We start from the raw sequence: 114,634 nt of genomic DNA on the forward strand, positions 1-114,634 counted from the left end.
CCGTATGCCTATCTCAAAGATGTGCTGACGCGGTTGCCGACGCAACGGGCGAGTGAGATCGACCAACTGCTGCCGCATCAGTGGGTATCTGTCTGACTTACGCAACGTGAGTTGGGCAGACGCTTACAGACTGCCCCCCTCCTCACGCAAGGCATGAGGGTTTCCTGCACGGTGGATTAGCGTAATTACAGGTCTGCATTGAGCGGCGCGGGGGGCTTAAACATCTTTTGGGCGAGGGCATTGTTCAAGAATGAGCAATGCCAGGCATCTGCAACACTTATGGATACCCTAAGAAGAGCTACGGATATCGAGCGGGTCCAGCGAACCACCCGCCTCGCGTAACATAGCCAACCGCGCACCTTCTTGGGCGGTTAAAGCATAGAGCTGTTCCGGATTGGCAGCGCTAAGTTTCAACGCCATTGCCTCGATGCCTTCGGCAATCGGAATTGCCGATTTTCGTTCGGCCAGGCCGGTCAGAATCAGCTTAGCGGCCACCGTCACATCCATGCCGTTTTCGATATTCGGGTCGGAGTACCCACGTGCACTGCCATCGCCGGCTAACGCATTGACGGCCAAATCGGTGCGTAACGAGCCTGGCAGAATTACGCTGACGGTAATACCGTAGGCTTGTTCTACCTCGGCGCGGATGGTATCGAAGTAACCGATCACTGCGTGCTTGGCTCCCGAGTAGCCGCTTCGCAGTGGCGTGCCGACCTTGCCTGCGACCGAGCTGACCACTGCAAGGTGCCCGGCTTTACGCGCGACCATTTTCGGCAGCAACAATTGGGTTAGCGCCAGGGGGGCCATGTAATCGACTTCGATCAGTTGCCGATACACATCTAGATGAGTGTCAAGTGCCAGGCTGCGCTGGCTGATCCCTGCATTGTTGATCAGCATGTCAACTCGGCCGCTCCACGCCCAGGCGCGTTCGACAATATTGGGCAGGGCAGGGTAGTTAGTACTTTCGAAGGGAAGAATAAAACAGTGTTCTGGAGCTTGGGCGGCCACGCGCTCAAGTTCCTCGACCCTGCGACCAGAAAGAATTACTTTGGCGCCTTGTTGTAAAAACGCATTCGTCAGCGCTTCGCCGATGCCCGATGATGCGCCGGTTATCCAGATAATTTGGTTTTCGAACGACATAAGTTTCTCCGTTATTCTTATATATGCGGAAGCTGCGGCATAAGCTATAAGCTTGTGCGGCCGATTATATGGCTTGCGAGGGCGGCACGATGAGCTTTTCGATTAAAGGGAATTAATTTTAACTGCTTATGAAATTACACGTTAGCACTATTCTAGATGCTACGAATGCCGTATTCAGCGCGATTATGTTGGGGGGGTATCTGTAACTGAGGCTTATGGACTTTTCGTAATGGTGTGCAAATTTTCATTGGTTGGCATGACGCGCATAAGGTTTGATTAATTTTTCAATTGCTGGACAAGGGCGCCAATAGGTTTTTTTAGTGTACGTCCCCATTTGTGTAAAGTAGTTTCGGATTCATGAACCGGCGCCAACATCGGAACCTCCCCCTTCGTTGCATAACGAGGAAATAATCCCAGCGCGTTACCGCGATCGATACCCTGCTGTTGTCGTGGACTCCACAATAATGACCTGCTTATTCCTTTTATCTCATCGGCGACTGTCTCGGATCGCACTAAAGAAAAGCCGCTACCGTATAAGAGCTGCGTCGGCTCGACTAACTCCTTGAGTACCGCCATAGGGCCAGGGTAGGTCGTCAAAGCCGTATCGAAGTAAAAGCGCCTTAGATAGGTCATCACGCCTTGAGGAACGGCGTCGCTAAATTCTGGCAGGACATTCGCAAGCGAGATTCGCCACGCTGCATAAGGAAGAAATCCACCACCGTTGGAGAGAATCCAATTGATATGGGGGTATCGCTCCAGCGTGCCTGTAAAAATCAGATTGAGTGCCGCTCGCGTTGTATCGCAATCCAGTTCCAGACCAAACTGCGGCCTCTCGAGCAGCAGTTGGGAGCTGCTTGGGTGCAGATTTGGCGACAGAAAAACACTGGCGTGACGGCTATCCAGTTCTGCCATCAATTCATCAAATCGCGGATCGCCAAGAAATACCCCATCATTGCTGCCCATCAACGAAACGCCGTCAGCGTGCAAAGTATCGAGAGCGTACGTGGCTTCGACGCAAGCACTTTCAGTGGCGGGTAGGGGTAGCACGGCAAACGATCCAAAACGACCAGGATGAACCGCAGCCATCTTGGCCGCGAACTCATTACAGCTTCGTGCAAGCTCGGCTGCGGAGCGATCATTTCCGAAATAGACGCCCGGAGCCATTAGGGAAGTGATAGCGGTATGAATGCCCTGACTGTCCATCAGCGCCACTGATTGCTCTACCGTCCATTTGGGTAGCGGTGTACCTGTAAGCTTGTCTAATCCCTTGCGCGTTAAAGCGTCAAGGAATACGGGTGGCACTATATGATGGTGCACATCGATACGTCCTACGGGCGTGGCTACATCAGTCGTCGGCAAGGACTTCTGCGTGGTCATGTCGGCAACAACCACATGCTCAGGTGCGGTTGTAGCGAGCATCGTTGCGCCGGCCAGTAGACCTGCGCTGGCTATAAATTCTCGGCGTTTCATGGCAACCTCAAAGGTTAAAAGGTAGAAGTGACTAAAGATTGGGTTAGCGATCGCGCATACGTTCCGCCAGCGCAGCCATCGGTTTGGTCAGCCCGCGCTTGATCCGGCTGGACAACGATTCCTCCTCATAGATGGGGCTCGCCTGAGTCACTTCACCCGCTCTCTGATACTGCGCAAACAGCCGTAATGCATTACCGCGATTGATGGCGTAGAGTTCATCGGCTGACCAAAGCGGGTTTTCGTCCAGCGTCTGACATTGCAAGCTGGTTACAGGAGCAGGTGCGAATGGAAAGTCACTGCCAAACAGTATGTGCTCGGGCTCAACCAATTGTTTCAGGGCTGCCATCGAATAGCTCGACGGTGATAAAGCGGTGTCAAAATAAAATCTACGAATGTAGGAGAGCATCCCGTGGGGCAGCTTTTCCTGAAGTTGAGGTGTCGCATTGAACAGCGATACGCGCCAGGCGACATAGGGTAAGAAACCGCCGCCATGAGCCAGTAGCCAGCGAATTCGCGGGTACTTCTCCAAGGTTCCGTTAACGATCAGATTCACCGCACCGCGAGTCGTGTCACAGAGGAATTCGATTAAAAAACCGGGTGTTTTAAAACCTAGCTGTTCACTGCTCTTGTGAAGATTGGGATGCACGAAAACCACGGCACTCCGATCGTCGAGCTCGCTCATTAACTCATCAAAGCGCGGGTCGCCGAGAAAAAAACCATCGGTGCTGCCGAATAGCACTACACCTTCTGCCTTGAGCACATCCAACGAATAAATCGCCTCGTTGCAGGCGGCTTCTGTGAACGGCATAGGCAGCACCGCAAAATTACCAAATCTCTCAGGGTAATCATCACGCATTGTTGCCGCGTATTCGTTACAAGCTCGAGCCAAAGCTAGTGCCGGCCTTACGCCGTTACCGAGGTGCACTCCCGGTGTGGAAATAGAGGTTACGGCGCGTTGGATGCCATTCATATCCATCACATCAATGGATTTTTCAGGCGTCCACTTGGGCAGCAACGCTCCCGCGTGCCGTTCCATCCCTTTGCTGTAGATCGCCTCTTGATAGGCGGGAGGAACGAGGTGGTGGTGGAGGTCAATACGACCTTGTTTGATCGTCATTATTATTATTCCGGATGAGAGCTTGAATAGAACTGGATATAACATAGTGAAATTGGACAGGTCGGATCGATTCTGAACACATTTGTTCATTTGTGTCAAACGGCTCAGCTTCGGGCTGTCCATGGCCCTCGCTGGTACAGCTTCCTTTTGATTTTTATCTGCAGAAAGCGGCGGCGCAAGGTGAGAGCTGATCATGCGTGTTCATTTTTTTTGCAGATAAATGCTCGAAAAAAGGTGATCATCCTCCTGAAGGCACAAAATAAGACCAATATTCATAAGGCTCAACGGGCTTTTTGAGGGCCGGGCTCTGTGTGGATGGAAAAAACACTGTTGACGAAAATTGATCGCGAGTGTTCAATTGGGTCATTGATAGTTGGAGATTGAGTATGGAATCCCTGAGTCCGACACAGCGTCGCATTCACCAAGCAGCTTTTCGCTTGTTTGTTGAGAAAGGTACCGCGCAAATCAATATTCTCGACCTGGCGCGAGAGGCAGGCGTGGCGCGTGGGACTGTCTATAGCCACATTGAAAGCATGGACAGCTTGTTTGAAGCCGTTGCCAGTTATCTCGGACGGGAAATGCACGAACGCGTACGAAGAAGCGTTGACATGCTTGCGGATCCTGCTCAGGGCCTGGCTTACGGCATTCGCTTTTTTATTCGTCGAGCTCATGAGGAGCCGCAGTGGGGAGCATTCCTGCATCGGTTTGCCACCAGTAATGCTTCGTTACGGGAGATGTTTTCGAGTCAAGCGATGACCGACCTTTTGAGAGGCCTGTCCAGCGGGCGGTACAACTTCCGACAGGAGCAATTGCTGAGCGTCGTAACGCTGATTTCCAACAGCGTGCTGGGTTCGATTTTTCTGGTGCTCGAGGGGCATCGGACATGGCGTGACGCGGGTGCAGATAATGCAGAGCTTGTGCTAAGAGCGTTAGGTCTGCCCCCCGGAGAGGCGCGAGAGTTGGCGACGAGCGAATTACCAGCCCTGCCTTCTCTCTAATAAGGGCGTAATCACAGTCGATTGATTGACATCCCTCTAGCCGAGGGATGAGGGCGAAGCCTTGCCCGGAGAATTACGGAGAATAAAAATAATGAGTAGCACAAACGTTACGCCCTTTTTATCGACACACCAGCCCGCCCGGCATCCGCAACCAACAGTCAAGGCTCAAGGCCTGGCGCACCTTATTTTTGAACGGCCAGCGCTTGATGAAGCGGCACGCTTTCTGACGGACTTCGGGCTAATTGTCATTGAACAATCCGCCGATACGCTCTATCTGCGCGGCACCGAACCGATGGCTTACTGTTATCGGATTCATCGGGCAAAACAAGCACGCTTCATCGGCATTGGATTGAAAGTCCTGACCCTTGAGGACCTTGACCGACTTGCGCAGATACCCGGCGCTTCGGCAGTCGAAAATATCGCGCATCCAGGCGGCGGGAAATGCGTACGGCTGACCGATCCTTCAGGTTTCATCGTCGAGGCCGTTTGCGCTCAGAGCTATAGCAAGGCGCTTGAGCACAGACCTGCCCTGGCACTCAATCTGGCGCTGGAGCATGCTCGGATCAACGTCGCTCAGCGGCCACCCCTCGGCCCGCCGGAAGTACTCAGGCTCGGTCACGTCGTGATCGAGGTGGCTGACTATCAAGCCACGTGTGCCTGGTACACCCGACATTTCGGTTTAATTCCAAGCGACGTGCAAGTGCTGCCTGATGGCTCACCCATCGTCTCTTTTTTGCGTCTGGATCTTGGACAACAGCCTGCCGATCACCACACCCTTGCGATCGCGCAAGGATTCATGGCCGGTTACAGCCATAGTGCGTTTGAGGTCGTTGATGCTGACGCGGTTGGCATGGGGCAGCGTGTTCTGGAAGAAAAAGGCTGGACTCATGCGTGGGGAATCGGGCGCCACATTCTGGGAAGCCAAATTTTTGATTATTGGCAAGATCCTTGGGGTGACAAGCACGAGCATTATTGTGATGGGGACGTCTTTACGTCTGCTCATCCAACCGGGACTCACGCGGTGAGTGCCGAGGCGATGGCGCAATGGGGCCAGCGCATGCCCAAAAGCTTCACCAGACCCCGGATAAGCCTCGCCAGTCTGCGCATTCTTGTTCGTAGTCTCAGGCGGAGTCCGGACGTCACGCTGCGCAAACTCAGAAGCCTTTTGCGGTTGTTCGGCTAGGGGCGGTCGTTGCCGCGTGTTTCTTCTTTTACAACATTACCGACACCCATCCAGAACAATTATTACGTTCAAGCGCGACGTAGCGCCGACCCATCGAAGCTCAGGAGTACCGTCAATGTCAGTTGTACATGTTGTCCGCTTCTCTTATCGCAATGACATCCATTGGGGCGTGGTACGCCAGGGTCTTATTACGGTTATTCCGGGTAGCTTTGAAACGACCGGTGATTTTATTCGCAATAACAACATTGATGATCTTGCTTTAACAAAGGGAACAGAGTTGGTCCTAAGCGACGTGCAGTTGCTATCACCGATTACCCGAAATCAGCAGTTTGTTTGTCAGGGCGCCAATTATCGGCAGCACATGATTGAGTCAGGGATGGACCCTGACGTGAAGAAATACAACATGATCTTCACCAAGGCGACCAGCTGTATTGTGCCGGCGGACAACGACCTGATCAAACCGCGCGAGGTGCGTTTTCTCGATTATGAGATTGAGCTCGGGCTGGTCATGCGCAGCGATATCAGCAGCAAGGTCAAGGTCGACGAAAGCAACCTGCATCAGTTCATTGCAGGCGTGGTGATCGTCAACGATTACTCGGCGCGCGACATCCAGATTCCACAGATGCAGTTCTACAAAGGCAAAAGCTTTCGTACGTTCGGTCCAGTGGGGCCGTACCTCTGCCTGCTGCCCCCGGAAAAAATGGCTTACCTGAAAAATTTGCAGTTACGTCTGACGGTGAATGGTGAGGTGCGTCAGAGTGATTCAACCGCAAACCTGGTGTTTGGTCCGGCGGAGACGCTCAGCGAGTTGTCAGGTATCCAGGACCTTGCAGCGGGCGACCTGATAGCTACTGGTACGCCCGCAGGGTGTGCGTTGACCGTACCGTCACCGGCCAAGCAGCGCATCGCGGCGTTACTGCCCGAAGCCACCAAATGGAAAATGTTCCTCAAGGCACAGGAGGGCCGTTCTCAATACCTCAAGGCTGGCGACCTCGTCGAAGCAAGCATCCGCAGCACCGATGGTGTGGTTGACCTGGGCGTGCAACGCAATCGTGTGGTGGAGCAAATCTGATGCCAATACGAGACTTTGCCGACATACAGGTTGTGGAATCTGTGCCACTGGCCGAGCGTAATCTCGCTCCGAGCACATATGAGGCACTGCGGCGCAGCGCGGAAAGTCATCCGCAAGCGACCGCGTTGAGTTTTTTCCTTGATGCCGCAGACTTCGCCCATACCCATGACTGGAGCTACGCCGAGCTCTTCGCCGACATCACCCGTGCGGCCAATGCCTTCCACGATTTAGGTGTTGTGCCGGGCGAGGTGATCGCGTTTGTCCTGCCTAATCTGCCGGAAACTCACTTCACTATTTGGGGGGGGGAGGCTGCAGGCATTGTCATGGCGATCAATCCGCTGCTTGAGGTGCCGCAAGTTATTGATCTCTTGCGCGCTGCTCGTGCCAGGGTCGTGGTGGCACTGGCCCCCGGACCTGGCAACGATCTCTGGCCTAGGTTAGCCGGTCAGCTCAATACCTTGCATGACCTGAAGCACATCGTGTGGGTGAGCCTGGAACCCTACGTTAATCATGAAAGGGGGGCTGCTCTGCGCAGCATCGCCTTGCACGAGAAAAGCTTGCACAAAGATGTCGTGATTCATACTGACCTGCGCACATTGATGCTGGCGCAACCGGATGACACCCTCAAAAGCGGTCGGCAGATAGGTCAGGACGAAGTTTCTTCTTATTTCTGCACTGGGGGCACCACAGGCCTTCCGAAGATTGCTGCGCGCACTCACGGTTCGGAAGTTTTCAATGCCTGGGCAATGGCCACTCACATGCAACCGCGTGACATTGGTCAGGTTGTTTTCTGTGGGCTGCCTCTGTTTCATGTCAACGGTCAATTGGTCACCGGGTTGATGCCCTGGACTCAAGGCGACCGAGTCATTCTCGGCACCCCTCAGGGGTATCGTGGGCCGAGGGTCGTAGAGCGGTTCTGGAGCATGGTTGAGCATTTTCATGTCAATTTTTTCTCCGGGGTACCTACTTTCTACGCTGCATTGCTGCAGCAAGACTCACAGGATCATGACCTGTCCAGTCTCAGCTACGCCTTGTGCGGCGCCGCACCGATGCCGGTCGAGCTTTTCCGTGAATTTGAGCGTCGGATTGGCGTGCGCTTGCTCGAAGGATATGGCCTTACAGAAGGCGCTTGTGTTTCTTCGGTCAACCCTCCACTGGGCGATCGGCGCATTGGCTCGATTGGTTTGCGTCTGGTTTATCAGGATATGCGCGCAGTCGTGTTGGACTCGAATGGCCAGTACGAACGTGATGCTGACTTGGAAGAAGTCGGGGTGATTGCAATACAGGGGCCCAATATATTCAACGGTTACCTGGAACATAGCCATAACCAAGGCGTGTGGATTGATATAGGCGGTAAGCGGTGGCTGAACACAGGTGATTTGGGGCGCCAGGACGCTCAAGGTTATTTCTGGCTTACAGGCCGCAGAAAGGAACTGATTATTAGGGGGGGGCACAACATTGATCCCAAGCAAATCGAAGAAGCGCTGCAGGCACACCCGGCCGTTGCGTTGGTGGCTGCTGTAGGTAGCCCGGATGCATATGCTGGCGAGGTTCCGGTTGCTTACGTGCAGTTGCTTCCCGGGCAGGTCTGCACTGTTGAGGCACTACTGGAATTCGCTGGACGACACATCAGTGAGCGCGCCGCAGTACCCAAGCGCATCGAGTTGTTGGAAGCACTGCCGTTGACACCGGTGGGTAAAATTTTCAAGCCAGCCTTGCAGCAGCGTGAAATTTCCCAAGTGATTCTCAACGAGGCAAAGGCGGCAGGATTAGACGGGGTAACGGTGCATGTTCTACAAGACAGCCGCCTTGGCATCGTCGCGCGTATCAACGCCGGAGCCGAACGCGAACAGCTGGAGCGGTTAATCGGTCGCTATAGCTTTAAAGTTGATTGGGCCTAATAGACTTTCTTAAGTTAACAACTTTCGGTTTGCCATGGCCGACTGGGTTGATTTTCCTGTATCGCTTTGAACTTGTTTTGTTTTGTCGTGGGCGTTTTCAGCCGGCGATAATAAAAGCTGTGCGTGTGATTCATCAAAAATAAGAGAGGCCGTTAAATGAAGAGAGTGCGTATGCCATTGAAGTTACACCGGGTGCGTAAGGCATCGATGACGAACAATGTGTTGCTCGAGTGATATCAAGCGTGCGTGATTGATCTGGAGGACATACGGGGTTTTCTATTCAGTGCTCATCAGGAACTCAAATAATGATAAAAATAAAAACCAAAACCATGCTTGGCGTCGTTGCCACACTTGTTTCTTCGCCATTATTCGCAGGTGGTTTTGCCATCAACGAAACCAGCGTCAGCGCAATGGGGACAGGGTATGCAGGGCGATCCTCTTCTGCCATTGATGCGAGCACTGTCCAAACAAATCCTGCCGGCATGTCTCGTCTGAAAAACGAACAAGTCAGTGCCGGGGTTGCTGTCATTGATGCCAAAACAGACACCAGTGATACGCGCAGTACTTTTGGCGGCAAAGAAGGTGGCGATGTGGTTCCTATTGGCCTTGCGCCGATGGGGTATTACGTAAAGCCCATTGATGAACACTGGGCGGTTGGTTTCGGCGTATATGTACCATTTGGGTTGATCACGGACTACGGGAGTGACTTCGCAGGCCGTTACTTTGCTAACAAAAGCAAAGTAGAGATTATTACCTTTCAGCCTACCGTCAGCTATGCCTTCAACGATAAGGTATCTATCGGCTTCGGCCCAACCATCAATCGAGTCGCCGGCGAGCTGTCCTCGCAAGTACCCAACATCGTCACCCCAGGAAGCAATGACGGCAAGATCAAGGTCAACGGTACCGACACGGCCCTTGGTTTTAATGCCGGTGTGTTGATACAAGCTACTGATAGCACCCGTTTGGGTCTGACCTATCACTCCAAGGTGAGTTATCGCCTGGAAGGGGATACTAAAGTTTCCGGTGGCACGTTTAGCCTGCTGAATGTTAGCGGTCAACATTATAATGCTGAACTTGAACTGGACACTCCGGAGTCAGTGGATTTCTCGCTCACGCATAAGCTCAACGACGACTGGACAGTCTATGCGGGCAGCACCTGGACGCGTTGGAGCCGCTTTAAAAAAGTTACTGTCGAGAGCAGCGGCGTCAGTCCGAGTCTCGGTGGTTCATTGGACGCGGTGACTGAAGAACAGAATTGGCACGATACCTGGGCTCATGCCATCGGTGCTGCATATCAGTTGAATAAGGAATGGGTATTGCGTACTGGTTTATCGGTCGATCAATCACCCACTGACAATGCCCATCGTTCCGCACGTTTTCCGACTGGTGATCGTCGGGCCATAAGCTTCGGTGCTGGCTGGACGCCAGTGAGTAACCTGACCATTGACTTTGCTTACTCCTATCTTAAAGAAGAAACCGTCAAGGTCAGTGCAGTTTCGGCATCTAGTGGCGTGTATAACTCTACGTACAGCAACAGCGGCAGCGGATTTGCTACTTCGCTTACCTACCGTTTTTAATATTCGGTGAACTTGTTATTTAAAATGACATGGCGACAAAACCAGTCTTCGTGCTAGAGAGATTTCATGAAGGCTGGTTTTCAATTCTGTCCGATTAAAGCCAACTGCTGTCCGAACACTACGTTCCGCAAGATCGCTGCTTCCATAAAGCTGCGCGTGATGCGGCTCTGCGAATCGCCGCGACGGCGCACTACGTGCGCTCTCGCCATAAACGTAATAAGATCGAAATGCTGTTTGTCCACCTCAAGCGAATCCTGAAATTGGATCGCCTGAGACTACGTGGAATGAGTGGCACGACTGATAAGCTCATTGGCCGCTGCGGTGCAGAACCTGGGACGACTGGTCAAATTTCAAGGGCCACCGGACACGGGATAGCAGCGTCCGCACTAAGCAAAAATCTCAAGCCAGCCCAATAACAGAGCAGCAAAGGTCAACCAAAAGTCGAGAAACCACTCAATTTGGTAAGTAGGTTCTCCGGATAGTAATCACGCCTAAGTTCAGGCCAGCTAAAAACCGCCTTTTCAGCAGAGTCGAGCTCAACCTATTGCTCTCGTGAGCCTGAAAGTACCACTACTGGATAGACGCGCTAACGTGATCCTAGGTAGTCAGCAGCCGGCGCACCTATTTCTTGAAGTTTCACAGGACTTCGATAGATGGGCAGCAAGAGGAGAAGCATTGTGCCCATATCTGTTGAAGCGCAACTGCCACATCATTTCTGCATTGCTCAGCAACCCGACCAGGATATTGGTCAAACATATGCGGAACACCTGGATAGACGTGGAGCTCGGTGACCACGCCTGCGCGCGATAGCTTCAAGGCGAAGTCCACGTCTTCCTCCAGAAAAAGATCCAGGGCCCCGACTACAATAAAGCTGTGTGGCAATCCCTGAAGATCAGGCGCAAGCGCGGCGGAAAACAGAAAATCCTCTCCATCGCCAAGGGTGTACGACCCTTGCAGGCATCGCCAGCAAATCTGGTTTGCTCGTCGCCCCCAATTCAACGTACCGGTGGTGGGGTTCTCGGTGGGGGCTGCCGGCGAGCCGGTTCTGTGATCGAGCATCGGGTAAATCATGACCAGACCCGCCACGGAATATTCGCGCCGTTCGCGAACCAACAGGGCCAACGACGCAGCCAGTCCACCGCCGGCACTGTGGCCCGTGATGACGACTTTTTTCGGATCAAGCCCCAGCGTAGGTCCCTGCCGCAACAGCCAGGCGAGCGCGGTGTAGCAATCCTGCAGCGGAGCGGGAAACGGATGCTCCGGAGCCAGTCGGTAATCGACTGCGACGACGACTGCTTGGGATTCCTCAGCGAGCGCGGCGAGGTAGTCGTCGTTCATTTCCGGGCAGCCCAGTACGAAGCCTCCGCCATGCAGGTACAAAATAGCCGGGAGTACCTTAGCCTCCGGCATGGGCCTTGGACGGTAAATGCACAGGCGCACACCGCCCGAGCCGGTCCAGCGTTGCTCTGCGCATCACATCTCGGGTGTCTTGGCGTTGGCGCTGATCCGGCCTCGGATGGCGGGGAGCGTGGCGAGCGTCCACTCAGTGGAAGGCTCTGCGAAGAAAAACGCGTAATCGGGATCCAGCAGGGTGTCAGCGTTCAAGGCGTGTTTCCTCCATGCCAAGGGGCTGATTGAGCCCCTTGCAGGTGTAAATCCTATAACCAACCCTTGATCTGCGTGCACACAGCCTGGGTGGAAATACCGTATCGATCATGCAACGTCGGCAGTGCGCCCGCATCGAGGAATGCGTCTGGCAGGGCGATTTGCCGGTACGTCGGCGTCACCCCGTTGCGCAACAGCACGGTGGCCACCGCTTCGCCCAACCCGCCGATGATGGAGTGGTTTTCCGCAGTCACCACCAGCCGCCCCGGCTTTCTGGCCTCGGCCAGAATGGTCTGCTCATCCAAAGGCTTGATGGTCGGCACGTGCAGCACCGCGACATCCACGCCATCCGCCTGGAGTTCCTTGGCCGCTTCCAGGGCGCGCATCGTCATCAAGCCGGTGGAGATGATCAGTACGTCGTTGCCTGTACGAAGGGTTTTGGCTTTGCCGATCTCGAATTTATAACCATATTCGTCGAGTACCAGCGGTACGTTGCCGCGCAGCAAACGCATGTAGACCGGGCCTTGATGCGCAGCGATGGCAGGCACCGCCTGTTCGATTTCCAGGGCATCGCAAGGGTCGACGATCATCAGGTTCGGCATGGCGCGGAAAATCGCCAAATCATCGGTTGCCTGGTGGCTGGGGCCGTACCCGGTGGTCAGGCCTGGCAGGCCGCAGACAATTTTAACGTTGAGGTTTTCCTCGGCAATCGCCATGCAGATGAAGTCATAGGCGCGGCGCGAAGCAAACACCGCATAAGTCGTGGCGAAGGGCACGAAACCCTCCCGCGCCATGCCCGCTGCGGCGCTCATCAACAACTGTTCAGCCATGCCCATCTGGTAGAAACGATCCGGGTGTGCCTTGGCAAAGATGTGCAGGTCGGTGTATTTGGACAAGTCAGCCGATAAACCCACGATCTCCAGGCGCTGGTCCGCGAGCGCTGCCAATGCATGGCCAAAGGGCGCGGACCGAGTGGCCTGACCTTCAGCGGCAATCGAGGCAATCATCGCGGAGGTTGTCAGCTTTTTCTTCACGACCGCGGGCGCTTGAGCTGATGTGTTGTTTGCAGTGCTCATAGTGTTTTGCCTTCTTCGAGGTTGTTCAAGGCCACATCCCATTCGTGCTCATCCACCCGGATGAAGTGGGTTTTTTCGCGGGTTTCCAGGAACGGTACGCCTTTGCCCATCCTGGTATCGCAGATGATGACGCGCGGTTGTGCGGCGGGGTGGCTGCGGGCTGCGTCGAACGCTTGGACCAGAGCGTCCAGATCGTTACCGTCTACGCGCTGGGTGAACCAGCCAAAGGCTTGCCAGCGATCAACGATGGGTTCAAACGCCAGCACCTCGCTGGAGTGACCGTCGGCTTGCTGATTGTTGACGTCGACGATGGCGATCAGGTTGTCGAGTTTCCAGTGCGACGCTGACATGACCGCTTCCCAGGTGGAGCCCTCATTCAACTCACCATCCGAGAGCAGGTTGTAAACGAAAGACGCGGATTGTTTGCGCTTCAAGCCCAGGCAGGCACCCACCGCAATGCCCAGTCCCTGGCCCAGCGAGCCACCGGTGATTTCCATGCCGGGTGTGTACGTGGCCATGCCGGACATGGGCAGGCGGCTGTCATCCGAGCCGTAGGTTTCAAGCTCGTCCAGTGGAATGATTTCAGCCTCGATCAGCGCGGCATACAACGCGATCGCGTAGTGACCGATAGAGAGGTAAAAGCGATCACGCTGATCCCACTCAGGGTCTTCGGGCTTGTAGTTCAAGGCATGGAAGTACGACACGGCCAGCAAGTCTGCCGCGCCCAGCGCTTGACCGACATAGCCCTGGCCTTGGACTTGCCCCATGCGCAGGGCGTGACGACGGATATTATGGGCACGCTCGGTCAGCGGCTTGGATGAAACGTAGGAGGGCTGGGTAGTCATGGTAGAACTCCGGTTACTCAACGATTGACCAGGGCGGCGGGAATGCGCAGCACCAGCAAGGCACCGCCCAGCAGAACGCCGGTGATAAGGTACATGCCGATGGCGCTGGAGCCGGTCTGTGTGGTGATCCAGCCAATCAGGTAGGGCGAGCAGAAACCTGCAAGGTTGGCGAAGCTGTTGACTGCCGCGATGCCCGCGGCGGCAGACACACCGCCGAGCAAGGTGGTGGGCAGCATCCAGAACATTGAAGAAGCGGACAGGATGCCGGACGCCGCCAGGCACAGGCTCAGAATGGACAGGACAATGTTGCCTCCGAGCTGCGCGGCCAGGGTCAGTCCGATGGCACCGGCGATCATCGGCCCGATCAGATGCCAACGCCGTTCGCGATGTTTGTCGCCACTGCGTCCGACCAGCAGCATCGCCGCAATGGCACAGAGATAAGGCAGGCTGGTCAGGAAACCGATATGCAGCGGATCGGAAACCCCGGCATTGCGCACCAGAGTGGGCAGCCAGAAGGTGATTGCGTACTGGCCCATCACCACGCAGAAATAGATACCCGCCAGCAGCCACAGACGGCGGTCACGTATGAACTCCCCCACAGAGGCGTGGGTAACCTTCTTCTGGTCGTCTTCGGCCAGCTCGCGGCTGATCAGGGCTTTCTCGTCGTCATCCAGCCAGGTGGCCTGATGCACGCCGTCCTTGAGGTAGCTCAGCACCAGCAGCCCGACAATCACCGTGGGAATGGCTTCGAGCACAAACATCCACTGCCAGCCAGCCCAGCCATGAACACCGGCGAAGGCGTTCATGATCCAGCCGGAAAGCGGGCCACCGACCATGCCCGAGAGCGGAATGGCGATAAACCATAACACCGTCATGCGGGCACGCCGATAGGACGGAAACCAGTAGGTCAGGTACAGCAACAGGCCAGGGGCAAGGCCGGCTTCGGCGACGCCCAGCAGAAAGCGCAGGGCGTAGAACTGCCAGGCGGTTTCGACGAAGGCGAACAGGGCGGAGATGATGCCCCAGGTGATCATGATGCGGGCGATCCAGACGCGTGCACCGACCTTATGCAAAATGATGTTGCTGGGCACTTCGCAGAGGAAGTAGCCAATGAAGAACATGCCCGCGCCCAGCCCATAGACCGTTTCGCTGAGGGCCAGGTCGTTCATCATCTGCAGCTTGGCAAAGCCGACATTCACGCGGTCGAGGTAGGCGCACAAGTAGCACAGCATGAGGAAAGGCATCAGGCGCCACGCGGTTTTGCGGTAGGCGTTGGTGCGCACGGTCGAAACCGCTTCAAGCGACAGGGTTGTCATGATGGTCTGATCTCTTGTTTTTATTGACCGCCAGGCCACAAGGCCCGGCTGCATCGTCGATCCAGATCCGCACGGGCTGCAAGGCCCGCCAGGTGTACTCAGTGAATCAGCATGCCGCCGTTCACATCCAGGGTGATGCCGGTCAGGTACGAGGACAGGTCGCTGGCCAGGAACAGGGCCGCGTTGGCCACGTCCTGGGCTTCACCCAGGCGGCCCAACGGGATGCCGTCGATGATTGCGTGGCGCCGTTCGTCCTGCATCAGGCCGCCGGTGATATCGGTATGAATCAAACCCGGTGCAATAGAGTTGACGCGAATGTTGTCCGCGCCGAATTCCCGCGCCATGGCCTTGCCCAGCCCGAGCACACCGGCTTTCGCTGCGCTGTAGTGCGGGCCGCCGAAAATGCCACCGCCGCGCTGGGCCGATACGGATGACATGCACACGATGCTGCCGGCTGCCTGAGCGCGCATCACCGGAATGACCGCCTGCGACATCAACAGCGTGCCGCGCAGGCTCACATCCAGAACCTTGTCGTAGTCGCTTGGGCGTATATCCAGGGTCCTGATCGGCTGCGTGATTCCGGCATTGTTGATGAGTATGTCGATACGGCCGTATTGCGCGACAACCTTGGCGACGGCTGCTTTGACTTGTGTCTCGTCGGCGACGTTGGCCTCCAGGCCCAGATGGCCTTCACCAAGGGTGGCTGCGGCGTCACGGGCGGCGGATTCGTCGAGATCCAGGATCACAACGCGGGCGCCGTGTTTGGCGAAGGTGACAGCGGTTGCGCGGCCGATACCACGCTCGGATGCAGCGCCGGTGATAATCGCGACTTTGCCTTGAAGAAGCATGAGGGTTACCTCTGATTGTTTTTATGGTTCGATTCAGCGATCGATGGCTCAGAGTGGTCCCCGCGAGCAGGCCGAGCAATAACGCAAACGTCACTGCTACATGAATAAAATTCAGCACTCGTCAATCCAGAACGCAAATGCTTGAATGGCGCTGCCCGTTCAACACCAAAACAATAGGCTCAATACTGATGCGCCAGGACGATACCTCTTCATCCCATCTGCCACCGCTGAGAGCAATTCAAGCCTTCGAGCAGACCGCCCGTTTTGGCAACCTCGCTAGAGCGGCCGAAGTGCTGGACCTCACGCCTTCGGCGATCAGCCACCAATTGGCCAAACTGGAGGTCATGATTGGTCGACAGTTGTTTGTGCGCGCGGCGCGCGGGGTGACACTGACGCCAGTCGGCGAGCAGTATTTGAGGGACATTTCAGGATTGTTGCAAAGCCTGGAGGTCGCTACCGAGCGGGCAGCGAGTGACGTCAGCCTGGATTGCCTGCGACTGCATTCCTCCCCCAGCTTTGGCTTGCTCTGGCTGATGCCCCGGTTGGAGTCATTTCGCATGACCAACCCGGACATCCAGATCAATTTGTCATGCTCATACGAGTCGCTGCATTTCAGCCAGGACAAGATTGATGTGGATATTCGTCATGGCCGGCCGAACTGGCCCAGCTACGAAGTGCGCACCGTGCGAAACGAAAGCTTCGCGGTGCTGGCCTCGCCCAAGCTGATCGCGCGCTGTGGGGTAAAAAACGCGGCTGATCTTCTGGCTCAAGAGTTGATTCTTTCCGAAGCGACCTTGCTCAGATGGCCTGAATGGTTCGCTCAGCACGGCCTGGCGCGCCCCGAAAAGCCCTACGCCTTGAGTTTTGATCGATCCTACATGAGCCTGGAAGCGGCGAGCCACGGCTTGGGCTTCGCCCTTGAAAGCACGCTGCTGGCGCAGAAGTACCTCGCCAACGGTTCGCTGATCGAAGTGGCCCCCGAAATCTTGAGTTCCCCGGTAGCCGCCCATCATTTGGTGTTCCCGAAAGCGCACTCGAGTTTTCCCAGAGTCAGGCGATTTCTGGAATGGATGGAGGGAGAGCTCGGGCATAGTTTCGTGTTTTAGCCGAAGAGTTCCAACGCGATCATTTGACAAACGTTTGGGCTGAACTGTAGTTCCGGGGCCAACTCCTCTTCACCACTGGCAGTTGCGGGGTGCCAGCAGTCGGATAATTAAGCGGTGACGTAGAGGGATTCGATGTTGCTGGTACTTCTCGAGACTGAGCCTGCGTAACTGATGTCTTCGGTTTGATAAATACATCCAAATGGCTAGGACCATAATCCAGTAGATTGCCTCGGAGTTTCTCCTTTTTTATTCTTGAATTACCTAAAAAATAAGTCAAGAATTGAATTTATTTTCTGCTTTATTAAGAAAAAATATATATATTTCAATGGGTAGCGCGCTAGATGTGATGCTCGTTTCCGCTCCAATCTCCTGATTTGTTTTCGTCAATCTGTGGTCACTCGCGCAGCGTTTTGCCGCAGCTGATCTAAATAGTCAGCCCATTGTTGAGCCGCTTCCCGGCGTTGGACCAGCAGTTGCGCGCGCGCATACACAGCCCCGAGCGCGCCTGGCATCCGGTGGGATAACGACAGCTCGAGCACTATTGGATCTATACCTAAGTGCTCATGGGCTATGGTCCGGTAGGTTGCGCGAAAGCCGTGGGATGTGATGTCGTACTCCGGCCAGATACGCTGAAAGGACTTAAGCATGGAGGTCGGGTTTATGGGACGTCCCGGATAGACCGGGGAGACGAACACCCAGCCTTTGCCTGCTGCGTCCACCACGCGGGTTTTATGTAGCTCGCGTAACAGAACCAAGGCTTGCTCAGGCAACGGCACGATGTGTTTGCTCTTGTCTAGATGCTTGGTCTTGCTCACCACATAACGCCAATCGCCGCCCACCAAGTCGACATCTTCCCAGCGCATCTGCACCAGTTCGCCTGGGCGGACCGGCAACATGACCAGCAGGCGCATTGCGGCGGCAACGCTGCCGTCGTTGCAGTCATCCAGACGCAGAAGAAATCTGCCTAGATCGGCTGGCCTTTCGATCGCTGGGTTGCTGGTCACGACATGGCGGATCTTCAACTCTTCAATGTTGCTAAGCGCCACATTGCGTTCCACCCATCCGCGCCCCTCGGCAAAGCCCAGGACTGCACGGATGATGGTACGCACGCGCCGGGCCATGGCCATGGTGCGCTGGCGGCGCAACTCCGTAATGATTGTAGTGATGTGCTCCAGCTTGATCTCGCTGACCGGTTTGTTACCAATCGTGGGCAAGATGTGGTTGTTCAACGCACCGTTAAATCCTGAGATGGACTTGGTCACCAGTTCGGCAGACTTGAACGCTAACCATTGCTTGGCTACGTATTCGAAGGTGCGGACCTCGTTGAGCAGGTGTGCTTCGATCTTGGCGGTCTTGGCCTTGAGCGGTGCGGTGTGGTTAGCCACGTCGCGGCGCGCGCCGCGGGCAATGTCGCGCGCCTCCTTGAGGCCAATCTCGGGGTAAGCGCCGATGGAGAAGCGGTTTTCCTTCCCATGCAGCCGATACTTCAATCGCCAAACCTTGGAAGGGGATTTGCCGACCTTGCTCGACGCCCTCACCTCCAAATAGAGGCCAGGGACTTCGCCATCAGCGTGTTTGCCGGGTTCGGTCAGCGAGCGGATCAAGGCATCACTGAGTTTTCGTTTGAAAACAACCGCATTATCTGGGGGCATCGGTGGGGGCATCCTTTTTAAGGAACCGAAATTTGCCCCCAATTATGCCCCCATGAGTCGTGGAATCCATTGGATTTAGACAGACGGCTATGGACTTAAAAATCCAATAACTTGTTGTTATTAAATGGTTTTATAGAATTTAGTGGAATTCCGTTACAGGCTATCGGGGTCCCCAAAAAACATCTGAATCCGCGACCGCAACCAACGCTCACCCGGATCGTTATCCTGCGACCCGCGCCAAGCCATGTGCAGTTCAAACGTACGGGTCGGCAACGGCGGATCTTCTGCTCGAACACCACCGGCCGCCGTGAGTGCATCGGCGGTGTAGTCCGGCACGGTTGCGACGATGTCGGTGCCCGCCAGCAACGTGCTCAAGCCGTTGAACTGCGGCACGGCGAGTACCACATGGCGTTTGCGGCCGAGTTTTTCCAGTTCTTCGTCGATAAAGCCACTGAGGTCACCAGCGAACGACACCAGCGCATGCGGGCGTGCGCAGTAATCATCAAGGCTAAGTGGCCCGGGTACGGTGTCGGCACGTAACAACTTGGGCTGACTACGGCGCAAGACCTTGCGTTTGGCGTTAGCCGGCAAGTCTGTGGTGTAGCTGACACCGATGGAGATTTCGCCTGATGCCAGCAAACCCGGCATCAGGATGTAGTTGACCCGACGCACCACCAGTACGATCCCCGGCGACTCGGCGCGCAGGCGTTTTAGCAGCATGGGCAGCAGAGCGAATTCGACGTCATCGGACAAACCGATGCGAAACACCGAGGTGCTGGTCGCCGGGTCGAACTCCGCTGCGCGGCTGACCGCGGTCGAAATAGAGTCGAGCGCGGGCGAGAGCAGGGCGAAGATTTCCACCGCGCGGGCGGACGGTTCCATGCTCCGGCCGGTGCGCACGAACAGTGGGTCATCGAACAGGCTGCGCAGGCGCGAAAGCGCCGCGCTGATCGCCGGTTGCCCGAGAAACAGTTTTTCCGCCGCCCGGGTCACACTGCGTTCGTGCATCAATGTTTCGAATACGATCAACAGGTTCAGGTCGACACGACGCAGGTCATTACGATTCATCTGGAGTCCTGGCAGAGTCATCAAGCTTGACGAGAGCGGCCATATGAGAACAATGGCCGGCATGAATCTTACGGGGAAAGGCTGTTACTCTGCACCCGTAAATTCAGTTTTACTCAGACGGTGGCAGCCGTTTTTCATGGATTTCACCCATGCCACCCATGCTGCGGAATCAATGACAGGCATGTCGACTATTAATAGCCACTGATAGTCTTGGGTTAAAAGCCCAGATAGAGTTCAGGGCATTAGAGGTTACTTTGACGAGGTTTGCGATGTCCCGCACGATCCGTTTTCACAAGTTTGGTCCGGCCGAGGTGCTCAAATGCGAAGAGCATGCGGCCGCTCAGCCAGGTCCTGGCGAAGTGCAGGTGCGTGTCGAGGCAATCGGCATCAGTTGGTACGACACGCTCTGGCGTCAAAACCTGGCCTCGTCCCAGGCACGCCTGCCATCAGGCCTTGGCCATGAGATGGCCGGTGTGGTCACGGCGGTCGGTGCCGATATCGAAGACCTGTCCGTTGGTGACAAGGTCGCCAGTTTCCCGGCCGAAAGCCCGAATGACTACCCCGTCTACGGCGAGTCGATTGTGCTGCCGCGTACCGCGCTGACCCGTTATCCGGATGTGCTCAGCCCAATCGAAGCGAGCGTGCATTACACACCGCTGCTGATCGCTTATTTTGCTTACGCCGATCTGGCGCGGGTCAAACCGGGACAGTTTGCTCTGGTGACCGACGCCAGCCATTGCGCCGGCCCTTCGTTTGTCCAGTTGGGCAAGGCGATGGGCGTGCGGGTGATTGCCGCGACCAAGAAGGCGCAAGAGCGCGAATACCTGATGTCCCTTGGCGCGGAAAAGGTCATTGTCACCGAAGAGGAAGATCTGTTGATGCGAATCAACAAGATCACCGACAACCGTGGTGTCGACGTCGTCTTCGATGGCCTTGGCGGTCCGCAGATGTCGCTGCTTGGCGATGTCCTTGCACCGCGTGGCAGCCTTGTATTGTATGGTCTGCAAGGCGGTAACCAGACGCCATTTCCAGCGTGTGCGGCGTTCCAGAAAAATATTCAGTTCTTCGTGCATTGCATCGGCAACTTCACCGGCAAACCGGAACTGGGCATCACCCAGGATCACGTCGCCCTGCAACGAGCCTTGCGTGACATCAACCAGTTGACCGCTGACCGCGTGCTGGTGCCGCTCAAGACCCGTGTATTCCCGTTCAACGAGTTCGTCGAAGCGCATCGCTATATGGACGAATGCCCCTGCCGCGAACGGGTCGCTCTTCAAGTCGAACCGGCGTAAAGCCTGGCCCTGGAGTCCGTGGCCCCACGGACTCCTTTGCGTTTATCCCCCCTCTGCAGAACAACAGACTTCCTTGGCGCTGCCTGCGGACAGTTCAGCAACTGAACTGGTTTTTGCTCCCGATCTGTATCTTCTAATCGAACTATAAGCCCTGATAATTGAAGGATTACTTTCATCTCAAGGAATGAGCCATGGCTGTGCATTCAATTTGTCCTGCATTACATAAAACGGCTAGCGCTGTTGAACGCGCCGACTCCTGTTTAATTGTTGTAGGCCTATTCGGAAACTACTTCTCTATTTTTTGTACTCACTTGTCGTGGGACGTTGTGGGAAGTTTCCTAGGAATATTCAACATAGAAAAAAACCAAACAAATACAGGGGCTTGAAGCTGTCCTCCGGTGATTGGCGGGCTTTTAGCAGCTCAAGTGTTTCAAATAACTACGAATTTGTAAGTGTTAGCATTTGAGCGTCTATTACTTACTTGATGAATTGTCGTGCGGCTGATATTTCCGTCGTTATGGCATGAAACTTTTGATACCGGGTAAATACCGATGAGCACGATCCATGACCAGGCTATGAATTATGTCTACCAGCAGGTATTGCAGCGTTTGCTGAGCTTCTTTTCCCGTGCAGAGCGCACGGCGTTGCAGTTATTGATACAGCGACTGGCCGTGGCCGCTGGCGGCATGGAGAACATTGGCCATTTCAAGGTGCTGGTGAACCAGACCGGCTCGCGCGACAGTTGTTACACGCTTGCATTGCTGCGGGCTGCGCAGTTGAGTATCGCAGGGCGTGCACCCGCGACCTTCCAGTTGCGGGTGGCGACTTTGCGCTGGAATGGCAATAGCCAGACGGCATTGCAAAACATGCATCGCAGCTACAGCGCACTGTTTCTGTACGATGACCCACGAGTCGAGTTGTTGATGGTGGATCATCGTCAGGTCTTGCCGTTTGATCATCAGGCACCTATCTGTGACGAAGGGCGTGAGGCTAACCGTATCAACTTGCTGCTGCTCGGTCACCGCAGGACCTTCAGTGAAACGCTGGAGTTTTGGGATGACGCTTATCTGGCCACCGCCGAGTACTACGGTCAGGTCGCCCGCTGGAACAATGGTGTCGATGCGATGATCGGTAGCGAATCCCCGCGCCGTCAGAAGCAATTTCTCGATGGGTTGAACCGTGCGGTGCAGAAAGCGGCAATCGCCGGATCGCTAGCCAGTTCCGCGGGCTTCGAAACGCTTTTTCCGCTGCTTGACGGACTCGGTGGCGACTACTATCGCGAGTTCTATACGGACGAGGAGCGGGTCGCGTGGCGTCCTGAAGGTCAATTTGAAACCTGTCGACGCACCAGTTTCATCGGCATCAATGACATGATCGTCGGCAAGCTTGAAGAGCGCTGGCCCTTGCTGAGTGACTTTCTTGGATTTCAGGCCGATGACCTGGCGCTGTATCAAGGTGATGATGAGTACGCCGATCCCCTGGTGGCAGCGCATTTGTGTGGCCTTCAGGCGCGACTCATCGAGGGGCGAACCTACGAGGCGGGTATCAGCGATTACCTGCAAAGCTGCCTGGCAACGATGCGCGCAAAACAGTTACCCGAACCGGTGTGCGAACAGCTGCTTTCCAGCTTTGGCAATCTGCAGGAGCCTGGCCAGTTGCGCTTGCAGGCGGAGTGCTGCCTGCAAACCCGTTTTGATCTGAGCGAAATCCAGCTGACGTGTCTTTTGTTCGCGCCATTCATTGATAGCGGTTGCGGGCTTGAACGGTTCCTGCGCAATTGCCATCCCGGGATGTTGGTTGCGTTGCCGGATCTGCACCGGGCGATGCAGGGCCTGCATGCACCCGAGCAGGTCCTGAAGTGGATGACCGATGTCAGCGGTTTGTCGGTCGGACTGATTGTTCGTCTTTACGCCATGAGTCCGATTCAGATGCCTTCCCCCGGCGAAGTCGCCGAGCAAAACGCGAGCCTGGACGGGGTAGATTCCGGGTCGGCAGTCGATCGGTCGGCGGAAGGCTGATCGTGATCCATTTGCCAAAAGGTGAATCAGAGCCCATGAAGGCGAGCTCGTGAAAGCAACGCGGGAAAACGACTTCGTTTATCAGGCGGTTTATCGTTATCTGACGCAACTGATCGATGACGCGGGGAGTGGTTCGGCAGCGCGCTTGCCCTCACTGCGCCAACTGGCTGATCGGCTGAATGTCTCTATCTCGACCGTCCAGTACGCCTATTCGCTACTGGAAAAGGAGGGGCGAGTCTATTCGATAGCCAAATCCGGTTATTACGCGCAAGCATTGCCCGCCATGGATTTGCCCGGTAGCGGCAGGGATATGCTGGAAACTGTTTACGTCAACACCAAGCGCCCGGGAATGCGCGTGTTGAGCGACGACGATCCGGCATCACTGCAATCGCTGGACAGCCCGTTGTTGATGCTCGAACGTGAACTGCTACGCCAGTATCCACGCCAGCCGCAATGGTTGGTGCAACCCAGCGGTGAACTGGAATTGCGCACGGTCCTGGCCGCACGATACACCTCGTCAACGGTTAACTGCTGGCATGCGGATGACGTCTATATCGGTGCCGATCTTCGTGGTGTGCTGGAGATACTCATTTCGGTACTTGAGTTGCGCGGGGCCACCGTGGTGGTCGAATCGCCCTGTGATTGGGTGATCTTGCGTCTCCTGGAGGCCGCCGACGTGCGCGTCATCGAGTTGCCACTGCTGGACGGGGGAGTGATTGATCCACAACGACTGGAGTCGTTGCTCAAGAAAGAGTCGGTGCGGCTGATCCTTTTGTCTTCGGTATTGAGCATGCCTCAGGGGAGCCTGCTGTCTCAGGCCAATCGGCAGACCGTTGCGCATCTGCTGGGGTGCCATGGCACCTGGGTTCTGGAAAACGACTGCTACAGCGAGTTTGACGAGCGGATAGACTCCCGGCGCCTGCGGGACTGGCTGGATCCCGATCGCTTGCTGGTGTTTTCCTCGTTCGAAAAATTCATCGGTGCAGAGGCACCGTTCGGTTTTGTCCTTTCGCATCATTGGCGCCGTGAATTGCAACGCCATTTCCTGCTGCGTGCGTTCCGATTGTCACCCATTCGCCAAAAGGCCATCGCCAGACTGTTGGGGGGTGGCCGGATGGATCAGCACCTGGCCGTATTGCGGCGGATGCTAAAGGAACGCCGTACGCAATTGATCCAGCTATTGCGCGAGCGCCTGGGCGACGCGCTGCAGATTGCAGAACCGCAGGGTGGGGCGACTGTGTGGGTCCGTTCGTTACGGCCGGTCGATATGGGTAACGTGTTTCAGCGTCTGCTCAAGCAACAGATCATTATTGCGCCGGGGGAGCTGTTCAGTCTGCAGGGGTTGCATGCGCACCATCTGCGTTTGAGCCCGCTGGGTCTTGGCGATCACGAACTGGTCAGCGTTGTCGGGCTATTGGGCGACGCATTGCGTCTGGCGCCCGACGATTAACGTTAAAAAACATCGCAAGTGTGCCGGATAGATCCCATCGCGCTGCGGTCAAACTGCCAGTAAACTGCGCTCTATTTCTGAACCACTCTATTCCAGAGGTTTTGCATGACTCTCAGTCCTTTTGCGGGCAAACCGGCACCGGCAGAATTGTTGGTCGATATCCCGCGACTGGTGACGGCTTATTACACCGGCCAGCCTGACGCTTCCATTTCAACGCAACGCGTGGCGTTCGGCACCTCTGGTCACCGGGGCAGTTCCTTCGATTTGAGTTTCAACGAATGGCATGTTCTGGCCATCAGTCAGGCGATCTGCCTTTACCGCGAGGCTCAAGGGATTACCGGTCCGCTGTTTGTCGGTATCGATACTCATGCACTGTCGACCCCGGCCGGGGCCAGCGCGCTGGAAGTACTGGCGGCCAATGGTGTGACAGTAATGATCGCCGAAGGTGATGAATACACGCCGACGCCTGCCATCTCCCACGCCATTCTCTGCTACAACCGTGGCCGCACCTCGGGCCTGGCCGACGGCATCGTCATTACGCCGTCGCACAACCCGCCACAAAGCGGTGGCTACAAATACAACCCAACCAACGGCGGCCCGGCCGACACCCACATCACCAAGTGGATCGAAGCCAAGGCTAACGAACTGCTGGTCAATAAACTGGCTGGCGTTAAACGGATCAGCTACGAGCAGGCGCTCAAGGCCAGCACCACTCACCGTCACGACTACGTAAACAGCTACGTGGCCGATCTGATCAACGTGATCGATTTCGATGCGATTCGTGATGCCAGGCTGCATCTGGGCGTCGATCCGTTGGGCGGAGCAGGGGTGCGCTACTGGTCGGCCATCGCCGAGCACTATCGTCTGGACCTGGAGGTGGTGAACAAGGAAGTCGATCCGACGTTCCGTTTCATGACCGTTGACTGGGACGGCCAGATTCGCATGGACCCATCGTCCAGCTACGCGATGCAGGGATTGATTGGCCTCAAAGATCGTTTCGACGTGGCGTTTGCCTGCGACCCTGATCACGATCGCCATGGCATCGTGACGCCATCTGGTGGTTTGCTCGCGCCGAACAATTATCTGGCGGTGTCCATCGATTACCTGTTCCAGAACCGTGCGCACTGGCGTGCCGATGCCGCCGTGGGTAAAACCGTGGTCAGCAGTGGTCTGATCGATCGCGTCGCCAAGCGCCTGGGTCGACGTCTGTACGAAGTGCCGGTCGGTTTCAAATGGTTCGCTGAGGGGCTGTTCGATGGTTCGTTGGGTTTTGGTGGCGAGGAGAGCGCCGGCGCATCGTTCCTGCGCAAGGACGGTGGCGTTTGGAGCACCGACAAGGACGGCCTGATCCCGGCATTGCTTGCCGCGGAAATGACTGCTCGCAACGGTCGCGATCCAGGTCAGGCTTACAACGCGCTAACCGCCGAACTGGGTGAACCGTTCTCTGTGCGCGTTGACGCCAAGGCCAATCCCGAACAGAAAGCCCTGCTGAGCAAGCTGTCGCCTGCGCAGGTCACTTCGACCGAGTTGGCCGGCGAGAAGATCCAGAGCATCCTCAGTCACGCGCCGGGCAACGATCAGGCCATTGGCGGTCTGAAAGTCATGACCGAAAACGGCTGGTTCGCAGCACGTCCGTCGGGCACTGAAGATATCTACAAAATCTACGCCGAAAGCTTCATTGGCGATGATCACTTAAAGCAGTTGGTGGCCGAAGCGCAGACCTTGGTCGATGGTGCCATTTCCAGCCAGTAGGGCTCGATAAACGCGAAGCCTAAAAAAGGGGCAGCCGTCATGGCTGCCCCTTTTTTGTTTGTTGAATCAAGCAATCAAGCCAAATCCACCAATACGATTTCACTGTCTTCGATCGCCGTAACCGTCAGCACCTGCTCCTGTGCAATCGCTACACCGTCTCGAGCTTGTGCACGCAAGCCGTTGACTTCAATCACGCCGGTGGCCGGAACCAGATAAGCCCGGCGCCCTTCATCAAGGTGATACTCGGCGGTTTCACCGGCCTTGATATTGGCGGCGACCAAGCGAGCATCGGCGCGAATTCGCAGGCTCTGGTCGTCACCGTCCTTGCCGCTTGCCAAGGTCACGAAGCCTTCGCGATGCCCTTTCGGGAACGGTTTCGCACCCCACGACGGCACAGCGCCGGTTTCGGTCGGCAGAATCCAGATCTGGAAGATTTTGGTGTCCTTGGCTTCCAGGTTGTACTCACTGTGCGCGATGCCGGTGCCGGCGCTCATCACTTGCACATCGCCCGCTTCGGTGCGGCCCTTGTTGCCCAGATTGTCCTGGTGGGTAATCGCACCTTCACGCACATAGGTGATGATTTCCATGTCGCGGTGGGGGTGTTGCGGGAACCCGGTGCCGGCGGCAATCACGTCGTCGTTCCAGACCCGCAAATTGCCCCAGTTCATGCGCTGTGGATCGTAGTATTCGGCGAACGAAAAATGGTGATGGGCATCCAGCCAGCCATGATGGGCGCCGCCCAGCGAGCTGAAAGGTCTGAGTTCAAGCATGATCGTCTCCTCAAAAAAGGTTCGTCACGGGGCGCTGTGTCCGCACCCGGCACAAGACCGGTGGTTTATGACGGCGATCATCTATCAGGAAGGTATCGATAAAAAGCGTAAAAAATGCGGCATCAGCATCGAATAACTTGATGAAAGACCACGTCGAAACTGTCTCCCGCCACTTTCAATTCATCACCTAAACCAATGAGCTGTAAGCATTTCGCTAGAACTCAACAGCAAATACAGACACCATAGCCGCCAACCGCCTTACCCACTGGAGCCCTTCGCGTGGCGCAACACACCCCCGATCTTCCTCCCGAACTTCGTCCATTGGCCGAGATGCCCTGGTTCAAGCGTCTTGCTGCGCGTTTCTTCGGCCATGGCTTGACCCGTCTGCGCGCCCAGCATCGGGCATCGTGGTTGCACGGCCAGGCTGACGGTTTTCGCAGTGGTCACACCGCAGGCGTCGAGTACGGCTATAAAGAGGGCAAGCTCGATGGGCTGGAGGAAGGTCGGCAGGTCTTGCTGATTCGCGACAGTCGCAGCACCGAGCATCGCCCGCCGGGTGTCGATAATCACTTGTTCGATGACTGGCGCCTGCCGTTGACGGCCGAGCTGAAGAAACGCATGAAGGCTGACGTCGCGTGTCTGCTGCCAGCACATGCCCAGCCGAGTGCTGCGCAGTGGAAGATGATTTTCAGCGATACGCCTTCGACTTCCGTGGTTGCCGGTGCCGGCGCGGGCAAGTCGACCACGCTGGTGTTGCGTATTGTGTTGCTGACGCATTACCTGGGTTTTGAGCTCGATTCGATGACCGTGGTGACGTTCACCCGCGAGTCGCGCAAAGACTTCATCAATAAACTGATCGAGTTGTTTGCGCTCTGGGGTCAGGCTTTGGGCCTGAAGCAGGCACGAGAGTTGGTGCGAACCTTTCATTCGCGAATCCTGCCGATGGTGCGCAGCCTGCCGGGTTTCGAGCGTTTGCAGGCATTTGAGAACCTTAGTCATCGGGCTCCGGGCGCTGACGAGGAGGTCGACAGCAATCCGTTCGACCTGCGCATCAACGACGCCCAGCGCCAACAACTCAATGCCTGCTACCACCGCTTGGTCACTCAGGACGAGCGATTCCGTCAGCTAATCCAGCCGATGGCCAAGGCAGGCATGCAGCTCAAGGAGCTGGAGCGCGATCACCCGGATGTACAAAAACGCATGGCCGTCACCGAACTGGCGGCCAAGCGGGATGAAGAACTCTGTGATGCCATTGAAGATTTGTGGTTTCGCGCTGGCGCCTGGCCTATCCAAGGGGTCGAACCGAATCGCCAGACCTTCGAAATCAACGGTTCGACATTCCATTGCCATGGCTATATCCCCAGCCTTGATGCCTGGGTGGTTCTGGGTTTTGACCCACGGGAAGATGCGCAGCTCAGCCGGCCAAACGCTAAGCTTTCCATACGCGCAGAGTGGGCGGTAAAACGCACCCTGTTTCAAGCATTCTGTCGTAAGCCATTGATATGCCTAGATACTTACGAGTCATCAAGGCGTGTTCTCGCCACTTTGGCTGGTGATGCCAGCGCCGGCCCGGGCTTCGATTACAAGGTCAAAGGCGAACTGGCCTCGGCGCCACTGCTCGACTGCTTCGTGTCGGCAGCAGGCTTCATCGAGAACCTGGGTCTGGATGTGCCAGACGCTGTCGCTCGCATGAGTTTTGCCAAGGATGATCCGGACCGGTTTTTCTTCGAGGCGCTAAGCCTGTTCTGGCGGGCATTCGAAGACCATCTGCTCGATCAAAAGCCACCGATCATGACCTACAACCGTATGTTTGCGCTGTTCAGCGAGCACTCGCCGGAAAACCTCAAACTACTCAGCGATGAGTTACTGCGGCCGATGTCGCACCTGATGATCGATGAATTTCAGGACGTTTCGCCGCAGATCGTTTCGTGGATTCGCGCCAGCCTCGGCGAAATCCGCAGTCGGGGGCCGGCCATGCATGTCGGACGCGGTGCGCAGCGGTCGTCGCTGCTGTGTGTGGGCGATGATTGGCAGTCGATCTACGGCTGGCGCGGCAGTTCGCCGAGTTATTTCATGGCGTTCAACCAGGAGTTCCCGTCGCCGAGCACCACCCGGGTCATGCTCAGTGACAACTATCGCAGTCATCAACACATTATCGATGCGGCTGAACACATCGTTCGTGCCGCCCCGGCAATTCCCGGCAAGAAGGCCAAGGCCAGCGGTGAGCCCAAGGCACTGCAGCCGGTCAACGTGCTGGAACGCGACGATCAGGCCTTGGGGCAGCGCCTCGCCGAACACTATCGTCAGGGGCATTCGATCTTGATGCTTTATCGAAAAAGTAGCGATAAGTCATTGATTGAAGAGCATATTTGCTCAGTAGTTAATATTGATTCGAGCTTGCCGTACGAAGCGCGGCGCTTGAAACAACTGACGTATCACAGCGCCAAAGGCTTGCAGGCCGATGCGGTGTTTTTGCTCGGTGACTGTCAGCACTTGACCAGTTCGCCCTACAAGAATCAGGTCTACCGCATGGCTGGATTGGGCAAAAGCGGCGACAACGAGCCTTACGACAGCGCGCAGAAAGATGAAATCCTGCGCCTGGCGTACGTCGGTATCACCCGAGCGGTGAGTCATTGCTACTGGTATGTCGAACCGCAGGAAGCGCAAGCAGTGAACATGCCCCGGGCGTCCGACCGGATCGCCAAGGGCAAGCCGTTCTTCGTTGATCACCGTGCGGCAAGGCAAAGCGCCTGAAAGCATCACCCACAAAAAAGCCCGTAACAATACGGGCTTTTTTTGTTTTAAATCATAAGTTTATGCGTAATTCCTAAAAGACTCTGGAGGAATGAAAGCTTCCAGCTCATCCTCCACAGCCTCGATAATTCGCTCGACATCCGCCGCATTCATCACCGTGGCACAAGGAATGCCGGCGATGGCGATCATGGTTTCGCCGCTGGCACGATCAAACAGACGGGCGATCATGCTGCCCGGCGCATCCATCGTTGCCTCGAAACCCATGGGATGAAAATGCCAGCGCATCAGCTGGCATGCATTGGGGAACGTGACTTTGCTTGAACTTGTATTCATGTGTTGCCCGCCTTCTTCATCGAGCGCTTCCTTTTGCTCATGTGAGGTGGGAAGAGCCTTCATTGGCTCAACCGGTGATTGACATTAAAAGTAGCATCCTGATGTGAAACTACTGTGAGATTTTTCAGTTCATTTTGCGATTGCTTCGCATTTTTTGATGTAAGTCACGGCCTACGTAATCGTCGCCAAAATGCCACTATGGATTAATCATTGATGCGCGTGGCGATCTTGGGCAAGCTCGAATCTTTTTCGCCGAGCCTAATATGCACGCCGACGATGACGGCCCCGAACAGACCCAGGCCACAGCCGCGACGGTCATGCGTTACCACTTGAGCTGGAGACACCGCGATCTGGACAGTGTCATGGCGCTGTACCACCCAGAGATCCAATACAACGATTTCTTCCAGAACCGTGCGCTCAGCCTCGATGACTTGCGTGAGTACGTGCGCGTGAGCATGCCGCGAGAATCCGACGAAACCCTTGAGCATTGCGACCGCATCCGCGTCGATGGCAACACGGCGTTCATTCAATACGAAGTGACCCTGCGCGGCGGTGACGGCCTGGTGTCGTTCCGCTCCAGCGAAGCCATCACGGTCAAGGACGGGCTGATCTGGCGCGTCAACGAATACGCTTCACTTGTGCGTGCGCAGGCCAGCAACAAGGCTGCGCCGAATCAGCGGCCAGCGGTCAGTCGGCTGGGCCTTTCGCCGCGACAGCTGAGTTTTATGGCCGAAGACCTGCAGCAATACTTCGAGCGTCAGCAGCCATACCTTGATCCACAACTCGACTTGCAGCGTGTGGCGAAGGAGTGTGGGTACAGCCGCAATCAGATTTCCTATTTGCTCAATCAAGTCCTTGGTCAAAGCTTCTATCGATACGTCAACCAGGCGCGGCTGCAGCATTTGCTCAGATCTCTGGACGATGCGGCCCCACCTCTGCGCATTGACGAAATGGCGTTCGCTGCCGGATTCAATTCAATATCGGCGTTTTATAGCTGTTTCCGCCAGCACACCGGTCAGTCACCCAAGGCTTACGCCAAACAAATTTCTTTGCGGGCACGCGCGCAAGACTTCGGCTGAGCAAGCGCACTAGGATCGACGCCATCGAAGGTTTTCAGTGGCGGAGTCTTGCATGCCGGCGTGGCGCACTATCAGTTTGTGGATGGATCAACTCGATGAGCCGCTGACCGCGCGGCCGGAGCTGACACAGGACCTTGATGTCGACGTGGCGATCATCGGCGCCGGTTACACGGGGCTGTGGACGGCGTACTACCTGAAGAAACACGCACCCGACCTCGACATTGCAATCGTCGAGGCGCAAACCGCCGGTTTTGGAGCGTCTGGCCGTAATGGTGGCTGGCTGATGGGTAATTTGCTGGGTGAGGAGCGCTTGCTCGCCGGGCTGTCACCGCAGCAGCGTCGCGCTTCGTATGATCTGCTGCACGCCATCCCCGACGAGGTCGAAGTTGTCATCGAACGTGAGGGCATTGACTGCGATTATCGTAAGGGCGGTGTGTTGTATTGCGCTGCACGTTATCCAGAGCAGGAAGCGTCTCTGCGTGAATACCTGGCCAAGCTGCACGCACAAGGCCTGACCGACGACGATTACCGCTGGCTCAGCCCCGAGCAACTGGCGCAACAGATCCGTGTCGCCAAGCCTTATGGCGGCATTTACGCCCCCCACGTAGCGACCCTGCACCCGGCGAAACTGGTTCGGGGGCTGGCGCGTACCGTGGAAAACATGGGTGTGAAGATCTTCGAAAACAGCCCGGTCACACATTGGCAGTCGGGCAGCTTGCGCACCGCCAAGGCGAGCGTACGCAGTCGCTGGATCGTGCCGGCGGTTGAAGGTTATTCGGTGACATTGCCGCCCTTGGGTCGCTATCAGTTGCCGGTGCAAAGCCTGATTGTCGCCACCGAGCCGCTGTCCGCTGCCACTTGGGACGAAATCGGCCTCAATCGCGGCCAGGCCTTCAGCGAGTTCAGCCGCCAAGTCACCTACGGCCAGCGCAGCGCCGATAACCGCTTGGTTTTCGGCGCCCGCGGCGGCTATCAGTTTGCCGGCAAGCTGCGCCACAACTTTGACCTGACCCGCGATGAAGTTGAACTGCGCCGTTATCTGTTCGGCGAAATGTTCCCACAACTGAAAAACGTGCAGATCACCCACGCGTGGGGCGGCAATCTCGGCATGTCCCGGCAATTCAAACCGCACATGCTCTGCGATCGGGCCAACGGTATCGCGCTGTCCGGCGGCTATGGCGGGGAGGGCGTCGGTGCCAGCCACCTCGGTGGTCGCACCCTGGCGGATCTGATTCTGGAGCGTGACAGCGAACTGGTTAACCAGCCGTGGGTGTTGCCCGATGGCGGGATTCACGCGCTGCGCGCCTGGGAGCCAGAGCCGTGCCGCTGGCTGGGCTACAACGCGATCATCAAGAGTTTCGTCCACGAAGACCAAACCCTGGCCAACCCGGCGACGGCGCCCTGGCGGCGCAAACTTGCCAGCCAAGTGGCGGGCTTCATGGAAGGTTTCATGCACTAAACGTTGTTTATTCACAAGACAGGTAACGCCATGAGCATCACCCAGTTCAAAAACACCGCCTCGCTGAAACTTGAAGAATCCAGCCCGGTGGCCGTGCCCCTCGGCGAGCCGATCGCCATCGCTTCGACCACCAGCATCGAGCGCGACGATGGCGTTGAAACCGGCGTCTGGGAATGTACACCCGGCCGTTGGCGCCGGCAGATCACCGCTCAGGAGTTCTGCCATTTCATCTCCGGCCGCTGCACGTTCACCCCGGACGACGGTGGCGAAACCCTGCACATACAAGGTGGCGACGCACTGATGTTGCCGGCCAACACGCTCGGTATCTGGGATATCCAGGAAACCGTGCGCAAGAGCTACGTGCTGATTTTCTGATTGTTTGATCCTTTGATTGCCTGCCAACAACAATAGCCTCTACAGGAATCGACTCATGATCCAGAAAACCCTCGCCTTGGCGCCGCTGTTGCTGGCTGCCTCCATCAGTCATGCCGCCGAAACGGTCAAGGTTTACAACTGGTCCGATTACATCGCGCCGGCCACCACCAGGAATTTCGAGAAAGAGACAGGCGTTGGCGTCACCTATGACGTCTACGACAGCAACGAAACCCTCGACGGCAAGTTGATGACCGGACAATCGGGGTACGACGTGGTGTTTCCTTCCAACCACTTCATGGCCCGGCAAATTCAGGGCGGCGCGCTAAAGAAGCTCGACAAGAGCCAGTTGCCAAACTGGAAGAACCTCAACCCGGTGCTGCTCAAAGCCTTGCAGACCAACGACCCGGGTAACGAGCACGGCTTCCCGTATCTGTGGGGCAGCACCGGCATCGGCTATAACGTTGCCAAGGTCAAAGCGGTGTTGGGCGACAATGCGCCCGTGGATTCCTGGGACCTGATCTTCAAACCGCAGTACATGGAAAAGCTGCAAAAGTGCGGCGTGGCGATACTCGACAACGGCCCGGAGCTGCTGCCGGCGGCGCTCAATTACCTGGGCCTGCCCCCCCACAGCAAGAACCCCGAGGATTACAAGAAGGCCGAAGCTTTGTTAATGAAGGTTCGGCCCTACATCAGCTACTTTCATTCCTCCAAGTACACCAGCGATTTGGCTAACGGCAACATTTGCGTAGCGGTTGGCTTCTCCGGCGACATTCTGCAAGCACAAAACCGTGCCAAGGAAGCGAAGAACGGCATCGATATCGGTTATGCGATTCCCAGGGAAGGCGCCGCCATCTGGTTCGACATGGTCGCCATGCCGGTCGATGCGCCCGACGAGAAGGCCGGTTACGCGTTCATGAATTACCTGCTGCGTCCGGACGTGATGGCCGGCATCAGTAATTACGTGCACTACGCCAACGGCAACGAGCAGGCCGACAGCCTGATCGATCCGGCGATCAAGAACGACACCAAGGTCTATCCGAGTCCGCAGATGATGGGGAAATTGTTTGCGCTTGAGGCTATGCCGCTGAACATCGACCGGATTCGTACGCGGGTGTGGAACAAGATCCGTACCGGTAGCTGATCCCGCAACAACCGTGGGGGCGGATTTGCTCGTGAAGGCGTCGTGTCAGGCAATGCGCTGGCTAACTGCCCATCGCTTTGGCGAGCAAACCCACTGCCACCTTTGTTTTCATTGTCTGTTTATTGATTGATAGCCATACACTGGCATCGCACTAATAAAGTGCATGAAAATGCGACGTGCCTAACAAAACGCAACTTACCTTTATTTAATATTTAAATAGAAAATCGTCAGGCAATTAGGCTAAACCCAGCCGTTTAGAACATTCTTTTATCGCCGTGCGCATTGTTTACGGGAGTTTTCCGGAACAGTTCAGTTTGATCTCAAAAAAAGGCTTTACGTTAGATTTCAAATTGTGTCAGGTTTCTTACGCCTTCATTGGGCGAGTGATAGGACGATCTCGCCAGAGATTGTCGCTATCGGACAAAAACTGTTCCATTGCTAAACAAGGAAGTGTGTTTATGTCGAAAGTTAAAGCTAATGCTATTGATACCGCCGAACAGGCTTTCCAGTTGTTCGCAGCGCCACAACCGCTGGCCGCAGCCAGTTCGGCGTATAACCAGATCAATAGCTTCAGCCATCAATATGATCGTGGCGGCAACCTCACGGTCAATGGCAAACCCTCCTTCTCCGTCGATCAGGCCGCCACTCAGTTGCTGCGCGACGGCGCTGCCTACCAGGACAAGGATGGCAGCGGCAAGATCGAACTCACCTACACGTTCCTGACATCGGCATCGTCCAGCACGATGTACAAGCACGGGATCAGCGGGTTCAGCAAGTTCAGTGCTCAACAGCAAACCCAGGCCAAGCTCGCCATGCAATCCTGGGCCGATGTGGCCAATGTCACCTTCACCGAGAAAGCCTCGGGCGGCGATGGCCACATGACCTTCGGTAACTACAGCGGGGGCCAGGATGGCGCTGCGGCGTTCGCTTATCTGCCAGGCACCGGCGCCGGTTATGACGGCACGTCGTGGTACCTGATCAACAGTGGCTACACGCAAAACAAGACGCCGGATCTGAACAACTACGGGCGCCAGACCCTGACGCACGAAATCGGCCATACCCTGGGCCTGGCTCACCCTGGCGACTACAACGCCGGCAATGGCAACCCGACCTACAATGACGCGACCTACGGGCAAGACACCCGCGGCTACAGCGTCATGAGTTACTGGAGCGAGAGCAATACCAGCCAGAACTTCAGCAAGGGCGGGGTGGAAGCCTATTCCTCCGGGCCGTTGATGGACGATATCGCTGCGATCCAGAAGCTCTATGGCGCCAACATGAATACCCGTACCGGTGACACCACCTACGGCTTCAACTCCAACTCCGGTCGCGATTTCCTCAGCGCTTCGTCGTCGAGCGACAAGCTGGTGTTCTCGGTATGGGATGCGGGCGGCAAGGACACCTTCGACTTCTCGGGTTTCACCCAGAACCAGAAAATCAACCTCAATGAGGCTTCGTTCTCCGACGTTGGCGGCCTGGTGGGCAACGTGTCCATCGCCAAAGGTGTCACCATCGAGAACGCCATCGGCGGTTCGGGCAATGACCTGCTGATCGGTAACAGTGCGGCCAACGAGCTCAAGGGCGGTGCCGGCAACGACATCCTCTACGGGGCCGGTGGCGCCGACAAGCTGTGGGGCGGTGCAGGTTCGGACACCTTTGTGTTTGCGGCCAGCTCCGATTCCAGGCCGGGTGCAATTGATCAGATCCTCGATTTCGTCAGTGGTCTGGACAAAATCGACCTGACCGGCATCACCGGTGGCTCGGGCCTGCACTTCGTCAACTACTTCACCGGCTCGGCGGGTGATGCAGTGCTGACGTCGTCGGGTGGCAACAGCCTGTTGTCGGTGGACTTCTCCGGGCACGGCGTGGCGGACTTCCAGGTCAGCACCGTTGGCCAGGCAGCGATCAGCGACATCGTGGCCTGACGTGAACCAAGAGGGCGGCGCTTGAGGCGCCGCTTTCTTCGCTTGCATCGTCTAGGCTGGTACGCAAGGCTACACGCCGGAGTGAAGTTTCCTATGACTCGAAAGGTTTTTACCTACATAACGGTGGCGTGGCTGGTGGCGACGCTGATGATGATTTCAGGAGAAACAAGCATGGCAAGCAGCCTCAGACTCGAAGATCCCTCGCAATTGGCCGGCCAATGGCAGGCGACCCTGACCGCTCGCAATGACGCCCCGGACGCGCAAAAACTTCAGGACAAACCATCGAATACTTGTGTCATCGACCTGCAATCGAATCAGACCGTTGGCAACGGTGCCGACTGTTTGGCTGCCTGGATAGAAGACACGCCCATGGGCTGGTTCCCCGAGCCGGACGGTATCTCGATTACCGGCAAGGAAGGCTCAAGAATCGTGTTTTTCAGCCGACAACGTGAAGGGCTCTATTCAAGTCATTTGAAGTCGGGGCTGATCATCACTTTTGAACGCGTAGTGCAATAAGCGTCGAGACGGCCAGTTGGATATAAGGTGATGCTTAATCGTTATAGGTCAGCCGACGTGAAAGCCGAAGTTGTTATTGAATTGTAATGGGCACTTGCAAGTTGTCTTGCGCCGGCGAACAGAAGACTAATTCAAACCTCGCCAAAGTTCGGTGAGATCAAACATTTCAGGAATAATCAATGAAGATGGCGAAGGCCCCAGCCACCGCGCCCTTATTCAAGGCCTTGGGCGACTACAAAAGTATTCTGATCAGTGTCGGTTGCTTTACCGCGCTGATTAACGTGCTGATGCTGGTGCCCTCTATCTATATGCTCCAGGTCTATGACCGGGTGCTGTCGTCGCAGAATGAAACCACCCTGGCGATGCTGTCGCTGATGGTTGTTGGTTTCTTCGCCTTTATCGGCCTGCTGGAAGTGGTGCGCAGCTTCATCGTGATCCGCATTGGCAGCCAACTGGAGCGCCGATTCAATTTGCGGGTTTATCAGGCGGCGTTCGAACGCAACCTGTTCAAGGGCGAGGGCAACGCAGGCCAATCGCTGGGCGACTTGACCCACATTCGCCAATTCGTTACCGGGCCTGCGCTGTTCGCGTTTTTCGACGCGCCGTGGTTCCCGGTGTATCTGTTCGTGATTTACCTGTTCAACGTCTGGCTCGGTGTGCTCGCCACAGCGGGTGCGTTGTTGCTGATCGCTTTGGCGTGCCTCAACGAATACATGACCAAAAAGCCGTTGGGCGACGCCGCCGGTTTTTCGCAAAAATCCAGCCAGCTAGCCACCAGCCACCTGCACAACGCCGAAACCATTCAGGCGATGGGCATGCTCGGTTCACTGCGCAAGCGCTGGTTCCGGGTGCATTCGCGCTTCCTCGGCTTGCAGAATCAGGCCAGCGACACCGGCGCGGTGATCAGCTCGCTGAGTAAAACCCTGCGCCTGTGCCTGCAATCGTTGGTGCTGGGCCTTGGTGCATTGCTGGTGATCAAGGGCGACATGACCGCCGGGATGATGATTGCCGGCTCGATTCTGATGGGCCGCGTGCTGAGCCCGATCGACCAGTTGATCGCCGTGTGGAAACAATGGAGCGGGGCGAAGCTGGCTTACCGTCGCCTCGATGCATTGCTGCAAGCCTTCCCGCCGAGCGATGACGCGATGGCCCTGCCGGCACCGAAAGGCCAGATTACCTTCGAGCAAGTCAGCGCCGGCCCGCCGGGGCAACGCACTGCGACCTTGCACATGGTCAATTTCAATCTGGAGGCCGGCGAAGTGCTCGGCGTGCTGGGGGCTTCCGGCTCCGGCAAGTCGACGCTGGCCCGTCTGCTGGTCGGTGTCTGGCCGACTCTGGGGGGCACCGTGCGCCTGGATGGCGCGGATATTCATCGCTGGAATCGCGACCAACTCGGCCCGTACATCGGCTATCTGCCGCAAGACATCGAGCTGTTCAGCGGCAGCATCGCCGAGAATATTGCGCGTTTCAGTGACGCTGATCCGCAGAAAGTCGTGGCCGCCGCGCAACAGGCCGGCGTCCACGAAATGATCCTGCGTCTGCCACAAGGCTACGACACGCAACTGGGTGAGGACGGCAGCGGCTTGTCCGGCGGTCAGAAGCAGCGAGTGGCATTGGCGCGCGCCCTCTATGGCACGCCAAGCCTGGTGGTGCTGGATGAACCCAACTCCAACCTCGACACCGTCGGCGAAGCGGCATTGGCCAGTGCCATTGCACAACTCAAGGCGCAAGGCACGACGGTGGTGCTGGTGACGCATCGTTCTTCGGTGCTGGCCCAGGCTGACAAGTTGCTGGTGCTCAACGAAGGCCGTCTGCAAGCCTTCGGCCCTAGCCAGGACGTGCTCAAGGCGCTGTCTGGTGCGGCCAATGAACAACAACGCGAGAAACCTGCGCAAGCACCGGGCGGGCTCAGTATGAGTCGGCAGTACCAGCCTTCGACAAGGAATTCGGGTGTATGAGCAGTGCCAGCATGAACACAGAAAACGAAGCGAACATGGAACACGCCTACATCACCGAGCGCCCGGAGCGCGATGCGAAATTCTTCGCGCGCATGGGCTGGATTCTGGCGATTGTCGGTGCTGGCAGTTTTTTTACGTGGGCCGCATTGGCGCCGCTTGATCAAGGCATTCCGGTGCAGGGCACTGTGGTGGTCTCAGGCAAACGCAAAGCGGTGCAGTCGATGAGCAGCGGTGTGGTCAGCCGCATTCTGGTGCGCGAAGGCGAGAGCGTGAAGCAAGGCCAGCCGCTGTTTCGTCTCGATCAGACGCAAGTGGCGGCTGACGTGCAATCGCTGCAAGCCCAGTACCGCATGGCGTGGGCGAGCCTGGCGCGCTGGCAGGCCGAGCGCGACAACCTCAAGCAAGTGATATTCCCGGCTGAACTGAGCAACGACCCGGACCCGCGCCTGGCGTTGGTGCTGGAGGGGCAGCGCCAACTGTTCAGCAGCCGTCGCGAAGCGTTTTCCCGCGAGCAAGCCGGATTGCGCGCCAGCATTGAAGGGGCGACCTCGCAACTGGCCGGCATGCGCCGTGCACGCACCGATCTGAATGCACAGGCCAATTCCCTGCAACAACAACTCAGTAACCTGCAGCCGCTCGCGGACAACGGTTACATCCCGCGCAACCGCTTGATGGAGTACCAGCGCCAACTGTCGCAAGTGCAGCAGCAACTGGCGGAAAACGCCGGCGAAAGCGGTCGTGTGGAGCAGGGCATACTCGAATCGCGCCTCAAGCTGCAACAGCACAGCGAGGAGTATCAGAAGGAAGTCCGCACGCAACTGGCCGACGCGCAACTCAAAAGCGTGACCCTGTCCGAGCAACTGATCTCCGCCGGTTTCGACTTGCAACACAGCGAAATTCTTGCAACCGCCGATGGCGTGGCGGTCAATCTTGGCGTGCACACCGAAGGCGCTGTGGTACGTCAGGGTGAAACGCTGCTGGAGATCGTCCCGCAAGGCACGACGCTGGAGGTGGAAGGGCATTTGCCGATCAACCTGATCGACAAGGTCGGCCCTCATTTGCCGGTGGACATCCTGTTTACCGCGTTCAACCAGAGTAAAACCCCGCGGGTGCCGGGTGAGGTCAGCCTGATTTCCGCCGACCAGATGGTCGATGAGAAAACCGGTGTGCCGTATTACGTGCTGCGCAGCAGTGTCAGCGATCAGGCCATGGAAAAACTCAACGGTCTGGTGATCAAGCCTGGCATGCCGGCAGAAATGTTCGTGCGCACGGGCGAGCGCTCACTTCTCAACTATCTGTTCAAACCGCTGCTCGACCGGGCCGGCTCCGCGTTGACCGAGGAATAAGGATGTTCGGCTGTATGAATAAGCTTTCCATACTGACGGCCGCGTTCGCGCTGCTGGCGGGCAACAGTGCACTGGCGGCCATGGGGCCATTCGAGATTTACGAGCAGGCGCTGCGCAATGATCCAGTGTTCCTGGGGGCGATCAAGGAGCGCGACGCTGGCCTTGAGAACCGCGCCATTGGTCGCGCCGGGCTGTTGCCCAAAATCGGTTACAACTACAACAAGGGCCACAATACCTCGAAGGTCACGCAACTCAATGAGCGCGGCAACTACACCGAGAACCGCAATTACAACAGTTACGGCTCGAGCCTGACGCTGCAACAACCGTTGCTGGATTACGAAGCGTATGCGGCCTATCGCAAAGGTGTTGCGCAGTCGCTGTTTGCCGACGCGAATTTTCGCGGCAGGAGCCAGGAACTGCTGGTGCGGGTGTTGGATAACTACACCAAAGCCTTGTTTGCTCAGGATCAGATTGACATTGCCCAGGCCAAGAAGAAGGCCTATGAGCAGCAATTCCAGCAAAACGAGCACATGTTCAAGCAGGGCGAGGGCACGCGCACCGACATTCTGGAAGCCGAGTCGCGCTTTGAACTGGCGACCGCCGAGGAAATCGAGGCGCACAACGAGCAGGACGCCGCGTTGCGTGAGTTGGGGGCGCTGGTCGGTGTGCCAGCCGTGGACATCAGCGATCTGGCGCCACTGGATCAGAGTTTCCAGACCTTTGCGCTGCAACCTGCCAATTACGACACGTGGCACGAACTGGCAATCAGCAACAATCCGAACCTGGCCTCGCAACGTCAGGCAGTCGAAGTGGCGCGCTATGAAGTGGAACGTAATCGCGCCGGGCATCTGCCCAAGGTCAGCGCGTACGCGACGGTGCGCCAGAACGAATCGGAAAGCGGCAACACGTACAACCAGCGCTATGACACCAACACCATTGGTTTTGAAGTGAGCGTGCCTTTGTACGCGGGTGGTGGCGTGTCGGCCTCGACACGTCAGGCCAGCCGTACCATGGAGCAGGCCGAATACGAACTCGATGGCAAGACTCGCGAAACGCTGATCGAACTGCGTCGCCAATTCAACGCCTGCCTGTCAGGGGTGAATAAATTGCGTGCTTATCAAAAGGCGCTGACCTCGGCCGAAGCGCTGGTGTTGTCGACCAAGCAGAGCATTCTCGGCGGTGAACGGACCAATCTGGATGCGTTGAACGCTGAGCAACAACTGTTTACCACCCGCCGCGATCTGGCGCAGGCGCGGTACGACTATTTGATGGCCTGGACCAAATTGCACTACTACGCCGGCACCTTGAGCGAGCAGGATCTGGCTCGGGTGGATGAGGCGTTTGTTGTTGCTCATCAGCCCTGACCGTCAGGGACAGCGCTGAGTGAGGGCCTCAAGCAACACCGCAGAAGAATCTGCATAAAACAATAAAAGTGAGTCGTGAACATGGACGTACACATCAAGCCGGCAGCGGTCGGCACGCTGTTGCTCGCTGTTTCTATCGCTCAGGCCCAGGCGCAATACCTGGAACCTGGTAGACCCGGCGATCCCGCCAGTTGGCGTAGTGCCGAATTCCAGCGTGACTGGGGCCTTGAGCGCATGCAGGCCGATCAAGCCTACGCCACCGGCATTACCGGCAAGGGCGTCAAGATTGGCGCGCTCGATTCCGGTTTCGATGCTGCCCATCCCGAGTTTGCCCCTGACCGTTATCACCCGGTGCAGGCCAACGGCAGTTACATCGACGGCGCACTGTTCAGCATCGACGGCAACGTCAACCCCAACAACGACGCCCATGGCACCCACGTCGTCGGCACCATGGGCGCGGCCCGTGATGGCGCGGGCATGCACGGCTTGGCTTACAACGCGCAAATCTACGTCGGCAACACCAACAAGAACGACCGTTTCCTGTTTGGCCCCAATCCTGATCCGCGCTATTTCAAAGCGGTTTATGACGCTTTGGCCGATGCCGGCGTGCGGGCGATCAACAACAGTTGGGGCAGCCAGCCGCCGGATGTCAGTTACCGCACACTCGCCGATTTGCAGGCGGCCTACGCCCAACACTTCAACAAAGGCACCTGGCTCGACGCGGCTGCCGACGTCTCGCGACGCGGGGTGATCAACGTCTTCAGCGCGGGCAACAGTGGCTATCCGAACGCCAGCGTGCGCTCGACGTTGCCGTACTTTCAGCCGGATCTTGAAGGTCATTGGCTGGCGGTGTCGGGCCTGGATCAAAGCAATCAGCAGAAGTACAACCAGTGCGGCGTCGCCAAATTCTGGTGCATTACCACGCCGGGGGCGAAGGTCGACAGCACCGTTCCCGGCGGCGGTTACGCGATCAAGTCCGGCACCTCGATGTCGGCGCCACACGCGACCGGGGCACTGGCGCTGGTGATGGAACGTTACCCGTACATGAACAATCAGCAGGCGCTCGAAACGCTGCTGACCACCGCCACGCAACTCGATGGTTCAGTGACCGATGCGCCCAGCGAGCGAGTCGGTTGGGGGGTGGCCAACCTGAACCGGGCGATGCACGGGCCGGGGCAGTTGCTCGGCACGTTCGACGTCAGTCTGGCGGGCGGACAGAGCGATGTGTGGAGCAACGACATCTCCGACAAGGCATTGATTCAGCGCCAACGCGAAGACCTTGCCGAACACAGTGCCTGGCAGCAAACCTTGCGGGACAAGGGCTGGCAGAACGGTGTCGGGGCCAATGCCAGTCAACAGGATCTAACCGATTACGCGGTGGGCAGCGCTCGCGACGCTGCAGCAGCGGGGCGGACGTATCAAGGCAGCCTGATCAAGTCCGGCGCCGGGCGTTTGATCCTCACCGGGGAAAACACTTATCGCGGTGCCACCACGATCAACGGCGGCTTGCTGACGGTCAACGGGTCGCTGACGTCAGCCGTCACCGTGAACGACAGCGGCACGCTTGGCGGTTCCGGCCGGGTCGGTTCATTGACCGCCAACAGCGGTGGCCGGGTGGCGCCGGGCAATTCCATCGGTACCTTGAACGTGGCCGGCGATGTCAATTTCGCACCGGGTTCGACGTATGCCGTTGAACTGTCGCCCACCAGCAGCGACCGTATCGTTGCCGGCGGTACCGCGACCGTCAGCGGCGCAACCGTCAGCCTGTCACTGGAAAACAGCCCCACCTTGCTCAGTACCGCCGAGGCGCAAAGCCTGCTCGGGCGCCAGTACACCATCCTGCAAGCGGCCGGTGGCATCGAGGGCCAGTTCGGCGCTGTGCTGCCGAACTATCTGTTTATCGGCGCCAGCCTCGACTACGCCGCCAGTGGTATTGAACTCAACGTCGAACGCAACGCGAACACGTTTGCCAGCGTCGGCCAAACGCCGAATCAACGTGCGGTGGCCGCTGCAATCGAAGGCTTGGGCGCGGGCAACTCGGTTTACGAAAGTGTGCTGCTGTCGCCAGACGCGGCTGTCGCGCAACACGCCTTCCAGCAACTGAGCGGCGAAATCTACCCGGCCCTCGGTTCGGCGCTGATCAACGACAGCCGCCCGTTGCGCGATGCGGTGGCCGAGCGTTTACGTGAACCCCGCGCTGCGCTAAGCAATGGCTGGATCAAAGGCCTCGGCGCATGGGGCAGCACCGATTCGAGTCATGACACGGCGGGTTACAGCACGTCAATTGGCGGTCTTCTGGCCGGTGTCGACGGCGCGCTGGACGAGCAGACCCGCATCGGTCTGGTCACCGGTTACAGCGACAGCTCGCTTGGCATGGGGTCGGGCACGCATTCCTCGGCCAAGGTCGACAGCTATCACCTGGGTGCCTACGCCGGACATGACATTGGTGCCTGGCGCTTGAGCACCGGCGCGGCCTACAGCTGGCATCGCGCCGATGTGAAGCGTGATTTGCAGTACGGCAACGTCAGCGCCAAACAGAAAGCCAAGGTGGAGGCGAGCACCGCCCAAGTGTTTGGCGAGGCAGCTTATCGATTGGCCCAGCAGCCACTCGCGCTGGAGCCGTTTGCCAATCTGGCCTACGTGCATCTGGACAGCGAGGGTTTTACCGAGAAGGGCGCTGGTGCCGCGCTGAAAAGCTCGGGCGATCAGCGTGAAGCGGTGCTGAGCACGCTCGGCGTGCGGGCGATCAAGACCTTCAATCTGTCGGCTCAGCAGACACTGGATGTGAGCGGCCACCTCGGCTGGCAACACAGCCTGAACGACATCGAATCCGAGCAACACCTGCGCTTTGCCAGCGGGGGCACGCCTTACTCGGTGGAGAGTTCGGCGCTGGTACGCGATGCCGCGCTGGTCGGCGTGCAGGCGAGCCTGGCGCTGAGCCGCGATGTACGGGTGAATTTTGATTACAGCGCACAACTGGCCAATCGCGAGAAGAGCCACGGCGTCGGCGTGAGTCTGAACTGGCTGTTTTGAACAAACGGATTTTTCGCAACATCACTAAGGAAGGTCGCTGGATGAATAACAACAATACCTGCGCGCAATCGGGTGGTCGCTTCGCCCTTAAAACCCTGAATTGCGCGGTGTTGTGCGCACTGACCACCTGGGGCACAGCGCAGGCTGCACCCTATGTGGAAAACGGTCGCACGGGCGATGCCAGCAGTTGGCGCAGCGCCGAATTCCAGGCCGATTGGGGGCTGGGCGCTATCGGGGCCGATTACGCCTACGCCGCCGGTTACACCGGCAAGGGCGTCAAGTTGGGGATCTTTGACCAACCGGTGTACGCCGCGCACCCGGAGTTTTCCGGCAGCAACAAAGTCATCACGCTGGTCACCCGGGGTATTCGCGAATACACCGACCCGTACATCCCGGTCAAAGCCGGGGATACGTTCCTTTATGACGGTTCGCCCTCAGTCGGCTCCAACGGCAAACTTGGCGCCCACGGCACCCACGTCGGCGGCATCGCGGCGGGCAGTCGCGATGGCGGTCCGATGCACGGCGTGGCGTTCGGCGCGCAAATCATCAGCGCCGACAACGGCGACCCAGGCCCGGAAGACGGCATTGTTCGCGGCAACGACGGCGCGGTGTACAAGGCCGGGTGGGATGCGCTGATCGCCAGCGGCGCGCGGATCATCAACAACAGTTGGGGCATCGGCATTACCGACCGTTTCGACCTCGGCGGCCGCGACCCGGCGTACCCGCACTTCACGGTCAACGACGCACAATTGCAGTTCAACGAGATCCGCACACTGCTCGGCACCAAGCCCGGCGGTGCGTATGACGGGGCGATTGCCGCCGCACGCAGCGGCATCGTCACGATCTTCGCCGCCGGCAACGATTACAACCTCAACAACCCGGACGCCATCGCCGGCCTCGGCTATTTCGTCCCGGACATTGCGCCGAACTGGATCACCGTCGCGGCGTTGCAACAGAACCCGAATCTGGCCAGTTCCGACCCGTACATCATCAGTACGTTTTCTTCGCGTTGCGGTTACACCGCGAGTTTCTGCGTCTCGGCACCGGGTACGCGGATCTACAGTTCGATCATCAGTGGCACCAACGCTGACAACCTCGCCACGGGTTACGCCAACTACAACGGCACCTCAATGGCCGCGCCGCATGTGGCCGGCTCCATGGCCGTGTTGATGGAGCGCTTCCCGTACATGTCCGGCGATCAGGTCGCCAGCGTTTTGCGAACCACGGCCACCGACCTCGGCGCACCGGGCATCGACGCCTTGTACGGCTGGGGCATGATCAACCTGCGCAAAGGCATTGATGGCCCGGCGATGTTCGTCACCGAGCAGGACATTCCGGCTGAATTCCGTATCGACGGCGCCTATGGCTCCGGCCAGTTTGTCGCGGATTTGCCCGGCATCGGCGCGATCATCGACCAAGGCAAACCCACCGAACGCGTGTGCACCGACATCACGTGCGGTCTCGATACCTGGCGCAACGACATTTCCGGGCACGGCGGTTTGACCAAACAAGGCATCGGCACGCTGGTGCTGACCGGCAACAACACCTACAGCGGCCCGACCCTGGTCAATCAGGGGCGCCTGGCCATCAACGGGTCGCTGCAATCGGCGGTCACCGTGAATGACGGCGGTATCCTCGGCGGTAACGGCCACATCGGCGCGCTGTCGGTGAAAAGCGGCGGTACGGTCGCTCCGGGCAACTCTATCGGCACCCTGAATGTGGCGGGGGATGTGACCTTCGCGCCGGGCTCGACCTACGCGGTGGAGTTATCGCCAACCAGCAGTGACCAGATCATTGCGACCGGCAAGGCTGTGATCGAAGGGGCGACGGTGAGCATGTCGCTGGAAAACAGCCCGACACTGCTGACCACCGGCCAAGTGAAAAGCCTGCTGGGCACCCAATACAACATCCTGCAAGCGGCGGGCGGTATTGAAGGACGCTTCGGGCAGGTGCTGCCGGACTACGCGTTCCTCGGTGGCACCCTCGATTACTCGGCAGGTGGCATTCAACTGGCGGTGGGGCGTAACGACGCATCGTTCGCCAGCGTGGGGCTGACGCCGAACCAGCGCGCCGTCGGTGCCGCTGCCGAGCGTTTGGGCGCGGGCAATGCCCTGTTCGAAACGCTGTTGTTGTCAACAAACGCGGCATCGGCGCAGCAAGCGTTCCAGCAGTTGTCCGGTGAGATTCACCCGGCCATTGGTACCCTGTTGATCAACGACAGCCGTTACCTGCGCGATGCCGTGGGTGAACGTCTGCGCGAACGTGACCTGTTCAATGCCAATGCCCCCACCGACGATCGCAGCAACGCTTGGGTCAAGGTGCTGGGTTCCTGGGGGAGCAGTGACGGCGGGTACAAAAATGCTGACAGCACCACCTCCATCGGCGGCTTGCTGGCCGGCGTTGACGGCTTGATAACTGAAGATACCCGTCTGGGCTTCGTGACCGGTTATAGCGACAGCTCGTTGAACATGGGCAGTGGCACGCATTCCTCGGCGTCGGTCGACAGCTATCACTTGGGTGCCTATCTGGGCCATGAAATCGATGCGCTGCGCCTGACCGTTGGCGGTGCGTATAGCTGGCATCGCATCGATGTGAAACGTGACCTCCAATTGGGCGATGTCAGCGGCAAGCAGAAGGTCAAACGCGATGCGAGCACTGCGCAATTGTTCACAGAGGCGGCTTACGATCTGCGTCTGCAACCGATGAACCTGGAACCGTTCGCCAATCTGGCTTACGTGCACCTCAACAGCGACAGCTTCACCGAGAAGGGTGACGCCACCGCACTGAAGGGCGGCGAAGACAATCGTGATGCAGTGCTGTCGACCCTCGGTGTACGGGCCAAACGCACGTTTGCCCTGTCGGACAAGCACCAGTTGGAACTGGGTGCGAGCCTGGGCTGGCAACACAACCTGAGCAGCGTTGATGCCGAGAGTCACCTGGCCTTCGCCAACGGCAACAGTGCGTTCAAGGTGCAGAGTGTGTCGATGGACCGTGATGCTGCTGTGGTCGGCGTGCGTGCCGGTCTGGCGCTCAATCGCGATGTGCGGGTCAACCTGGATTACAACGGGCTGATCGGTTCCCATGAGAAAGACCACGGTGTTGGCCTGACTCTGGACTGGCAGTTCTGATTTGAAAGAGGGAGCACAACATGGGACTGTTTGATTACAAAAATGCCGATGGCAAAGCGTTGTACAGCGATGCCATCGCACTGACGCTGTACGCCTACACGCCGACGGGGCAGCCATTGCCGGCGACCGGTTGGAGGCCGGTCACGGCGACGGCGCTGGGTTATCAGGGCAACGTCGGCGCGCAGGGAACGTTCTTCGGCGAGAAGGACGGCTTCACCAGCGCCGAGGCCGAAGTGCTCGGCAAATACGACGCCGCCGGCCAGTTGATTGGTATCGGCATTGCCTTTCGTGGCACCGGTGGGCTGGGTTACAGCGACACCTTCGGGGACTTGAAAAACAACCTGCTGGCCGCCGTCGGGCCGTCGGATTACGCGAGCAACTACGCCAAAAATGCGTTCGACAACCTGCTCAAGGCTGTCGCAACGTTTGCCATTGCTCACGGCATCGCCGCCAAAGACGTGCTGATCAGCGGCCACAGCCTTGGCGGCCTGGGCGTCAACAGCGTCGCGGATCTGAGCGCCAGTCACTGGGGCGGTTTTTTCAAGGATGCCAACTACATCGCCTTCGCTTCGCCCACCCAGAGCAGCACCGGTACCCACGTGCTGAACATCGGCTACGAGAACGATCCGGTGTTCCGCGTGCTCGACGGCACCACGTTCAGCAGCGCCTCGATGGGCAAACACGACAAGCCGCATGATTCGACCACCGACAATATCGTCAACTTCAACGACAACTACGCGTCTACCGCACAGAACCTGGTGCCGTTCAGCATCATCAATCCGCTGAGCTGGTCGGCGCATGGTTCGCTGGGGTATGCCGATGGTTTGAATCGGGTCATTGGCTCAACGTTCTACAACCTGACCAGCAAGGACTCGACCATCATCGTCTCCAACCTGGAGGCGTCATCCCGGGGTAACACCTGGGTCGAAGACTTGGGGCGCAGCGGCGAACCGCACACTGGCAGCACCTTCATCATCGGCACAAACAGCAATGACTGGCTCAAGGGCGGGGCGGGCAACGACTTCCTCGAAGGCTTGGGCGGTGATGACCGTTTTCGGGATGATGGCGGCTTCAACATCCTGCTCGGCGGCCAGGGCCACAACACCTTTGAGCTGCACAAACCGTTGCAGAACTTCAGCTTCGCCAACGACGGTGACGGCACGCTGTACGTTCGCGACGCCTACGGCGGCATCAGCATGACTCGCGACATTGGCGCGCTGGTGAGCAAGGAGGCGGGGTCATGGTGGGGCAGCAAGGACATCACCTGGGGCGTCACCGCCAAGGGGCTGACTCATGGCAGCGAACTCACGCAGTACAACCATTCACTCAACGGCGATGCATACGGCAATGCGCTGCACGCGACGGCCGACGGTGACTGGCTGTTCGGTCTGGGAGGTGACGACCAACTGATCAGCGACAAGGGCCATGTGACGTTCGTGGGCGGCGCCGGTAACGACGTGATGACCGCGGTGGGTGGCAACAACACCTTCCTGTTCAGCGGCGCGTTCGGTTTTGATGCCATCAACGGGTATCAGGGCAACGACAAACTGGTGTTCATGGGCGTCGAAGGTGCGGGCCAGGGCTACGACTACAAGCAACATGTCGCGCAGGCTGGCAACGATACCGTGCTGAAGATTGGCGACTATGCCGTGACCCTGATCGGGGTTGGAGTGGCTAACCTGTCGGACTCGGCGTTCGTGTTCGCTTAGATCCTGCTCGCATAGAGCGATGTGCACGATGTGTTGAAATGCTCCGGGGCGTCCCGCGTGGGGAGCCCTGGCTGTGAGCTATCTCTGAACAATTCCAACAAGAAGAGAGGCAATGGCAATGGGTGTGTATGACTACAAAAACTTCGGTACAGCCGATTCCAAGGCGTTGTTCAGCGACGCCATGGCCATCACGCTGTATTCCTACCACAACCTCGATAACGGCTTTGCCGCCGGGTACCAGCACAACGGCTTCGGTCTCGGCCTGCCGGCCACGCTGGTTACCGCGCTGATTGGTGGCACCGATTCACAAGGGGTGATCCCCGGTGTTCCGTGGAATCCCGACTCGGAAAAACTCGCGCTTGATGCGGTGAAGAAGGCGGGCTGGACGCCGATCACTGCCTCGCAATTGGGTTACGACGGCAAGACCGACGCGCGCGGAACCTTCTTTGGCGAGAAGGCCGGTTACACCAGCGCTCAAGTCGAAATCCTCGGCAAATACGACGCACAAGGTCATCTCACCGAACTGGGCATTGCCTTTCGCGGCACCAGTGGCCCGCGGGAAATCCTCATCGGTGACTCGATCGGCGACGTGATCAATGACCTGCTCGCGGCGTTCGGCCCCAAGGATTACGCCAAGAACTACGTCGGCGAAGCCTTCGGCAATCTGCTCAATGACGTGGTGGCGTTCGCCAAGGCCAACGGCCTCAGCGGCAAGGACGTGCTGGTCAGCGGCCACAGCCTCGGTGGCCTCGCGGTCAACAGCATGGCGGACTTGAGCAGCGGCAAGTGGGGCGGGTTCTTCGCCGATTCCAACTACATCGCCTACGCCTCGCCGACCCAAAGCAGCACTGACAAGGTGCTCAACGTCGGCTACGAGAACGACCCGGTGTTTCGCGCGCTCGACGGCTCGACGTTCACCGGCGCTTCGGTCGGCGTGCACGATGCGCCCAAGGAGTCGGCCACCGACAACATCGTCAGCTTCAACGACCACTACGCTTCGAACGCATGGAATGTGCTGCCGTACTCGATCCTCAACATCCCAACCTGGATCTCGCACCTGCCCACCGCCTATGGCGACGGGATGAATCGGGTCATCGAGTCGAAGTTCTACGACCTGACCAGCAAGGACTCGACGATCATCGTCGCCAACCTGTCGGACCCCGCGCGGGCCAATACCTGGGTGCAGGACCTCAATCGCAACGCCGAAACCCACAAGGGCAGCACGTTCATCATCGGCAGCGACAGCAACGATCTGATCCAGGGCGGCAGTGGCAATGACTATCTGGAGGGCCGCGCCGGCAACGACACTTTCCGCGACAGCGGCGGCTACAACATCATCCTTGGCGGACAGGGCAGCAATACCCTGGATCTGCAGCAATCGGTGAGCAAGTTCGACTTCGCCAATGATGGTGCGGGCAATCTGTACATTCGCGATGCCAATGGCGGGATCAGCCTGACCCGCGACATCGGCAGCATCGTCACCAGGGAGCCAGGTTTCCTCTGGGGCCTGTTCAAGGATGATGTGACCCACAGCGTCACGGCCGGCGGACTGAAGGTCGGCAACAATGTCACGGCGTACGAATCCAGTGTGAAGGGCACATATGGCGCTGACACGCTTAAAGCACATGCCGGTGGTGACTGGTTGTTTGGCCTGGATGGCAACGACCATTTGATCGGCGGCGCGGGCAATGACGTATTTGTCGGCGGCGCCGGTAATGACTTGATGGAATCGGGTGGCGGGGCCGATACGTTCGTATTCAACGGCGCGTTCGGCCAGGATCGGGTGGTGGGTTTTACGTCGAACGACAAGCTGGTGTTCTTCGGCGTACAGGGTGTTTTGCCCAACGAAGACTTCCGCGCTCATGCCTCATCGGTGGGGCAGGACACGCTGCTGACGTTTGGCAGTGATTCGGTAACGTTGGTCGGGGTCTCGCTCAATAGCTTGAGTGGCGACGCGATTGTGATCGCTTGATGTTGGTGGGGGGGCTGTAAGGGCCCCTTCGCGAGCAAGCCCGCTACTACCCTGGATCTGTGTCGCTCACAGGTTCCCTGTGGGGCGGGCTTGTTCGCGAAGTTCGATAGCGCGGCGGTAAAAAGTGACTCATTGGCCACTACCTGACTCTCAACCCCTGCAGTAACAGGAATCGGCACTAAAGCCTGGGCGTGCGCGCACGTCATGTACAGGCAGCCATTGAGTACAGGAGATTCAAACGTGAGAGGTTTCAAGAGGTATGTCGGGTTTGTGGGGCTGGCGCTGAGTTCGGCCAATGCCTGGGCCGATCTGCCTCAAAGCTCGATCCTGAGCCGTTATGGAATAACCGACGATCAACTGCCTGGCCCGGCTAAAACCGAGGTGGTGGAACCCGTCGAAGAGAAAAGCCGCTTTCAGATTCAGCCCGAACAACCGTTCGTGACTATCCGCCTGGGGGACGGGAAACAACCGCAAACCACCGGCAATCTGAGCATCGATCGCATGGTCCAGCAGGAGCTTGAACGGTGCCAGCGCTTACAGAGGGAAGTCGCCCGGCGTGGCGGGACTTACATGCGTTGCGATAACAGCATTCCTGGAATGACGATATCTGAGTAAATGGCCTTCAGGAGCTGCCGCAACGGCAGCTCCGCCCGCAACGGTCAGTCTTCCTTGCGCACCGTGGCCACTTCATCAGCGCGTACTTTGACTTTCGCACCGGAAATATCCTCGAACTCGTAGAAGCCATCCCTGGTTTCGGTTTTCGGCATGTCCTTGGTCAGGTACTGAGTGCCGTTTTGCAGGGTGACCACGGTCTGGGTCGAGCAACCGCCCAAGGTCAGCAGGGCCGCTACCGCCAGGGGGATGCCCAGTGTCTTGATATTCATATCCACCTCAAATGCCTCATTTCGCGTGATACCGAGCAATGTCGGAGTCCTAGGCGGTTGGTGCCATCGCGCCGGGAAAAGTTCTATTGGCCGGTTAAAAATGCCATTTATCTTTTTCCGTTTGCGCCGGGTGGGGCAGAGCTGTTATCTGTACGCATAACCAGTATTCGTCCTCCATGGCCCTGAATTCCCGTGACTGCCAATCCCCTTGATGATCCGTTCTATTACCTCAACAACTTCCGGCAAGTGCTTGATTGGCTTGAGCTTCGTTATGCCGATGTATTGAGCGAAGCGGAGCACGCATTTATCGGCGACTTCAAAACGTTGCCTCGCGCGTCGCAGGGCTTGCTGGTGCGGATGGTCATGCGCAAGGGCGTGCATTTTCGTGCCGGCAAGCTCAGTTACGCGGAAATCGGCGATATCGCCTGTGCGGCGCAACCGTTGCTGGCTTGCGGCTGGCTCGACGAACACGCGCCGTTGGCGATGGCAGAACTGTTTGATGTGTTGCTCAAAGCCGAGATTGTGCAAGCGTTCGGCGCCTTTATCGAGCAACCCAAGGGGCGCAAGGAGGACTGGCTGGCGCTGCTCGCCGAGCAGTTCCCCGAAGCCAGAAGCCTGCGCGACTGGGCGCCTCTGCTGGCTGAGCGCTTGTTCAGCCTGACCATCATGGACCTGTGCGATCGCTTGCGACTGATGTTTTTCGGCAACCTGTATCAGGACTGGTCCGAATTCGTGTTGGCTGACCTCGGCATCTTTACCTACGAAAAAGTCGAGTTCTGCGCCGATTCCCGTGGTCTGCGCAGCCGTGAGGACGTCGACGCGTGTCTGTTTCTGCACCACTGCCAATTGCGCTTCGAGGCCGGTGAGCCACTGGAAACCATTGTCGGGCAGGTCAGCGCCTTGCACTTCGACAACCCCTGGCTGCAACGGCGACGCGCCAAGGTGTTGTTCCAGATCGCCCAATACTGCGAACGCATCAGCGAGTTTGCTTTGGCCCTGACTGTCTATCGCGATTGCGCCTATCCCGGTGCTCGCTTGCGGATGATCCGCGTGCTGGAACGCCGCAGCGAATACGGCCGGGCGCTGGAACTGGCCACGCTCGCCGAACAAACCCCCGAAAGCGCTGCCGAGCAGCAAGGCCTGCAACGGATTTTGCCGCGCTTGCGGCGCAAACTCGGTGGTCCGCCGCTCAAACGTGCGATGACAAAACCGGTGGAGCGTCTGGATCTGCACTTGCCGCGCAGCGATCCCGCGCTGTCGGTGGAGTATTACGTGCAGGCGCACTTGCATGACGAAGAGGGCCCGGTGCATTACGTTGAAAACAGCCTGATCAACTCATTGTTCGGGTTGCTCTGCTGGCCGGCGATATTCGCACCGTTGCCGGGGGCGTTCTTTCACCCGTTTCAGCGCGGGCCGGTGGACCTGCTCAATGAAGACTTCTCGCAACGCCGCGCCGACGTGTTTCAAGCCTGCCTCGCTGAGCTGGAGGATGGCCGTTATGCCGCCACCATCCGCGAGCGCTTTGTCGCCAAGTGGGGCATACAGTCGCCGTTCGTGTTCTGGGGTGCATTGAATGAAGAACTGCTGGAGCAAGCGCTGGCCTGTCTGCCCGCCGAACACCTCAAACACTGGTTCCAGCGTTTGCTGCTCGACATCAAGGCCAACCGTACCGGCATGCCGGACCTGATCCAGTTCTGGCCGCAGCACAAAACCTATCGAATGATCGAAGTCAAAGGTCCTGGCGACCGCTTGCAGGACAACCAACTGCGCTGGCTGGAGTTTTGCCACCAACACCAGATGCCGGTCGCGGTGTGTTACGTGCAATGGGCGGAGCAGAGCGCTTGAGCTACAGCGTTGCGGTGCGCGCGCTGTGTGAGTTTACCGCCAAGACCGGCGACCTCGACCTGCGCTTCACGCCGTCACCGACGGCACTGGAAGGCATGGCCGGCCATCGCACCGTCGCGTCCAGGCGCAGCGACACCTATCAAAGCGAAGTGGCACTGGAAGGTGAGTTCCGCCAGTTGAAGGTCAAGGGCAGGGCGGATGGCTACGACCCGGCGCAAAACTGCCTCGAAGAAGTCAAAACCTACCGCGGCGATCTGAGCAAACAACCGGCCAATCACCGCCAGTTGCACTGGGCGCAGGCGAAGGTCTACGGGTGGCTGATGTGCTGCAAACTGCAACTTGAGCAGATCAATCTGGCGCTGGTGTATTTCGACATCGTCAGCGAAAAGGAAACCTGTCTGGTGGAAGCGTTCAGCGCCCAGACCTTGCAGGTTTTCTTCGAGCAGCAATGCGCTTTGTTCCTGCATTGGGCCGAACGGGAAATGGTGCATCGCCAGGCGCGTAATCTGGCTGCACAGCAATTGGTGTTTCCCCATGCGGATTTTCGTCCGGGGCAACGCCATCTGGCGGAATCGGTATTCAAGGCTGTCAGCACGGGCCGTTGTCTGATGGCGCAAGCGCCCACCGGCATCGGCAAAACCCTCGGTACGCTGTTCCCGATGCTCAAGGCGTTGGCACCGCAGCAACTGGACAAAGTGTTCTTTCTGACCGCCAAGACACCGGGGCGCAAACTGGCGCTGGATGCCAGTCAGGTGTTGTTCGATCAATCGGCCACCTTGCCCTTGCGCGTGCTGGAGATGGTGGCTCGGGACAAGGCCTGCGAACACCCGGACAAGGCCTGTCACGGCGAGTCCTGTCCGTTGGCCCAGGGCTTTTATGATCGCCTGCCGGCCGCCCGTGAAGCGGCCAGTCGAATCCGCCGGCTCGATCAAGCGGCGATGCGTGAAGTCGCTGCACAGCATTCGGTGTGTCCGTATTACCTGAGCCAGGAAATGGCCCGTTGGGCGGACGTGGTGATCGCCGACTACAACTATTACTTCGATTTCAGCGCGTTGCTGTTCGGCCTCGCTCAGCTCAATCAATGGAAGGTGGCGGTCCTGGCGGACGAAGCACACAACCTCGTTGAGCGCGGTCGGCAGATGTACAGCGCCAGTCTCGATCAAGCCACGCTGGGCAGCGTTCGCAAAACAGCCCCCCAAGCGCTGAAAAACTCCCTGCAACGGGTCAACCGTGAGTGGAATGCGTTGCAGGCGCCGCAACTGGCGCCGTATCAGGCCTATGACAAGGCTCCGGAAAAACTCCTGCAGGCGATCGCCCTGTGTAGCGCAGCCATTGGCGACTACCTCAATGATCACCCGCAAGGGCTCGACAGCGGATTGCAGAACTTCTACTTCGATTTGCTGCAATTTGCCCGGGTGGCGGAACTGTACGACGCGCATTTCCTGTTCGACATCAGCAAGCGCGACCTCGACCGTAAACGCCCGCTATCGCAACTGTGCCTGCGCAACGTAGTGCCGGCGGCGTTCATTGGCCCGCGCCTCAAAGCGGCGCGTAGCTGCGTGCTGTTTTCCGCCACGCTGAGCCCGCGTCACTATTACGCCGATTTGCTCGGCACGCCGGCCGACACCGTTTGGATTGACGTCGAGTCGCCGTTCAGCGCCGAGCAATTGCAGGTGCAGGTCATCAGCCGGATTTCGACACGCTTCAATCATCGCCAGGCATCGCTGGAGCCGATTGTCGAACTGATCGCCCGGCAGTTCAGCGAGCGCCCGGGCAACTATCTGGCGTTCTTCAGCAGTTTCGATTACCTGCAACAGGTGGCAACGTTACTGGCCGAACGGCACCCAACCATCACCCTGTGGCAGCAGTCGCGAGGCATGGTCGAAGGGGCGCGGCAGGCCTTTCTCGACCAGTTCACCGCCGAGAGTCAGGGCGTTGGCTTTGCGGTCTTGGGCGGGGCCTTCGGCGAGGGTATCGACTTGCCGGGCGCGCGCCTGATCGGCGCGTTCATCGCCACGCTGGGACTGGCGCAACTCAATCCGGTCAATGAACAGTTGAAACGGCGCATGGCGGCGATTTTCGGTGCCGGCTACGACTACACCTACCTGTTTCCTGGCGTGCAGAAAGTCGTCCAGGCGGCCGGACGCGTGATCCGCACCCGCGAGGATCGCGGCGTGGTGATGCTGATCGACGACCGCTTTGCCGAGCGTCGGATCAAACAGTTGTTGCCACGCTGGTGGGCCATCCATAACGAAGCGCCTGTGCAACCGGATTGAATGACGCCCCGGTAAATCCGGCTGAACTAGTGCGTAACGCGATGCTTCTAAACGGTTCCCCCCGCTCCGGAGCGTGCGTCCCTTGTCTCGCATATTGACCCAGCCAACCGCTGAAGAAACCCTGACCGAACATGACGCCAAGATGTTCGGCTCGCCCAAGGAACGGCTGGATTTCTATCGCCGGGAGATCCAGTACGAAACCAGCATTCTCGCCAATCGCACCGACGCTTATCTGGCCGCACAGTCGTTTCTGGTGATTGCCTTTGCATCGTGCATGTCCAACCTCAACCCAGAGTGGGGCAAGTTGTTTACCTTGGTGGTGCCGGCGTTTCTGGCGCTACTCGGGCTGCTCAGTTCGCTCAACGCCTGGCCGGGAATTCGTGCGGCATACGAGATCATCGACCACTGGCACTTCAAACAAAGCCATTTGCTGCTCAGCGAGCCGCTGATGGGCTTGGCCTATGACGAGTCACCGCTGTTCAGCGAAATGGAGTCGAGTCATAAGGGCTATCGCAAGTCGTTGCTGTTTTCCCTGCGCACGCCGTGGATCTTTGCGACGTTTTGGGTGCTGCTGGGCAGTTATTCGGTGTACATACAGTTCACCAATCCGGGAAGCTGATCAAAGAAAAGCCCGGCGACGAAGGCCGGGCTTTTCTGGGGCGTTTGATCATCAACTGGCCTCAAGCTGGCGACGCAACCCCTGCGAGTTCTGCACTGACATCGGAATCGGCGGGAAATCTTCATTCAATACGCACAGGTGCTCAATGGCATCGGCGAACTTCACATCGGCTTTTCGGCGCAAGGCCCGGTAGTGCTCAAACTGTTCGAAATCCAGTTGCCCGGCTTCGAGCAATTCATGCGCCGCTCGATTCAGCGCTTGCGCTTGTTCGAACAATTGACGATTGCGTTCCAGGGCCAAAGCCCTGCATGCCTTGATTTGCGCAGGAGTCGAGCATTCTTTCATGACCGTAACCTTAATCTTCGGGGTTCCTTGTCATAGGCCTTTCGCCACACGGGAACCGAACGTGCCGGGCCCCGCCGGTGACTCCCAGCGAGGGGTTAAGGTTGTGACCACTGAGAATCCGCGAGAGATCCATTTTTTTGCTGAAGGCTTTCGGGTTTTTGGTTTTTGCGTTGTTCAGGGCCGGCAAGGATCGGTTGTGCGCTGATGCCGTGCAGCAGGTTCGCGATGCTTTCAGATTCAGCGGTTGGCCAGTGCCCGCTCCATGCGCGTAATACCTTCTTCGAGCATGGAGCGCGGGCAGCCAAAGTTCAGGCGTACGAACTGTTGGCTCTGATCGCCAAAATCCAGACCGGCGCTCAAACCTACCTTGGCCTGCTCAAGGAAAAACTGCTGCGGGTTGGCCAGATCCAGCGCCGAGCAATCGAGCCAGGCCAGATAAGTGCCCTGCGGCACATTCATGGTCACGCCCGGCAAGCGGCTGCGCACCGCTTCAACCAGATAATCCCGGTTGGCCTGCAGGTAGGTTTTCATCTCGGCGAGCCATGGGCCGGCTTCGCTGTAGGCCACGCGAGTCGCTTCCATGCCCAGCGGATTGACGCTGTCGACCATGCCGCAACGGGCGTGGTTGACGCGTTCACGCAGCGCGGCGTCCTGAATGATCATGAACGAGGTTTTCAGGCCGGCAATGTTGTAAGCCTTGCTCGCGGACATCAGGGTGATGGTGCGCTGAGCGATTTGCGGGCTCAGGGACGCAGTCGGAATGTGGACGCGACCGTCGAAGCACAGTTCGGCGTGGATTTCATCGGAGATGATCCAGGCGTCCTGCGCAACACAGATGTCCGCCACTGCTTGCAGCTCTTCGCGGCCAAACACTTTGCCGATCGGGTTGTGCGGGTTGCTCAACAGTAGGGCGCCGCCGCCGTTCAGCGAATCACGCAGGCTATCCAGTGGTGTGGCGTAGGTGCCGTCGGCCTGCGGCGTGAATTGCAGCTCAACCTTGTTCAAGCCCCAATGCCCCGGCGCGTGACGCAGCGGTGGATAGTTCGGCACTTGGACCACGACGTTCTGCTGAGACTGAACCAGGGCTTTGAGCGCCATGTTGAAGCCCGACTCAACGCCCGGCAGGAAGATCAGCTCTTGTGGTTTGACCTGCCAGGCGAACTTGTTCCAGAGGTCGGCAACGATGGCTTCGCGCAGGTTGTCCTGGGCCACGCTGTAACCCACCAGCGGATGCAGCAAGCGCTGCTGCAGGGCCTCGATGACAACCGGTGGCGCGGCGAAATCCATATCAGCGACCCACATAGGCAACACGTCGGCTGCATAGCGGCTCCACTTGGTGCTGCCGGTGTTGTGGCGGTCGAATACCTGATCAAAGTCAAAAGTCATGCGCGGTCTCGTGAAGGCGGGGTTAATTCTGTCGGCCATTCTAAGCCCAACACGATCCCGGTGGGAGTTGGCTGGCCCGCGATGGCGTCGGCACAGTCAATATTGAGGGTGTGTGACAAACCGCTATCGTTGGCAAGCCAGCGCCCGCGAGGCTCTGGATGAAGCCATGAGATCGCTCGACAAACGGCCGACGGTCGGTTTTCACGCAGGTGACAGGGTCTTTGTCTACAGTGAAAAAGCCGGCAGTCATCCTGCCGCAACCGTGATTGTCCAGATACAACCCGGCGCCAGTACCGGGTTCCACCTGATCAGGAGTGCACGATGGATCTCAGCCGTCGTCAGTTCTTCAAGGTCGCCGGTATCGGCCTTGCAGGCTCAAGCCTTGGCGCGTTGGGCATGGCCCCGACGCTTGCCTTCGCCGAGCAGGTGCGCCACTTCAAGCTTGCCCACACCCATGAAACCCGCAACACCTGCCCGTATTGCTCGGTCGGTTGCGGTTTGATCATGTACAGCCAGGGCGATGCTGCGAAGAACGTCGCGCAAAATATCATCCATATCGAGGGCGACGCCGACCATCCGGTCAATCGTGGCACCCTCTGTCCAAAAGGCGCGGGCCTGCTGGACTTCATTCACAGCCCGGGCCGCTTGCTGTACCCGCAAACGCGCAAACCGGGCAGCAGCGAGTGGACGCGGATCAGTTGGGATCAAGCGCTCGATCGCATCGCCGATTTGATGAAAGCCGACCGCGACGCCAATTTCGTCGAGCAGAATGAAAAAGGCGAAACAGTCAATCGCTGGCTTACCACCGGGTTTCTTGCCGCTTCAGCTTCGTCCAACGAAGCGGGGTACATGACGCACAAGGTCATCCGCAGTCTCGGCATGCTGGGGTTCGATAACCAGGCGCGTGTCTGACACGGCCCGACGGTGGCAAGTCTTGCCCCGACGTACGGCCGTGGTGCCATGACCAATACCTGGACCGATATCGCCAACGCGAATCTGGTTCTGGTGATGGGCGGCAACACCGCAGAAGCGCATCCGTGCGGCTTCAAATGGGTGACCGAAGCCAAAGCACACAACGCTGCGCGGCTGATCGTGGTCGATCCGCGTTTTACCCGCACCGCGTCAGTGGCCGATGATTACGCGCCGATCCGCACCGGCACCGACATTGCTTTCATGGGCGGGTTGATCAATTACCTGCTCACCGAGGACAAGATCCAGCACGAATACGTGCGCAACTACACCGACGTGTCGTTCATCGTCAAAGCCGGGTATGGCTTCGAAGATGGCATTTTCAGTGGCTACGATGCGGCCAAACGCAGTTACACCGACAAGTCCGGGTGGGGCTATGAAATCGGTGAGGACGGTTTCGTCAAAATCGACCCGACGCTGCAGGACCCGCGCTGCGTCTATCAATTGATGAAGCAGCATTACAGCCGCTACAACATCGAACTGGTGAGCCAGATTTGCGGCATGCCGGTCGATGCGATGCAGAAAATCTGGGGCGAAATCGCTACGTGCGCCCAGCCCGGCAAGACCATGACGATTCTCTACGCCCTGGGCTGGACACAGCACTCGACCGGTTCGCAGATCATTCGCAGTGCGGCAATGGTGCAGCTTCTGTTAGGCAACGTGGGTATGCCGGGCGGTGGCGTCAATGCCTTGCGCGGACACTCCAATATTCAGGGCCTGACGGATCTGGGCTTGTTGTCCAACTTGCTGCCGGGCTACCTGACGCTGCCGCAGGACGCCGAGCAGGACTACAGCGCCTACATCACCAAACGCACGCAAAAACCGCTGCGCCCCGGGCAGTTGTCCTACTGGCAGAACTACAGCAAGTTCCACGTCAGCCTGATGAAGGCCTGGTACGGCGCCAATGCCACCGCCGAGAACCAGTGGTGTTACGACTACCTGCCGAAACTCGACATCCCCAATTACGACATCCTCAAGATGTTCGACCTGATGAGTCTGGGCAAGGTCAACGGCTACATGTGCCAGGGGTTCAACCCGATCGCTGCGCTGCCGGACAAGAACCGGGTGATGGCGGCACTGGCCAAGTTGAAATGGTTGGTGGTGATGGACCCGCTGGCCACCGAAACCTCGCAGTTCTGGGAAAACGTCGGCCCTTACAACGATGTGAAAAGCGCCGACATCCAGACCGAAGTGATCCGCCTGCCGACTACCTGCTTTGCCGAAGAAGATGGCTCACTGGTCAACAGCAGTCGTTGGTTGCAATGGCACTGGAAGGGGGCGGATGGACCTGGCGAGGCGCGCACGGACGTCCAGATCATGAGCGAGTTGTTCCTGCGTCTGCGCCAGCGCTATGCGGCAAACGGCGGCACCTTCGCCGATCCGCTGTTGAAACTGTCCTGGCCCTACAAAATTGCCACTGAACCTTCCCCCGAGGAAATCGCCAAGGAGATAAACGGCTACGCCACGACAGACTTCAACGATGCCAGCGGCGCGACGATCAAGGGCAATACGCAACTGGCCGGTTTCGCCCAGCTCAAGGACGATGGCAGCACCGCGTCCGGCTGCTGGATTTTCGCCGGCAGTTGGACCGAGGCCGGCAACCAGATGGCCCGGCGTGACAATGCCGACCCCTATGGCATGCACCAGCATCTGGGTTGGGCGTGGGCCTGGCCGGCCAACCGGCGGATTCTCTACAACCGCGCGTCGGCGGACGTTGCGGGCAAGCCGTGGGATCCGAAAAAGCGCTTGGTGTGGTGGAACGGCAAAACCTGGGGCGGCACCGATGTGCCGGACTACAAGGCCGACATACCGCCAGAAGCCGGGATGAACCCGTTCATCATGAACCCCGAGGGCGTGGCGCGGTTCTTCGCCGTCGACAAGATGACCGAAGGGCCATTCCCCGAGCATTACGAACCGTTCGAGACGCCGATCGGCATCAACCCGCTGCACCCGCAGAACAAGAACGCTACCAGCAACCCGGCGGCGCGGATCTTTGATTCGGTCTGGGACAGCCTCGGCGAGGCCAAGGACTTCCCCTACGCGGGCACCAGTTACCGGCTCACCGAGCATTTCCACTTCTGGAGCAAGCACTGCAAGTTGAACGCGATTACCCAGCCCGAGCAGTTTGTCGAGATCGGCGAAGTGCTGGCGAAAGAGAAGGGCATCGCTGCCGGTGATCGGGTACGGGTCAGTTGCAAGCGCGGCTTCATTGAAGCGGTGGCTGTGGTGACCAAAAGAATCCGTCCGTTGCAGGTCAATGGCCAGGTAGTGCACCAGATCGGCATCCCGCTTCACTGGGGGTTCACCGGGCTGACGCGGCACGGATACCTGACCAACACCCTGGTGCCGTTCCTCGGCGATGGCAACACCCAGACCCCGGAATCCAAGTCATTCCTGGTCAACGTGGAGAAGCTATAGTGGAGAATCTATAAATGGCCAGCCAAGACATCATTGCCCGCTCGGCCACGACCACACAGCCGCCGTCGGTGAGGCATCAGCAGGAGGTGGCGAAGCTGATCGACACCACCAAATGCATCGGCTGCAAGGCCTGTCAGGTCGCGTGCTCGGAATGGAACGAGCTGCGCGACGATATTGGTCACAACTACGGTACCTACGACAATCCGCAGGACTTGAGCGCACAAACCTGGACGTTGATGCGTTTCACCGAGCACGAAACCGACGCCGGCAACCTCGAATGGCTGATCCGCAAGGACGGCTGCATGCACTGCGCCGAGCCCGGTTGCCTGGCGGCGTGCCCCAGCCCAGGTGCGATCATCAAGCACGCCAACGGCATCGTCGATTTCGATCAGGATCACTGCATCGGTTGTGGTTATTGCATCACCGGTTGCCCGTTCGACGTTCCGCGAATCTCGCAAAAGGATCACAAGGCCTACAAGTGCACCTTGTGTTCGGACCGCGTGGCAGTAGGGCTGGAGCCGGCCTGCGTGAAAACCTGCCCGACCGGCGCTATCGTTTTCGGCACCAAGGAAGACATGAAGGAACACGCCGCCGAGCGCATCGTCGATCTCAAGAGTCGTGGCTTTGACAACGCTGGCCTGTATGACCCGTCAGGGGTTGGCGGCACCCACGTCATGTACGTGCTGCACCATGCCGACACGCCGAACATCTACGCGGGGCTGCCGGATAGTCCGGCGATCAGTCCTTTGGTAGGCCTGTGGAAAGGCATCAGCAAACCCCTTGGCTTGCTGGCCATGGGCGCGGCGGTGCTGGCAGGGTTCTTCCACTATGTGCGAATCGGGCCGAACCGCGTCGAAGAAGACGAGCATTCGGCACCTCCCGATGCTTCGGTGCATGTCGTTGATCCGGCGGTACACACCTTCGATCCACGCGGGGAGGACCGGCCATGAGCAACAAGACGATCCTGCGTTACACCGCCAACCAGCGCACCAATCACTGGTTGGTGGCGATCCTGTTCTTCATGGCCGGGCTGTCTGGGCTCGCGCTGTTTCATCCCTCGATGTTCTGGCTGAGCAACCTGTTCGGCGGCGGGCCGTGGACGCGGATTCTGCACCCGTTCATGGGCGTGCTGATGTTTCTGTTGTTCCTTGGGCTGGTGTTTCGTTTCTGGCGCGCGAACGTCTTTATCGCCAATGACGGGAAGTGGCTGCGCCGTATTGATCGGGTGCTGGTCAACGACGAACAGAGCGTGCCACCGGTGGGCAAGTACAACGCCGGGCAGAAGCTGCTGTTCTGGACTTTACTGCTGTGCATGCTGGGGCTGTTGTTCACCGGGCTGGTGATCTGGCGGGCGTATTTCAGCGCATTTTTCGGCATCACCGTGATCCGCTGGGCGATGCTGTTGCATGCGTTGGCCGGGTTTGTGTTGATCCTGAGCATCATCATTCACATCTACGCCGGGCTGTGGATCAAGGGCTCGATCGACGCGATGATGCATGGCTGGGTCAGCCGCGCCTGGGCGAAAAAACACCACGAGCTCTGGTATCGCGACATCACCCGCGATGAACTTCATAAAGAGACGCCGGAACGACCGGCGACGAAAAAGGGCTGACTTTTGCCAACCATTCTCGAACCCGGAGAAATCGAAGCGGCAGCCAGTTCGCCGCCGTTTCTGTACCTGCCACCGCATAACCTGTTTTCCCTGCGCGCCCAGCGCCTGGAGCAACTGGCCGAGGGGCATCCGTTGGCCGATTATCTGCGCCTGATCGCCGGGTTGTGCCAGGTTCAGCAACAAGTCATGGACGATCCGCCGCTGACGGCGCCATTCGATGCGCAGCGCATTGAGGCGTGTCACCAACACGGTTTGCCGCCGTTCGCTGCCGATACGTTGGTGCGCGAAGAGGGCTGGCAGGCTTATCTCGACGCTTTATTAGAACGCTATCAGCCGGTTGAACAGCTTGCTGTCGTTGATGCGGTGGACACGTTGTGCGCTGCCAGCCCTGGCCAGTTGCGCAGTTGGGCCGTTGCCTTGGTCAGTGGCCAGTATTCGATAGTGCCGGCGCAACTGGTGCCGTTTCTCGGCGCGGCGTTGCAGGTGGCGTGGAGTCACTGGTTACTCAGTGCGCCGAGCCTGAAACTCAAACCTGGCGACAGCCTCAGCCAATGCCCGGCCTGCGGGTCGCCGGCAATGGCCGGTGTCATCCGCCATCGCGGAAAACACAACGGTTTGCGCTATCTGGCGTGTTCGCTGTGCGCCTGCGAATGGCATGTGGTGCGGGTCAAGTGTGTGTACTGCGAGCAAAGCAAAGGCCTCGACTACCTGAGCCTTGAGGACGATCGCCACGCCGCCAATCAAGCACCGTTGCGCGCCGAAGTCTGCCCCGGTTGCAACACCTATCTGAAGTTGCTCTATCTGGAAAACGACGCCGACGCCGAAGCGTTGTCGGCGGATCTCGCCAGCCTGCTGCTGGACATGCGTCTGGCCCAGGACGGCTTTCAGCGTTTGGCACCCAATCTGTTGCTGGCGCCAGGAGACGAATGACCACAGCGTCTACACTCGCCCAACGGTCTTTTGTTTCGGGAGTGGCTGATGTCTGCCAGCGGTGCCCTGCGTTTACCTTCCGTTGATGGTGTGTTGCGTCATCCGGCGTGCCTGCCGCTGGCCCAACGTTATGGGCGTGAGGCGTTGTTGGCCTGTTTGCGGCAGTTGCTCGATGAGCTGCGTTCGAGCGTGCTGAACGGGCAATTGTCGGCGATTGAAATCCGCCCCGAGGTGCTCGCCGGCCGCGTCGGTGAACGCCTGGCCCAGCAACAGCGCAGCCAGGTTCGACGGGTGTTCAACCTGACCGGCACGGTGCTGCACACCAATCTGGGGCGGGCGCTGTTGCCGGAGGAAGCCATTGACGCCGTGCAAATGGCCGCGCGGTACCCGCTCAACCTGGAATTCGATCTGGCCAGCGGCAAACGCGGCGACCGTGACGATCTGATCGAAGGCCTGATCCGCGAACTGACCGGCGCCGAAGCCGTCACCGTGGTCAACAACAATGCCGCTGCGGTGCTGCTGACGCTCAACAGCCTCGGCGCGCGCAAAGAAGGCATTATTTCGCGCGGCGAGCTGATCGAGATCGGCGGCGCCTTCCGCATCCCCGACATCATGGCCCGCGCCGGCGTGCGCCTGCATGAAGTCGGCACGACCAATCGTACCCACGCCCGCGACTACGAAGCGGCGATCAACCCACGCAGCGGTTTGATCATGCGCGTGCATGCGAGCAACTACAGCATCGAAGGATTTACTGCTCGCGTGCCGACCGCTGAACTGGCCGAGTTGGCCCATCGGCATGATTTGCCGCTGCTGGAGGATCTGGGCAGCGGCAGTCTGCTGGATCTGACGCGCTGGGGTTTGCCGGCAGAACCGACGGTGCGCCAAGCGTTGTTGGACGGTGCGGATATCGTCACTTTCAGCGGCGACAAATTGCTGGGTGGCCCGCAGGCCGGGTTGATCGTTGGGCGCAAAGAGCTGATCGCGAAGATCAAGAAAAACCCGCTGAAACGCGCATTGCGGGTGGATAAATTGACCCTGGCGGCGCTGGAGGCGGTGCTCGGGTTGTATCGCGATCCGGATCGGCTGGCCGAACGTCTGCCGAGCTTGCGGTTGTTGACTCGACCGCAAGCCGACATCTTCGCCCAGGCCTCACGCTTGCAGCCCTTGATGGCTGAAATCTTGGGGGCGGTTTGGCAGGTTATTGCAGTCGAGGCCTTGGGCATGATCGGCAGCGGCAGCCAACCGGTGGCGCGTTTACCAAGTGCGGCGCTGTGTTGCCGTCCTCAGGTTTCAAAGCGTTTGCGCGGGCGCTGCCTGCTGAATCTGGAAGCGGCGTTGCGAGCGTTGCCGATCCCGGTGCTCGGTCGTATCGACGACGATGCGCTGTGGCTCGATCTGCGCCAACTCGATGATGAACCGGCATGGCTCGCGCAATTGCCGCAGTTGCAGGTCGACCCGTGATCGTCGGCACGGCGGGGCACATCGACCACGGCAAGACGTCGCTGCTGCAAGCCCTGACCGGACAAACCGGCGACCGCCGCCCGCAGGAACGCGAACGCGGCATGACCATCGACCTTGGTTATCTCTACGCAGAACTCGAACCGGGCGCGGGGCTGACCGGGTTTATCGACGTCCCCGGCCACGAGAAATTCACCCACAATATGCTCGCCGGGGCACAGGGCATTGATCTGGTGTTGCTGGTGGTCGCAGCAGACGACGGCGTGATGCCACAAACCCGTGAGCATCTGGCGATTGTCCAGTTGCTCGGCATTCCCCGGGCGTTGGTGGCGATCACCAAGTGTGACCGGGTCCAGGCGGGCAGGGTGGAGGAGGTTCAGCGGCAGATTCTGGATTTACTGGGGGCCGGGCCGTTTGCCGATGCGCCGATCCTGGCCTTGTCGAGCGTGAGCGGGCAGGGTATCGATGCGTTGCGGCGCCTTTTGTTGCAGACGCAACGTGAAGTGCAGAAACGCAGTCGCGAGGGTGGGTTTCGCTTGGCGATTGATCGGGCGTTCAGTGTCGCCGGGGCGGGGATTGTGGTCACGGGGACGGCGTTGTCGGGCGCGGTCACGGTGGAGGACCGATTAGTTTTGGGTCCTCTCGGTAAAACCGTTCGGGTTCGCGGCCTGCACGCGCAGAATCAGCCCGCCGAACAGGCCTGCGCCGGCCAACGAGTGGCGTTGAATATCAGTGGCGAGCGCTTGGCGCTGGAGCAGATCCATCGCGGTCAATGGCTGCTGAGCGAATGGTTGCACGCGCCAACGCAACGGGTGGATATCGAGTTTCAATTGCTGCCCGGCGAACGAACCTTCGAACACTTCCATCCGGTGCATCTGCACCTCGGCACACAAGACGTGATCGCCCGCGTCGCATTGCTCGAAGGCCCACGCCTGAATCCCGGCGAGCACATGTTCGCGCAACTGCTGATCAATGCGCCGGTGCACGCGGTGAAGGGCGATCGCCTGATCCTGCGTGACCAGAGCGCGCAACGCACCCTCGGTGGCGGCCTGGTGCTTGACCCGTTAGCCCCGGCGCGACAACGTCGCAGTCCGGAACGGTTGGCGCAACTTGAGGCCTTGGCGCGTGGTGAAAGCCTTGAACAAGCGTTGCCGGTCTTGCTCGATCACAGTGCTGGCGGCCTCGATCCGCAGCGACTGGAACGCCAGTTCAATCGCCCTCGTGAAGGCTGGTCATTACCGACGAACGTGCGCCTGATCGACACACGCCAAGGCCCGGTGCTGTTCAATGTACAGCGCTGGGGGCAGTTGAAATTTACGCTGCTGGAAAAACTGGCGCAGTTCCATGAGCGGGAGCCCGATCAGATGGGCCCTGATCGGGATCGTCTACGCCGCTTCAGCGGGTTGGCGCTGGAGCGGTCTACGTTCATCAGTCTGCTGGATGAACTTCGCGCTGCGGGTTCTATCAATGCGAGCGGGCCGTGGCTGCACCTGCCAGATCATCAGGTGCAGTTGAATGCCGAGGACGAAGCCTTGTCGCAGCAGTTGCAGCCGCTGTTTCAACAAGCCGGCTTTGATCCGCCGTGGGTGCGCGATGTGGCAAAGACGGTGGGGAAAGAGGACGCGGTGGTACGTCTGCTGTTGCGCAAACTGGCGCGGCAGGGGTTGATGCATCAAGTGGTGCGCGATCTGTTTATCAGTGACACGGTGCTGCGGCAGATGGCGAATGTGTTGCTGGAATTGGCCAAGGAAAATCCGCAGATCCAGGTGACAACCTTGCGCGATGCGCTAGGCTTGGGACGCAAACGCTGCATTCAGTATCTGGAATATTTCGACCGCGTCGGCCTGACCCGACGCCTCGGCGAATCCCGCCAGATCCGCCCCGACAACGCGCTGGCCAACGCCTGCGCCCAATGAGTTAAAGGAAGGCAATCGCGCCCGGTGGCGCGGCCGGGCTTCAAACCCGGTTGGGGACGGCATCCGTTCCCGGGCAGGTTCGACTCCGGCTGCCTTCCGCCAGTTTTGCTCAGGACATCCGCAGTCCAGAGTGGGAGCGAGCCTGCGCGCGAAAGCCGTTTTTGATCGTTCCCTGCTACTGCGGCAATTCCAGATTATCCATCACCCGATTCACCGCCAGCTCCCCGAGCATGATCAATTGCGCGATCCCCAACAGTGTCCTGCGCTGCGACGCGGGTATGAGGTGGGCGAAGTCATGGGCGATGGTTCTGGCGGAGGCGAGGGTTTCGCTGGCATCGGCCAGCAGTTCCTCGTTTTTGAAGTCTGCGGTAACGGCGTACATCCGGCGGGTTTTGCGCGGCGGTGGGGTCGAGCCGGGTGGGCAGAGGTAATGATCGAGGGCGCGTTCGGCGGCGTCGTTGAGTTTTTTGGAATCGAGGGATTCGTAGGGGGAGGCGAGATCGGTTTCGGGTGGGTTGGGTGTTGGTTTGATCATGGCGAAACTCCGTGGTTGATTTAGCCGCCACGGCTCATCGCTAAACAAGTAAAGGTGGCGGCTGTACGCGGGTTAGCGATCCGGGTCACAGAAACCCCGGGTAGACCCGAAGGTCTCCCACGCACAGCCACCATGACGCCAAGTGCAGATAGACAATGCTGCAATTGAGACTGGGGATTGAGCGTCTGTAAGGTATCGGATCGCTAAACCCGATCGCTGATTCGTCAGCGACCGCACCACAATAGAACCCGACCCCAAGACGCACAAGCCGGCGGATTCTGGCGTAGCTGTAGGCAATGGCGCAAGAATTTGTAGCCTCGGAGACGTGTCTTGAGGTTTCTTTTAAACACTCCAGTTTAAAAGGCGAAAAGTCGGGCGAAGATGTGGGGGAATGGTCTATCCCTGATAGCGCTGTGACAGCGAGCCTGCTCGCGAAGGCGATTCAACAGCCGACATCTCAGTGGCTAGCCCAGCACTTTCGCGAGCAGGCTTGCTCCCAAAGGGGGGGGCGTTGTTCCAGTTGAATCCGCATTCATCCCCTCACGGCTGATACGGAATCACCTTGTCCTTGTCCATTTCCACCAGCAACTGATCAAGCATCTGCCGCTTGTTTTCAAACGCTGGAATCGGCACGTACCACGTGATCACGCTCCAGCCTTCGCGCGAGTAGTTGTAGGTCTTGAGCAGTTCGCCGTCCTTGAAGACGGAGCCGCGCAAGTTGTCCTGGTAGTGGTAAGGCATGGGAAAGGTGAACAGGGTGAAGACGTTCATCAATGCCAGCCAGTTGACCTTGCCATCGTGGGGTTCGGTGATCAGCAGGCTGTAGCCGTTGCGGCTGTAGCCACCGTCGAGCATGGAAAACGCACCGGTGTTTTTCAGGGCACTGATGGTTTCGCGTTGGTGTTGTTCATCGATCCGGCTGTAGGCCGGTCCGAGCCCGAGTGTGACCGGGACGTAGGCCTGGCTGGTCTTGTAGTCGAGCGGTTGCAGGGTATTGGCGCAACCCCCCAGCGTCAGCAGGGCGAAGAGCAGGGCGGTAGGCTTGATGACATTGAGGATCATTGCGCAGCCCCGTCAGCGGGGATCAGGCGATCACGCTGGACGTCCTGGGCAAACGCGCGGGCGATGCGGCTCAGGTTCTGGCCTTCCAGTTCACCACCCTGATCCAGCAGCCAAGTGTATTTCTGCGTGGTGTTGCGGTAGCTGTATTGCTTCAGACGCTTGTCGCCTTGATACACGGAGAACTGCGCCTCGGTGTTGTATTCCTTGGATAAGGGCAGCGTGAACAACGTGGCGCAACTGAGCAACACCAGCGGAAACGGCGGAAACTCGCGTTGCATGTTCAGTTTGATCTGGACGCTGTACTCGTCACCTTTGGCGGTGCCGGTCTGGATCTCGCGGAACACTCCGGTCTGGCGCAGATGGTTGCGCAGGGTCGAGGAGTTCATCGGGTCATCGACCATGACGTGGATCGGTGCCAGATAATCTTGACCGTCGGCGAGGGTGCGCTCAGGCAAGGTGTTGGTTGCTGTGCAGCCGGTCAACAGAGCGGCGGTGGTGAGGGCGATGATTTTTTTCATGGCTTGACGTCCACGGCCACACCCGGAGTGGGGCCGGTAAAGATGTAGGGTTCGGCGCGTTTCAGATCGAGTTTCAGCGGTTGCAGGGTTGGCAGCCCCGGGGTCATGCGCTGAGCGACCACGGCGTCACGGGCGTTCTGGTCGCTCCAGCGGAACGCGCACAAACCGGCAGTCAGGCAGAACGAGCGGAATTCACCGATGTAATAGGCCTTGCCGGGCTCAAGGCGCATCGGCAGGTTGAATTTCTCTCGTGCCTCGGCCGAGGTGAAAACCGTGCCGAGGCCAGGCTGGTAGCGGGCGGAAAAGAACTGGAAGTCATAGAACTCATAGTCGCCCGGTTTCAGGGGCAGCACGAATACACTCGCTGCGCCGACACCGTCCTGAATGTCCTGAGGCGTCGAGTAGGCACCGGCCAGTTTCCAGACACCGGCGGCGCCATATTCAGAACCGCGCTTGCGGAAAAAAATGCGCTGGTTGTCAGCGGCAGGGAATTTGACTGACTGCGGCCCGATTGAGCCGACGAGGTAGCTGACCGGCTCGTTGGCTTTGGGTTGCAAGGGTTCGCTGACCCACGAGGCGCTTTCGGTAATGCAGCCGCTGAGTGTCGCCGCGAGCACAATGGCCGCGCCGAGTTTGAATAACTGGAACATGTACATCCCTGAATCTGCGTGTGTTGATTGACGGCAAACAGGAGGTCAATCAATGCCTTCCTGGCTTGGCGTTTTTTGCGGGTGCGCAGGATAAGGGAGGTGATGGCATTTGGCTAGCCGTGAGAGGTGTGTTGCGTATACGGATGTTTGGCTGAAACTCCGACTTGTAGGAATGAGCCTGCTCGCGATTGCGGTGTATCAGTCAGCATGAATGTTGCTGAAAAGACGCTATCGCGAGCAGGCTCACTCCTACAGGGGATAGCGTTTCAAATCGGGATGGGCGGTGGGTTAGAAACCCAGTGGGTACTGGATCACCACGTAGATCCGGTCGATGTCATCGCCGGCCTGGGCATCATTGGCCCGGTGTGAAACATGCGATACCTGCACCGACAAATCCTTCGCCGCGCCCGATTGCACGACGTACTTCAAATCGATATCGCGCTCCCAGTGCTTGCCACCATCGCCTTGCTGAGGCTGATAACTGCCGCTGTCAGGATCAAACGGGTTGTAGGCGCCGCCCTTGGGCGCGTGGGTGCCGTCAATGTGGCTACCGCTGACGTAGCGGGTCATGAACTTCAGGCCTGGAATCCCGAAGGTGCCGAGGTCCAGGTCGTAGCGCGCCTGCCAGGAGCGTTCGTTGGCGCCGTTGAAATCGGCGTATTTGATCGAGTTGGCGAGGTAGATCGAGTCACCGCCGACGAAATCGAACGGTGTGTCGCCATTGATCTTTTGCCAGCCGAGCATCACCGCGTGCGCGCCGAAGGCGTATTTGCCGGAGAGGCTGAACGCGGTGTTGTCGATTGACCCGGCCAGCGCCTGGCCTGTGTCGCGGGTGTGGTAGAGGTTGGCGTCGAGCAGCACGCCTGATTGCTTGAAGTGCAGGTTGGCATAGTACTGATGCCAGGTGTCTGTCAGTTCAGAGGCGTACAGGGCGCCTCCGATAGGACGGTCGTTGAACAGGTCGGCGCCGAGAAAGCTGATCCCGCCAGCCTCGGTGTTGGCGCCGTAGCCGTAAAAATCGCCTTTGCCGGAAGAACTGTCCTGATTCTTGAACGCCGTGAAATGCCCCGCCTGGACGTTAACGTTGTCGATTTCCCGGCTGTTGAGCAGAAAACCCGTGGCGTACTCCGGTTGCAGACGTTTGTCGGAGGTGTCGAACACTGGGGTTTCCACGGTCATTTCGCCGAACGCCAGGGTGGTGCGCGATGCCTTCAACTTGAGGGCGCCGCCGGCGCTGGAATAGTTGCTCTCGCTGCGGCCGTCGCTGTCGACCGGCAACAACCCGGTGCCGGAATGGCCCTTGCCGCCGTCCAGTTTCAGGCCGGTAAAGGCATGCGCATCGATACCAAACCCGACGGTTCCGGCCGTGAAGCCGGATGAGAAAGTGCCGATAAACCCTTGAGCCCATTCCTGTTTATAGTTCTTTTCGGAGGGCGAGGGCGAGCGATAGTCATTGCTCAGGTAGAAGTTGCGACTGAGTACTTCGGACTTTGAATCGTCAAAAAAACCGCTGGCGTGGGCTGTGTTCAGGCCACAGAGCAAGGCGAGCAGGGTGATACGCGAGAGGGCGCAGTCGATCATGATGAGTAGCCAGCAAACAGGAATGTGGCCGTGATGATCGAGGGAATACGGGCGAGGGGATTGAGCTTATGTGCTCAGTTGAGGGCACCACACGGCCCTGTGGGAGCGAGCAACCCCGCTCCCACAGGGCCGATCACCTTACGACAACGGTGGCGTGCGTGGCGGGATCATCCTTTTGCTGCCTGTCGACTCAAACGCCGCCGCCAGACGCAGCAGGCTCGAATCGTCGTAGGCACGGCCGGCGAAGGTCAGGCCGACCGGCATGCCGATATCCGCCATCACGCCCATGGGCACGGTGACCGTCGGCACGCCCAGGTGACGGATCGCGAGGTTGCCATTGGCGACCCAGACGCCATTGCTCCAGGCGATGTCGGCCGATTCTGGATTGATGTCCGAGTCCGCCGGACCGACGTCAGCAACGGTCGGAAACAGCACGGCGTCGAGGCCCAGTTTATCCATCCAGTCTTCAAGGTCGATGCGCCGGGTCTGTTCGAGGCCGCGCAGGCCATCGGGCACGGTCGGGATTTCGTTCCACGGCGTGATGCCGCGTTCGGCCATGCGCACGTATTCGTCCATGCCTGCGGCCAGGTCGCCCTCACGGTTGGGCAGGGTGCCCGGGTCGTGCGGGAAGATCTTCGGCCCGTCGACGTCGACCAGACGATTGAGTTTAGGGTCGCCGTTGGCTTGCAGAAAATCGTCGAACGCCCAGGCGCTCAGATCCCACAATTCATGATGAAGAAACTCTTTCGACACCAGACCACGGGTGAACACGGTCGGCGCACCGGGACGGTCACCTTCACAGTTGGAGACCAGCGGGAAATCGGTTTCGATGACTTCGGCACCGGCCGCTTCGAGGGCCTGCCGCGCCTGTTTCCACAGCTCGATCACCGAAGCACGGGTGTTGATGCGCTGGCCGGTCGGGCCACCGATGCCCGGCGCTTCGCTGGTGCCTGCATCAGGGTCGGCGTTGATGAACATGCGCGGCACGGCGAAACGCTTGCCGGCCAGCGCGGCGCTGTCGGCAGCCAGTTCGGCGTAAGCGACGGGGCGCACGGAACTGACGCTCGGGATCGGCACCCACGGTTGCAGGCGCCACAGGTCGCCTCGGGTGTCGGGGTCTTCGGCGACGATGATGTCGAGCACTTCCAGCAGATCAGCCATGGTGCGGGCGTACGGCACGACCACGTCCATGGTCGGGGTCAACGGCCAGTTACCGCGCACCGAGATCACCCCGCGCGACGGGGTATAGGCACACAAGCCATTGTTCGACGCTGGGCCGCGACCGCTCGACCAGGTTTCTTCGGCCAGACCGAACGCGGCGAAACTCGCGGCCGTGGCGGTGCCGGCACCATTGGACGAACCCGAGGCGAACGGCGCAGTCAGGTAGTCAGCGTTATAAGGGCTTTCGGCACGGCCGTAGACACCCCGTTGCATCCCGCCATTGGCCATCGGCGGCATGTTGGTCTTGCCCAGGCAAATCGCTCCGGCACCGCGCAGGCGCTCAATGGTGAACGCATCGCGATAAGCGACCAGATCGGCAAACGCCGGGCTGCCGGACGCTGCAGTCAGGCCTTTGACCAGATAACTGTCCTTGGCGGTGTAAGGAATACCGTCGAGCGGGCTCAGCGTTTCGCCCTTGGCGCGGCGGGCGTCGCTGGCCAGTGCTTCGTTGAGGGCTTCGCGATTGCGCACGACAACGGCGTTCAGCGCTGTCGGGGTGTCGGCGCCGTCGTAGGCATCGATGCGGGCGAGATAGGCCTGCACCAGTTCAACCGATGTGGTCTGGCCGGATTCCAGCGCAGCACGCAGTTGGGCAATGGAAACTTCGGTGACTTCGATCATGCGGTCACCGCCATTTGCAGTTGAGCGTCATTTATCTTGGAAGGGGCATTCATATCGGTTCTCGCTGCACGGCTTTACGCGACAAGGTTAAGGCTGGCGCCTATTTAACACCAATCCTTCATCCAAACGACAGAACACCCACGTCACGGGCCGTACGGTCCGCTGGAATCCGCGCCCCTCAGGCCGTTTGAGTGTCATCGAACCAGCCACGAATCATCTGGGTAAAGAACAGGTGCGTCGTATCCCACCAGCGTTTCCACCAACTGCCTGCCTCAGCGTCCTCAAGTGCGATCAACGGACGACTCCCCAGCAGTTGCCCGGCATCGTACAGCTCCAGTTTCCCGACGACGGTGCCCATGGCGATAGGCGCTTGCAGCGGCCCGTCAATCTCGATGCGTGTCTCTATTTTTCGATGTCTGTTCTTGGGCAGGGTGAGGGTCATGTCGTCGAGTAAGCCCAGAGCGATCGATCGTTTCTCGCCTTTCCAGAGCGCAGCCGTTTTGAGTACTTCCCCGGCTTTTTTGTAGGTTTGGGTGTCATAGAAACGAAAGGCGTAGCCCATGAGTTTTTCAGTTTCTGCGGTGCGCTTTTGCGTGCTGGTTGCACCAAAGATCACACTGATCAAACGCCGCCCGTCTCGACGCGACGACGCTACCATGCAATAGCCAGCCGCTTCGGTATGGCCAGTCTTCAGTCCGTCGAAGCTGTCGTCTCGCCACAATAGAAGGTTGCGGTTGGCTTGCCGTATGCCATTCCAGGTGAAGTGTTTTCTGGCGTACAGCGCATAGGTATCAGCGCCTTCGTTGATGATCGCCCGCGCCAATAGCGCCATGTCCCGGGCCGATGAGTAATGGTCTGGCTGAGGCAGGCCGGTGGAGTTCATGAAGTGTGTGTTGCGCATCCCCAAGGCCGTAGCTGTCGAGTTCATCATGCCGACGAAAACGCCTTCGCTTCCGGCGACATGTTCGGCGAGCGCCACGCTGGCGTCATTACCCGAGTCGATGATCACGCCGCTGAGCAAGTCGTGAACCGAAACGGAACTGCCTGGGTCAAGAAACATGCGCGAACCGCCGGTACGCCAGGCATTTTCGCTGACAGTGACCATGCCATCCGCTTTGATACGCCCGGCCTTGATTTCACGCGTGGTGACAAATGCCGTCATCATTTTGGTCAGGCTGGCCGGCGGCAGGCGCATATCGCTGTTGTGACTGGTGATAACGGCACCGGTGGCGCCGTCGATGAGTATCCAGGCTTTGGCACCGAGCTTCGGTGCGGCAGGGATCATGGCGCCTCGGGTGTTGTTGTCAGCCAGAGCAGGGTGGGCCAACACAACAAGCGATGTTGCGCAGAGCAGGGTGAATACACATCGGAACAACAGGCATTTCACAAGCAAGTAGCCTTGGGGCAGCAGAAAGTAGCGCCACGCTAGCCCCCGGGCATGGGGCGCTCAAATTAAGCCGGGTTAAGTTTAATTTAATGTTCCGGTACGAATAGCCCGACATTCAGGCAGGGGCCATCGGGCAATGAATCAGCACGCGGGTGCCACGTCCCGTCGCGGCAGGCTGAATATCCAGCGAATAGCCGTGCAATTTGACGATGGCCGCGACCAACGATAAGCCCAGGCCATGTCCGGGCTGCATTCTGCTTGCCTCCCCTCGATAGAGCCTGCGAATGACGTGCGAGCGGTCCGCCTCGGGTATCCCGGCCCCATCGTCGGCGACTTCAATGACAACCGTTGAATCCTCGATGCTGCCGCGCAACGTGATATGCCCGCCCTGCGGCGTAAACTTGATCGCGTTATCCAGCAAGTTGACCAGCGCCTCAAACAGCAGCGATGAGTCCCCAACCAATTTGGGCAAGTCACTGGTGATTTGCAGGGACAGTGTCTGCGAACGGTCCAGCGCCATAGGCTCATAAAACTCATGTGCCTGTTGCAACAGCGCCATGATCGGAAACGGCGCAAATGCCGAGCGTCGGCGGATATCGTCGAGTTCGGCGACCCGAAGCAAGCCCTGAAAGCGCACCATGATCGATTCACTTTCTTCAAGGGCCTGGTTCAATGTCTGCTGGTGATCAAGGTCGAGTGGCAGTTGCTGGAGCTGATAAAGCCTGGCGCGCAGACGTGTCAGTGGTGTGCGCAAATCATGGGCAACCCCGTCGCAGACACTTTTGACTTCGTGCATCAATTGCTCGATATGGTCGAGCATTGTATTGACGGCATTGGCCAGCATGTCCAGTTCATCACGGCGAGCGGAGAGGGGGAGGCGCTCAGCCAGGTTGCCTGAGACGATACTTTCCGTACACAACTGAAGACGTTTGACACGCCGCAACGGCCGGCGCCGCAATAGGCGCCAGCCGATTAATCCGGGAATCAGCGTCAACGAAAAACCCCACATCAAGGCCTGTTCGATAATCCCGCCCACGGCAGAAATCGAACCACCGTCACGCGCCAGGATAAGCATGTGCCCGTCGGGGCGTCGTGCTAACAAGGCATAACTGCTGCGGGTTTCTTTATTGGGTAGCGCAATGCTCAGCCCACGTTCCAGATAATGAACCTTGCCATCATCGGGCAGGCTGGAGCGCAGTTTGAGCAGGTCTCCGGCAACGTGCTGCCCCTCGGCGGTGAACAACCCGTAGGCATCGATTCCGGGGGTTGAAAAGGCTTCACTGGCCGCCAGTTCATTCACCAGTTTTTCGTCATCGATCTTTTGATAGTAGTGGGCGCGCTGCAGTAATGTTCGCTCTGCAACGGTTCCCAGGTAGTGGGAGATTTCCCAGTACAACACGCCGGTAAAGAGCGCACCCCAGGCCACGAAAAACAGGGCATAGAACCCGATCAAACGACTACCTGAGGAGCGCCATTGCTCAGTTTTTGGCAGCAAGGACATAACCCGCACCGCGTATCGTATGAATGACGGGCGTCCCTTCATCGCCTTCAAGCTTTTTGCGCAGCCGACCAATGTGGACATCGATAATGTTGGTGCCAGGGTCGAATCGATACCCCCAGACCTCTTCGAACAACATCGTGCGGGTGACCAACTGGCCGGCGCTGCGCATCAGGTAGTTGAGCAGTTTGAACTCGGTGGGCAGCAGCCCGATGGGTTCGCCATTTCGAGTCAGCTTGTGCTCGACCAGGTCCAGTCGCAGGTTCCCGCAACTGAGTTGCGGATGGCTGGCGTCGGCATGGGTGCGCCGAAGCAATGCGTCAAGTCGCGCAACCATCTCGGTAGCGGAAAAGGGTTTGGTCAGATAATCGTCGCCGCCCGCTCGCAGCCCCTGAACGCGCTCATCGACGTCGGACAGTGCACTGATCATCAGCACCGGCGTCTGAATCCCAAGGCTGCGCAATGTGCTGACAATCGTCAGTCCATCGAAGTCGGGAAGCATGCGATCCAGGGTAATGGCGTCAAAACCACCGGCAATCGCCGAGGCCAGTCCGTCCCGTCCGGTAGCGGCCCATTTTGAACTGAACCCGTGACGTTCGAGTTCAGCGATGATGACTTGTGCCGTCACCTTGTCGTCCTCTATGACCAACGCGCAACTCATGTTTTCCTCCATTGGAATCTGTTTTCGGCCATTGCGACGTAACGTCGACACCCAGTGCAGGCATACCCTGGTGATCTGCGATCAAGCCGAACATCAAAATTATTTAACCCACCTTAACGCCGTCGTCTGCCGTGCGGGTGCCCATTTAAGTTCAAGTGCACGGCCTGTGTCAGCTTTACGGGGGAGGGTAGGTCAATTGGCCAGACGGATGTGGCCTTTGATCAGATCGCAACAAGTGAAACGAGCAGCCCGCAATCACTGGATTTTCCTGCTGTAGCCTGGATCAATATACAAATGCAGCACGGTGCCCTTGGGCACCGCGCATGACAGTCAGCCCGGCTCTGCAAGAGCGCGGGTGAGTGCAGTGCCTTACGGCAACGCGTAAGCCATTACGTAGTCGCCACGATCGGTCGACTGACGAGCGCCACCTGCGGTGATGACGATGTACTGTTTGCCGGTTTTTGGCGACACATAAGTCATCGGGCCGCCCTGGCTGCCGACCGGCAGGCGGGATTTCCAGATTTCCTCACCGTTGCCGCTGTTGAAGGCACGCAGGTAGAAGTCCTGAGTGCCAGCAATAAAGATCAAGCCTCCTTGAGTCGACAGGGTGCCGCCGAGCGTCGGCAGACCGACCTTGATTGGCAAGTGCATGCGAATACCCAAAGGTCCGGTGTCTTCAACGGTACCCACGGGTACTTGCCAGGCGATTGTTTGGGTCTTCATGTCGATGGCTGTCAGCGTACCGAACGGCGGCGCCTGGCAAGGAATGCCGGCGACCGACAGGAAGCGGTTCTTGTTCACCGCGTAAGGCGTGCCCTTGAGCGGTACGGCGCCCATGCCAGTGTTCAGCGCTTCGCCACCGGAAGTGGCCTGCCCCTTGTTCTGCGAAGGGATCATCTGAATCCACAGACCCAGGCGCATATCGTTCACAAAGATGAAACCATGCACCGGGTCAGTGGAGATGCTGCCCCAGTTCATGCCACCCAGCGAGCCCGGGAAGCTCAGGGATTTGTCGGTGCCTGGCGCGGTGTACAAACCGTCGTAACGCATCGATTTGAAATCGATACGACACAACAGTTGGTCGTAAGGCGTGGCCCCCCACATGTCCGACTCGGTCAGGTGCTGGGCACCAATCTGCGGCATGCCGACCGATTTTGGCTGGGTAGGCGAGTAAGGCTCGTTAGGGATGTTCGCTGCCTTGACCGGCACTTCCTCAACGTTGGTCAGCGGCTTGCCAGTGGCACGATCCAGCACGTAGATCTGCCCGGCCTTGGTACCGATGACCAGCGCCGGTACGGTTTTGCCGTCCTTGGTGAAGTCGATCAGGCTCGGCTGCATCGGCAAATCGAAATCCCAGAGGTCGTTGTGGACCGTCTGGAAGACCCACTTTTCCTCGCCATTGTTGGCGTCCAGGGCCAGGATCGAAGCACCGTAGGTGTGATCCAGCTTGCTGCGCTCGACACCATAGATGTCGGTGGAGGAACTGCCCATGGGCAGGAAGACCGTGTTGGTGGCCGCGTCGTAAGACATTGGCGCCCAGCTGTTCGGCGTGCTGCGTACATAGGTGTTGCCGTCTGCCGGCGCCTTTTTATCCTGCGGGTTGCCCGGGTCGAAAGCCCAACGCATGGCGCCGGTGATCACATCAAAACCACGGATCACACCGCCCGGCATGTCGGCTTGCACGTTGTCAGCCACGCGACCGCCAACCACCACGGTAGTGCCTGCCATTAACGGTGCGGAGGACAACTGATAGTAGCTGTCCGGGACATCGCCCAGACCGGCCTTGAGATCCACTTGACCATTGTTGCCAAAACCCTGGCAGAACTCGCCGGTGTCGGCATCCACGGCGATCAGGCGAGCGTCGATGGTGTTGGTCAGCAAACGGCGCTGGCAGTTGGCAACTGGCGCTGGCTGGCCTACGGCAACGGGTGAACTACCCGACTCGGCAACTGCTGCAGTCGCGTCGAAATAGGCCATGCCACGGCAACGTTGCCAGACTTTTGACTGGGCGTTGATGGCGTTTTTCCAGAGTTCCTTGCCGGTGTCGGCATCCAGCGCAATCAGATTGTTGTGCGGGGTGCAGATAAACACCTTGTTGCCGATTTGCAGTGGAGTGAGCTGGTCTTCGGCGCCGTTACCGTCGCTCTCGGCGACGTCTGCGGTGTGATAGGTCCACGCCACTTGCAACTTGTCGACGTTGTGGCGGTTGATCTGATCCAGTGCAGCAAAGCGGCTGCCGCCCTCGGTATTGCCGTAGTGAGCCCAGTCTTTCTGGGCTTTTTGCGGATCTACCGGCGTGAGGCCCGGGCCGGTGCCCGTAGCTGCAACCGTCGGGTGCGCGACGAACATGTTGCCGGCGGCCAGGGCCAGACCGACCGCCAGTACCCCGGCAACGGCATAAGCACCGCGCCCCGGAGCGCCGCCGTTGGCACGTTTCAATAATGGATAGACCAGCGTGACGACCAGTCCCACTGCGCTGAACATGAACAGGCGCGAGAACACTGGCCAGAACACCAGGCCGGCATCGTTTACTGCCCAGATCGCTGTCCCCACCAGAAACGCTGCGAACAACCAGGCACCGGCCGGTTTGAAGCGAGCAATCAGCAGACCGGAGGCCGCCATCACCAGCCCACCCACCAGGAAGTACAAGGAACCTCCCAGACTGACCAATTTCACGCCGCCAACAGCGAGTGCCAGACCGAGGAGGGCAATGATCACGCCCAGCCCGACCAGAATGAATGTTGATACGCCCGAGAGGCGTTGACTCTGCTTCACGTTGAATGTCCCGTCGAAATGAGGCGGGCAGTATATAGATAGGTAACTATCTGGTTAAAACATAATTTCGAAGTGAAGCGCCGTACGCAGAGCAATCAACCGCTCTAGGGAAGGGGGGACGTGCGTGCCCTCAGGACGCCAATCACCGTTCGTCGATTGCCGGACGGGTACCTGCTCCATAGCCTCCTTGTCCTATCCAGGCTTCCAAAGCCTTCGCACTCATAGGTTTGGCTATGAAGTAGCCTTGTGCATCCGAACATCCCCACTGCATTAAAAGGTCGAGGATTTCTCCGTTTTCTACACCTTCCGCAACCACCCGGTAGCCAAGTCCCTTCGCCAATCCTATGAGGGTTTTGACGAGTTTCTTATCATTTTGATTGCTGCCCAGCCCGCTGATCAGCGATTGATCAAGTTTGATGGTGTTGGCTGGAAGTTCCTTCAAGTACGCCCAGTTACTGTATCCGGAGCCAAAGTCGTCAACGGCCACTTCTACGCCAAATTGACGAACACGCTCCAGTTGCCGTATGACTTCTTCAGGGTTTGTCATCAGCATACTTTCGGTGAACTCAAGTTCAATGCTGGCAGGGGCCAAATCGTGCTGTTGAACTTCATGAATCATCGCGTCCACGAACTCTGCGCTTTCCAGATCGCTGACGGTTATATTCATCGCTATCCGCAGGCTCAAACCTTGTGCTTTCCAAACAACGGCTTGTTGCACAATCGCGTTGAGCACCCATATTCCTATGGAGGGTATTAGTGCAGTCTTCTCAGCCAAGGGTATGAATTCAGCAGGGCTGATGTTCCCGAGCGTCGGATGAGTCCAACGGAGCAATGCTTCGACTGAATCACAGTTTCCTGACGATAGATTTATTTTGGGCTGATACACGAGGCTGAACTGTTTGTCCGCGTTGACCGCTTCAGGTAACGAACTGAGTAACCTGAAGGCGCGTTGTTGCGCTGCATCAAATTGCGGCTCATAAAGAGACCATCCCAACTGGCGGTCACGGGCTTCATCTGCAGCGCTGACGACCAGGCGCAGCCAGTCCTGCTGGGGATCTTCCGATTCTAGAACAGGCAGCACACCTATCCCCACCTGCATCAAAATGGGGATGGCGTGGCATTCAACCGGTTTTTTGAAGTTATGCAGGATGCTTTCGCAAATAGGCTCAGCCGTTTGATCACCCTTGAGAATGAAGCCAAAGCGCGTCGGGCTGATTTTATAAAGCAAGCAGTCTTGAGGTAACAGTTTCTGTAGTCGGGACTTGATAGCCAGGATCAGGTCTCCTGAAAAACTATAACCCAGTGCTTTCACTATATCGTTGAGGAACTTTGGCGAAATGACGTCAATCGCATAGATCTGGCAGGCGTCTTTGATCTTTATCGCTTGACGTATATCTTCCTCAAACCTCACTCGATTGAACAGGCCGGTGGGTTGATCCACGAAGTTGCGAGATCGCACACCACGTATGCGCATCATGACCAATTCAGCGAAGGCATTGAGCATCGTCACGTCACGATCACTCATGGGAGAGCGTGCAACGGTATCAATGATGCAAAGACTTCCCAGTGTAAAACCATCCTCCGTAATGAGTGGCGCACCCGCGTAATAACGAATATGCGGATGCCCCGTGACCAACGGATTGTTCTTGAAACGGGTATCAAGTGTTGCGTCCAACACCTCCAGCCGGGTGTTGTCCAGCGTAGAGTAGGCGCAAAAGGAAGCCTCTCTGGGTGTCTGAGTCTCTTCAAGCCCCACGCGTGCCTTGAACCACTGCTGGTGTTTATCGACGATTGAAATCAGTGCTATTGGTGCGTTGTAGTACGCAGAGGTCATCGCGACGATCTTGTCGAAGACATCGTCGTCTTCGCAGTCGGTTGGACACAGTTTTTCGACCTCTTTTAGCCGTTCAATTTCATTCGGCGGAATGGGAGCGCCTTCGCCCATGATATCCCTCGCAGTGGCTGAGTTCTTTCGACAAAGTATCAGGCATGGCCATCATTATGATGTTATTTCTCCAATTCACCAGCCCTCCCCAACAGAATAGAGTGTCCGCCAATGTCTGCTCATAAGACCCCTCGCTCGATTCGTGTCGTCGCGCCAAGCGGTTTCCGCGAACGGTCGGGCAAAAAAACCGTACATCAATCGTTATGTGAAGAATGAATCGTCCGCTGTTTGTTTCTCTGGACGGGCCCAAGGGGACCGGCAAAACCACGCTGTTGGAAGCCGTTACAAAAGCACTGAGGGCTGACAATAAAAAGGTGATCCGGCTCTGCGAGAAAAAAAGCGATCCCTACAGGGGTGAAACAATGGCTCTCGTTAACCAGTTCGTCCGGCATCCCTCCCGGGATCTGGAATTGAGGGTCTGTGAGCGCTTTGCCGATAGCCGTCACTGGATTTCCCGAAACGTGCTGGATAAACACCCCCCGGACAGCATCATCCTGATCGATCGCTGGTACCCGTCTGAGGCCGCGTTTCGGCGGATAGTCCCGTTTGCAGAGATTCTACAGTTGAACATTGATCGAGCCGTGCGAGTGCCAGACGTGCATGTCGGGGTTGTCACCGCCCCTGAGATTTCATGGGCGAGGGCTGCGACACGACGGCGTGGACTGAGCAGTACGGTGATCCATACGCTGGAAGAACAGATCGCTTGTACCAAGGCATTCGAGCAAGCGATTGCAGAAAACGGCTGGGTGCTATGCCGTAACGAAGGAACGATCGAAGACGCAACGATGCAGGTGGTTTCTGAGATTTACAGAGTTCTTTGATGATTTTTGGATATTCCAAAAGAAAACGGACGACGTTGCCGGGGCATCCGACAGCTCGATCTGGCGAATATGCTCGCTTAAGCAGGTGGCCGTTTTCATAGACCACTTCAAGTCGAGACGAGATCCTGCAATCCAACGTTCATCAAAGCTTCACGAAAATGCTGCAGTGTTCGGGAACCCTTATAAGGAGTTTCCTCGATGATACGTTTGATGAAGTCTGCTGCGCTTGCCGTTACCGCATCTCTTTTGGCGACCTCAATGTCCTTCGCAGCGGAAAGCGTCCGACTCACGGGCTCGGGAGCCAGCTTCCCGGCACCGATCTACCTCACCTGGTTCAAGGATTTCAGCAAAAAAACCGAAGGTGTCACTGTGGATTACCAATCCAAGGGCAGCGGGGCGGGTGTGCAGGACTTCCTGAATAAAACCGTTGATTTCGCCGCCAGTGACTCGGCGATGAAAGACGAAGACATCGCCAAGGTCGCCGAAGGTGCGCAGTTGCTGCCGATGACCGCGGGTGAAATCGTGTTGGCATTTAACCTGCCGGGCAACCCTAAAGAGCTCAAATTGCCACGCGACGTTTACTCCAACATTTTCCTGGGCAAAATCACCCAGTGGAACGACCCGCAGATCGTCGCAGCAAACCCGGGCGTGAAACTGCCTGATATGCCGATCACCGTTGTCGTGCGTGCAGACTCCAGCGGTACCACAGCGGTATTCACCAAGCACTTGTCGGCGATCAACCCGCAGTTTCACAAGGACTTGGGTGAAGGCAACACCGTCAACTGGCCGGCCAGTGACAAATTCATCAAATCGCCGAAGAACGATGGTGTGACGGCTACCGTGCGCCAGACTCCGGGCGCTATCGGCTACATCGAGTACGGTTTCGCCAAGCTGGCCAAGGTCAACTTTGCCCAACTGCAGAACAAGGCCGGCAATTACGTTGTACCTAACGCTCAAAGCGGTGCCGAGGCCCTGGCAGCGGTGAAAATGCCCGAAAGCCTGGTGGCCTGGCTGCCGGATCCGGACGGCGCCAAGTCGTACCCGATCACCTCCTACACCTGGATGATCTTCCGCAAGCACAACGAGAGCCCGGCCAAAGCCAAGGCCATGCGTGAAATGGTCGAATACAGCCTGACCGAAGGGCAGAAAATCGCCGACTCGATGGGCTACATCCCCTTGCCGCCATCGATCGTCGATCAGGTTCGCAAAGCCTCCGCCAATATTCAGTAACGCTCGCGAGGCCTCTCTCGGTATGCGCGGTGAGCCATGCCGGGGGAGTTCCCCCCTCTGATCCGGAACTCGCCAATGAACACACCTTTTGTCGTACCGGTTAACCCGGCTTCCGCCTGCCAGCCGCCCTCTGCAAAGGACTTCCTGGTTGATCGCATCTTCCGTGCGCTAGCGCGAATAGGGGTGGTTCTGATTCTGGCGTTGGTCTTTGCGCTCATATTTGAAGTGGGACGCAAGGCCATTCCTGGCATGGAAAAGCACGGTCTGGATGTGCTTTTGGGATCCGTCTGGGACGTTAACCAAGGTAAATACGGCATTCTGCCGGCCATTTGGGGCACGCTGTACAGCGCCCTGATCGCGTTGCTGATCGCAGGGTTTTTCGGCGTGAGCATGGCGATTTTCCTGACCCAGGATTTCCTGCCGGCGAAGCTGGCAGCCGTGTTTCGCACCATCGTCGAATTACTGGCAGCCATCCCCAGCGTCGTTTATGGCCTCTGGGGCATTTACGTGGTAATCCCGGCGATTCGTCCGCTCACGGCGTGGCTGAACAGCGAGCTGGGCTGGATACCTTTTTTTGGCACGTCCTTGAGCGGGCCTGGACTGCTTCCTGCGGCGCTGGTACTGGCCATCATGATTCTGCCGACCATAGCCGCCGTTTCGCAGGACGCCCTCACCGGTGTCCCGATGAAAACCAAGCAGGCCGCCTACGGCATGGGGACCACCCATTGGGAAGCGATTCTCAAGGTGATGGTGCCCTCCGCGGCCACTGGTATTTTCGGCTCGCTGGTTCTCGGCCTGGGCCGCGCACTGGGTGAAACCATGGCGCTGGCCATGCTGGTGGGCAACGCTAACAACATTTCGCTTTCTCTGTTTGCACCAGCCAATACGCTGGCGGCCTTGCTGGCGCTGAATTTCCCCGAAGCCGGGCCGAACGAGATCGAAGTGTTGATGTACGCCGCACTGGTGCTGATGTTCATCACGCTACTGGTGAACATTATCGGATCGATGATCATGGTCTACGCCCAGCGGGGTACCAAATAATGACTGATCTCACATCTCCTATCACCGCGATGCCGAGCCTGCAGCGCCGGTTCGAAGGCCGTGCCCTGCGCAGCCTGGTGCTGACGACACTGGTCTGGGCTGGCGCTCTACTGGCCAGCGTGCCGCTGATTTCCGTGCTCTACATGCTGATCACGCGGGGAGGGGCACGCCTGAGCCTGGAGGTTTTCACCGAACTGCCGCCAACCGGGTTCGAGACCGGCGGAGGCTTCGGCAACGCGATGGCAGGCACCTTCGTCATGGTCGGTATCGCCGCGGCAATCGCGGTTCCGGTCGGCATCATGGCGGCTATCTTTCTGGCTGAACTGGGGCCGGACAGCAAGCTGGCAAACGCCTCGCGCTTTGCCGCCAAGATGCTCACGGGCCTGCCATCGATTCTGGCCGGGGTGTTTGCCTACGCGCTGGTGGTGATGACCACCGGTACTTACTCGGCACCGGCGGGCGGCGTGGCGCTGGCGGTACTGATGTTGCCCATCGTCGTACTCACGGCTGAAGAGTCGATGAAGATGGTGCCCAAGATCATGAAGGATGCCGCCTACGGCATGGGCTGCACCCGCTCGCAGGTCATCTGGAAAATCGTATTGCCTACCGGTATGCCGGCGATCCTGACGGGCGTCATGCTGGCCGTGGCTCGTGCGGCGGGCGAAACCGCGCCGTTGTTGTTTACCGCGTTGTTCAGCAACTACTGGATCTTCCACGACGGCAGCCTGGCGGTCATGAACCCGACAGCATCGCTCGCCGTGCTGATTTACAACTTCTCCGGCATGCCATTCGACAACCAACTCGAACTCGCCTGGGCAGCTTCGCTGGTGCTGGTGATGATCGTGCTGGTCGTGAACATTCTGAGCCGCATTTTCGGCAAGCCCAAGTATTGAAAACGGGAGCATCTGAATTTTGAACGTATCAACTGCGCCAATAGCCGCTCCTTTTGTCACCCAGACGCCTGTGGTCATGGACTGCAAGCTCGACAAGATTTTCTACGGCAACTTCATGGCGGTACGTGACAGCCATGTCCCCATCGAAAAAAACAAAATCACCGGCTTCATCGGTCCGTCTGGTTGCGGCAAAAGCACGGTGCTGCGCAGCCTCAACCGGATGAACGATCTGGTCAAAGGCTTTAGGTTTGAAGGGCACGTGCATTTCCTTGGGCAAGACGTTTATGGCAAGGGCGTTGATCCGGTGGTCGTGCGGCGTTACATCGGGATGGTGTTTCAACAACCGAATCCGTTCTCGATGAGCATTTTCGACAACGTTGCGTTTGGCCTGCGCCTCAACCGCTACAAGGGCGACCTGGGTGACCGCGTCAAGCACGCCTTGCAGGGCGCGGCGTTGTGGGATGAAGTCAAGGACAAGCTCAAGGTCAGCGGCCTGTCACTCTCCGGAGGCCAGCAGCAACGGCTTTGCATCGCTCGCGCCATCGCGACCGAACCGGAAGTCCTGTTGCTGGACGAGCCCTGTTCTGCACTTGACCCGATCGCTACCCGACGGGTCGAGGAGCTGATGGTTGAGTTGAAGAAGGATTACACCATCGCTCTGGTCACCCACAATATGCAGCAGGCCATCCGTGTTGCTGATACGACGGCCTTTTTCTCGGTTGATATTTCCCAGGGCACGCGCACCGGCTATCTGGTTGAGATGGGCCCAACGGCGCAGATTTTCGATAACCCGCGCGAACAAATGACAGGGGATTACATCAGCGGCAAGTTCAGCTAAACAACCAACGTCCGGTTGTTTACCTTCTTATCCACCGTTTCTCAGGATTGCCAATGTCTGTAACGCGTCGTCTGGATTTGTCTGCCATTGAACGCGCCCTGCGAGAGGTGCAGGGTCGCTTCTGCGAGCTCAGCAGGCACTTTACCGAGCAGCGCGATCCCTTGACTGACGAAGTGCTGCACAATGTGCTTGAAGGTTATGCGTTGATTGACAGCTATGTCGCCAGCGGCGTCGACCTGTTCGACCTTCAGCAACTGAACCTGATGCTGGAGATCAATGCCACCGTGCTCTGTGGCACAGACCCGGTGCGTCGGCAGGAGTATGCTCAACATCTGGCCGCCACCGAGGAACACTTCTTCAACAACGTTGAGGGAGGAATAAAGGACCTGTTCAATTGGTACTGCGCGTATCGCAGCGAATCAGTCTGGAAGCGTGCGGCCGGTGTCTATGTGCGAATCCTCAGCAAGCCGCAGTTGTTTATTGAAGGCAATAACCGCACGGGGTCGCTCCTGGTGAGCTATTTGCTCATGCGCGCCGGTTTGCCTCCGTTCGTGCTGACGCTGGAAAACGCCGAGGGCTACTTCAACCCATCCTCGGTCATACGCAACTCTGCAAAGCATGGAGTCAAGGCGTTGTACGAATTGCCCAAGATCAAAAAAAAATATGCAGCCTTCCTGGAAAATCAGGCGCCTGAATCGATGAGTTTTTTTCTCAACGACAGGGCCTTGCACGTCTTCCAGGGGGGAAATTGATGAACTGGTATCCAATACCCGCCAAGTATCGAGCCTCCGGTAGCCGAGTATGGCAAGCGTTGCGGTGTGCTATCGCGATGCACGTATCCAGACGTCAGCGCATCCGGGTTTCGTTCGATATCGATGACACGCTGGCCTGCCAACTCCACCACTGCGCAGTCGAGCAGAGCTGGTTGCCGGCCTGTGTTCATCGTTGGCTGGGAGAACCGTTGCGCATCGGAACCCGCGCTCTGACCCGAGAGTTGCGTCGCCAAGGCTGCAGTATCTGGGTCTATACGTCGTCCGGCCGGACACCGTCCTACATCAGGCGTTGGTTGTTGCTATATGGCATCCGTGTCGACGGGGTGGTCAACAGTGTGTTGCATAACCGTGCGCTGATGAACAACGGGCTGTCAAAAGGCCCGTCGAAATTTCCGCCGGCCTTCGATATCGACTTGCATGTCGATGACTCCGAGGGCGTGCGCACGGAAGGGCATGATCATGGCTTTCGCGTGGTTGTCGTGCATCCGGAGGATGAGCGCTGGGCGCAGAGAGTTCTGGATGCCGTCGCCCAAGTCCAGGCGCAGCTCGCTTGGCAGCAGCTCAGGAGCAACACCGCAGCGCCACAACGCCCAGAAGCCGTACCCTCCTGATTTTTAATACATACAAAAACGCCGCTCAGTGAGCGGCGTTTTTGGAGCAGGCAATGAAGCTCAGCTATATGTTGTGAGCCTCAGTCGCTTCAGATCCAGGGACGGTCTCCGTTCTCGTCCTTGATGCGGGTCGGCAGGCCCATCACATCCAGCGCCTTGAGGAACGGCTCGGCCGGCAGTTCCTCGACGTTGGCCATTCGCTGCACATCCCACTCGCCACGGGCGACCAGCAACGCTGCGGCTACCGGTGGTACGCCAGCGGTATAGGAAATGCCCTGGCTATCGGTTTCGGCGTAGGCTTCCTCGTGGTCGGCCACGTTGTAGATAAAAACCTCGCGCGGTTGACCATCCTTGGTGCCCTTGACCAGATCGCCGATGCAGGTCTTGCCGGTGTAGCCGGGCGCCAGCGAGCTCGGATCAGGCAGCACGGCCTTCACCACTTTGAGCGGCACAACTTCCAGGCCTTCGGCGGTCATGACCGGTTGCTCGGAGAGCAGGCCGAGGTTTTTCAGTACCGTAAACACATTGATGTAGTGTTCGCCGAAGCTCATCCAGAAACGCACATTGGGCACGTCGAGATTCTTGGACAACGAGTGCACTTCATCGTGGCCGGTCAGATACAGATTCTGCGAGCCGACTACCGGCAGGTCGTCGGTACGCTTGACTTCGAACATGGTGTTGCTGGTCCACTGGCTGTTCTGCCAGCTCCACACCTGTCCGGTGAACTCACGGAAGTTGATCTCCGGGTCGAAATTGGTGGCGAAATATTTGCCATGGGAGCCAGCGTTGACGTCGAGAATGTCGATCGAATCAATGCTGTCGAAATACTGTTGTTGCGCCAGCGCTGCATAAGCGTTGACGACACCTGGGTCGAAGCCCACGCCGAGGATGGCTGTGATGTTCTTCTGTTTGCACTCATCCAGGTGGTTCCACTCGTAGTTGCCGTACCACGGCGGGGTCTCGCAGACCTTGCCCGGCTCTTCGTGAATGGCGGTGTCCAGGTAGGCCACTCCGGTATCGATGCAGGCACGCAGCACCGACATGTTAAGGAACGCGGAACCGACGTTGATCACGATCTGTGATTCGGTTTTCAGGATCAGCGCCTTGGTTGCTTCAACATCCAGTGCATTGAGCGAAAAGGCGCAGATGTCGGCGGGTACCTTGAGGCTACCCTTGGCCTTGACGCTGTCGATGATGGCCTGGCACTTGGAGATGTTGCGCGACGCGATAGCAATACGACCGAGTTCGTCGTTGTGCTGCGCGCACTTGTGGGCCACCACCTTAGCGACACCTCCTGCACCAATGATAAGAACGTTCTTTTTCAATTGCTTTCTCTCTCCTGTATCTGTCCGTTTACGAAAGGCTGGACAGGTAGTCTTCATAACCAAATTCGCGAACCACTTCGACTGTACCGTCGAGTTGTTTCACAACGATGGATGGCATCTTCAGGCCGTTGAACCAGTTTTTCTTGACCATGGTGTAGCCCGCGGTATCGACGAATGAAAGCCGGTCACCGATGGCCAGCGGACGATCAAATTGATACTCACCGAAGATGTCCCCGGCCAGGCACGACTTACCGCACACCATGTAGGTGTGATCACCCTCGCTCGGCGCCAGTTTAGCGTTGAGGCGATAAATCAGCAGGTCAAGCAAATGGGCTTCGATGGAGCTGTCCACTATCGCCAGATGCTTGCCGTTGTAGAGGGTGTCGAGCACCGTGACTTCCAGCGAGGCGCTGTTGGTGATCGCCGCTTCGCCAGGTTCCAGGTAGACCTGAACGCCGTACTTTTGCGAAAACGCCTTGAGCCGTGCGCAAAACGCATCCAGCGCATAGCCTTCGCCGGTGAAGTGAATACCACCGCCCAAGCTGACCCAACTGACCTTGTGCAGCAGCTCACCGAAGCGTTCTTCGATGGTGCAGAGCATTTGGTCGAACAGGCTGAAGTCGCCGTTCTCACAGTTGTTGTGGAACATGAAGCCGGAGATCTGGTCGATGACGCCTTCGATCTTAACCGGGTCCCACTCGCCCAGACGACTGAACGGACGCGCCGGGTCGGCCAGCAGATAATCAGAGCTGCTGACCTGCGGGTTGACGCGCAGGCCACGGGTTTTGCCTTCAGAGCGCTCGGCAAAGCGTTGCAACTGGCCGATGGAGTTGAAGATGATCTTGTCGCAATTGTCGAGCATCTCCTCGATCTCGTCGTCGGCCCAGGCCACGCTGTAGGCATGGGTTTCGCCTTCGAACTTCTGGCGACCTAGCTTGAGTTCGTACAGCGACGACGATGTGGTGCCGTCCATGTATTGCTGCATCAAATCGAACACCGACCATGTAGCGAAGCACTTGAGCGCCAGCAGGGCCTTTGCCCCGGACTGTTCGCGCACATAGGCGATCTTCTGCATGTTCGTCAGCAGTTTCTGTTTGTCGATGAGGTAGTACGGCGTTTTGATCATTTCGAGGCCTCCGGCACGGCCAGCCAAAAAAAGGATGCGCATTGTGCCCGGACTGACGGCATATCGAAAGAGCAGAAGCTAGCGAGTCGGATGGGGCAGGGCGCGCAGTGAGGCCTGGGTGCTAGTGTTTGGGCGACTCATTAGCTGAGCCGAAGATGGAAGATCAGGTCGTCAAACCATGTGTCGTGTGTAACGCCAGCATCCAATGCTTCTTGCACGATCGATTAGGGACAGACTTTTTTACGCGGAGCGTCGGCAAAGAGCAACGCAGTCTGACCGAAAGAAAGCCCGGATATGTTCGGTCAGTGCGAGCGCTTGTGAACTGTCATCGTTTAAAAAACGATGACAGTTCACAAGTTATATACCCCTTGAGTTACCAGTCGACCGAGTAGCTGACGCTCAGCGTACGCCCTTCGGCATTGGCAAAAGGCGCACGGGCGTTGGCCTGAGCGAAGAGGTTTTGGTAGGTGCGGTTGGTGAGGTTGTAGACCCCGCCTTCAAGTCGGCCGACCGGCAGCTCCACCGAACCGAGCATGTCCACCAGGGTATAGCCCTGGATTTCGCGGCCGTTGTTGTCTTTGGCAGCCTCATCGTAGCTGGACAGATGCATACCCTGCAGACGCAGGCTGTAGTCGTCCTCGGTGAAACCGACGAACAACGTAGTTTTGGCCGGTGAAATGCGGGTGGCCGGCAGGTCGATCCATTTGCCGTTCTGTTGGGTTTCACCTTTGGCCCATGCGTAAGTGCCGCCCACCGACCAGTGCTCGGTCGGGCGATACGTCAGGCTGTTCTCGATGCCGCGCACGCGTTCCTTCTGGTTGATCAGGCGTAACACACGATCGTTGGCGTCAAAGAACTGGGTGACGTCCGAGGTGTTCTCATACAGGGTGACGTCGGCTTGCCATTTGTCCCAATTGCCGCGCCAGCCCAACTCGTAGCTGTCGACCTTGATCGCTTGGGCGTTGAGGGTCTGAATATCGAAGCGACTGTTGACGTCCCGCAGGAAGCGTTGGATGTCGGGCAGCGAGAAGCCCTGACTGTAATTGGCGAAGATGTCCTGGTTTGCGCTCAGGTGATAGACCGCACCCAGGTTGTAGAGGGTCGCATCATATTTGAGAGTGTCGCCGGGCAAGGTCGCGCGTTTGCCGGTCTGGACGATTTCACCGTAGGCGATGCTGTCGGAGACTTCGCTTTCGATCCACTCGCGCCGTATGCCACCGCGCAGGGTCCAGTCGCCGATGTCCCAGGACATTTGCCCGAACAGCGCTTTGGTGGTGGTTTCGGTGTCCGGGCCCAGTTCATAGGTGGTGCCGGTCTTGGTGTAGTTCAGACCGTTGACCCGGTACTGGTCGCCGCGCTGACGAGAGCGTTCGTGGTCGTAGTCGGCGCCCCAGACCAGATTGCCGGTAGCATCGCCGATCGACGGCAGCGGGGTGTCGATGGCCGCACGCAGGCCATATACGTCTTGCACGCTGTTGTTGTCCGAAACGCCGGCCTTGCCCCGTGACAGGTCGGGGAAGAACAGTGCATCGGCACGACGCCAGTAGCTTTCGACTTGCAGACCCTGGCCGTAGAAATCCTTGTCGGCGTAGTTGAGATTGACTGCCTGGTTATGGGTGTAGGGCTGGTCGTCGAGTTTCAAACCCTGGACCGCGACGGCCTCACCATTGCGCGAGGCTTTGGTGTACCCGGTGTCCTGCTGGTCCTTGTAGTCTTGTAGCGACAGGTTGAGCTTCTTGTCGGCATCCAGTTCATACCCGAATCGACCTTGCAGGTCATAGGTTTCGGTGTCCATGTTGCTGCCTTGGGACGTGTCCTGAGGAATGCGGTTGCCGTTGCCGTCGAACTGGTCGTTGCGTTGCGTCATGTCTGCCGAAACATACCAGTCCAGTGCGTCCTGACGGCCTGTCGCACTCTGGAACGCCTCGTAGACGAAGCCTTTACGGTTGAGGTTGTTACCGCTGCTCATTCCCAGTTTGCTGCTGAACGCGACGTCCTGGCCCTGGTTGCGCTTGGTGATGATGTTGATGATGCCGCCCGAAGCGCCGGCACCGTAGATGCTGCTTGCGCCGGACACCACTTCGATGCGCTCGATGCTGGCGGGCGAGATGCTGTTCAACTGGCGGAAGTTGTCTCGGGTAGCGTTTTGCGACACTCCGTCCACCAATACCAGAATGTTGCGCCCGCGCAGGGTCTGGCCGAAGTTGCTCATACCGCCAGTGGGCGGTGCTATCCCCGGCACCAGTTGGCCAAGGATGTCGGACACTCGACGACCGGCGCCGCTTTGTTCACGGATCTGTTGCTCGTCGATAACTTGTACCGAGCCGGGAATCGAGGCAATGCTAGCTTCGCTGCGGGTGGCCGAAACGACGGTAGCTTGCATGTTCAGGGTACCTGGCTTCTCGGATTCCACGGCCCAGGTCTGGGCACTGAAGGAGCTGAGCAGCGCAATCAACAGGGATAGCTTGGTTCGGGTCATGATGTAGTCTTTTTTTAGTTGTGATGAGTGTTGGTAGAGAAAGCGGTGGGCTGCATCGCAGTTGAAGCTCGTACCGCGCGGATACCCAAAGCAGCCAAGGCGTAGGTCAGGGCCACCAGCCAGAAGCTATGGTCCAGCCCGACCAGCCCCATGCCGATGCCGCCCAGGACGGCACCCAGCAGAGCGCCGGCTTTCGCCGCGCTGTTGCCCAGGCCGAGGGCAAAACCCTGCCTGGTGGGGCAAACGGTATTGGCGATCAGGGCATAGGCCACTGGCAGCAAGGCACCTTGCCAAAGGCCCCACAGCAGTCGGGTGGCGAGAAAGCCGATCCATTCGTTAGCCAGTGCGGTCGCGGCGAGGGTCAATGCACACAACCAAGCGACGCCTTCGATGACGCGCAGGGTATAGGCCGGTTGCCAGCGATCGAACAGCCGCCCCCACAGCGGCGCGGAAATGGCCAGGGTTGCGGCGCTGGCGGCGTAGGTAGCGCCAATCAGCCAGCCGGGCGCTTGCAGTACATTGGCGACGTACAGCGCATAGAAGGGTTGAGGCATCATCTTGGCGGCCTGGATCAGCACGATCACCAGCAAAATTCCGCCCATCCAGCCTTTCGGCAAGGCCGCGCGGGCAGACGTTTTTTTCTGTGCTGGCCGCGCCGTATCGGCCGGCAGAAAGAGACTACCCAACGCACACAGCAGGCAAATCAGCGTGGCGCCATAGCAGAGCAGGGCAAACCCTGAGACGTCCATCAACCAACCGCCCAGCACCGGCCCCACCAACGAGCCGACCGCGGTTGCCGATTGCAATCGCGCCAGGGTTCGTCCGCGATCCGAGCTGTCGCAACAGGCGAGGGCGTACGCCTGAGCGGCGGCTAGAAAGCCGGCCAGTGCGCCTTGCATCACCCGGATCGCGACCAACAACCAGGGATCGAGCGTAATGGCCGCCAGCCCCTGGCACAGCGCCAATGCCAGCAATGCCCGAACGATCATCGGCTTGTGCCCGGTGCGGTCACCCAGACGGCCCCACAACGGCGTCAAGAGCATGGCCGCAAGCATTGGGCCGGCATAGACCATGGCGGATAGCAGTGCAGTGTAACGGGCCTGTTCGGGCCCGAGCAGATGCTGAATTTGCAAGGGCCAGAACGGGCCGCTCATCTCCATGGCACCCATGGAAATCAACTGGATCAGCACCAACAGCCTTAAAGCGCTGCCGTTAGCCGCCATGGGCGCTGACTTTCAGTGGATTGCTGAGACGGCCGACAATGTCGGCGTGGCTGTCGAGCAAGCGCATGCGCATAAATGACTTGGCCGGCCAGTCCTGCACAAGCAGGGCTTGACGTTCGGTTTCCCAGCGTTGCGGTTCGACGCGCTCGCGCAATGCGTCAAAGCAATCACTGACCTGCGCCGCCAATTCTTCCCACAGGAGGTTTTCCGGCACGCTCCAATGACGGGCGCAGAGCAGGGCCAGTTCACCCAAATGGCACATGAATGTGGTGTGCAGGAGTTTGTCCCGGACAAAACCTGATTCGTCGTAGAGCGTCATCTTTGGGTCGTGCAGCTCAATATCGAGGCCATGGGCATGCAGGGTCTTGCGATCAATTCGAATGTCACCGAAGTCGCGCAGCAGCAGGCGACTCAATTGCCCGTCGGCGCCCATCACCATAAAGCTGTTTTGCTGGTGGGCTTCGAAGGCCACGCCATACATCAGATAGATGCCGAGCAGACTCGGTACGGCGATCGACAGGTAGTGGCGAAAGAATGCCTGCATGGCTTCGCTGTCATCACGCCCTTGCGCCAGGCGCACCCACTGACGAAGTAATGGCTGCTGATGCTCATCCATCGCGAACAGGCTGCCGACCGGAACAGCCATTTCACCGGTTTGCAACAGGCTCAGCGGGTTGTCCCGGTAAAGCACGGCGGCATGCCGTGAGCGTTCATCATCGGCCGGTTGCGGCGCGTAATGCACGCCGATACGTTCCGGCACGATGTTCAGCAAGCGCTGGATCTGCGGCTCCTGGTCGAGAATTTTCAGCAACAAATGACTGATACGCGGTCCCATCCGCGCCGAGCGCGGCGAGACGGTGCGCTGCACGCTGGTCAGACGCAACGCCACCGGGAGTTTGACCATCGGCGCGGTGCAGCTGGCACCCGGTACAACAGTGCGAAACGACATGGTGGGATGTGCGGTGAACGCGACGATATCGGTCAGGATCAGCAGGTTGTCGGCGATCTCATTGGCAAATGAGCGTGGTAACTCTTCATGGGCTTGCCAAGGGTGCGCGGGGAGTGGGAGGTAATCCGCTGCATCCAGTCCTCTGCTTTGCAAATGAGCGTGCAGGTGTTCGGCGGCCAGTGGGAAATTGCCTTGCCACCAGTCCCAATAATCCGGCGTACCTGTCAGTGATTCGACGTGGGCGTATTGACGGTGCAAAGCGCACAGCACAATCGGAAACTTCGCCTCGAATTCCGGCGAGAAGGCGATCACCTGAGAGGCACTGAGGCCGAGTTTGGTCTTGTAGTTCGGATGCCAGGGATGGCCCAGCGTGCCCCATTGCTCCAACAGCGAGGTCGGGTTCTCCAACGCGCTGCTGTCTTTGAGCCAGGCCAACAAGTTGTCGTCGTAGTCCGGGGCGATCCGGCTCTTGAGCTGGAGAGTCCAGTCGTGATGGAAGGCCAGGCACAGCGTGTCATTGCTGAAGCTGTCATCGAGCTCCAAGGCCAGACGCTCCAGTACTTCCTGTGAAGCAGCAGGGTTGAGTTGGGTGCTGAGCTGGGCCAGCAATTCAGAGGGCAGCAGGATTTTTTGCGGCAGGCTTGCGGGGCTGTGCAGCGTAATGCTGCCACGCACGTCCCAACTGTTCATTCGCCCGGCAGACAAGTGTTCGAAACAAAGACGGGCGCCATTCTCAAGCGGTAACCAACAGTGGTTGTGTTCGTCGTATTCACAGTCGTCGGGCTTGATCAGATCTTCGCGAAACAGCGCCTGGATCAGACGTTGGAAGCTACGCTGCGACGCGGGCTCCAGTGCATTGCTCAAATGATCGAGCGTGATGCGATGGGCTCTAAAGGCGGGGGTATCGAGCGCCTCACTCCAGCGCGAGAGCAATAGCTGTTGTTTTTCCGGATTACTGTGCGTCAAGCCCGACTCCTTATGGACATGATTCAGATACAAAGCGTGCGGATAATACGCTTCAAAAACACAAACGCCAATGATAACTGTTGTTATTAGCACTCCTGAATGCGCCGTTATTGCTTAGCGCGTAATGCTTATTGGCTGCGTGCTGAATTATCTCGGGCTGCCGGGTACAACGTCCGTCGCCATAGGCTGCCGCTGTAGTCGATCTGCGTAAGCAAGAAACCGTGCCGTTGGTAGCGTCGCTTCAAGAAGAGAATCAGCAACTGCGGCAGGTTGAAAAGGCGCCTCGGACCTGCGAGGTTTTGAGCATCAAGAATTCAAGCTTTCGAGGCGCCAGCGGCGAAAACGCAGTTTCTTGACAGCGGCGTTTTTCAAGATCGCGCTCGAAACGCGCCAGCACGCTGACCCCCATGCCATCCTCGAGCAGGCGAGCCCCGGAGATGCCGGCGTTGCGTACCGCGAGCTTCTGTGGGTTCAAGCGCTGGGCGAGGAAGTCCGGCCAGCGTCGATTGCTGTCTAGGGTCGAACCATTACCATCGGTAATGGAGTCGCCGAGAACAACGAGTGCACGGGTGTCGAGTGGCGCATCCACCAGGATGTCACTGAGAAACAGTCGCGCCTCTACGTGCTCGCGACCTTCCAGCCGCAGGGCGTCGACCTGATTTCCGGGGGTGATGAAGGCCGTTTGTTTGCCATCCCAGTGAAAGGTCGTCAACGGCGTGTACTGCGGCAGATAAAGAGAGATTGCAAGCTCACTGAGTGCGGGCACTGCAAGGTCTATCGGATCACTGATCTGTGTTTCGCCCGCAGCGATACTGACCTGCTCCTGGGCGCTGAACGTCAGGCGGTGCCCGGAGCCCGCGCGGATGTGATCTCCCTCCACGAAGGTGACGCGGGCGGCACCGATGACCAGCGGTTCCCGGCCATATTCATTAGAGATCACCACGCGTATACGGCTACCGCCGCTGCTGAGGCGCGCGGTCTGGTGGACCGTACTATCGGTCAGTGCTTGAGGAATCCGCGTGGGCAGCGGGAACTCATTGCCCCAGGTGGGTTGAGGGCTGGCCATCCATGAGGTGACCCAGTTTTCCGCCGCCAAGACAGGGCTGGCGGCCAGCAGGGCAGTCAATGCCATAGACAACGATATTCTCCAGCGAAAGGTCTTCATTCAGGTATATCCTTGGACGGTAAAGGGTCTGTAGAAACCGGCTTGCTGGCGAAGGGGCCGTCGGCTATTGCACTCGCTTCGGGATCGCCTTCGCTGGCAGGCCAGCTCCTACATGGCCTGTAGGAAGGGCAGATTGCTCTATTCAAAATGGGTGTGATAGAAGAGGAAATCCCATACGGCCCATTCCTGAATCGAATACCCATGGACAATCTCAAAGCGATGCACTGTTTCGTCCGCGCCGTCGAGCTGGGAAGCCTGTCATCTGCCGCGCGGGAGTCGGGCAGTACTCAGCCCACAGTGAGCAAGCTGATTGCCGCCTTGGAAAAGCAATTGGGCGCCCGCTTGCTGATTCGTGGCACGACCGGGCTGATACCTACCGAGCCGGGAAAGCGTTTCTACGAGCGCGCCAAAGGCGTGCTGGAGGAATACAGCGAGGCCGTTGCAGAGGTGCGCGGCCTGACCGAACGTGCCGAGGGGGTTCTACGGATCAACGTTCCGGTCAGCCTGGGCGTGTTGCGTTTGAATGGGTTGCTGTTGTCGTTCATGGAGCAGTACCCGGCCATTGAAGTGGAGCTGATGCTCAACGATCGTTTCGTCGACCTCACGGACGAGAATGTCGACCTGGCCCTGCGCCTGGGGGGCAGCTTGCCCCCGAACGCCGTCGCCCGACGCATAGCGACCTCACCGCGGTATCTGGTGGCCACCCCTGAATACCTGCGTCAGCATTGCCCCTTGAACAGCCCGGCAGACCTGAGTGATCACAATTTCCTACGGTTTGCGTGGTTGAGTGCAGGCGATCAACTGGAGCTCAGTGGCCCCTTGGGTGAGCAGGTCAGCGTCACGACTCGAGGGCGATATAGAACCAACAGCTCATTGGCCATTCGCGACGGTCTTCTGCAGGGAGCCGGGCTCTGCATCACCCCGGCCTGGTTGGTCAGCGACCTGCTTGAAACCGGGCGGTTGGTGCGTGTCCTGGACGAGTGGAGCGGCCCGCCAAACGACGCTTTTCTGATTTATCCCGAGCGCCGCTACCGCCCCCTGCGCACGCGATTACTGATGCAATACCTGGCCGAGCGAGTGGGACAGTTGCCCGGGTTTGTGCCCTAGCCAACAACCGCTATCGACGCGAAACTGTGCCGTCGCCTGCGTTTAAAAAAGTCGGAAAAAGCCCGTTGACCTCATAAATTTTTAAACGTAGGATCCAGGCTCTTCAGGGAGCAACAACCGGGTCAGGGAATGACTGGTCTGCCGTAATGGCATGCGTGCCACAGGCACGTCCTTCGACAAAACGTCCTGCATGTGCTGCAGGAAAGCATCCTGTTACCTGGTTGTGATTGGCCCCTGATCCGGCGGGCAGATGTTCATTTGATTTGCGAAAGACAGCGCTACCCCGAAAAGGGCGACTCAAGCGATCTGCTGAACATTTTGCCGTGTGCACGCCTGCCTCTACGTGACCTGTGCAACTTACCGACGTAGTCGCTGTGCTTGCGTCGAGCGTTTGAAGTGGCAAATCAACTATTCACAAGGAATTGAATATGTTTGTTCGTAGTATCCGCGATGTTGAAAAAACCGATTTTTTCGTCGAGTGGGGCTCAGGCACCAGCCACCGCCTGCTGACAGAGCAAGATGGAGTCGGCTTCACCATTTGCCACACGGTAGTTCGAGCCGGTACGGAATCGCTGCTTCATTATCGTAATCATCTGGAGGCTTGCTATTGCATCGGGGGTGAAGGCGAAATCGAAGACATGGACGGCACTATCCATGCCATCCGTCCGGGCGATATGTACGTACTGGACAAACATGATCGTCACTACCTTCGTGGCGGCAAGTTCACGGACCTTATTCTGGTCAGCGTTTTCAATCCTCCCCTCGCAGGCACCGAGCGCCACTCCATAAACCATCAGAGTGCCTCTTCGTACTGAGTTGCGCCGCGGACTGGCTGTTCGGTGGGCCAGTCGTTTCCAACCAACGACTAATGAGACGACAGGGGCTTTTCAGGCCTGTCGAGTGACTGTGCGGAGTTGATGATATGAAATTGTTCAGGCCGTTGCTTCAGCGGCCCGTAGCCTTGCTTTGGGGAGGGTTGGCGCTCTCTTCGATCGGTGACGAACTCTTCGCGATTGCCATCGCCTGGATGGCGGTGCAGATCGCCGGAACCGATGCGAGCTGGCTCAGTGCTTTACGCGGTGCTGCTGCATTGGCGGGTGCATTGCTGGGGGGGATATGGGCAGAGCGCTGGGATCACCGCCGCACGATGATCGGCGCCGACCTGGCGCGGGCCGGGCTGGCCTTGATTCCGGTGCTGGCGTGGGGACTGGGCATCATGAATCTGTGGATGCTGGCGGTGCCGCTCATGCTCATGATGATCGTCAACTCGCTGTTCGAGCCAGCGCTGCGCGCCAGTCTGCCGCGCATTGTCGCGGCGCCGCAGGAGCTGCAATCGGTCAACGCGCTGTTCGATGCCATCATCCGGGTCGCCAGGGTGATCGGTCCGATGCTGGCAGCGGCGATTACCCTGCTGATACCGATCGAACAGCTTTTTACCCTGAACAGCATCACCTTCCTGATCTCCGCGTGGGCGGTCATGAAGCTGGGTAAAGCATTGCCACGCCAGCCCGTCAAGGCCACAAGCCGGCGTGCCGGTTTTACCGCCGGCTGGCGAAGCCTGGTGGGACGCAGGCAGATGCAGGCCGTGTATGTGTGTGCGGGACTGGGCAATATTGCCTGGAGCGTGGGTATCTCGATCGGCATGGCGTTGGCGGTGGTCAAATACGATATCCAAGGATTCGGTGTACAGGGCTTTGCGGCCTACGGCCTGATCATGGGGGCTTACGGGGCAGGGAACCTGATCTCCATTTTTGTCGTGGGCAATCTGCAGATCCGCCGCCTGTATCATGGCTTTACCTTCGGCTCCGTGGTCAACGGCCTCGGCATCGCGATCATCGGTGCGGCCGTGTTGTACCTGCCATCGGCGCAAGTCCTGACGGGGATGATGGTTGGCGCCAGCCTGGCGGCACTCGGTGGGCCACTGATCGATATCTCATTCATTCTGCTCATTCAAACCCGGTTCAGGCAAAGCGAAATCGCCGGGCTGGCCAGGCTGCGCTTTGCCGCGCTGGGCGCGTCGATTCTGATTGCCGGTGCTTGCGGTGCTGCGCTGTATGCTCATTTTGAAACCGGTCTGGTGATTGTCGGCGCCGGGATTTTCGAAGTGGTGGTGGGGGCCATTGTGTTGCTCGTCCCTAAGGACAGCGAAGCCGTACAGGCGAATAGGGAAGAAGGCGCTTCGTCGTCAACCTTGGCAGATGGCAGTGGGGTGGCCGGATGAAACAGTTCCAAGACTCTGTAAAAGACCACGCAGAGCGAACGCCGGACAAAATCGCACTCACCATCGGTGGTCGAGAGATCACCTACGCAGCCCTGGACGAACTCGCCAGCGTGGTTGCCCGACAGTTAGCGGGCACGGGAATGACGAGGAGTGATCGGGTCGCACTTCATGCACCCACTTCCATCGAAACCATTGCCTGTGCGCTGGGTGTCATGAAAGCCGGATTCGTCCTGGTGCTGATGCATTACGGCATTGCCGCCGAAAAACTGATCCATCAACTCAACGATATCAAGGCAAAGACCTTGATCGTATCGGCCGATGCAAGCCTCGATGAGTTGACCGGGAAGGTGCATTTACAGTTCGTCTTGCACATGGACGAGTGGCGCACCCGCCAATTTCCCGGGTTGAATGAAGCGTTCCCTGTTTGTGATGGGGGGCTTGAGGGCAGTGAAGTCCGCGTCATCTTTCACACCAGCGGTTCGACGAGAGACTCCAAAGGCGTGGCGGTCAGCAACAGCAATATGATGGCGGCCTACTCGGCGGTTTCCAGTTATCTGGGGGACTTCGGGGATGCGGTCATTCTGAACTTCTCGCCCCTGCATTTTGATTATGGCTTCTACAACATCATGATGCCTTTGCTCGGCGGTGGTCATTCGGTTTGCGAGCACGCATGGCCTGAGCGGCCGGAGCACATGCTCGATTTGATTCAGCGCCATGGCATAACCGGAATGCATATACTGCCGCCCGCCATTCACTACCTCTTGCAGGCCGATCCCGATACGTTTCAACCGGAAAAAATCCAATCCCTGAAGTACATTGCCAGCAGCGGGCAAGCGCTGCCGCCCAAGCATATACAGCAACTTCGAACGCTCCTTCCGGGGGTTGCCGTTTACTCCATGTATGGCCTGACGGAGTGCAAGCGAGTCGCGTATCTGCCTCCCGAGCAACTTGATCAACGCCCCGGCTCGGTGGGTAAGGCGATTCCTGGGATCAGGGTGTTCCTGGTGGACGAGGCCGGCCATCTGATTACTCGGCCTGATTGTGTGGGAGAGCTTGTGGTTGCGGGTGATCTGGTGATGCTCGGTTACTGGAACAAGCCAGAGCTGACCCGCCAGGTCATCAAGAACGATCTGTTCGGCGAAGCGCGGGTTTACTTCACCGGTGACCTGTTCAAGCGCGACAGTGAACAGTATCTCTATTTCGTCGGTAGAAAAGACAACGTGTTTACGCGGCGGACGTTTCAGGTGAACCCCCGGGAAATCGAGCACGTTATCGTCACCCATGAAGCCGTGAGCGAAGCGGTGGTGATTGCCTTTCCTGATGAAGTGGCCGGTCAGGTACCGAAGGCCTGCGTGGTAGTCAAAGAAGGCCATGAGTTGTCGGCTGATGCGCTCATCCAGTACTGCGCCACACAGTTGGACTGGTACATGGTGCCCGCCATTGTCAGTTTTCATGAGGCGTTGCCTCGCAACCTCAACGGTAAAACCACGGCGCATCTCCTGGCCGCCGGCGCTGTGGCAATTTGATAAACACTCAACGCGTAAATGGAATTACGGAAATGACCACTGATTCAAACCCTGCGTTCGTCGATTCTGCCATGAACAAACTTGCCGACTATTTTGACGATCTGGCAAACGGGAAAGTCCAGGTGCCCAGACAACCTGTGACCACGCGAATACGCGAGTGTATCCAGGACGATGATGTCGGGGCCTACCATGATGTGCTGGTGACACAGGCGGGTCCGCTTTTCTCGCACTTCCTGGCCAGCGTGCCTGGGGTCGTGGAAGAGCTTTCGCGCATCGGCGTGGCGCTTGACCGATATACACGTGAGCGAAGAAAAAAAGACGAGCGCAACTTTACCTTGTGGGAAATCGATGCGTTCGACGGGAGCAGTGCAAGGACCTTGGCGAAGTATTCCAAAGGGGCCATCAGAACCCTGACAAATTCTCCGAACAAGGCCAACCAGCAACATTTCGACGCCCACGCCGACCAGGAAAACTCTGCGTTTTATTCGGGGTCATTTCTTCAGATCACAGAGGATATTGTGGCGGACGCCTTAGGCGTCGACTTGCCGTTTTGCGGAGTCGACTACCTCTATGAGATGGCGGCCTTTCAATTCTATGGCAGAAACAGGGATGAGCATCTGAAGTTCGTTTCCCGCTTTTTGCGAGAGGATGGCCTCGCTTTCTTTCTGGAAAAATGCAATCAGAGCGACATCCAAGAGTATGAGCGACGGGAGCGGGTAAAGGACGAACAGCACAAGTCTCATTATTTTTCCGAGGCGCAGATAGCCTGGAAAAGGGAGGCCATGTTAGTGCAGATGGAAAACGGTCAGATCCTTTTCTCTGATTTCGTCGAAGCCGCGTCCCGCTATTTTTCTCATATTTATGTCATCTGGAACGGCACCAATTTCTATGAGTTTGTGGCGTCCAATGACGAAAAAAGCATTAGCAGGTTTATCGAGCTGCTAGGCGAACCCTTTATCCCCGACGGGTTCTGTTTCGAGTTTCCAGTGGTCAAAAAACTCTCCCGTCCCTGACACCAATTATTGAGGTAAAGAAGTCCATGGACTGGATGGCGCATCTGTCATTGGAACATCATGAAGCCTGCGCTCGCGCACGAACGCTTTTGGATAATTGGAAGAGCCGTGCCGCTGAAACCGAACAGGCACGCTGTATTTCGCAGCAGACCATGAGCGAATTGCTGGCCGAGGGGCTGATGCAGTTGATCGTGCCTGAACGTTATGGCGGGTGGCAGTGCGACTGGCCGACCCTTGTCGAAACTTCCAGAATTGCCGCACGGGTTTGCCCGTCGACCGCCTGGATGATCGGCTTGGTGGGTAGCCATGCGGCGATTGTCGGCCGGCTTTCTTCCGATTGCCAGGCACAGGTGTTTGCTGACGGGCTTGGTCAAGTTATTGCGACGGCTTCCGTGTCCAAAGATGTCTCGATCCTGAAGGTCGAAGGTGGGTTTCGCATCAGCGGCACTTGGCGTTTCAGCTCGGGGGTCGATCACGCCGACTGGGTGATCGTGTCTGCCAAGTCCCTCCGAGATACATCGCTCAACCCAGTGCTGTTGTTCACACTCAGGATTGGCGAGGTTCAGATCGAGGATGTCTGGCACGTCACCGGAATGTGCGGCACTGGATCAAAAGACCTGCGGTTGGACGATGTCTTTGTGGCAGACGCTTGGGTGACTCCGCAATCCGAGTGCTTCGGGGCAGCACCGGCAGGTGCCAGGCGCAACCCTGATGGCTACCTGTTTGATGTGGAGGTCATTCCGTACCTAGGCAGCCTGCACATCGGCCCAGTGCTTGGTTGTGCGGAGGGCGCCTTTGATGAGTGCGTTGCAGCGCTGCGAAATCGTGAGGGCTCGAAGGATGGCGCCGCCGCAAAGGCCCGTCCGACGCTGCTGGAGCGGGTCGCGGAAAGTGCGGCGCAGTTGAGTTGTGCCAGGCACCTCTACCACGCGATATGTTTTTTACTGCACAGCGCTGGCATGGCAGGCCGATCACTGTCGGTGCAAGAACTGCTCACCCTCAAGCGAGATCGCGCCTACCTGGTTCGGTTGTGTGTGCAGGCCATTCAACGGTTGGTGCAGCAAATGGGGACGGCGGTGATTTTTCAAGCGAGCCCGGTGCAACGGCACTGGCGTGACCTTCAGGTGATGGCGTCCCATTTGGATGTGAATTGGGAGAGCGCAATGCTCGCCTATGGAGATTTTGCGATGGATCATCACCCCTGTGATCCGGCTATGAAGGGTTAGGTTGCGGGGGATTGTCATCGAGTGTTCATCATGACCTCGGGCAGCTCTGGGGCATCATCGACCAACCGCTAAGCAGCCTCCACTTGCCGTTGGGTCAACTGCTCGGCTGTCATGGGATGGCCCAGAAGAACCCCCTCAAACTAGTGCGTAAGGATCCGACTTGGTGCAAAGCATGGCCATAAGTTGGTGCGTCTCGTCTTTCAAGGTCTGACTCAAGCAAAACGGCATGCTAAAAACATCGATTCGTTAAATTTCCCCGTATTGGTTCAAGAACAATCAAAAAATCAATCTGTGCACTTTTTTGAATCGCTCCAGTGTTGTGCAGTGAACGCTGTTATTGCGTATAGGTGAAACGATTCAGCATGTTTTAAATATTTGTGTCGCCATTAATAAAAAAGGTTACTCAAAATTGATTGCTTTTATATAAATTGCGTTTTTCTGCGCGCCCTCAGCGTTCCCGGCACCTCCATTGCAAGGTCCTCTCTGGCAGCTCTCAACTTTCATCAGAAAGGGAAAGCAGCCCAATCCTGAGCCCTTTTTCATGCGCTTTGACGCTGAGTCGGGCATCCCTGAAGCGCACCGTAATGACTTTATAAGTAATGGAGATCCATCCATGTCAATAAATCCCAAAGGACGGCAGTCGGTCGATCACTCGGAACACAGTGATAAGACAGCGTGGTTAGCCTCACACGAAGCGGGATATCACCAAAACTTGAGCAAGCGTCATGTGCAAATGATTGCATTGGGAGGTGCGATCGGGTTTTGGCGCGATTCTTTAGGTTGAAATCCACCGTGAAGCAGGGCTAGTCGGATTCTCTAAATGGATGGTCCGGCAATGATGGAAGTGGGCCTACTCCTACTTAACTCTCAAACTCGTCCTACATTTTTTTGGTCATGTCTTTGCTAGCGTTGCTGCCGCGTTCACTGGGTGCACGACAGCAAAGCATTTCGACTGAGACAGAAAGGGCAGGAGATAGGAGTGAAGGATCACTTGAATACTTCAGAGATCAAAGATTCGAAGGGTTATGAATCGCTGCGCACGCGGCTCGATGATCTGGGCAGTTCGATTGAGTTTTTAATCATGGACATCGCTACCCATGTCCCAGTGGATGGGACCCTGCATAGGCGGGTGTTTTCCGCACTCTATGATCGCATCATGGCAGATCAGCGCAATTGGCAGGAAAAGGTCGCACAAGCTCTACCTCCAGCGGCATACCCACAACTCATCGTTCACTGGGATGTTGGAAGTGAGTCTGGTCATGTATTGAGTCCGAATGAGGTCCACGGGCTCCTTCAGACTCAGTGCATGCCCAATACATCACCGTCGCTCTACGAAGAGTTTTGCCATTCGTTGTACTTGGGAGGGCAAAGGACCGAGGGCGCTAAGATTCAGTCGCTTTTCTTGGACTGGGTAGACGGACTGGGGATCAGAGATCAGAGTAGTGTTGTTGTCTTCAATTGGACGACGAGGACAGACGCATTTCGCCGAGGGTCACCGCTTCTAGGCCGTCGATGTTTGACAATATGGAATCCAGTGCGCAGAACATTGGCCGCATTAGCCATCTGTTCGCCAATGCATGAGTAGGTCATTGTGTGTTCCTCGAACAGAATCTGAAACGCACAAGAGACGCCGGATCCAGCATGTATTTCCTCTAACGGCACGAGACTTTCCATAACTGATCGAGTCGGGTGGTGAAGCTCTGACTCATCATTTCTCTACGCATTGCCCAGGCTGGGTTGGCCGGGACACGTGCCGTGCGAAGTGTTCCTCTACCCCAGCGTTGATTGATCTGATCCAGAACGGTCATGACCTTAGTGGCATCTGCGGGTTGAGAAACCGCGAAAAGGTGGTCGGTGTACTCGCCAGGCTGACACAGGTCGAGCAATAGGACTTCAGCCTTGCTGTAATTGAAGCCTGGGCGGAACAGATGATTGAGCGCGTCAACGGCCGATTTCGTCAGCAATCTCACATCGTCTGAGGGGTAGGGCAGGTCGACCACGACACCGTTGGCGTATTTGGCTTCCTCCGGGTTAAACATACCGGTTCGAATGCTCACCCGGATCTTCTTGCATAGCGAATGCCGGGCTCGTAATTTCTCTACGGCTCGCTCCATGTAGGTGGCCACAGCTTCCTTGATTGGAGGAAGACCTTTGAGGCGTTGACCAAACATCTGACTACAGCAAATTTCCTGCTTCGGTGGATCAGGCTCGTCCAGTTCCAAACAGGGCGTGCCAGCGAGTTCTCGTGCAGTTTTCTCTATCACCACACTGAATTTCTTTCGTAGCGTCCACGGATCTGTCCTGGCAAGGTCCATGGCAGTTCTTATACCCATACCCTCCAAGTGCAATTTCATCCGTCGACCGACGCCCCATACTTCAGCAACGTCGGTATTGCGCAGCACCCAGTCGCGCTTGGCTAAATCGCAAATGTTAACCACGCCCCCGGTCTGGGCCTGTAAGCGTTTAGCTGTGTGATTGGCCAGCTTTGCCAAGGTTTTGGTGTGCGCAATTCCTACGCCCACAGGGATGCCGGTGCAGCGCATGAACTGGCTACGGATCTGCCGTCCAAGCGAATCCAGTTGTTCAATATCAGAGAGGTCGGCAAAGGCCTCGTCTTCATCAGGGTAAGTTGGCTGCCTATGGACGTCGGAAAACCCTTATTGTCAAAAGTGATAAACTGATCGCGGCACGTCCATTGGTGTCAATATTTTAGTATATGAAACACTTGATATGTCCATAGTGTATCAATCATCACCCACGTTTTTTCTCACTATTTTCTTTTTGGTAAACCTCTGCAAAAATTTCAGTGATTAAGCGCGTTGGTTTTTGTTTTTTCATTTCTTTGACCTGATTACTCAGGCGTTTTAAATCATCACTGGGTTTTGCCCATTGCTCCCCAGGTAGTGACTCAGACCATGAACGCATGGCCTCAGGCAAAGCTTTGCGCCCGACTTTTGCAATTCGGCGACTTTCCCATTCGACAATTAGATTGGGTAAGGTCCAGAGCGTCATGACGTGGAAGAGATACCAGAAGAACCCGTGAATCCAGCCCACTTCCTTTTCGCGAATCCTGCGATGCAGCCGGGTTCGTGCATTTCGGAAGGTGTGCATCCCTTCGTGGGGTGGATCATTGGGGCCTTGCAAGTCCATGGGGTCTTGAATGCTTTTAAGATCGTTGACCTCATACTCCATGTAGGCGCGCACGGCTTCCCAATGAGCGATTGCCAATGGCAGACCACCGCAGACGAACTCAAGGCTGACCCTCTTACCAGCCTGCTCGAATCCCATGCCCATCCCGTACTGTCGTCGGACGCCATATTGTGTGGCTCCTTGCGCCTCAATCACCCAAGCGGAGAGTGACTCCCAAGGTACGAAAACCAGTGTTTCCGCGTCCGTGGGCATGAAACAGACTTCCCGGCGCTGGCGGTTGAAGCGGGTCGGGATGACGGTTGTGTATTTTTTGTGGTTGTAAAACCACACGATAAGGCCAGTACCGAGTCCCACAAAAAACAACCAGATCGCTGATTCCCGGGCAGCGAAATAAAGGTCTGAGCTGAACTCCAGAACTTCGGTCAACCCATAGCCACTTGATGCGAGGATCAGGGCAGCCACTAACGGAATTCCCAAGGCGATCAAAAGCGCAGCAGTGAACGGTGCTCCCAACGTCAATTGCCATGAGAACACTTGGGGTTTGCCACCGCCGAAGTCCAGGTACGTATCGTTCAGATCGCTTATATAAGGACTGTGTGGTGATGCGTCGGTGGGCAATGGCATCGGTGCCAGGTAACTCGTGGTGCCAGTTGCAAATTGCTCCACGTCCCCGGCGCGATGACCCGTCGTAGCAGCAGCCTCTATCAATTCGACATCAAGGGTTTTAGGCATGCGAAGCGATTTCCAGCATCAATGGTTCTACCGATAGCAATGGCGCGTGGGGTGGTGGCGCAACCAGGTTGATTGCAGGAAAAGCGCCAGTGCCCCTCGGGTCTAGACGGATGTTGTAGTTACGCTGCTGCATCTGTCCATTGGCACCGGTGTTGAGGATGGATACAACCAGCAGCATTTCCTCCCGTGATCTACCCACCATCTGATTATCAGCTTGCGGATAGTTGACGCAAATGACTGTTTGGTCCCCATCTATTCGGCGAACTCCCGCTTCGACAGGTTCACTCAGGATTTCCCAACGTTCGGTTGTCATGGCCCGTTCGTAAGTGATCGTATTGATGCGATACGCCCCGATTTTCAGTTGATGACTTGCATTGCCCACGAGTGGCGGTTGGAACGAACTTACATCAAGCCCTGGCAGCAGCAAGTGAATGTCACCGATCTTCGCTCTGTACAGCAGGTTTTTCCACCAGGAATCGTATTCGATGCGACCGACTTGAACAGACGGTGCCTGCATTATTTCGGTCGGCGAGCGTTGATACGTTGCAAGATCCGAGTTGGTGCGATTGCTCGCATCTTTTCCCCACGGCGTACTTTGCAGCCATCTATCATGGGCACTGATGTTGTAGTAGTTGTAGGCATAGTTTCCACCCAGCTCCAACGCTGTAAAAATTGCACCCGCTAGGTTCGCCCGAAAAAATACGCTCGATAATCGAGCGCCCGATGCTGCCCATGCCGCCGCTCTGACAGCACCCTGTTCGGCAGCCATCACGGTGTAGCTCGCCTGGAGAGTACTGCCCACGCCATATAAGTTGCTGGACAGCAGCCCCGCAGAGCCTGCCATAGACATGATCGCGCCGGTTTGGGCGCCTTTATTTCCGCTGCGAACGGCTTGCTCCCAACTGCTTTGATAACTCTTGAGGCTTACACCGGCAGCGTATACGCCGAGTAGGTAGGTCATCGCACCCAAACCGAGATGTAACTTGCCCATCTGGACATGCAGATGTTCTATCGCATGATTCTGCAATCCCTTTTCAAGTAGGGTGCTTCGCGCGGTGAGCGCCGTATCGAATATTCCCTGGGCTGCGGCAAAACCGGCCGCACCTGTGGCGGCTGCGGCATTGATTACGGGTGTCAGGAGCCGTTTGTCCTTGGTCTGGTTAGCTGTCTCTATCAGTACTTGCCGGAAATTCAGTGCCTGCACGACGAATAGCAGCAATGCTGCGCCATCGCCCATTAAGTTCTGTTTCGGTGCAGCCTTTACGCCGTTGCGGAAGTTGCTCATCAAACCGGATATTTCCTGGTGTTGAGCCGCGGGGAAGACAACAGTTATGCCTGCACGTACCGGTGTCGCCCCATACAGACGGACACTGTTGTCCGCAACCTCGCCGATTGGACTGAGCCCTCCCGCCAGTCGAGTTTGCGTGATGCTCAGCTCCTTGCGAGCCATGACTATTTCAGACTGCAGTTGCACGGCTTTTGGCGATTTATGGCCGTAGGCCCGTTTGGCCGCATCACGCTTGCGATTTAGCGTCTTCAGGTGCGCCTGCTCATCAAGCAGGTCGCTGAGCGTGGTTTGCAGACCATGTTCATCAGCGAGAGAGATGATCTTCGAGAAAACTCGAGCTTCGCCGAAGGATCAAAGGCGATGAAAACTCACCTACACACGGAACGAAAAGGGCGTGTGGGATATGAGTTAAAGCTTCAGCGAATGAGTCAGGAACATAGGCTCAGTTGTGCTGCTTGCGATACCGATTTCTTCGCTCTGTTGGGGATGAAGGCGACACGCGTCATTGAGTGTCATCACCAGTTGCCGCTTTCCCATGAGGATCACACGGGGGAGACGGATCCAGACGATCTTGTGCTTCTGCGTGCCAATTGTCATCGCATCGCTCACACTGACGACAAGCTCTTACGCGTTGAAGCGCTTCGTGATTTCATCCGTTCGTGAGCCCCCGCACCGATTCGGTTTTGCGTTCACCCATCGGCAATGTGCAGCAGGCTTAAACTCTGCCATGGCACACGTCTCCAATTTGCATCTAAGAGGTGGAGGGGGCCAGAAGCGTTCCCCCTCAACAAGGTTCAGGACGCAAATCTGGACGAACACAATCCGCTCGCTGGGGCTTGAGTGTGATTCGCGGCTGCAAAGCTAGCGTGCCATCGGGTTGCAGTTTCAAGGCAGATGCCGCGGTTCTTCCCAACTCCCGGTACGCCCAAAACATATAGGAACTGCTGCTGAAACCTGCCCCTGGAGTGGTCAGTTGAGGGAAAAACAGATACTGATCCTTCGGCCGTATCGTATTGGTGTTGTGGCCATAGTATGCAGTCACGATACAACTGACCGGATATTCAAGTGTTTCGCATTTTTTGTCATTGAATGCACGTCTTACTGCCTGCTGGTCCCAACCCAGTTTAATCAGCCAAATGCGGCTCGGTGGTAGGCCGCTCTCCGGCGGCCAGATGAGTTGTCCGGGCACCACGGGATTCAACCAGGCAGATGTGTTGTACCCCAGTAATTTTGAGTGTGGATTGCCAATCGCACCCTCGCACACTGTGTCGAGTTGCGTCAGTTCACTTGAGAACTTCAAGGTGACTTTTTCTTTCGCCAGCATGCTGCGCAGAGCGCAGAGATCCGCCATGCGTCCTTCAACATCCGCAGCAGCATCTACCACGATCACGTCGCGTGCTCCTCGACGCAGCAAACTGTAGACTCCTAGGTTCTCTGAGTGACCACCATCGCTAAGGTGGAAGCGTTTCGGCGAGTCTTGAAACTGGTTCTGTACCGTCTCGCCCCATTCGGCTAAGGGAAACATGAAGTTGCGCGGGGAGAGGGATTGCGCGTACTTCTCACCAGCGCCTTGTGCATCCAGCGCTGCGGCCGAGGCGCGAACTGAAGTGCCGAGATCAGCAATGCTGGGCACCCCACCGCGCAGGTATCCGGTGAGCTCTGAACCTTGACCAAAGGGTGTGATTTCGAAGATCCGACTTTGGTCAGTGCCGGCGCCTCGTGGGGCATTACTGGCATTCAAAATCCACAGAGGAATCTTGCCTGTTGATTTGTCCTCGTACAGGACCCTCAGTTGCTGCCATGTGGCTTTAGCGGGGTCCAGATGCCAGCCTGATGTCTGCGGTTTGCCGGTATCGTTCGTGTAGCTGAAGTCTTGATAAGCGCTAGTTCGGGGGTTGGGGTTTAGCGCCCAAGCTCGTTCTATACCGTACTGGTAGGCAGAAGGGACGTCCCCGGTTTTGATGAGAGGTGAGAAGAAGACTTCGCCTACACTGGTGATCGCTAGGCGGATCGTTTCCCACCACGGGGCGCCTTGAGCATTGCCAGTAGGAATAGTCTCTGAATATCTGAATACGTCCGGCCAACGCGAGAGGTGAACCTGGCGTCTGTATGGGTCGCCTTCCCGAAAGTGCCTATTCTGCGTGCATTGCTCCATGGACTTGAATCCATCGGTGCCCTGGCCTGCGAGCTCCAATGCTTTTCGTATTTGCTGCTTAGTCTCGAAGCTGTCTTCGCCAGCGGTGGGTGGCTCCTGCCACCACAGAGGGACGCAATCGTTGAAGATGTCGCTGGATGACGTGCCTGCTCTTCGCGCCTCTAAACGTTGGGTGTAGTACCACAGCGCGGTATAGCTTCCTCCCGAAACGGTGGACATGGCGTCGAGTTGGGCGAGAACACCGCTGTCATTCAATCCCTGGAGAACGCCATGCGCAAACATCGCTGCGCGCGTTCCACCTCCAGAGAGGGAAAGTCCCACGGCGATTGGGGCGCCGGACTGAGGTTCGGTCGCGTAGTCAGCACTTAAGGTTTTTGCCGTGATCTGCGCCAGCGGACGCAGAGGTTTGACGCCTGGAGCTTGTCCCTTTCGACCTTCGTCCCACTTCTCGGGAATGGAGCTGCAGTTAGCAAGTACACCGACGAGGCCAAGCACTAGAAAATGCCCGGCGAAAGTGGCCACAGTCCTTGTCATGATCTCAGATCCTGGGTAAGTGCCGCGATCGGGTGGCGCAGCAGCTGAAGTATAGCTGCGAGTAGTCACATACACGTTGGCTTGATCAGGATGGATTGGTGGGGGACAAATCCCCGGCCATTTCTTGAAAAACATATTCGGAAATGACGCTTTGTCGTACGTAAGAACGACCTTAGACTTGCCGCCTTTTGAAAGGCCAACCAAGTGCAAGGAATGCTAAAAGTAAGACTGCTCTCACTGCTCCTCATCCCGTTGATAGGTGCCTGCACAGCACCGCGGATGCTAGATACTGCCACTACATCTGAGCGACTCAAGCCGTCGTCGGGTGATGCGACTGACAACTGCTTGGTTGGGTGTCCAGCGGGCGGTAGCGAGATGACCTTGTATCGTCAGGCCTATACCCTGAACAACAACGGAACCACCAAGTTCGCGAACTGGGTGGCTTACAAGATTACGAAAACAACACCCGCCAGTGGGCGACCTCGTAATTGGAAGACCGATCCAGACGTACCCTCAAGTGAAACACTCACCCCCAGCGACTATAACGGGGCCAGCGCTGCTTTGAAGATCGATCGCGGGCATCAGGCGAACTTGGCATCCTTGGGCGGGACGTCTGATTGGCAGACGCTCAATTACCTGACGAACATCACTCCGCAGAAGGCGGATCTCAACCAGGGCGCGTGGGCTCGGCTTGAGGACCAGGAACGCAATCTCAGCAAAGCCGTAGATGTTGATGCGGTTTATGTGGCCACCGGTCCCCTTTATGAACGAACGATTGGTTCCCTGCCAGGCACTACGAAGGCACACACAATCCCAAGTGGTTACTGGAAGGTCATCTTCATTGGTAATACGCCTGCTACCGGTCTCTACGCCGCGTTCATCATGGACCAGAGTACTCCACGCGCGGCCAATTTTTGTGATTACCAGGCCACCGTTACGGAGGTCGAGAGACGTTCCGGATTGAATCTGTGGAGCGGATTGCCTTCAGATGTACAGGCGGACTTGAAGGTGAGGAGAGGGCTTCTGCCATCAAGAATAGGTTGTGAAGTCTCTCAGCAGACTTCCGCCAGGTAGAGAGTCACGAACTGATAAAGGATAGGTGTGGATCTTCGATCCACACTACTCCGGGCCGAGCCAACCAGCAGTATTACTGGCTGGCCAGCATTGCGTTCTTTATAGCTGGTGATCGTATCGAGCTATTTTCAACATGCCATAAACGTAGTTCAGTTTTTCTTCCGTTGGCTCATCGTTGCGCAGCCATCGAACCTTGATGTCTAGATACTGTGCCCACTCAATCCCTTTCTTGAATCTGCGTCGACTGTCGTTCTTGGCGGCCACTTCGATGAATTGATTTACCAGGTCGTACTGATACTTGCCGGCACGGTATTTGGCATACTCAAACGCGACCTGATAGTGGTCCAAGGCTGCTACGAATTCTCCTTGGCGGTAGTGGTAGACCGCCCGTAGCCAAGGTGCCATCCAGCATAGGTGGTCTTCAAGGCCAAGGGAGTGAATGCGCTCAGCGTATTCGTCGATGGTCGACCAGTGAGTGCATGGGTCATGCTTGAGGGTGAAGCCCTGGTTTAGCATGTCGAAAAAACCCTCAGGCGGGCTCAATAGTAGCGTGCGCTCATAGAGGTCCATGCGGGTGCATACGGCGTTTTTCAAGGTTGTTGTCGCGTCGCCGTCTAACTATGCCGCTCTTTTCTCGGTCTGCTGCTGCCGATCCGGGTTCAACATCACAGTGCCCATCGGCTCCCAGTTTCTTGTCTGGCCAGACCA

General features: G+C 57.7%; 88 protein-coding genes, 1 tRNA gene and 2 pseudogenes. 53 read left to right on the top strand and 38 right to left on the bottom strand.

Features of this window, described 5'->3' with window-relative positions; genetic code table 11:
* A partial coding sequence (locus tag AACY50_RS17465; protein ID WP_221733679.1) for a transposase domain-containing protein occupies positions 1-96 on the top strand: 96 nt, incomplete at its 5' end.
* A 192-nt stretch (positions 97-288) separates the two neighbouring features.
* Here the strand turns inward: AACY50_RS17465 and AACY50_RS17470 are convergent.
* From AACY50_RS17470 to AACY50_RS17480, 3 genes are all read right to left on the bottom strand, one after another.
* Positions 289-1,140, bottom strand: coding sequence for an SDR family NAD(P)-dependent oxidoreductase (locus AACY50_RS17470; RefSeq protein ID WP_339508597.1), 852 nt, complete (start codon positions 1,138-1,140; stop codon positions 289-291).
* A gap of 276 nt (positions 1,141-1,416) precedes the next feature.
* Positions 1,417-2,610 carry an amidohydrolase family protein gene (locus tag AACY50_RS17475; protein WP_339508599.1) on the bottom strand — a complete coding sequence of 398 codons (1,194 nt, stop codon included), beginning with the start codon at positions 2,608-2,610 and terminating at the stop codon, positions 1,417-1,419.
* A gap of 43 nt (positions 2,611-2,653) precedes the next feature.
* Positions 2,654-3,922, bottom strand: coding sequence for an amidohydrolase family protein (locus AACY50_RS17480; RefSeq protein WP_339538903.1), 1,269 nt, complete (start codon positions 3,920-3,922; stop codon positions 2,654-2,656).
* 191 nt (positions 3,923-4,113) lie between these two features.
* Between AACY50_RS17480 and AACY50_RS17485 the strand changes: the two genes are divergently transcribed.
* The 6 genes and pseudogenes from AACY50_RS17485 to AACY50_RS17510 form a co-directional block, all read left to right on the top strand.
* Positions 4,114-4,725 carry a TetR/AcrR family transcriptional regulator gene (locus AACY50_RS17485; RefSeq protein WP_339482044.1) on the top strand — a complete coding sequence of 204 codons (612 nt, stop codon included), beginning with the start codon at positions 4,114-4,116 and terminating at the stop codon, positions 4,723-4,725.
* A 91-nt stretch (positions 4,726-4,816) separates the two neighbouring features.
* Entirely contained in the window at positions 4,817-5,908 is a 1,092-nt protein-coding gene (locus AACY50_RS17490; RefSeq protein ID WP_339508603.1) for a VOC family protein, read from the top strand.
* Positions 5,909-6,023: 115 nt separating this feature from the next.
* A complete protein-coding gene (locus tag AACY50_RS17495) occupies positions 6,024-6,980 on the top strand; it encodes a fumarylacetoacetate hydrolase family protein (protein WP_339482046.1) in 957 nt (318 codons plus the stop codon).
* Positions 6,980-8,881: an acyl-CoA synthetase gene (locus AACY50_RS17500; protein WP_339508605.1), complete on the top strand. Its 1,902-nt coding sequence runs from the start codon at positions 6,980-6,982 to the stop codon at positions 8,879-8,881. Before AACY50_RS17495 ends, AACY50_RS17500 begins: the two co-directional genes overlap by 1 nt.
* Positions 8,882-9,186: 305 nt before the next feature.
* Positions 9,187-10,458, top strand: a complete 1,272-nt coding sequence (locus AACY50_RS17505; protein ID WP_339538904.1) for an OmpP1/FadL family transporter — start codon at positions 9,187-9,189, stop codon at positions 10,456-10,458.
* Between the two features lie 87 nt (positions 10,459-10,545).
* Positions 10,546-10,833: pseudogene (locus AACY50_RS17510) on the top strand (transposase); the annotation flags it as partial.
* Between the two features lie 261 nt (positions 10,834-11,094).
* Here the strand turns inward: AACY50_RS17510 and AACY50_RS17515 are convergent.
* The 6 genes from AACY50_RS17515 to AACY50_RS17540 form a co-directional block, all read right to left on the bottom strand.
* Complete coding sequence (locus AACY50_RS17515) at positions 11,095-11,898, bottom strand: alpha/beta hydrolase (protein WP_339538905.1); 804 nt, start codon at positions 11,896-11,898, stop codon at positions 11,095-11,097.
* A gap of 33 nt (positions 11,899-11,931) precedes the next feature.
* On the bottom strand, positions 11,932-12,063 hold the full coding sequence (locus tag AACY50_RS17520) for a hypothetical protein (RefSeq protein WP_339538906.1): 132 nt from the start codon (positions 12,061-12,063) through the stop codon (positions 11,932-11,934).
* Between the two features lie 53 nt (positions 12,064-12,116).
* Positions 12,117-13,139 (bottom strand): transketolase family protein, encoded by a 1,023-nt coding sequence (locus tag AACY50_RS17525; protein WP_137211904.1) that lies wholly within the window; start codon positions 13,137-13,139, stop codon positions 12,117-12,119.
* Entirely contained in the window at positions 13,136-13,984 is an 849-nt protein-coding gene (locus AACY50_RS17530) for a transketolase (RefSeq protein ID WP_339538907.1), read from the bottom strand. The genes AACY50_RS17525 and AACY50_RS17530 overlap by 4 nt, the downstream gene beginning before the upstream one ends.
* Before the next feature lie 17 nt (positions 13,985-14,001).
* Positions 14,002-15,300: an MFS transporter gene (locus AACY50_RS17535; RefSeq protein ID WP_339538908.1), complete on the bottom strand. Its 1,299-nt coding sequence runs from the start codon at positions 15,298-15,300 to the stop codon at positions 14,002-14,004.
* Between the two features lie 98 nt (positions 15,301-15,398).
* Positions 15,399-16,148 carry an SDR family NAD(P)-dependent oxidoreductase gene (locus AACY50_RS17540; RefSeq protein WP_339538909.1) on the bottom strand — a complete coding sequence of 250 codons (750 nt, stop codon included), beginning with the start codon at positions 16,146-16,148 and terminating at the stop codon, positions 15,399-15,401.
* A gap of 188 nt (positions 16,149-16,336) precedes the next feature.
* Here AACY50_RS17540 and AACY50_RS17545 point away from each other — a divergent pair, with 188 nt between their 5' ends.
* Positions 16,337-17,254, top strand: coding sequence for a LysR substrate-binding domain-containing protein (locus AACY50_RS17545; RefSeq protein ID WP_339538910.1), 918 nt, complete (start codon positions 16,337-16,339; stop codon positions 17,252-17,254).
* Between the two features lie 383 nt (positions 17,255-17,637).
* Here AACY50_RS17545 and AACY50_RS17550 read toward each other — a convergent pair whose 3' ends face one another.
* Together AACY50_RS17550 and AACY50_RS17555 are read right to left on the bottom strand one after the other, a co-directional pair.
* On the bottom strand, positions 17,638-18,906 hold the full coding sequence (locus tag AACY50_RS17550; protein ID WP_339508401.1) for a tyrosine-type recombinase/integrase: 1,269 nt from the start codon (positions 18,904-18,906) through the stop codon (positions 17,638-17,640).
* A 153-nt stretch (positions 18,907-19,059) separates the two neighbouring features.
* On the bottom strand, positions 19,060-19,974 hold the full coding sequence (locus tag AACY50_RS17555; protein WP_242489501.1) for a LysR family transcriptional regulator: 915 nt from the start codon (positions 19,972-19,974) through the stop codon (positions 19,060-19,062).
* A 269-nt stretch (positions 19,975-20,243) separates the two neighbouring features.
* Between AACY50_RS17555 and AACY50_RS17560 the strand changes: the two genes are divergently transcribed.
* The 4 genes from AACY50_RS17560 (at position 20,244) to pgm (ending at position 26,486) form a co-directional block, all read left to right on the top strand.
* Positions 20,244-21,266 (top strand): zinc-dependent alcohol dehydrogenase family protein, encoded by a 1,023-nt coding sequence (locus AACY50_RS17560; protein ID WP_339464234.1) that lies wholly within the window; start codon positions 20,244-20,246, stop codon positions 21,264-21,266.
* 551 nt (positions 21,267-21,817) lie between these two features.
* Entirely contained in the window at positions 21,818-23,284 is a 1,467-nt protein-coding gene (locus AACY50_RS17565; protein ID WP_339464233.1) for a hypothetical protein, read from the top strand.
* Between the two features lie 49 nt (positions 23,285-23,333).
* Positions 23,334-24,734: an aminotransferase-like domain-containing protein gene (locus tag AACY50_RS17570; RefSeq protein ID WP_339464232.1), complete on the top strand. Its 1,401-nt coding sequence runs from the start codon at positions 23,334-23,336 to the stop codon at positions 24,732-24,734.
* Positions 24,735-24,839: 105 nt separating this feature from the next.
* Positions 24,840-26,486, top strand: a complete 1,647-nt coding sequence (gene pgm, locus AACY50_RS17575) for a phosphoglucomutase (alpha-D-glucose-1,6-bisphosphate-dependent) (protein ID WP_339464231.1) — start codon at positions 24,840-24,842, stop codon at positions 26,484-26,486.
* Positions 26,487-26,560: 74 nt separating this feature from the next.
* Here pgm and AACY50_RS17580 read toward each other — a convergent pair whose 3' ends face one another.
* A complete protein-coding gene (locus AACY50_RS17580) occupies positions 26,561-27,256 on the bottom strand; it encodes a pirin family protein (protein ID WP_339538911.1) in 696 nt (231 codons plus the stop codon).
* Between AACY50_RS17580 and AACY50_RS17585 the strand changes: the two genes are divergently transcribed.
* Positions 27,255-27,392 (top strand): hypothetical protein, encoded by a 138-nt coding sequence (locus AACY50_RS17585; protein WP_339464229.1) that lies wholly within the window; start codon positions 27,255-27,257, stop codon positions 27,390-27,392. The genes AACY50_RS17580 and AACY50_RS17585 overlap by 2 nt on opposite strands.
* Before the next feature lie 143 nt (positions 27,393-27,535).
* Positions 27,536-30,010, top strand: coding sequence for a UvrD-helicase domain-containing protein (locus AACY50_RS17590; protein WP_339538912.1), 2,475 nt, complete (start codon positions 27,536-27,538; stop codon positions 30,008-30,010).
* Between the two features lie 60 nt (positions 30,011-30,070).
* Here AACY50_RS17590 and AACY50_RS17595 read toward each other — a convergent pair whose 3' ends face one another.
* Positions 30,071-30,343 carry a DUF1652 domain-containing protein gene (locus AACY50_RS17595; protein ID WP_339464310.1) on the bottom strand — a complete coding sequence of 91 codons (273 nt, stop codon included), beginning with the start codon at positions 30,341-30,343 and terminating at the stop codon, positions 30,071-30,073.
* 263 nt (positions 30,344-30,606) lie between these two features.
* On the opposite strand from AACY50_RS17595, the gene AACY50_RS17600 reads away from it, so the two are divergent.
* From AACY50_RS17600 to AACY50_RS17665, 14 genes are all read left to right on the top strand, one after another.
* Entirely contained in the window at positions 30,607-31,422 is an 816-nt protein-coding gene (locus AACY50_RS17600) for a helix-turn-helix domain-containing protein (protein WP_339464226.1), read from the top strand.
* A gap of 52 nt (positions 31,423-31,474) precedes the next feature.
* Positions 31,475-32,881 carry an NAD(P)/FAD-dependent oxidoreductase gene (locus tag AACY50_RS17605; RefSeq protein WP_339508391.1) on the top strand — a complete coding sequence of 469 codons (1,407 nt, stop codon included), beginning with the start codon at positions 31,475-31,477 and terminating at the stop codon, positions 32,879-32,881.
* A gap of 30 nt (positions 32,882-32,911) precedes the next feature.
* Positions 32,912-33,256 (top strand): cupin domain-containing protein, encoded by a 345-nt coding sequence (locus tag AACY50_RS17610; protein ID WP_339464224.1) that lies wholly within the window; start codon positions 32,912-32,914, stop codon positions 33,254-33,256.
* A gap of 55 nt (positions 33,257-33,311) precedes the next feature.
* The gene (locus AACY50_RS17615) at positions 33,312-34,397 is read left to right on the top strand and encodes a polyamine ABC transporter substrate-binding protein (RefSeq protein ID WP_339538913.1); all 1,086 of its coding nucleotides are present in this window, start codon (positions 33,312-33,314) and stop codon (positions 34,395-34,397) included.
* Positions 34,398-34,855: 458 nt separating this feature from the next.
* Complete coding sequence (locus tag AACY50_RS17620) at positions 34,856-36,322, top strand: serralysin family metalloprotease (RefSeq protein WP_339494489.1); 1,467 nt, start codon at positions 34,856-34,858, stop codon at positions 36,320-36,322.
* A gap of 93 nt (positions 36,323-36,415) precedes the next feature.
* Positions 36,416-36,838: an AprI/Inh family metalloprotease inhibitor gene (locus AACY50_RS17625; protein WP_339538914.1), complete on the top strand. Its 423-nt coding sequence runs from the start codon at positions 36,416-36,418 to the stop codon at positions 36,836-36,838.
* Between the two features lie 179 nt (positions 36,839-37,017).
* Positions 37,018-38,796 carry a type I secretion system permease/ATPase gene (locus AACY50_RS17630; protein ID WP_339538915.1) on the top strand — a complete coding sequence of 593 codons (1,779 nt, stop codon included), beginning with the start codon at positions 37,018-37,020 and terminating at the stop codon, positions 38,794-38,796.
* Positions 38,793-40,142, top strand: coding sequence for an HlyD family type I secretion periplasmic adaptor subunit (locus AACY50_RS17635; RefSeq protein ID WP_339464218.1), 1,350 nt, complete (start codon positions 38,793-38,795; stop codon positions 40,140-40,142). The genes AACY50_RS17630 and AACY50_RS17635 overlap by 4 nt, the downstream gene beginning before the upstream one ends.
* Positions 40,143-40,144: 2 nt before the next feature.
* Entirely contained in the window at positions 40,145-41,506 is a 1,362-nt protein-coding gene (locus tag AACY50_RS17640; RefSeq protein ID WP_339538916.1) for a TolC family outer membrane protein, read from the top strand.
* Between the two features lie 81 nt (positions 41,507-41,587).
* Entirely contained in the window at positions 41,588-44,539 is a 2,952-nt protein-coding gene (eprS, locus tag AACY50_RS17645; RefSeq protein WP_339538917.1) for an autotransporter serine peptidase EprS, read from the top strand.
* 41 nt (positions 44,540-44,580) lie between these two features.
* Positions 44,581-47,667, top strand: coding sequence for an autotransporter domain-containing protein (locus tag AACY50_RS17650; RefSeq protein ID WP_339538918.1), 3,087 nt, complete (start codon positions 44,581-44,583; stop codon positions 47,665-47,667).
* Between the two features lie 20 nt (positions 47,668-47,687).
* Positions 47,688-49,376, top strand: a complete 1,689-nt coding sequence (locus AACY50_RS17655) for a polyurethane esterase (protein WP_339464214.1) — start codon at positions 47,688-47,690, stop codon at positions 49,374-49,376.
* A 118-nt stretch (positions 49,377-49,494) separates the two neighbouring features.
* Positions 49,495-51,348, top strand: coding sequence for a polyurethane esterase (locus AACY50_RS17660; protein ID WP_339538933.1), 1,854 nt, complete (start codon positions 49,495-49,497; stop codon positions 51,346-51,348).
* Positions 51,349-51,588: 240 nt separating this feature from the next.
* Positions 51,589-51,963 carry a hypothetical protein gene (locus tag AACY50_RS17665; RefSeq protein WP_339464213.1) on the top strand — a complete coding sequence of 125 codons (375 nt, stop codon included), beginning with the start codon at positions 51,589-51,591 and terminating at the stop codon, positions 51,961-51,963.
* A 44-nt stretch (positions 51,964-52,007) separates the two neighbouring features.
* Here the strand turns inward: AACY50_RS17665 and AACY50_RS17670 are convergent, their stop codons facing one another.
* On the bottom strand, positions 52,008-52,232 hold the full coding sequence (locus AACY50_RS17670) for a YgdI/YgdR family lipoprotein (RefSeq protein ID WP_339464212.1): 225 nt from the start codon (positions 52,230-52,232) through the stop codon (positions 52,008-52,010).
* A 192-nt stretch (positions 52,233-52,424) separates the two neighbouring features.
* On the opposite strand from AACY50_RS17670, the gene AACY50_RS17675 reads away from it, so the two are divergent.
* The 3 genes from AACY50_RS17675 (at position 52,425) to AACY50_RS17685 (ending at position 56,972) form a co-directional block, all read left to right on the top strand.
* Positions 52,425-54,077, top strand: a complete 1,653-nt coding sequence (locus AACY50_RS17675) for a VRR-NUC domain-containing protein (protein ID WP_339538919.1) — start codon at positions 52,425-52,427, stop codon at positions 54,075-54,077.
* A complete protein-coding gene (locus AACY50_RS17680) occupies positions 54,074-56,353 on the top strand; it encodes an ATP-dependent DNA helicase (protein ID WP_339508381.1) in 2,280 nt (759 codons plus the stop codon). Before AACY50_RS17675 ends, AACY50_RS17680 begins: the two co-directional genes overlap by 4 nt.
* A gap of 82 nt (positions 56,354-56,435) precedes the next feature.
* Positions 56,436-56,972, top strand: a complete 537-nt coding sequence (locus tag AACY50_RS17685; protein ID WP_339464209.1) for a hypothetical protein — start codon at positions 56,436-56,438, stop codon at positions 56,970-56,972.
* Between the two features lie 51 nt (positions 56,973-57,023).
* Here AACY50_RS17685 and AACY50_RS17690 read toward each other — a convergent pair whose 3' ends face one another.
* A complete protein-coding gene (locus AACY50_RS17690) occupies positions 57,024-57,317 on the bottom strand; it encodes a hypothetical protein (protein ID WP_339508207.1) in 294 nt (97 codons plus the stop codon).
* A gap of 237 nt (positions 57,318-57,554) precedes the next feature.
* Entirely contained in the window at positions 57,555-58,703 is a 1,149-nt protein-coding gene (locus AACY50_RS17695; protein WP_339464207.1) for a MalY/PatB family protein, read from the bottom strand.
* A gap of 321 nt (positions 58,704-59,024) precedes the next feature.
* On the opposite strand from AACY50_RS17695, the gene fdnG reads away from it, so the two are divergent.
* The 7 genes from fdnG (at position 59,025) to AACY50_RS17730 (ending at position 68,108) form a co-directional block, all read left to right on the top strand.
* On the top strand, positions 59,025-62,090 hold the full coding sequence (gene fdnG, locus AACY50_RS17700) for a formate dehydrogenase-N subunit alpha (RefSeq protein ID WP_339464206.1): 3,066 nt from the start codon (positions 59,025-59,027) through the stop codon (positions 62,088-62,090).
* A gap of 14 nt (positions 62,091-62,104) precedes the next feature.
* Positions 62,105-63,040, top strand: coding sequence for a formate dehydrogenase subunit beta (fdxH, locus tag AACY50_RS17705; RefSeq protein ID WP_339538920.1), 936 nt, complete (start codon positions 62,105-62,107; stop codon positions 63,038-63,040).
* A complete protein-coding gene (locus AACY50_RS17710; protein ID WP_339464204.1) occupies positions 63,037-63,702 on the top strand; it encodes a formate dehydrogenase subunit gamma in 666 nt (221 codons plus the stop codon). Before fdxH ends, AACY50_RS17710 begins: the two co-directional genes overlap by 4 nt.
* 3 nt (positions 63,703-63,705) lie before the next feature.
* The gene (fdhE, locus tag AACY50_RS17715) at positions 63,706-64,632 is read left to right on the top strand and encodes a formate dehydrogenase accessory protein FdhE (protein WP_339538921.1); all 927 of its coding nucleotides are present in this window, start codon (positions 63,706-63,708) and stop codon (positions 64,630-64,632) included.
* A gap of 48 nt (positions 64,633-64,680) precedes the next feature.
* A complete protein-coding gene (gene selA / locus AACY50_RS17720) occupies positions 64,681-66,093 on the top strand; it encodes an L-seryl-tRNA(Sec) selenium transferase (protein ID WP_339538922.1) in 1,413 nt (470 codons plus the stop codon).
* Positions 66,090-68,006, top strand: a complete 1,917-nt coding sequence (selB, locus tag AACY50_RS17725) for a selenocysteine-specific translation elongation factor (RefSeq protein WP_339538934.1) — start codon at positions 66,090-66,092, stop codon at positions 68,004-68,006. The genes selA and selB overlap by 4 nt, the downstream gene beginning before the upstream one ends.
* 6 nt (positions 68,007-68,012) lie before the next feature.
* Positions 68,013-68,108: transfer RNA gene (locus tag AACY50_RS17730), tRNA-Sec, on the top strand.
* 73 nt (positions 68,109-68,181) lie between these two features.
* Here AACY50_RS17730 and AACY50_RS17735 read toward each other — a convergent pair.
* The 11 genes from AACY50_RS17735 to AACY50_RS17785 form a co-directional block, all read right to left on the bottom strand.
* The gene (locus AACY50_RS17735; protein ID WP_008083868.1) at positions 68,182-68,541 is read right to left on the bottom strand and encodes a DUF6124 family protein; all 360 of its coding nucleotides are present in this window, start codon (positions 68,539-68,541) and stop codon (positions 68,182-68,184) included.
* 540 nt (positions 68,542-69,081) lie between these two features.
* The gene (locus AACY50_RS17740) at positions 69,082-69,603 is read right to left on the bottom strand and encodes a hypothetical protein (protein ID WP_339464201.1); all 522 of its coding nucleotides are present in this window, start codon (positions 69,601-69,603) and stop codon (positions 69,082-69,084) included.
* On the bottom strand, positions 69,600-70,121 hold the full coding sequence (locus AACY50_RS17745; RefSeq protein WP_339464199.1) for a hypothetical protein: 522 nt from the start codon (positions 70,119-70,121) through the stop codon (positions 69,600-69,602). Before AACY50_RS17745 ends, AACY50_RS17740 begins: the two co-directional genes overlap by 4 nt.
* Positions 70,118-70,771, bottom strand: a complete 654-nt coding sequence (locus tag AACY50_RS17750; protein ID WP_339464198.1) for a hypothetical protein — start codon at positions 70,769-70,771, stop codon at positions 70,118-70,120. The genes AACY50_RS17745 and AACY50_RS17750 overlap by 4 nt, the downstream gene beginning before the upstream one ends.
* A 288-nt stretch (positions 70,772-71,059) precedes the next feature.
* On the bottom strand, positions 71,060-72,352 hold the full coding sequence (locus AACY50_RS17755) for an OprD family porin (protein WP_339464197.1): 1,293 nt from the start codon (positions 72,350-72,352) through the stop codon (positions 71,060-71,062).
* Positions 72,353-72,490: 138 nt separating this feature from the next.
* Complete coding sequence (locus tag AACY50_RS17760; RefSeq protein ID WP_339508193.1) at positions 72,491-74,194, bottom strand: amidase; 1,704 nt, start codon at positions 74,192-74,194, stop codon at positions 72,491-72,493.
* Between the two features lie 178 nt (positions 74,195-74,372).
* The gene (locus AACY50_RS17765; RefSeq protein ID WP_339508191.1) at positions 74,373-75,479 is read right to left on the bottom strand and encodes a D-alanyl-D-alanine carboxypeptidase family protein; all 1,107 of its coding nucleotides are present in this window, start codon (positions 75,477-75,479) and stop codon (positions 74,373-74,375) included.
* Between the two features lie 217 nt (positions 75,480-75,696).
* The gene (locus AACY50_RS17770; protein WP_339464194.1) at positions 75,697-77,082 is read right to left on the bottom strand and encodes a sensor histidine kinase; all 1,386 of its coding nucleotides are present in this window, start codon (positions 77,080-77,082) and stop codon (positions 75,697-75,699) included.
* A complete protein-coding gene (locus AACY50_RS17775) occupies positions 77,060-77,740 on the bottom strand; it encodes a response regulator transcription factor (protein ID WP_339494302.1) in 681 nt (226 codons plus the stop codon). Before AACY50_RS17775 ends, AACY50_RS17770 begins: the two co-directional genes overlap by 23 nt.
* 369 nt (positions 77,741-78,109) lie before the next feature.
* Positions 78,110-80,515, bottom strand: a complete 2,406-nt coding sequence (locus AACY50_RS17780) for a glucose/quinate/shikimate family membrane-bound PQQ-dependent dehydrogenase (RefSeq protein WP_339538923.1) — start codon at positions 80,513-80,515, stop codon at positions 78,110-78,112.
* Positions 80,516-80,657: 142 nt separating this feature from the next.
* Positions 80,658-82,460, bottom strand: a complete 1,803-nt coding sequence (locus tag AACY50_RS17785; protein ID WP_339464191.1) for a sensor domain-containing phosphodiesterase — start codon at positions 82,458-82,460, stop codon at positions 80,658-80,660.
* Between the two features lie 212 nt (positions 82,461-82,672).
* Here AACY50_RS17785 and AACY50_RS17790 point away from each other — a divergent pair, with 212 nt between their 5' ends.
* From AACY50_RS17790 to AACY50_RS17820, 7 genes are all read left to right on the top strand, one after another.
* The gene (locus AACY50_RS17790) at positions 82,673-83,281 is read left to right on the top strand and encodes a dTMP kinase (protein WP_339464190.1); all 609 of its coding nucleotides are present in this window, start codon (positions 82,673-82,675) and stop codon (positions 83,279-83,281) included.
* Between the two features lie 198 nt (positions 83,282-83,479).
* A complete protein-coding gene (gene pstS / locus AACY50_RS17795) occupies positions 83,480-84,511 on the top strand; it encodes a phosphate ABC transporter substrate-binding protein PstS (RefSeq protein WP_339464189.1) in 1,032 nt (343 codons plus the stop codon).
* 75 nt (positions 84,512-84,586) lie between these two features.
* Positions 84,587-85,552, top strand: a complete 966-nt coding sequence (gene pstC, locus AACY50_RS17800; RefSeq protein WP_339464188.1) for a phosphate ABC transporter permease subunit PstC — start codon at positions 84,587-84,589, stop codon at positions 85,550-85,552.
* Positions 85,552-86,445, top strand: a complete 894-nt coding sequence (pstA, locus tag AACY50_RS17805) for a phosphate ABC transporter permease PstA (RefSeq protein ID WP_339464187.1) — start codon at positions 85,552-85,554, stop codon at positions 86,443-86,445. The genes pstC and pstA overlap by 1 nt, the downstream gene beginning before the upstream one ends.
* A 76-nt stretch (positions 86,446-86,521) precedes the next feature.
* The gene (gene pstB / locus AACY50_RS17810) at positions 86,522-87,283 is read left to right on the top strand and encodes a phosphate ABC transporter ATP-binding protein PstB (protein ID WP_017847588.1); all 762 of its coding nucleotides are present in this window, start codon (positions 86,522-86,524) and stop codon (positions 87,281-87,283) included.
* Between the two features lie 53 nt (positions 87,284-87,336).
* Positions 87,337-88,035 carry a hypothetical protein gene (locus AACY50_RS17815; RefSeq protein ID WP_339464186.1) on the top strand — a complete coding sequence of 233 codons (699 nt, stop codon included), beginning with the start codon at positions 87,337-87,339 and terminating at the stop codon, positions 88,033-88,035.
* Positions 88,035-88,667, top strand: coding sequence for a hypothetical protein (locus tag AACY50_RS17820; protein ID WP_445261492.1), 633 nt, complete (start codon positions 88,035-88,037; stop codon positions 88,665-88,667). The genes AACY50_RS17815 and AACY50_RS17820 overlap by 1 nt, the downstream gene beginning before the upstream one ends.
* 89 nt (positions 88,668-88,756) lie before the next feature.
* Here AACY50_RS17820 and AACY50_RS17825 read toward each other — a convergent pair whose 3' ends face one another.
* The 6 genes from AACY50_RS17825 to AACY50_RS17850 all read right to left on the bottom strand — a co-directional run bounded on the left by AACY50_RS17825 (position 88,757) and on the right by AACY50_RS17850 (position 97,900).
* Entirely contained in the window at positions 88,757-89,992 is a 1,236-nt protein-coding gene (locus AACY50_RS17825; RefSeq protein ID WP_339464184.1) for a saccharopine dehydrogenase family protein, read from the bottom strand.
* A gap of 28 nt (positions 89,993-90,020) precedes the next feature.
* Positions 90,021-91,118 (bottom strand): carboxynorspermidine decarboxylase, encoded by a 1,098-nt coding sequence (locus AACY50_RS17830; protein ID WP_339464183.1) that lies wholly within the window; start codon positions 91,116-91,118, stop codon positions 90,021-90,023.
* A 373-nt stretch (positions 91,119-91,491) separates the two neighbouring features.
* Positions 91,492-93,597, bottom strand: a complete 2,106-nt coding sequence (locus AACY50_RS17835) for a TonB-dependent receptor (protein WP_339464182.1) — start codon at positions 93,595-93,597, stop codon at positions 91,492-91,494.
* A 14-nt stretch (positions 93,598-93,611) separates the two neighbouring features.
* On the bottom strand, positions 93,612-94,820 hold the full coding sequence (locus AACY50_RS17840; protein WP_339464181.1) for an MFS transporter: 1,209 nt from the start codon (positions 94,818-94,820) through the stop codon (positions 93,612-93,614).
* Positions 94,810-96,735 carry an IucA/IucC family protein gene (locus AACY50_RS17845; protein WP_339538924.1) on the bottom strand — a complete coding sequence of 642 codons (1,926 nt, stop codon included), beginning with the start codon at positions 96,733-96,735 and terminating at the stop codon, positions 94,810-94,812. The genes AACY50_RS17840 and AACY50_RS17845 overlap by 11 nt, the downstream gene beginning before the upstream one ends.
* A 253-nt stretch (positions 96,736-96,988) precedes the next feature.
* A complete protein-coding gene (locus AACY50_RS17850; RefSeq protein WP_339508173.1) occupies positions 96,989-97,900 on the bottom strand; it encodes an SGNH/GDSL hydrolase family protein in 912 nt (303 codons plus the stop codon).
* A gap of 201 nt (positions 97,901-98,101) precedes the next feature.
* Between AACY50_RS17850 and AACY50_RS17855 the strand changes: the two genes are divergently transcribed.
* From AACY50_RS17855 to AACY50_RS17880, 6 genes are all read left to right on the top strand, one after another.
* On the top strand, positions 98,102-99,007 hold the full coding sequence (locus AACY50_RS17855) for a LysR family transcriptional regulator (RefSeq protein WP_339538925.1): 906 nt from the start codon (positions 98,102-98,104) through the stop codon (positions 99,005-99,007).
* Between the two features lie 428 nt (positions 99,008-99,435).
* Positions 99,436-99,822, top strand: coding sequence for an ectoine synthase (locus tag AACY50_RS17860; protein ID WP_339508171.1), 387 nt, complete (start codon positions 99,436-99,438; stop codon positions 99,820-99,822).
* A 107-nt stretch (positions 99,823-99,929) separates the two neighbouring features.
* Positions 99,930-101,228, top strand: a complete 1,299-nt coding sequence (locus tag AACY50_RS17865) for an MFS transporter (protein WP_339508169.1) — start codon at positions 99,930-99,932, stop codon at positions 101,226-101,228.
* Entirely contained in the window at positions 101,225-102,754 is a 1,530-nt protein-coding gene (locus tag AACY50_RS17870; RefSeq protein WP_339508167.1) for a class I adenylate-forming enzyme family protein, read from the top strand. The genes AACY50_RS17865 and AACY50_RS17870 overlap by 4 nt, the downstream gene beginning before the upstream one ends.
* Positions 102,755-102,786: 32 nt before the next feature.
* Positions 102,787-103,767 carry a class I SAM-dependent methyltransferase gene (locus AACY50_RS17875; protein ID WP_339508165.1) on the top strand — a complete coding sequence of 327 codons (981 nt, stop codon included), beginning with the start codon at positions 102,787-102,789 and terminating at the stop codon, positions 103,765-103,767.
* Positions 103,768-103,793: 26 nt separating this feature from the next.
* A complete protein-coding gene (locus AACY50_RS17880) occupies positions 103,794-104,993 on the top strand; it encodes an acyl-CoA dehydrogenase family protein (RefSeq protein ID WP_339538926.1) in 1,200 nt (399 codons plus the stop codon).
* Between the two features lie 1,652 nt (positions 104,994-106,645).
* Here AACY50_RS17880 and AACY50_RS17885 read toward each other — a convergent pair.
* The 3 genes and pseudogenes from AACY50_RS17885 to AACY50_RS17895 form a co-directional block, all read right to left on the bottom strand.
* A pseudogene (locus AACY50_RS17885) lies at positions 106,646-107,608 on the bottom strand (DUF4113 domain-containing protein); the annotation flags it as partial.
* Between the two features lie 136 nt (positions 107,609-107,744).
* A complete protein-coding gene (locus tag AACY50_RS17890; protein WP_339538927.1) occupies positions 107,745-108,875 on the bottom strand; it encodes a hypothetical protein in 1,131 nt (376 codons plus the stop codon).
* Positions 108,868-110,349 carry a hypothetical protein gene (locus tag AACY50_RS17895; protein WP_339538928.1) on the bottom strand — a complete coding sequence of 494 codons (1,482 nt, stop codon included), beginning with the start codon at positions 110,347-110,349 and terminating at the stop codon, positions 108,868-108,870. The genes AACY50_RS17890 and AACY50_RS17895 overlap by 8 nt, the downstream gene beginning before the upstream one ends.
* 66 nt (positions 110,350-110,415) lie before the next feature.
* On the opposite strand from AACY50_RS17895, the gene AACY50_RS17900 reads away from it, so the two are divergent.
* Complete coding sequence (locus tag AACY50_RS17900) at positions 110,416-110,826, top strand: HNH endonuclease (RefSeq protein ID WP_339538929.1); 411 nt, start codon at positions 110,416-110,418, stop codon at positions 110,824-110,826.
* Between the two features lie 121 nt (positions 110,827-110,947).
* On the opposite strand, the gene AACY50_RS17905 is transcribed toward AACY50_RS17900, so the two are convergent.
* Positions 110,948-112,852 carry a patatin-like phospholipase family protein gene (locus tag AACY50_RS17905; RefSeq protein WP_339538930.1) on the bottom strand — a complete coding sequence of 635 codons (1,905 nt, stop codon included), beginning with the start codon at positions 112,850-112,852 and terminating at the stop codon, positions 110,948-110,950.
* A gap of 213 nt (positions 112,853-113,065) precedes the next feature.
* Between AACY50_RS17905 and AACY50_RS17910 the strand changes: the two genes are divergently transcribed.
* The gene (locus AACY50_RS17910; RefSeq protein WP_339538931.1) at positions 113,066-113,926 is read left to right on the top strand and encodes a DNA/RNA non-specific endonuclease; all 861 of its coding nucleotides are present in this window, start codon (positions 113,066-113,068) and stop codon (positions 113,924-113,926) included.
* A 99-nt stretch (positions 113,927-114,025) separates the two neighbouring features.
* Here the strand turns inward: AACY50_RS17910 and AACY50_RS17915 are convergent, their stop codons facing one another.
* Positions 114,026-114,520 carry a hypothetical protein gene (locus tag AACY50_RS17915; RefSeq protein ID WP_339538932.1) on the bottom strand — a complete coding sequence of 165 codons (495 nt, stop codon included), beginning with the start codon at positions 114,518-114,520 and terminating at the stop codon, positions 114,026-114,028.
* Between the last annotated feature and the right edge of the window lie 114 nt (positions 114,521-114,634).

Source organism: Pseudomonas sp. RA_15y_Pfl2_54 (genome assembly GCF_963971015.1).
Taxonomy (GTDB): Bacteria; Pseudomonadota; Gammaproteobacteria; order Pseudomonadales; family Pseudomonadaceae; genus Aquipseudomonas; species Aquipseudomonas baetica_A.

Bases quoted from the DNA above. Each gene is read 5' to 3' on its own strand.
- AACY50_RS17670 (WP_339464212.1), bottom strand. From the start codon at position 52,232: ATGAATATCAAGACACTGGGCATCCCCCTGGCGGTAGCGGCCCTGCTG.
- pstS (WP_339464189.1), top strand. From the start codon at position 83,480: ATGATACGTTTGATGAAGTCTGCTGCGCTTGCCGTTACCGCATCTCTT.
- AACY50_RS17480 (WP_339538903.1), bottom strand. From the start codon at position 3,922: ATGATCAGCTCTCACCTTGCGCCGCCGCTTTCTGCAGATAAAAATCAA.
- AACY50_RS17600 (WP_339464226.1), top strand. From the start codon at position 30,607: ATGCACGCCGACGATGACGGCCCCGAACAGACCCAGGCCACAGCCGCG.
- AACY50_RS17625 (WP_339538914.1), top strand. From the start codon at position 36,416: ATGACTCGAAAGGTTTTTACCTACATAACGGTGGCGTGGCTGGTGGCG.
- AACY50_RS17550 (WP_339508401.1), bottom strand. From the start codon at position 18,906: ATGCCCCCAGATAATGCGGTTGTTTTCAAACGAAAACTCAGTGATGCC.
- AACY50_RS17790 (WP_339464190.1), top strand. From the start codon at position 82,673: ATGAATCGTCCGCTGTTTGTTTCTCTGGACGGGCCCAAGGGGACCGGC.
- AACY50_RS17615 (WP_339538913.1), top strand. From the start codon at position 33,312: ATGATCCAGAAAACCCTCGCCTTGGCGCCGCTGTTGCTGGCTGCCTCC.
- AACY50_RS17555 (WP_242489501.1), bottom strand. From the start codon at position 19,974: ATGAATCGTAATGACCTGCGTCGTGTCGACCTGAACCTGTTGATCGTA.
- AACY50_RS17560 (WP_339464234.1), top strand. From the start codon at position 20,244: ATGTCCCGCACGATCCGTTTTCACAAGTTTGGTCCGGCCGAGGTGCTC.
- eprS (WP_339538917.1), top strand. From the start codon at position 41,588: ATGGACGTACACATCAAGCCGGCAGCGGTCGGCACGCTGTTGCTCGCT.
- selA (WP_339538922.1), top strand. From the start codon at position 64,681: ATGTCTGCCAGCGGTGCCCTGCGTTTACCTTCCGTTGATGGTGTGTTG.
- AACY50_RS17690 (WP_339508207.1), bottom strand. From the start codon at position 57,317: ATGAAAGAATGCTCGACTCCTGCGCAAATCAAGGCATGCAGGGCTTTG.
- AACY50_RS17580 (WP_339538911.1), bottom strand. From the start codon at position 27,256: ATGCTTGAACTCAGACCTTTCAGCTCGCTGGGCGGCGCCCATCATGGC.
- AACY50_RS17775 (WP_339494302.1), bottom strand. From the start codon at position 77,740: ATGAGTTGCGCGTTGGTCATAGAGGACGACAAGGTGACGGCACAAGTC.
- pgm (WP_339464231.1), top strand. From the start codon at position 24,840: ATGACTCTCAGTCCTTTTGCGGGCAAACCGGCACCGGCAGAATTGTTG.
- AACY50_RS17750 (WP_339464198.1), bottom strand. From the start codon at position 70,771: ATGTTCCAGTTATTCAAACTCGGCGCGGCCATTGTGCTCGCGGCGACA.
- AACY50_RS17525 (WP_137211904.1), bottom strand. From the start codon at position 13,139: ATGAGCACTGCAAACAACACATCAGCTCAAGCGCCCGCGGTCGTGAAG.
- pstB (WP_017847588.1), top strand. From the start codon at position 86,522: ATGGACTGCAAGCTCGACAAGATTTTCTACGGCAACTTCATGGCGGTA.
- AACY50_RS17495 (WP_339482046.1), top strand. From the start codon at position 6,024: ATGTCAGTTGTACATGTTGTCCGCTTCTCTTATCGCAATGACATCCAT.
- pstA (WP_339464187.1), top strand. From the start codon at position 85,552: ATGACTGATCTCACATCTCCTATCACCGCGATGCCGAGCCTGCAGCGC.
- AACY50_RS17565 (WP_339464233.1), top strand. From the start codon at position 21,818: ATGAGCACGATCCATGACCAGGCTATGAATTATGTCTACCAGCAGGTA.
- AACY50_RS17735 (WP_008083868.1), bottom strand. From the start codon at position 68,541: ATGATCAAACCAACACCCAACCCACCCGAAACCGATCTCGCCTCCCCC.
- AACY50_RS17605 (WP_339508391.1), top strand. From the start codon at position 31,475: ATGCCGGCGTGGCGCACTATCAGTTTGTGGATGGATCAACTCGATGAG.
- fdxH (WP_339538920.1), top strand. From the start codon at position 62,105: ATGGCCAGCCAAGACATCATTGCCCGCTCGGCCACGACCACACAGCCG.
- AACY50_RS17710 (WP_339464204.1), top strand. From the start codon at position 63,037: ATGAGCAACAAGACGATCCTGCGTTACACCGCCAACCAGCGCACCAAT.
- AACY50_RS17890 (WP_339538927.1), bottom strand. From the start codon at position 108,875: ATGCCTAAAACCCTTGATGTCGAATTGATAGAGGCTGCTGCTACGACG.
- AACY50_RS17830 (WP_339464183.1), bottom strand. From the start codon at position 91,118: ATGATCAAAACGCCGTACTACCTCATCGACAAACAGAAACTGCTGACG.
- AACY50_RS17475 (WP_339508599.1), bottom strand. From the start codon at position 2,610: ATGAAACGCCGAGAATTTATAGCCAGCGCAGGTCTACTGGCCGGCGCA.
- AACY50_RS17865 (WP_339508169.1), top strand. From the start codon at position 99,930: ATGAAATTGTTCAGGCCGTTGCTTCAGCGGCCCGTAGCCTTGCTTTGG.
- AACY50_RS17840 (WP_339464181.1), bottom strand. From the start codon at position 94,820: ATGGCGGCTAACGGCAGCGCTTTAAGGCTGTTGGTGCTGATCCAGTTG.
- AACY50_RS17835 (WP_339464182.1), bottom strand. From the start codon at position 93,597: ATGACCCGAACCAAGCTATCCCTGTTGATTGCGCTGCTCAGCTCCTTC.
- AACY50_RS17595 (WP_339464310.1), bottom strand. From the start codon at position 30,343: ATGAATACAAGTTCAAGCAAAGTCACGTTCCCCAATGCATGCCAGCTG.
- AACY50_RS17740 (WP_339464201.1), bottom strand. From the start codon at position 69,603: ATGATCCTCAATGTCATCAAGCCTACCGCCCTGCTCTTCGCCCTGCTG.
- AACY50_RS17640 (WP_339538916.1), top strand. From the start codon at position 40,145: ATGTTCGGCTGTATGAATAAGCTTTCCATACTGACGGCCGCGTTCGCG.
- AACY50_RS17470 (WP_339508597.1), bottom strand. From the start codon at position 1,140: ATGTCGTTCGAAAACCAAATTATCTGGATAACCGGCGCATCATCGGGC.
- AACY50_RS17490 (WP_339508603.1), top strand. From the start codon at position 4,817: ATGAGTAGCACAAACGTTACGCCCTTTTTATCGACACACCAGCCCGCC.
- AACY50_RS17635 (WP_339464218.1), top strand. From the start codon at position 38,793: ATGAGCAGTGCCAGCATGAACACAGAAAACGAAGCGAACATGGAACAC.
- AACY50_RS17760 (WP_339508193.1), bottom strand. From the start codon at position 74,194: ATGATCGAAGTCACCGAAGTTTCCATTGCCCAACTGCGTGCTGCGCTG.
- AACY50_RS17870 (WP_339508167.1), top strand. From the start codon at position 101,225: ATGAAACAGTTCCAAGACTCTGTAAAAGACCACGCAGAGCGAACGCCG.
- AACY50_RS17545 (WP_339538910.1), top strand. From the start codon at position 16,337: ATGCGCCAGGACGATACCTCTTCATCCCATCTGCCACCGCTGAGAGCA.
- AACY50_RS17650 (WP_339538918.1), top strand. From the start codon at position 44,581: ATGAATAACAACAATACCTGCGCGCAATCGGGTGGTCGCTTCGCCCTT.
- AACY50_RS17535 (WP_339538908.1), bottom strand. From the start codon at position 15,300: ATGACAACCCTGTCGCTTGAAGCGGTTTCGACCGTGCGCACCAACGCC.
- AACY50_RS17695 (WP_339464207.1), bottom strand. From the start codon at position 58,703: ATGACTTTTGACTTTGATCAGGTATTCGACCGCCACAACACCGGCAGC.
- AACY50_RS17745 (WP_339464199.1), bottom strand. From the start codon at position 70,121: ATGAAAAAAATCATCGCCCTCACCACCGCCGCTCTGTTGACCGGCTGC.
- AACY50_RS17755 (WP_339464197.1), bottom strand. From the start codon at position 72,352: ATGATCGACTGCGCCCTCTCGCGTATCACCCTGCTCGCCTTGCTCTGT.
- AACY50_RS17505 (WP_339538904.1), top strand. From the start codon at position 9,187: ATGATAAAAATAAAAACCAAAACCATGCTTGGCGTCGTTGCCACACTT.
- AACY50_RS17540 (WP_339538909.1), bottom strand. From the start codon at position 16,148: ATGCTTCTTCAAGGCAAAGTCGCGATTATCACCGGCGCTGCATCCGAG.
- AACY50_RS17620 (WP_339494489.1), top strand. From the start codon at position 34,856: ATGTCGAAAGTTAAAGCTAATGCTATTGATACCGCCGAACAGGCTTTC.
- AACY50_RS17610 (WP_339464224.1), top strand. From the start codon at position 32,912: ATGAGCATCACCCAGTTCAAAAACACCGCCTCGCTGAAACTTGAAGAA.
- AACY50_RS17905 (WP_339538930.1), bottom strand. From the start codon at position 112,852: ATGACAAGGACTGTGGCCACTTTCGCCGGGCATTTTCTAGTGCTTGGC.
- AACY50_RS17910 (WP_339538931.1), top strand. From the start codon at position 113,066: ATGCTAAAAGTAAGACTGCTCTCACTGCTCCTCATCCCGTTGATAGGT.
- AACY50_RS17530 (WP_339538907.1), bottom strand. From the start codon at position 13,984: ATGACTACCCAGCCCTCCTACGTTTCATCCAAGCCGCTGACCGAGCGT.
- AACY50_RS17860 (WP_339508171.1), top strand. From the start codon at position 99,436: ATGTTTGTTCGTAGTATCCGCGATGTTGAAAAAACCGATTTTTTCGTC.
- AACY50_RS17485 (WP_339482044.1), top strand. From the start codon at position 4,114: ATGGAATCCCTGAGTCCGACACAGCGTCGCATTCACCAAGCAGCTTTT.
- AACY50_RS17630 (WP_339538915.1), top strand. From the start codon at position 37,018: ATGAAGATGGCGAAGGCCCCAGCCACCGCGCCCTTATTCAAGGCCTTG.
- AACY50_RS17770 (WP_339464194.1), bottom strand. From the start codon at position 77,082: ATGTCCTTGCTGCCAAAAACTGAGCAATGGCGCTCCTCAGGTAGTCGT.
- AACY50_RS17855 (WP_339538925.1), top strand. From the start codon at position 98,102: ATGGACAATCTCAAAGCGATGCACTGTTTCGTCCGCGCCGTCGAGCTG.
- AACY50_RS17655 (WP_339464214.1), top strand. From the start codon at position 47,688: ATGGGACTGTTTGATTACAAAAATGCCGATGGCAAAGCGTTGTACAGC.
- AACY50_RS17660 (WP_339538933.1), top strand. From the start codon at position 49,495: ATGGGTGTGTATGACTACAAAAACTTCGGTACAGCCGATTCCAAGGCG.
- AACY50_RS17850 (WP_339508173.1), bottom strand. From the start codon at position 97,900: ATGAAGACCTTTCGCTGGAGAATATCGTTGTCTATGGCATTGACTGCC.
- AACY50_RS17880 (WP_339538926.1), top strand. From the start codon at position 103,794: ATGGACTGGATGGCGCATCTGTCATTGGAACATCATGAAGCCTGCGCT.
- AACY50_RS17815 (WP_339464186.1), top strand. From the start codon at position 87,337: ATGTCTGTAACGCGTCGTCTGGATTTGTCTGCCATTGAACGCGCCCTG.
- AACY50_RS17765 (WP_339508191.1), bottom strand. From the start codon at position 75,479: ATGATCCCTGCCGCACCGAAGCTCGGTGCCAAAGCCTGGATACTCATC.
- pstC (WP_339464188.1), top strand. From the start codon at position 84,587: ATGAACACACCTTTTGTCGTACCGGTTAACCCGGCTTCCGCCTGCCAG.
- AACY50_RS17585 (WP_339464229.1), top strand. From the start codon at position 27,255: ATGATCGTCTCCTCAAAAAAGGTTCGTCACGGGGCGCTGTGTCCGCAC.
- AACY50_RS17875 (WP_339508165.1), top strand. From the start codon at position 102,787: ATGACCACTGATTCAAACCCTGCGTTCGTCGATTCTGCCATGAACAAA.
- AACY50_RS17820 (WP_445261492.1), top strand. From the start codon at position 88,035: ATGAACTGGTATCCAATACCCGCCAAGTATCGAGCCTCCGGTAGCCGA.
- AACY50_RS17785 (WP_339464191.1), bottom strand. From the start codon at position 82,460: ATGGGCGAAGGCGCTCCCATTCCGCCGAATGAAATTGAACGGCTAAAA.
- AACY50_RS17500 (WP_339508605.1), top strand. From the start codon at position 6,980: ATGCCAATACGAGACTTTGCCGACATACAGGTTGTGGAATCTGTGCCA.